Origin of the sequence: uncultured Roseovarius sp. (genome assembly GCF_947259555.1) — a bacterium.
Lineage (GTDB): Bacteria > Pseudomonadota > Alphaproteobacteria > Rhodobacterales > Rhodobacteraceae > Roseovarius.
The window spans coordinates 55,729-147,360 of sequence record NZ_CAMYMD010000100.1; the positions used below are offsets into that span (position 1 = coordinate 55,729).

General features: G+C 61.0%; 91 protein-coding genes (1 of these 91 only partly in view). 69 read left to right on the plus strand and 22 right to left on the minus strand.

Translation table 11 applies throughout. The annotated features are described in order from the left end of the window. The 19 genes from Q0X85_RS16515 to hypE form a co-directional block, all read left to right on the plus strand. Nucleotides 1-402, plus strand: the 3' portion of a protein-coding gene (locus tag Q0X85_RS16515) for a HupU protein (protein ID WP_297773760.1). It extends 591 nt beyond the left edge of the window; only the last 402 of its 993 coding nucleotides appear in the window; its start codon lies beyond the left edge, outside the window; its stop codon occupies nucleotides 400-402. Beyond that, nucleotides 399-1,832: a nickel-dependent hydrogenase large subunit gene (locus tag Q0X85_RS16520; protein ID WP_297773763.1), complete on the plus strand. Its 1,434-nt coding sequence runs from the start codon at nucleotides 399-401 to the stop codon at nucleotides 1,830-1,832. The genes Q0X85_RS16515 and Q0X85_RS16520 overlap by 4 nt, the downstream gene beginning before the upstream one ends. Then, a complete protein-coding gene (hypF, locus tag Q0X85_RS16525) occupies nucleotides 1,829-4,081 on the plus strand; it encodes a carbamoyltransferase HypF (protein ID WP_297773764.1) in 2,253 nt (750 codons plus the stop codon). The genes Q0X85_RS16520 and hypF overlap by 4 nt, the downstream gene beginning before the upstream one ends. A gap of 230 nt (nucleotides 4,082-4,311) precedes the next feature. Further along, nucleotides 4,312-5,400 (plus strand): hydrogenase small subunit, encoded by a 1,089-nt coding sequence (locus tag Q0X85_RS16530; protein WP_297773767.1) that lies wholly within the window; start codon nucleotides 4,312-4,314, stop codon nucleotides 5,398-5,400. Nucleotides 5,401-5,403: 3 nt separating this feature from the next. Continuing rightward, nucleotides 5,404-7,194, plus strand: coding sequence for a nickel-dependent hydrogenase large subunit (locus Q0X85_RS16535; protein WP_297773769.1), 1,791 nt, complete (start codon nucleotides 5,404-5,406; stop codon nucleotides 7,192-7,194). A 12-nt stretch (nucleotides 7,195-7,206) separates the two neighbouring features. Further along, nucleotides 7,207-7,776 (plus strand): HupE/UreJ family protein, encoded by a 570-nt coding sequence (locus Q0X85_RS16540; RefSeq protein WP_297773770.1) that lies wholly within the window; start codon nucleotides 7,207-7,209, stop codon nucleotides 7,774-7,776. Between the two features lie 4 nt (nucleotides 7,777-7,780). After that, nucleotides 7,781-8,527 (plus strand): Ni/Fe-hydrogenase, b-type cytochrome subunit, encoded by a 747-nt coding sequence (gene cybH, locus Q0X85_RS16545; protein ID WP_297773772.1) that lies wholly within the window; start codon nucleotides 7,781-7,783, stop codon nucleotides 8,525-8,527. 290 nt (nucleotides 8,528-8,817) lie between these two features. Further along, entirely contained in the window at nucleotides 8,818-9,426 is a 609-nt protein-coding gene (locus Q0X85_RS16550) for a HyaD/HybD family hydrogenase maturation endopeptidase (protein ID WP_297773773.1), read from the plus strand. 4 nt (nucleotides 9,427-9,430) lie between these two features. Further along, nucleotides 9,431-9,745, plus strand: coding sequence for a HypC/HybG/HupF family hydrogenase formation chaperone (locus Q0X85_RS16555; protein WP_297773775.1), 315 nt, complete (start codon nucleotides 9,431-9,433; stop codon nucleotides 9,743-9,745). A 12-nt stretch (nucleotides 9,746-9,757) separates the two neighbouring features. Further along, the gene (locus tag Q0X85_RS16560; protein ID WP_297773777.1) at nucleotides 9,758-10,141 is read left to right on the plus strand and encodes a hydrogenase accessory protein; all 384 of its coding nucleotides are present in this window, start codon (nucleotides 9,758-9,760) and stop codon (nucleotides 10,139-10,141) included. A 10-nt stretch (nucleotides 10,142-10,151) separates the two neighbouring features. Next, a complete protein-coding gene (locus Q0X85_RS16565) occupies nucleotides 10,152-10,982 on the plus strand; it encodes a hydrogenase expression/formation protein (protein ID WP_297773791.1) in 831 nt (276 codons plus the stop codon). Then, on the plus strand, nucleotides 10,979-11,758 hold the full coding sequence (hybE, locus tag Q0X85_RS16570; protein ID WP_297773792.1) for a [NiFe]-hydrogenase assembly chaperone HybE: 780 nt from the start codon (nucleotides 10,979-10,981) through the stop codon (nucleotides 11,756-11,758). Before Q0X85_RS16565 ends, hybE begins: the two co-directional genes overlap by 4 nt. Nucleotides 11,759-11,762: 4 nt before the next feature. After that, entirely contained in the window at nucleotides 11,763-12,665 is a 903-nt protein-coding gene (locus tag Q0X85_RS16575; protein ID WP_297773793.1) for a hydrogenase expression/formation protein HupK, read from the plus strand. Beyond that, nucleotides 12,658-12,999: a hydrogenase maturation nickel metallochaperone HypA gene (hypA, locus tag Q0X85_RS16580; RefSeq protein WP_297773795.1), complete on the plus strand. Its 342-nt coding sequence runs from the start codon at nucleotides 12,658-12,660 to the stop codon at nucleotides 12,997-12,999. The genes Q0X85_RS16575 and hypA overlap by 8 nt, the downstream gene beginning before the upstream one ends. Next, on the plus strand, nucleotides 12,999-13,823 hold the full coding sequence (hypB, locus tag Q0X85_RS16585) for a hydrogenase nickel incorporation protein HypB (RefSeq protein ID WP_297773797.1): 825 nt from the start codon (nucleotides 12,999-13,001) through the stop codon (nucleotides 13,821-13,823). The genes hypA and hypB overlap by 1 nt, the downstream gene beginning before the upstream one ends. Continuing rightward, a complete protein-coding gene (locus Q0X85_RS16590) occupies nucleotides 13,820-15,307 on the plus strand; it encodes a sigma-54 dependent transcriptional regulator (protein WP_297773799.1) in 1,488 nt (495 codons plus the stop codon). The genes hypB and Q0X85_RS16590 overlap by 4 nt, the downstream gene beginning before the upstream one ends. Nucleotides 15,308-15,310: 3 nt before the next feature. Then, complete coding sequence (gene hypC, locus Q0X85_RS16595) at nucleotides 15,311-15,601, plus strand: HypC/HybG/HupF family hydrogenase formation chaperone (protein ID WP_297773801.1); 291 nt, start codon at nucleotides 15,311-15,313, stop codon at nucleotides 15,599-15,601. Then, entirely contained in the window at nucleotides 15,598-16,731 is a 1,134-nt protein-coding gene (gene hypD, locus Q0X85_RS16600; RefSeq protein WP_297773802.1) for a hydrogenase formation protein HypD, read from the plus strand. The genes hypC and hypD overlap by 4 nt, the downstream gene beginning before the upstream one ends. Next, the gene (gene hypE, locus Q0X85_RS16605) at nucleotides 16,728-17,774 is read left to right on the plus strand and encodes a hydrogenase expression/formation protein HypE (protein ID WP_297773804.1); all 1,047 of its coding nucleotides are present in this window, start codon (nucleotides 16,728-16,730) and stop codon (nucleotides 17,772-17,774) included. Before hypD ends, hypE begins: the two co-directional genes overlap by 4 nt. A gap of 160 nt (nucleotides 17,775-17,934) precedes the next feature. On the opposite strand, the gene Q0X85_RS16610 is transcribed toward hypE, so the two are convergent. After that, complete coding sequence (locus Q0X85_RS16610; RefSeq protein ID WP_297773806.1) at nucleotides 17,935-19,971, minus strand: FAD-dependent oxidoreductase; 2,037 nt, start codon at nucleotides 19,969-19,971, stop codon at nucleotides 17,935-17,937. Between the two features lie 237 nt (nucleotides 19,972-20,208). Here Q0X85_RS16610 and Q0X85_RS16615 point away from each other — a divergent pair, with 237 nt between their 5' ends. Beyond that, nucleotides 20,209-21,141 carry a GNAT family N-acetyltransferase gene (locus Q0X85_RS16615; protein WP_297773810.1) on the plus strand — a complete coding sequence of 311 codons (933 nt, stop codon included), beginning with the start codon at nucleotides 20,209-20,211 and terminating at the stop codon, nucleotides 21,139-21,141. A 12-nt stretch (nucleotides 21,142-21,153) separates the two neighbouring features. Here the strand turns inward: Q0X85_RS16615 and Q0X85_RS16620 are convergent, their stop codons facing one another. Both Q0X85_RS16620 and Q0X85_RS16625 read right to left on the minus strand, forming a co-directional pair. After that, nucleotides 21,154-22,443, minus strand: coding sequence for an FAD-binding oxidoreductase (locus Q0X85_RS16620; RefSeq protein WP_297773813.1), 1,290 nt, complete (start codon nucleotides 22,441-22,443; stop codon nucleotides 21,154-21,156). 17 nt (nucleotides 22,444-22,460) lie between these two features. Continuing rightward, complete coding sequence (locus tag Q0X85_RS16625; RefSeq protein WP_297773815.1) at nucleotides 22,461-23,126, minus strand: haloacid dehalogenase type II; 666 nt, start codon at nucleotides 23,124-23,126, stop codon at nucleotides 22,461-22,463. Between the two features lie 217 nt (nucleotides 23,127-23,343). Between Q0X85_RS16625 and argE the strand changes: the two genes are divergently transcribed. The 9 genes from argE (at nucleotide 23,344) to Q0X85_RS16670 (ending at nucleotide 33,905) form a co-directional block, all read left to right on the plus strand. Beyond that, nucleotides 23,344-24,468 carry an acetylornithine deacetylase gene (argE, locus tag Q0X85_RS16630; RefSeq protein ID WP_297773817.1) on the plus strand — a complete coding sequence of 375 codons (1,125 nt, stop codon included), beginning with the start codon at nucleotides 23,344-23,346 and terminating at the stop codon, nucleotides 24,466-24,468. A 125-nt stretch (nucleotides 24,469-24,593) separates the two neighbouring features. Next, entirely contained in the window at nucleotides 24,594-25,433 is an 840-nt protein-coding gene (locus Q0X85_RS16635; protein ID WP_297773820.1) for a GNAT family N-acetyltransferase, read from the plus strand. A 17-nt stretch (nucleotides 25,434-25,450) separates the two neighbouring features. Beyond that, on the plus strand, nucleotides 25,451-26,827 hold the full coding sequence (locus tag Q0X85_RS16640) for an aspartate aminotransferase family protein (protein ID WP_297773822.1): 1,377 nt from the start codon (nucleotides 25,451-25,453) through the stop codon (nucleotides 26,825-26,827). After that, nucleotides 26,824-27,735 (plus strand): glyoxylate/hydroxypyruvate reductase A, encoded by a 912-nt coding sequence (locus tag Q0X85_RS16645; protein WP_297773824.1) that lies wholly within the window; start codon nucleotides 26,824-26,826, stop codon nucleotides 27,733-27,735. The genes Q0X85_RS16640 and Q0X85_RS16645 overlap by 4 nt, the downstream gene beginning before the upstream one ends. 187 nt (nucleotides 27,736-27,922) lie before the next feature. Beyond that, nucleotides 27,923-28,639, plus strand: a complete 717-nt coding sequence (locus Q0X85_RS16650; protein ID WP_297773826.1) for an HAD-IA family hydrolase — start codon at nucleotides 27,923-27,925, stop codon at nucleotides 28,637-28,639. A gap of 89 nt (nucleotides 28,640-28,728) precedes the next feature. Then, nucleotides 28,729-30,342, plus strand: coding sequence for an ABC transporter substrate-binding protein (locus Q0X85_RS16655; protein ID WP_297773829.1), 1,614 nt, complete (start codon nucleotides 28,729-28,731; stop codon nucleotides 30,340-30,342). Between the two features lie 73 nt (nucleotides 30,343-30,415). Further along, nucleotides 30,416-31,375: an ABC transporter permease gene (locus tag Q0X85_RS16660; protein ID WP_297773831.1), complete on the plus strand. Its 960-nt coding sequence runs from the start codon at nucleotides 30,416-30,418 to the stop codon at nucleotides 31,373-31,375. 35 nt (nucleotides 31,376-31,410) lie between these two features. Then, nucleotides 31,411-32,241, plus strand: a complete 831-nt coding sequence (locus Q0X85_RS16665) for an ABC transporter permease (protein ID WP_297773833.1) — start codon at nucleotides 31,411-31,413, stop codon at nucleotides 32,239-32,241. Next, nucleotides 32,241-33,905 carry an ABC transporter ATP-binding protein gene (locus Q0X85_RS16670; RefSeq protein ID WP_297773836.1) on the plus strand — a complete coding sequence of 555 codons (1,665 nt, stop codon included), beginning with the start codon at nucleotides 32,241-32,243 and terminating at the stop codon, nucleotides 33,903-33,905. The genes Q0X85_RS16665 and Q0X85_RS16670 overlap by 1 nt, the downstream gene beginning before the upstream one ends. A 120-nt stretch (nucleotides 33,906-34,025) precedes the next feature. Here the strand turns inward: Q0X85_RS16670 and Q0X85_RS16675 are convergent, their stop codons facing one another. After that, the gene (locus Q0X85_RS16675; protein WP_297773838.1) at nucleotides 34,026-34,520 is read right to left on the minus strand and encodes an Lrp/AsnC family transcriptional regulator; all 495 of its coding nucleotides are present in this window, start codon (nucleotides 34,518-34,520) and stop codon (nucleotides 34,026-34,028) included. A gap of 155 nt (nucleotides 34,521-34,675) precedes the next feature. Here Q0X85_RS16675 and Q0X85_RS16680 point away from each other — a divergent pair, with 155 nt between their 5' ends. Beyond that, complete coding sequence (locus tag Q0X85_RS16680; RefSeq protein ID WP_297773841.1) at nucleotides 34,676-36,004, plus strand: FAD-binding oxidoreductase; 1,329 nt, start codon at nucleotides 34,676-34,678, stop codon at nucleotides 36,002-36,004. Nucleotides 36,005-36,006: 2 nt separating this feature from the next. On the opposite strand, the gene Q0X85_RS16685 is transcribed toward Q0X85_RS16680, so the two are convergent. Beyond that, the gene (locus Q0X85_RS16685; protein WP_297773843.1) at nucleotides 36,007-37,113 is read right to left on the minus strand and encodes an FAD-binding oxidoreductase; all 1,107 of its coding nucleotides are present in this window, start codon (nucleotides 37,111-37,113) and stop codon (nucleotides 36,007-36,009) included. 111 nt (nucleotides 37,114-37,224) lie between these two features. On the opposite strand from Q0X85_RS16685, the gene Q0X85_RS16690 reads away from it, so the two are divergent. From Q0X85_RS16690 to Q0X85_RS16725, 8 genes are all read left to right on the plus strand, one after another. Further along, the gene (locus Q0X85_RS16690; protein WP_297773846.1) at nucleotides 37,225-38,109 is read left to right on the plus strand and encodes a LysR substrate-binding domain-containing protein; all 885 of its coding nucleotides are present in this window, start codon (nucleotides 37,225-37,227) and stop codon (nucleotides 38,107-38,109) included. Between the two features lie 93 nt (nucleotides 38,110-38,202). Next, on the plus strand, nucleotides 38,203-40,254 hold the full coding sequence (locus Q0X85_RS16695) for a hydantoinase/oxoprolinase family protein (RefSeq protein ID WP_297773849.1): 2,052 nt from the start codon (nucleotides 38,203-38,205) through the stop codon (nucleotides 40,252-40,254). Nucleotides 40,255-40,258: 4 nt separating this feature from the next. Further along, the gene (locus Q0X85_RS16700) at nucleotides 40,259-42,244 is read left to right on the plus strand and encodes a hydantoinase B/oxoprolinase family protein (RefSeq protein WP_297773851.1); all 1,986 of its coding nucleotides are present in this window, start codon (nucleotides 40,259-40,261) and stop codon (nucleotides 42,242-42,244) included. Further along, nucleotides 42,241-42,567 (plus strand): (2Fe-2S)-binding protein, encoded by a 327-nt coding sequence (locus Q0X85_RS16705; protein ID WP_297773854.1) that lies wholly within the window; start codon nucleotides 42,241-42,243, stop codon nucleotides 42,565-42,567. The genes Q0X85_RS16700 and Q0X85_RS16705 overlap by 4 nt, the downstream gene beginning before the upstream one ends. Further along, nucleotides 42,564-43,937, plus strand: a complete 1,374-nt coding sequence (locus tag Q0X85_RS16710; protein WP_297773856.1) for an FAD/NAD(P)-binding oxidoreductase — start codon at nucleotides 42,564-42,566, stop codon at nucleotides 43,935-43,937. The genes Q0X85_RS16705 and Q0X85_RS16710 overlap by 4 nt, the downstream gene beginning before the upstream one ends. Before the next feature lie 122 nt (nucleotides 43,938-44,059). Further along, the gene (locus tag Q0X85_RS16715; protein WP_297773859.1) at nucleotides 44,060-45,523 is read left to right on the plus strand and encodes an aldehyde dehydrogenase family protein; all 1,464 of its coding nucleotides are present in this window, start codon (nucleotides 44,060-44,062) and stop codon (nucleotides 45,521-45,523) included. Nucleotides 45,524-45,546: 23 nt separating this feature from the next. Beyond that, a complete protein-coding gene (locus Q0X85_RS16720) occupies nucleotides 45,547-46,593 on the plus strand; it encodes a tartrate dehydrogenase (RefSeq protein ID WP_297773862.1) in 1,047 nt (348 codons plus the stop codon). A 3-nt stretch (nucleotides 46,594-46,596) separates the two neighbouring features. Beyond that, nucleotides 46,597-48,042 carry an NAD-dependent succinate-semialdehyde dehydrogenase gene (locus tag Q0X85_RS16725; RefSeq protein WP_297773864.1) on the plus strand — a complete coding sequence of 482 codons (1,446 nt, stop codon included), beginning with the start codon at nucleotides 46,597-46,599 and terminating at the stop codon, nucleotides 48,040-48,042. 347 nt (nucleotides 48,043-48,389) lie between these two features. Here the strand turns inward: Q0X85_RS16725 and Q0X85_RS16730 are convergent, their stop codons facing one another. Beyond that, nucleotides 48,390-49,163: a GntR family transcriptional regulator gene (locus Q0X85_RS16730; protein WP_297773867.1), complete on the minus strand. Its 774-nt coding sequence runs from the start codon at nucleotides 49,161-49,163 to the stop codon at nucleotides 48,390-48,392. A 149-nt stretch (nucleotides 49,164-49,312) separates the two neighbouring features. Here Q0X85_RS16730 and Q0X85_RS16735 point away from each other — a divergent pair, with 149 nt between their 5' ends. The 6 genes from Q0X85_RS16735 to Q0X85_RS16760 all read left to right on the plus strand — a co-directional run bounded on the left by Q0X85_RS16735 (nucleotide 49,313) and on the right by Q0X85_RS16760 (nucleotide 54,724). Then, a complete protein-coding gene (locus Q0X85_RS16735) occupies nucleotides 49,313-50,500 on the plus strand; it encodes an ABC transporter substrate-binding protein (protein ID WP_297773868.1) in 1,188 nt (395 codons plus the stop codon). 112 nt (nucleotides 50,501-50,612) lie between these two features. Beyond that, nucleotides 50,613-51,482, plus strand: coding sequence for a branched-chain amino acid ABC transporter permease (locus tag Q0X85_RS16740; RefSeq protein ID WP_297773870.1), 870 nt, complete (start codon nucleotides 50,613-50,615; stop codon nucleotides 51,480-51,482). Between the two features lie 4 nt (nucleotides 51,483-51,486). Next, nucleotides 51,487-52,473 carry a branched-chain amino acid ABC transporter permease gene (locus Q0X85_RS16745; RefSeq protein WP_297773872.1) on the plus strand — a complete coding sequence of 329 codons (987 nt, stop codon included), beginning with the start codon at nucleotides 51,487-51,489 and terminating at the stop codon, nucleotides 52,471-52,473. After that, nucleotides 52,470-53,252: an ABC transporter ATP-binding protein gene (locus tag Q0X85_RS16750; protein ID WP_297773874.1), complete on the plus strand. Its 783-nt coding sequence runs from the start codon at nucleotides 52,470-52,472 to the stop codon at nucleotides 53,250-53,252. The genes Q0X85_RS16745 and Q0X85_RS16750 overlap by 4 nt, the downstream gene beginning before the upstream one ends. Nucleotides 53,253-53,264: 12 nt before the next feature. Beyond that, nucleotides 53,265-53,978: an ABC transporter ATP-binding protein gene (locus Q0X85_RS16755; RefSeq protein WP_366130273.1), complete on the plus strand. Its 714-nt coding sequence runs from the start codon at nucleotides 53,265-53,267 to the stop codon at nucleotides 53,976-53,978. A gap of 8 nt (nucleotides 53,979-53,986) precedes the next feature. Next, nucleotides 53,987-54,724: an aspartate/glutamate racemase family protein gene (locus Q0X85_RS16760; RefSeq protein ID WP_297773878.1), complete on the plus strand. Its 738-nt coding sequence runs from the start codon at nucleotides 53,987-53,989 to the stop codon at nucleotides 54,722-54,724. A 135-nt stretch (nucleotides 54,725-54,859) separates the two neighbouring features. Here Q0X85_RS16760 and Q0X85_RS16765 read toward each other — a convergent pair whose 3' ends face one another. Genes Q0X85_RS16765 through Q0X85_RS16785 form a run of 5 tightly spaced genes read right to left on the minus strand, consistent with a single transcriptional unit; the run spans nucleotide 54,860 to nucleotide 59,658 of the window. Next, entirely contained in the window at nucleotides 54,860-56,338 is a 1,479-nt protein-coding gene (locus Q0X85_RS16765; protein ID WP_297773880.1) for an aldehyde dehydrogenase, read from the minus strand. Between the two features lie 11 nt (nucleotides 56,339-56,349). Further along, nucleotides 56,350-57,384 carry an LLM class flavin-dependent oxidoreductase gene (locus Q0X85_RS16770; RefSeq protein ID WP_297773883.1) on the minus strand — a complete coding sequence of 345 codons (1,035 nt, stop codon included), beginning with the start codon at nucleotides 57,382-57,384 and terminating at the stop codon, nucleotides 56,350-56,352. Nucleotides 57,385-57,396: 12 nt separating this feature from the next. Beyond that, nucleotides 57,397-58,308 carry a flavin reductase family protein gene (locus tag Q0X85_RS16775; RefSeq protein WP_297773886.1) on the minus strand — a complete coding sequence of 304 codons (912 nt, stop codon included), beginning with the start codon at nucleotides 58,306-58,308 and terminating at the stop codon, nucleotides 57,397-57,399. Further along, the gene (locus Q0X85_RS16780; protein ID WP_297773889.1) at nucleotides 58,305-59,087 is read right to left on the minus strand and encodes an alpha/beta hydrolase; all 783 of its coding nucleotides are present in this window, start codon (nucleotides 59,085-59,087) and stop codon (nucleotides 58,305-58,307) included. Before Q0X85_RS16780 ends, Q0X85_RS16775 begins: the two co-directional genes overlap by 4 nt. After that, a complete protein-coding gene (locus tag Q0X85_RS16785) occupies nucleotides 59,059-59,658 on the minus strand; it encodes an amino acid synthesis family protein (protein WP_297773891.1) in 600 nt (199 codons plus the stop codon). The genes Q0X85_RS16780 and Q0X85_RS16785 overlap by 29 nt, the downstream gene beginning before the upstream one ends. A 91-nt stretch (nucleotides 59,659-59,749) precedes the next feature. Here Q0X85_RS16785 and Q0X85_RS16790 point away from each other — a divergent pair, with 91 nt between their 5' ends. From Q0X85_RS16790 to Q0X85_RS16810, 5 genes are all read left to right on the plus strand, one after another. Next, nucleotides 59,750-60,634 (plus strand): LysR family transcriptional regulator, encoded by an 885-nt coding sequence (locus Q0X85_RS16790; RefSeq protein ID WP_297773894.1) that lies wholly within the window; start codon nucleotides 59,750-59,752, stop codon nucleotides 60,632-60,634. A 389-nt stretch (nucleotides 60,635-61,023) separates the two neighbouring features. Further along, on the plus strand, nucleotides 61,024-61,524 hold the full coding sequence (locus Q0X85_RS16795) for a YbjN domain-containing protein (RefSeq protein ID WP_297773897.1): 501 nt from the start codon (nucleotides 61,024-61,026) through the stop codon (nucleotides 61,522-61,524). Between the two features lie 42 nt (nucleotides 61,525-61,566). Continuing rightward, a complete protein-coding gene (gene proC, locus Q0X85_RS16800) occupies nucleotides 61,567-62,382 on the plus strand; it encodes a pyrroline-5-carboxylate reductase (protein ID WP_297773900.1) in 816 nt (271 codons plus the stop codon). Next, nucleotides 62,375-62,713 (plus strand): tRNA-binding protein, encoded by a 339-nt coding sequence (locus Q0X85_RS16805; protein ID WP_297773903.1) that lies wholly within the window; start codon nucleotides 62,375-62,377, stop codon nucleotides 62,711-62,713. The genes proC and Q0X85_RS16805 overlap by 8 nt, the downstream gene beginning before the upstream one ends. Beyond that, nucleotides 62,710-63,666, plus strand: a complete 957-nt coding sequence (locus Q0X85_RS16810) for a D-glycerate dehydrogenase (protein ID WP_297773905.1) — start codon at nucleotides 62,710-62,712, stop codon at nucleotides 63,664-63,666. Before Q0X85_RS16805 ends, Q0X85_RS16810 begins: the two co-directional genes overlap by 4 nt. A 50-nt stretch (nucleotides 63,667-63,716) precedes the next feature. Here the strand turns inward: Q0X85_RS16810 and Q0X85_RS16815 are convergent, their stop codons facing one another. Both Q0X85_RS16815 and Q0X85_RS16820 read right to left on the minus strand, forming a co-directional pair. Next, entirely contained in the window at nucleotides 63,717-64,067 is a 351-nt protein-coding gene (locus Q0X85_RS16815) for a RidA family protein (RefSeq protein ID WP_297773909.1), read from the minus strand. Nucleotides 64,068-64,135: 68 nt separating this feature from the next. Then, the gene (locus tag Q0X85_RS16820; RefSeq protein WP_297773912.1) at nucleotides 64,136-64,615 is read right to left on the minus strand and encodes a hypothetical protein; all 480 of its coding nucleotides are present in this window, start codon (nucleotides 64,613-64,615) and stop codon (nucleotides 64,136-64,138) included. Nucleotides 64,616-64,825: 210 nt separating this feature from the next. Between Q0X85_RS16820 and Q0X85_RS16825 the strand changes: the two genes are divergently transcribed. Beyond that, nucleotides 64,826-65,863: a glucokinase gene (locus Q0X85_RS16825; protein WP_297773914.1), complete on the plus strand. Its 1,038-nt coding sequence runs from the start codon at nucleotides 64,826-64,828 to the stop codon at nucleotides 65,861-65,863. Between the two features lie 3 nt (nucleotides 65,864-65,866). Next, nucleotides 65,867-66,277: a hypothetical protein gene (locus Q0X85_RS16830; protein WP_297773916.1), complete on the plus strand. Its 411-nt coding sequence runs from the start codon at nucleotides 65,867-65,869 to the stop codon at nucleotides 66,275-66,277. A gap of 17 nt (nucleotides 66,278-66,294) precedes the next feature. Here the strand turns inward: Q0X85_RS16830 and Q0X85_RS16835 are convergent, their stop codons facing one another. Both Q0X85_RS16835 and Q0X85_RS16840 read right to left on the minus strand, forming a co-directional pair. Continuing rightward, nucleotides 66,295-66,642, minus strand: a complete 348-nt coding sequence (locus tag Q0X85_RS16835; protein WP_297773919.1) for an antibiotic biosynthesis monooxygenase — start codon at nucleotides 66,640-66,642, stop codon at nucleotides 66,295-66,297. Next, nucleotides 66,639-66,962: an NIPSNAP family protein gene (locus tag Q0X85_RS16840; protein ID WP_297773921.1), complete on the minus strand. Its 324-nt coding sequence runs from the start codon at nucleotides 66,960-66,962 to the stop codon at nucleotides 66,639-66,641. Before Q0X85_RS16840 ends, Q0X85_RS16835 begins: the two co-directional genes overlap by 4 nt. A 72-nt stretch (nucleotides 66,963-67,034) precedes the next feature. Here Q0X85_RS16840 and Q0X85_RS16845 point away from each other — a divergent pair, with 72 nt between their 5' ends. From Q0X85_RS16845 to Q0X85_RS16880, 8 genes are all read left to right on the plus strand, one after another. Next, complete coding sequence (locus Q0X85_RS16845) at nucleotides 67,035-67,718, plus strand: winged helix-turn-helix domain-containing protein (RefSeq protein WP_297773924.1); 684 nt, start codon at nucleotides 67,035-67,037, stop codon at nucleotides 67,716-67,718. 94 nt (nucleotides 67,719-67,812) lie between these two features. Continuing rightward, complete coding sequence (locus Q0X85_RS16850; RefSeq protein WP_297773926.1) at nucleotides 67,813-69,315, plus strand: PLP-dependent aminotransferase family protein; 1,503 nt, start codon at nucleotides 67,813-67,815, stop codon at nucleotides 69,313-69,315. Between the two features lie 214 nt (nucleotides 69,316-69,529). Next, entirely contained in the window at nucleotides 69,530-71,305 is a 1,776-nt protein-coding gene (gene xsc, locus Q0X85_RS16855; protein WP_297773928.1) for a sulfoacetaldehyde acetyltransferase, read from the plus strand. Between the two features lie 3 nt (nucleotides 71,306-71,308). After that, the gene (locus Q0X85_RS16860; RefSeq protein ID WP_297773929.1) at nucleotides 71,309-72,475 is read left to right on the plus strand and encodes an acetate/propionate family kinase; all 1,167 of its coding nucleotides are present in this window, start codon (nucleotides 71,309-71,311) and stop codon (nucleotides 72,473-72,475) included. A 132-nt stretch (nucleotides 72,476-72,607) separates the two neighbouring features. Then, complete coding sequence (locus Q0X85_RS16865; RefSeq protein WP_297773930.1) at nucleotides 72,608-75,430, plus strand: molybdopterin oxidoreductase family protein; 2,823 nt, start codon at nucleotides 72,608-72,610, stop codon at nucleotides 75,428-75,430. Further along, nucleotides 75,427-75,576, plus strand: a complete 150-nt coding sequence (locus Q0X85_RS16870) for a hypothetical protein (RefSeq protein ID WP_297773931.1) — start codon at nucleotides 75,427-75,429, stop codon at nucleotides 75,574-75,576. The genes Q0X85_RS16865 and Q0X85_RS16870 overlap by 4 nt, the downstream gene beginning before the upstream one ends. Beyond that, nucleotides 75,573-76,355 (plus strand): 4Fe-4S dicluster domain-containing protein, encoded by a 783-nt coding sequence (locus Q0X85_RS16875; RefSeq protein ID WP_297773932.1) that lies wholly within the window; start codon nucleotides 75,573-75,575, stop codon nucleotides 76,353-76,355. Before Q0X85_RS16870 ends, Q0X85_RS16875 begins: the two co-directional genes overlap by 4 nt. Then, on the plus strand, nucleotides 76,355-77,227 hold the full coding sequence (locus tag Q0X85_RS16880) for a DmsC/YnfH family molybdoenzyme membrane anchor subunit (protein ID WP_297773933.1): 873 nt from the start codon (nucleotides 76,355-76,357) through the stop codon (nucleotides 77,225-77,227). Before Q0X85_RS16875 ends, Q0X85_RS16880 begins: the two co-directional genes overlap by 1 nt. Before the next feature lie 14 nt (nucleotides 77,228-77,241). On the opposite strand, the gene Q0X85_RS16885 is transcribed toward Q0X85_RS16880, so the two are convergent. Then, nucleotides 77,242-77,823, minus strand: a complete 582-nt coding sequence (locus Q0X85_RS16885) for a DUF1523 family protein (protein WP_297773935.1) — start codon at nucleotides 77,821-77,823, stop codon at nucleotides 77,242-77,244. A gap of 11 nt (nucleotides 77,824-77,834) precedes the next feature. Next, complete coding sequence (locus Q0X85_RS16890; protein WP_297773936.1) at nucleotides 77,835-78,101, minus strand: hypothetical protein; 267 nt, start codon at nucleotides 78,099-78,101, stop codon at nucleotides 77,835-77,837. Nucleotides 78,102-78,205: 104 nt separating this feature from the next. On the opposite strand from Q0X85_RS16890, the gene Q0X85_RS16895 reads away from it, so the two are divergent. The 3 genes from Q0X85_RS16895 (at nucleotide 78,206) to Q0X85_RS16905 (ending at nucleotide 81,897) form a co-directional block, all read left to right on the plus strand. Then, on the plus strand, nucleotides 78,206-79,021 hold the full coding sequence (locus tag Q0X85_RS16895; protein ID WP_297773937.1) for a cyclase family protein: 816 nt from the start codon (nucleotides 78,206-78,208) through the stop codon (nucleotides 79,019-79,021). 171 nt (nucleotides 79,022-79,192) lie between these two features. Beyond that, nucleotides 79,193-80,002: a PHB depolymerase family esterase gene (locus Q0X85_RS16900; protein WP_297773939.1), complete on the plus strand. Its 810-nt coding sequence runs from the start codon at nucleotides 79,193-79,195 to the stop codon at nucleotides 80,000-80,002. An 83-nt stretch (nucleotides 80,003-80,085) separates the two neighbouring features. Beyond that, complete coding sequence (locus Q0X85_RS16905) at nucleotides 80,086-81,897, plus strand: ABC transporter ATP-binding protein (RefSeq protein WP_297773941.1); 1,812 nt, start codon at nucleotides 80,086-80,088, stop codon at nucleotides 81,895-81,897. A 69-nt stretch (nucleotides 81,898-81,966) separates the two neighbouring features. On the opposite strand, the gene Q0X85_RS16910 is transcribed toward Q0X85_RS16905, so the two are convergent. The 4 genes from Q0X85_RS16910 to Q0X85_RS16925 all read right to left on the minus strand — a co-directional run bounded on the left by Q0X85_RS16910 (nucleotide 81,967) and on the right by Q0X85_RS16925 (nucleotide 85,548). Next, nucleotides 81,967-82,209, minus strand: coding sequence for a hypothetical protein (locus Q0X85_RS16910; RefSeq protein ID WP_297773943.1), 243 nt, complete (start codon nucleotides 82,207-82,209; stop codon nucleotides 81,967-81,969). Nucleotides 82,210-82,356: 147 nt separating this feature from the next. After that, nucleotides 82,357-83,205 carry a phosphotransferase gene (locus Q0X85_RS16915; protein WP_297773944.1) on the minus strand — a complete coding sequence of 283 codons (849 nt, stop codon included), beginning with the start codon at nucleotides 83,203-83,205 and terminating at the stop codon, nucleotides 82,357-82,359. A 112-nt stretch (nucleotides 83,206-83,317) separates the two neighbouring features. Beyond that, complete coding sequence (locus tag Q0X85_RS16920; protein WP_297773946.1) at nucleotides 83,318-83,998, minus strand: flagellar hook capping FlgD N-terminal domain-containing protein; 681 nt, start codon at nucleotides 83,996-83,998, stop codon at nucleotides 83,318-83,320. 11 nt (nucleotides 83,999-84,009) lie between these two features. Next, the gene (locus tag Q0X85_RS16925) at nucleotides 84,010-85,548 is read right to left on the minus strand and encodes a flagellar hook-length control protein FliK (RefSeq protein ID WP_297773948.1); all 1,539 of its coding nucleotides are present in this window, start codon (nucleotides 85,546-85,548) and stop codon (nucleotides 84,010-84,012) included. A 238-nt stretch (nucleotides 85,549-85,786) separates the two neighbouring features. On the opposite strand from Q0X85_RS16925, the gene Q0X85_RS16930 reads away from it, so the two are divergent. The 7 genes from Q0X85_RS16930 to Q0X85_RS16960 all read left to right on the plus strand — a co-directional run bounded on the left by Q0X85_RS16930 (nucleotide 85,787) and on the right by Q0X85_RS16960 (nucleotide 89,524). Beyond that, entirely contained in the window at nucleotides 85,787-86,071 is a 285-nt protein-coding gene (locus Q0X85_RS16930) for a rod-binding protein (protein ID WP_297773950.1), read from the plus strand. After that, complete coding sequence (locus Q0X85_RS16935) at nucleotides 86,061-86,420, plus strand: flagellar protein FlgN (protein ID WP_297773951.1); 360 nt, start codon at nucleotides 86,061-86,063, stop codon at nucleotides 86,418-86,420. Before Q0X85_RS16930 ends, Q0X85_RS16935 begins: the two co-directional genes overlap by 11 nt. 211 nt (nucleotides 86,421-86,631) lie before the next feature. Next, nucleotides 86,632-87,462: a flagellin gene (locus Q0X85_RS16940; protein WP_297773952.1), complete on the plus strand. Its 831-nt coding sequence runs from the start codon at nucleotides 86,632-86,634 to the stop codon at nucleotides 87,460-87,462. A gap of 76 nt (nucleotides 87,463-87,538) precedes the next feature. Then, nucleotides 87,539-87,916, plus strand: coding sequence for a flagellar biosynthesis regulator FlaF (gene flaF / locus Q0X85_RS16945; RefSeq protein WP_297773953.1), 378 nt, complete (start codon nucleotides 87,539-87,541; stop codon nucleotides 87,914-87,916). After that, a complete protein-coding gene (flbT, locus tag Q0X85_RS16950; RefSeq protein ID WP_297773954.1) occupies nucleotides 87,913-88,317 on the plus strand; it encodes a flagellar biosynthesis repressor FlbT in 405 nt (134 codons plus the stop codon). Before flaF ends, flbT begins: the two co-directional genes overlap by 4 nt. Next, on the plus strand, nucleotides 88,314-89,117 hold the full coding sequence (locus tag Q0X85_RS16955; RefSeq protein ID WP_297773956.1) for a DUF1217 domain-containing protein: 804 nt from the start codon (nucleotides 88,314-88,316) through the stop codon (nucleotides 89,115-89,117). The genes flbT and Q0X85_RS16955 overlap by 4 nt, the downstream gene beginning before the upstream one ends. Before the next feature lie 170 nt (nucleotides 89,118-89,287). Next, nucleotides 89,288-89,524, plus strand: a complete 237-nt coding sequence (locus Q0X85_RS16960) for an Lrp/AsnC ligand binding domain-containing protein (RefSeq protein ID WP_297773957.1) — start codon at nucleotides 89,288-89,290, stop codon at nucleotides 89,522-89,524. A gap of 175 nt (nucleotides 89,525-89,699) precedes the next feature. Here the strand turns inward: Q0X85_RS16960 and ade are convergent, their stop codons facing one another. Beyond that, a complete protein-coding gene (ade, locus tag Q0X85_RS16965; protein WP_297773959.1) occupies nucleotides 89,700-91,394 on the minus strand; it encodes an adenine deaminase in 1,695 nt (564 codons plus the stop codon). Nucleotides 91,395-91,632: the final 238 nt, after the last annotated feature.

Genomic DNA, 91,632 nt, shown 5'->3' on the forward strand with positions numbered 1-91,632 from the left:
CATCTGGTGCATCATGCCTGCCCCAAAAATGAGTATTACGAATACAAGGCCAGCGCCGAAGAGTTGTCACAACTGGGTTGCATGATGGAGCATCTGGGCTGTGTCGGCACCCAGGCCGTGGGCGATTGCAACATTCGCGGCTGGAACGGCGAAGGATCTTGCACGCGCGCGGGATACCCCTGCATCAACTGCACGGCGCCCGAATTTGAGGAGCCGAACCACCCCTTCACGGACACGCCCAAATTCGCCGGCATCCCTGTGGGTCTGCCAACCGATATGCCCAAGGCATGGTTCATGGCGCTGGCCTCGCTTTCCAAGGCCGCGACGCCCAAACGCATCGGCCAGAATGCCGTTTCGGACCGGATCAAGGTGCCGCCCCAGAAGACTGTGCGCAAATCATGAGCGATCGGAACCTGCTGGTTGGGCCGTTCAACCGGGTCGAGGGCGATCTTGAGATCAGGCTTGAGGTGGCCGATGGTCAGGTCGCGGCGGCCTATGTGAACTCACCCCTGTTTCGCGGGTTCGAGCCGATGTTGCTGGGCAAGGCCCCGCAGGATGCGCTGACCATCACACCTCGGATTTGCGGCATCTGTTCGATCAGCCAATCGGCCGCCGCGGCGCAAGCCCTCGCGGCGGCCGCTGGAGCCACACCGACACCCCAAGGCGCTTTGGTGGCCGCCCTGCTGCACGGCGTTGAGAACATGTGTGACCACCTCACCCATTTCAATCTGTTCTTCATGCCTGACTTTGCGCGGCCCGCCTACCAAGGGCGCGACTGGCACGATCATGCGATCTCGCGGTTCACGGCGATGCAGGGCTCAGGCCTGCGTCAGGCCACAGAGGCACGCGCGCAGCTGCTTCATATTGTTGGGCTGCTGGGGGGCAAATGGCCTCATACGCTGGCCATTCAGCCCGGCGGAGTGACCCGCGCGCCCACCGCGCGGGATCGTATTCGCATTTCCAGCACATTGGCCGCATTTCGGCGGTATCTGGAGGACGTTCTATTTGGTGCACCGGTGGAGGACTTTATTGCCCTGACCACAGGCGAGGCCGCGCGAAACTGGTCCACCGGCGATGCAGGCACTTTCATGCAGATCGCAGACGATCTGGGCTTGGCAAGCTCTGGTCCCGGCCCCGGCCGCTACCTGTCTTTCGGGGCATATCCGATGGAAGATGGACGCAGCTTTGGTCCCGGATTGTGGGAGGCCGACAGCTGGCGCGCGGTCAATACCGATGAGATCGGCGAGGACCTCAGCCATGCGTGGATGCTGGGCAAGACCGCGCATCCACGCGACGGACAGACCGAACCGGACGAGGATATGTCAGACCCCGGCTATAGCTGGTGCAAGGCCCCGCGTCTGGCTGGCCAGACGATAGAAACCGGCGCATTCGCCCGGCAGGTGGTGGATGGCCATGCGATGGCGCTTGATCTGGCCCGGCACGGCAGCAGCGTCTTTGCCCGTGTCGCAGGGCGACTGCTGGAGATCGCCCGCACCCAGGTGCTGTTGGAAAAATGGGCCCGGGATATCACCCCCGAGGCGCGGTTTCTGGAACAGGTCGCCGTGCCGCAAGAGGGAGTGGGCGAGGGGCTTCTTGAGGCCGCACGCGGATCGTTGGGCCATTGGCTGCGCATCGAAGGCGGCAAGATCGCGGGGTATCAGATCATCGCGCCGACAACATGGAACTTCAGCCCGCGCGATGCGGGTGGCGTGCCGGGGCCACTAGAGGCCGCTTTGGTGGGCGCCCCGGTGGCCGAGGATGAGGACACGCCCCTTTCCGTGCAGCATATCGTGCGCAGCTTTGATCCCTGCATGGTCTGCACGGTGCATTGAGCGACGCGCGGCGCATCCGAGTGAGGGGCCAGGTGCAGGGCGTTGGATTTCGTCCTTTTATCTGGAAACTGGCACATCGGATGAGTCTGCGTGGCTATGTGCTGAACGATGCGAAGGGCGTGTTGATCTATGTGACGGGCGAGGGGCTGGACCGTTTTGAAGCCGCAATTTCCGAGCAAGCCCCGGTGCTTGCCCGTGTCGATACGGTGGAAAGTGACGCCTACCATTTCGATGAGATCCCTGACAGTTTTGGTATTACGACCTCTGGTGCGCAAGGCGCAGAGACGCGGGTTACACCGGATGCCGCCACCTGCGCTGAGTGTGCCGCCGACATTCGTGGGGATAATCCACGCCGCAAGGGTTATGCCTTTACCAACTGCACCCATTGCGGGCCGCGTCTGACCATCCTGCGCGCCTTGCCTTATGATCGCGCGCAAACCTCGATGGCGGCGTTTGAGATGTGCGCCGAATGTGCCCGCGAATACGCTGACCCGGCGGATCGTCGGTTTCATGCGCAACCGGTGGCTTGTGTGCAATGCGGGCCACGGGTTTGGCTAGAGGCCGGTGGGTCCGAACTTTCCGGTGATGCGATTGCTTTGGCCGCCCGGCGGCTGACCGAAGGGCAGATTGTAGCGATCAAGGGGCTGGGCGGGTTTCATCTGGCCTGTGACGCCACCAACCGGGATGCGATTGCCCTTTTGAGAGCGCGCAAGCACCGCCCCGTCAAGCCCTTTGCCGCGATGGGGGTGTTGGATCACATCCGCCGTTTTGGCATGCCTTCATCCGAGGAGGCGGCGCTGCTGCAAGACCCTGCAGCCCCGATTGTGCTGATTTCCAAAGGCACAGAGACGCTACCGGATGGCCTCGCGCCGGGGCAAAACTCATATGGCTGGATGCTGCCTTATACGCCGCTGCTCCATCTGTTGATGGATGTGGTGGACCGGCCCTTGGTGATGACGTCGGGGAACCTGTCAGGAGAGCCGCAGGTGATCGGGAATGACGAAGCGCGTGACAAGCTGAGCGGCTTTGCCGACGCGTTTCTGATGAATGACCGCGAGATTATGCGGCGGCTGGACGACTCGGTTGAGCGGCTGACGCCTCAGGGCCCGATGGTTCTACGCCGTGCGCGCGGGCGAGTGCCCGGCACATTGCCTCTGCCCAAGGGATTTGAGGATGCCACACAGGTGGTGGCCTATGGCGCGCACTTGAAGTCGGCGATTTGCCTGCTGAAAAACGGCCAGGCTCTGCTCTCGCACCATCTGGGTGATCTGGATGAGGCGCTGACATGGGATGAGTTTCAAAAGGCCGATGCCGACTATGCCGATCTTTTTGATCATGACCCGCAGGTGTTCGCCTGTGATCTGCATCCCGATTACCGCTCGTCGCGCCGTGCGGCTTCGCGCGCGGCGGGCAAGCCTTTGGTTGAGGTGCAACACCACCATGCGCATCTGGCCGCCTGTCTAGCCGAAAACGGCTGGGCGCGGGATGCCGGTCCCGTGGCGGGGATCATTCTGGATGGTCTGGGTCTGGGCACGGATAACACCGTTTGGGGCGGTGAAGTGCTGCTGGGCGATTACAACGGGTTTGAACGTGCTGCCCATCTGGCCCCAGCCCCGCTTGTGGGGGGCGACGCGGCAGGGCGCGAGCCATGGCGCAACCTGTTGGCGCGGTTGGATCAGGCGGGAATGCAAGACATAGCCGATGAGATGCTGAGCCAGCGGCCGCTTGGCCTTTTGCGACAGGCCATGGCCTCGGGCGTCAACGCGCCGCTTTCTTCCTCGGCGGGCAGGCTATTTGATGCGTTTGCGGCCGCTTTGGGCTTTGAGGGCGCTCAAAGCTTTGAGGGCGAAGCCGCGATGTGGTTGGAGGCATACGCCGCCCGGGCCCCCCTGTCGCGCGCCTATCCCTATTCATTTGCCCAATGGGAAAACGGCGTGATTGACCCCGTTCCGATGTGGGACGCCTGGCTTGGCAACCGTAAAACAGATACTCCGCCCGAGGCGATGGCGATGCGGTTTCATGCTGGTCTGGCGCAGGCGTTTTGCACGCCCGCGCGCGCTTTGGTTGAGACCGGGCAGGCTAAGGCCGTGGCCCTGTCGGGCGGGTGTTTTCAGAACGCCACATTGCTGAGCCTGTGCTGTGAACAGTTGCAGGATCTGCCGCTTCTGATTCACACAAAGACCCCTGCCAATGATGGTGGGCTGGCGCTCGGGCAGGCGTTGATTGCGGCGGCCGCGCATTCGGGCTGACCGGTAAGGAACTGGCCGGCACATTGATCATCCGGTTGCCACTCTCCCGATTCCGGCGCGTACAAGATCCCTCAGAAACCGACCTTACCCGTTGAAGAGTAACGACAAAACTGTGTTCTGCGAAATCTCTCAAATTTCTTTGATCGTGTCTGAGTACCACTGCATTCCTAAGGTGGAGGATGGTCCCGGTGCGCCCGGAGACCAAAATGGGACCAGTCGGAGGACGCCAATTGTCACAAATCGAAACCTTTTATGACGTGATGCGCACACAGGGGATCACCCGGCGCAGTTTCATGAAATATTGCTCGCTCACCGCATCCGCGTTGGGCCTCGGCCCGGCCATGGTGCCGACCATTGCACATGCGATGGAGACCAAGCCGCGCACACCGGTGATCTGGCTCAATGGGCTGGAATGCACCTGCTGCTCCGAGAGCTTTATCCGGGGGGCGCATCCGCTGGCCAAGGATGTCGTCCTGTCGATGATCAGCCTCGACTATCAGCACGTGCTGATGGCTGCTGCCGGCCACGCCGCCGAGGCCGCCCTCGATGAGGCGATGGAGAAATACAAGGGCCAGTACATCCTGGCCGTGGAGGGTAACCCGCCGCTCAATGAAGACGGCATGTTCTGCATCTCTGCAGGCAAGCCCTTTGTCGAGAAGCTACGCCATGTCGCCAAGGACGCCAAGGCGATCATCAGCTGGGGGGCTTGTGCCTCTTACGGCTGTGTGCAGGCGGCCAAGCCGAACCCCACACAAGCGACACCCGTGCACAAGGTCATCACCGACAAGCCAATCATCAAGATCCCCGGTTGCCCGCCCATTGCCGAGGTCATGACTGGCGTGATTACCTATATGCTGACCTTTGACCGTTTGCCCGAGCTGGACCGTCAGGGCCGCCCCGCGATGTTTTATGGCCAGCGTATTCACGACAAATGCTATCGTCGCCCGCATTTCGATGCCGGCCAGTTCATCGAAGAATGGGATGACGAAAACGCGCGCAAGGGCTATTGCCTCTACAAGATGGGGTGCAAAGGCCCGACCACCTACAATGCCTGCTCCACCATTGGCTGGAACGAGGGCACATCCTTCCCCATTGAATCCGGACATGGCTGTATCGGGTGTTCCGAGGACGGCTTTTGGGACCAGGGCAGTTTCTATGACCGCGTGACCGACCTGACGCAATTCGGGGTTGAGAAAAACGCCGATCAGGTGGGTCTTGTCGCCGCTGGTGTCGTTGGGACCGGCATTGCCGCCCATGCGGCAGTCTCGGCACTGAAGCAGGCGCAAAAGAAATCCCAATCCAGCAAAGAGGAGGTCTGAGCCATGACCATTACCCCAAACGGTTTTGAACTTGATAGCACAGGCCAGCGGATTGTGGTGGACCCGGTCACCCGGATTGAGGGCCATATGCGCTGTGAAGTGAATGTGGACGAGGAAGGTTTCATCCGCAACGCGGTCAGCACCGGGACGATGTGGCGCGGTCTTGAGGTGATCCTGAAGGGCCGCGATCCGCGCGATGCCTGGGCCTTTACCGAACGGATTTGCGGGGTGTGCACAGGCACCCACGCTCTGACCTCCGTACGCGCGGTTGAGGATGCCCTGGGCATCACGATCCCGGAAAACGCCAACTCGATTCGCAACATGATGCAGCTGAACCTGCAAATTCATGACCACATCGTGCATTTCTATCACCTGCATGCGCTGGATTGGGTGAATCCGATCAACGCGCTTCGGGCTGATCCCAAGGCCACGTCAGAGTTGCAGCAGGCCGTCTCGCCCAATCATCCACTGTCATCGCCCGGCTATTTCCGGGATGTTCAGAACAGGCTCAAACAGTTCGTGGAGAGCGGACAGCTTGGCCTGTTCAAGAACGGCTATTGGGACAATCCGGCCTATCTTCTGCCGGCCGAGGCAGATCTGATGGCCACGACGCATTATCTTGAGGCGCTGGACCTGCAAAAAGAGATCGTGAAAATTCACACCATCTTTGGTGGCAAGAACCCTCACCCCAACTGGCTGGTGGGCGGCGTGCCATGCCCGATCAACGTGCATTCCACGGGCGCTGTCGGCGCGATCAACATGGAGCGTCTGAACCATGTCAGCTCGATCATCGACAAGTGCATTGAGTTCAACAAGAACGTCTATCTGCCCGATGTTGTGGCCATTGGCGGGTTCTATCGCAACTGGCTTTATGGCGGCGGCCTCAGCTCGCAGTCGGTGATGGCCTACGGCGATATCCCTGAGAATGCCAACGATTATTCCGCCGAAAACATGCACATGCCGCGCGGCGCGATCACCGGTGGTGATCTGAGCAACGTGCAGGAGGTGGATGTGCGCGATCCTGAACAAATTCAGGAATTTGTCGATCACAGCTGGTACGATTACGCCGAGCCCGGCAAGGGCCTGCACCCCTGGGATGGCGAGACCGAGCCGAATTTTGAGCTGGGCCGCGCCACCAAGGGCACCCGCACCAATATCGAAGAGATCGACGAGGCGGCGAAATATAGCTGGATCAAGGCACCCCGCTGGCGCGGCAACGCGATGGAGGTTGGCCCGTTGGCGCGCTATCTGGTGGGCTATGCCAGTGGCCATGAAGAGATCACCGAACAGGTCACGGGCCTCTTGCGAACCATGGACCTGCCGGTGGATGCGCTCTTCTCGACGCTCGGGCGCACCGCCGCACGGGCGCTGGAAAGCGAATACTGTGGCCGGTTGCAGAAGAAGTTCTTTGACAAGCTGGTGACCAATATCAAGAACGGCGATGAAAGCACTGCGAACGTCGCCAAATGGGACCCAAGCACATGGCCGAAAGAGGCCAAGGGAGTGGGCATGTCAGAGGCACCGCGTGGCGCTCTGGGCCACTGGGTGCGCATCAAGGACGGGCGGATTGAGAATTATCAATGCGTTGTTCCCACCACCTGGAACGGCAGCCCCCGCGACAGCAAAGGCAACATCGGCGCCTTTGAGGCCGCATTGATGAACACCAAGATGGAACGGCCCGAGGAACCGGTCGAAATCCTGCGCACGCTGCACAGTTTTGATCCCTGCCTGGCCTGTTCCACGCATGTCATGTCGCCCGATGGCGATGAATTGACCACTGTCAAAATCCGCTGAAGGGGACCTTAGATGAAAAAACTTACACTTTCCGTTTTGTTGATCGCTTTGGCGGGTCCCGCGCTTGCCCATACCGGGCATGGCACCGCCTCGGGCTTGTCGCATGGGTTGGCACACCCCCTGCTGGGGCTTGACCATCTGCTGGCGATGCTTGCTGTCGGCTTATGGTCAGGGTTTGCGCTGACCAAGCGCGTTTGGCTGGGGGCCGCGGCGTTCATGAGTGCAATGATTGCGGGTGCGGCCCTGTCTTGGGCTGGCATCGGATTTCCGATGGTCGAAACAGCCATCACCCTTTCGATTGTGGTCTTTGGTCTGCTGACTTTGATGTCGAACCCGGGTCAAGCGCGCACGCTGACGGCGGTTTCTCTGGCGGCCATCGCGGCCTTCGCACTGGCTCATGGACACGCTCACGCAACCGAGGCTGCCGGAAGCGCCGCGGGCTATATGGCCGGGTTCCTTCTGGCGACAGGGGCTTTGCATCTTGTCGGCCTTGGCCTGGCGCGGACTATTGCCCAGCCGCTGGTGCAGCGCTCACTTGGGGCAGGTGTTGCGATGTCCGGCCTCTGGATGATGGTTGGGTGAGGCCATGACAGATACCTCACCCCAATCGCTGGCCGGGACGGACGCCGATGCCGAAGACCTGGCCCAGGTTACGCGCCAAACCTCGGTCTATGTCTACGAGGTGCCTGTGCGTCTGTGGCACTGGATCAACGCGCTGGCTATTCTGACGCTGTGCATCACGGGCTATTTCATCGGCTCGCCGCCGCCCACGATGATCATCGCCGAGGCGACCCATCAGTTTGTCTTTGGCTATATCCGCTTTGCCCACTTCGCGGCGGGCTGGATTCTGGCCATCGGATTTCTGGGGCGGATGTACTGGGCAATCTTTGGCAATCACCACGCGCGGCAACTGTTTATCTTGCCTGTTTTCCGGGGCGAGTGGTGGCGCGAGATCTGGTTCGAAATCCGCTGGTATCTGTTTCTGGAAAAACAGCCCAAGAAATATGTCGGCCACAACCCGCTGGCGCAATTGGCGATGTTCTGTTTCATCACGCTGGGCGTGAGTTTCATGATCATAACCGGCTTTGCGCTGTATGGTGAAGGGCTGGGCCATGGCAGCTGGGCTGACATCATGTTTGGCTGGGTGTTCACACTCGTGGGTGGCAACAGCCATCTGGTGCACACCTATCACCACCTTGGTATGTGGTGGATCATTATCTTCATGGTGATCCATATCTATGTGGCGATCCGCGAAGACATCATGAGCCGTCAATCCATCGTTTCAACGATGATTTCCGGCCACCGGACCTTTAAGGATGACAACCCCGATTAAGCCCTGGGGAAGACATTGAAATCGCTGAAAGGCGGGCGCATGAGTCGCCCGCCTTTTGCATCTCCGGTTGGTTAACTTCCAGTAGGAATGAATAGTGGATGAAATCTTACCGATATGAATGATGCGGCATTCCAGCGTATACGTATTACCTGTTGCAAATCAGAGTCTTACATAAAAACAGGGTCTGAGAAAAAATTAATAAATCCGCAAAAGTAAAAACCTTATTGTCACCTTGAGGAGCGAGCGGAAAGCCGATTTGCGCTTGAAAGGGACGATAGAGGGAGGAAACGATGGGGCAACATGCTCTCATTCTTGGCATCGGCAACGTGCTCTGGGCCGACGAAGGGTTTGGCGTTCGTTGTGTGGAAACCATGGCGCAGTCCTGGGCCTTTGATCACACCGTGAAAATTCTGGATGGCGGCACGCAGGGCCTGTACCTTCTGCCGTTTCTGGAAGAGGCCGATGTCCTTCTGGTCTTTGACGCAATTGACTACGGCCTGCCCCCCGGCACCATGAAGGTGATCGAGGGCGACGAGGTGCCCGCCTTCATGGGTGCCAAGAAGATGAGCCTGCATCAGACCGGTTTTCAGGACGTGATCGCAACCGCGCAATTGATGGGCTACTGCCCTGAAATCCTGATCCTGATCGGCTGTCAGCCGGTCGAGCTGGAAGATTACGGCGGGGGCCTGCGCGATATCGTGGCGGCCCGGATTGATCCGGCAATTGCCATCGCGCTGAAAAAACTGGCCGAGCATGGCATTCATGCCCGGCCCGGCAAGGGTGATGACCGGTATCTGGCCGATGCCTCGATCCTGCGCGGCGCTTATGAGCAGGGCCGGCCATCGGAAGATGCCGCCTGCCGCACCGGGGATGACCGTTTCTTCCCGGCAGCGGAATAGCGCCATGTGTGTCGGTGTTCCCATGCAATTGGCCTCGACCGACGGCATTGCGGGCAGGGCGGTTGCGACCAACGAGCTGATTGACCTGTCGCTGACCCCGGATGCCGCGCCCGGCGATTGGGTTCTGAATTTTTTGGGGGCCGCGCGCGAAGTGCTTGAGGCCGATGAGGCCGCCAAGATCAGCGCCGCCTTGGGCGGCCTGCGTGCGCTCATGGAAGGCCGCGATCTGGGCGATGCCTTCGCCGATCTCGAACAAACCGGACCGCGATTGCCCACACATTTGCAAGCCGCGCTGGACGCGGGCGAAACAACTGCCTGAGGAGGTTACAAGATGTCCCACCCGTTGATCACCCGATTAACACAAGACTTTGGCTGGCCATCGCTGGCGGATATGGACGCTGTTGAGGCCTTCACCAAGGCCGCAGGCGTGCATGTCCTGTTTGTGCCGGGTGACGCCGCGCGCAACCTGGAAACCCCGGATGTCGCGGTGATATTGCCCGAGCTGCATGCGGCCTTTCAAAAGCAGTTTGATTGTGCCGTCATTGATGATGCTGTCGAACGCGAAGTCCGAAGTGAGACCACCGTGTTCAAGACCCCCAGCCTGATCTTCTACCGCGATGGTGAGATGATCGGCGCAATCCCGAAAGTGCGCGACTGGTCAGAATATGTCACCCGGATCGGTCAGATCCTGAACCTGCCCATCGCGGCCGAGTGAGGAAACCCCAATGAGCAATTTCACCATGCCCCCCACCGGCTTTGGCCCCGGATCGCAGCCTTTGGATGACCAGGACGACAAGCTGGATTATATGCCGCTGCCACAGGACATGCGCACCTACGCGCCGCATCTGCCGGATGTTGAGATCGAGGACGAGACCTATGGTCCGGCACTTGCCCTGCTCAAAGAGGTCGCCGCCGCCTGCCTGAACATTGGCACCACGGCCGAGTTTGATCTGAGCTATCTTGATGTCCCCAACCGCGCGCTGATTGCCGAGACACTGGGAGAAGGCGAGGTCGCCGCCAAGATCTGGGGCGTGCCCGCTTTGGCCGTGCAGGAAAGCGTTTTTGCCGGTGTCTGGTGTATCTCGGGGGCCGGCGTGGACCGTGTGGATGTGGCCCCTGTACCGCCTTGCGTCACGGCCGATCCGTTTGCGCCGCGCCGTGCCGCGCAAGGCAACGACACTCCGATGCAGCCAGGCGTGCAGAATGCGCCGCCGCTGTTGGTGGAGCTGCTGGACAAATCCGCCGCCTTTACCAAAGAGGCCGAATTGCATGTGATCAACCTGACCCTGCTGCCCCATACGGAGCCTGATTTGCTGTGGCTGGATGCCGCCCTTGGCGAAGGCTCGGTCACATTGTTGTCGCGGGGGTACGGCAATTGCCGGGTGTCGGCCACTGCGGTCCGAAATGTCTGGCGCGTGCAGTTCTTCAACTCGATGGACACGCTGATTTTGGACACGTTCGAGGTGACTCATGCGCCCGAGGTGGTTCTGGCCGCCGAAGAAGATCTGATCGACAGCGGCAACCGGATCATCAGCGTGCTGGAGGCGATCACATGAGCAGTTTTGAAGGCTCGTTCCTGGGGGCCACCGACAAGATCAGCCCTGCTGCCATCATGGAGTGCAAGATCTGTTGGACGCCTTACGACCCGGCCCATGGCGATGATTATCGCCAGATTGAGCCCGGCACGCCGTTCCTGGCGCTGCCACGGGATTGGTCCTGCCCCACTTGCAGCGCACCCAAAGAGCAATTCATGGTGCTGGAAGACCCCGGCGCCACCACCGCGATTGAGGCGGATGCGATTGACGCGATGACGGCCCGGCTGGTCGTTGATTTCCGCGAAATCTGGCACGCCAAGATGCGCGATCTGCCGATGATCAACAAGATGCTGTCGGTTGAGGCCGTGGCCTTTCAGATGGTTGAGGGCCGGCCCATCGGCGTTCTGATCTCGCCGTGGTTCATGAACCTGATCGTGCTGCCCGGCAAGGGTGAGGATTGGTCAGACCTGACGGCTGGCGCGAAAGAGATTATCAGTTTTCCCTCGGGGGATTACGAATTCCTGCACAATGTGCGCGAAATGACGGGCGGCTACAAAGCCTGCTCCCTGTTCTCGCCGATGAACGATTTCAAGACCCATGCAAGCGCCGTTGATGTGGCGCAGGCCATCATGATTGCCCTGTTTGATAAGGCCAATCTGGCCGAAACCGACCGGTCTGAAGATATCCGTGCCGCGCGCGAGGCGGAACTGGCCCAGCCGGACGAAGCCGAGGTTGAGCTGGTCAGCGAACCGACCCGCCGTGACTTGATCACCGGCGGATTGGCGGAAGGGGCATAAGACGATGCTGGACCGGACTGAGCATGGATTTGGCGGGCTGGTGCCAGAGCCGTCTGCGCCCTTGCCGGTTGCCGATCTGATCGTTGGTCAATCGGTGGAAGACGCCGCTGCACTCTTGCCGCGCATTTTCAACCTCTGCCGCACGGCGCAACAGACGACCGCACGGCTGGCCTTTGGCTTGCGGGTGGAGGCAAAAGCCCGCGACGCGCTGCACCGCGAGATCCTGCGCGATCATCTGATCAAGTTTCACCTGAAATGGCCTGGTTTTTTCGGCAGGGCCCCGCTGGCACTGCCGCAGGATTGGGCCACAGGCGGCGCGGGCGTTCGCAGTGATCTTTTTGGCCCGTCAGGGCGGATGCCGCGCGATATGGATGCGTTTGACGATTTCCTCGGCGCGGGTCATGGGATCGCCCCGGTTCTCAGCCTGATTGATCACTCCTTTGAGCCCGGTGAGGGTGCAACACCTGCACTGTCCCTTACGGATGCAACCACCGTTTTCGTCCCTCAGGCTCAAGAGAATTCAGTCGCCGGGCGTCATGCTGGCCACCCGGTGATGCAGGCCATTGCCGCCGCCAAAGGCCGTGGTCCGCTCTGGCGAGCCTTGGGCCGCGCCTATGATCTGGAGGTGTGTTTGAGCGGCACATTGCCCGCGTGGCAAACCCCCGCGATGGGCCACGCTATCGTGCCTGCTGCGCGCGGCACCTATGCGATCCGGGCCGAGATCTCGGATGGGATTGTCACGACCTTCCAACGTGTCACGCCGACCGATCATCTCTTGGCAGAAGGCGGCATTCTGGCGCACACTCTGCGTACGCTGCCAGACCGGAAATCAGGCTATGCGGCTCTGATCATGGATATTCTCGACCCGTGCAGCCCGGTCCGACTGAGGGAGGTGGATCATGCATGAGATGTCGCTTTGCGAAGGCATGCGCCATGTGATCGAGGATCAGGCGCGTCAGCACAACGTTGCGCGGATCAAGACCGTACGGGTCGAATTGGGCCGCTTTGCAGGCGTTGAAAAGGACGCGCTCAGCTTTGCGTTTGATATCGTGATGCGCGGCTCGCCCGCCGAGGGGGCTGCACTGGTGATGCTCGATTTACCAGGCAAGGCAATGTGTTACGACTGCATGCAAGAGGTGCAGATAAACAACCGGCTTGACCCGTGCCCCGATTGTGGTGGCGGCAAGCTGATGCCGATGGGCGGCGATGAAATGCGAATTAAGGATTTGGAGGTCGCGTAATGTGCACAGTTTGCGGATGCGGAGATAGCGAAGTGAAGGGCCCTTCTGATGATCATAGCCACCGGCATAGTCATGATCACGGTCACGATCACTCTCATGGCCTGCATTTTGGCCACGGCCCTGCCGGGGTTGAGGTGGCGGGGATGTCTCAAGATCGTCTGATCGAGATTGAGACCGATATCCTGGCAAAAAATGATGCCTATGCCTATGCCAACCGCGCCGTTCTGGCAGGTTTGGGGGCGTTCGCGATCAATCTGGTGTCCTCACCGGGATCGGGCAAAACCACCCTTCTATGCAAGACGATTGAAGCGCTTGGTGATCAGCAACTGGCGGTGATCGAAGGCGATCAGCAGACCGAAAACGATGCCGATCGTATCCGCGCCACCGGGGCATCGGCCATTCAGGTGAACACCGGCAAGGGCTGTCATCTGGACGGCCACATGGTGGGCCACGCGATGGAACATCTGAACCTGTCGAAAGGCGCGATGCTGTTCATCGAAAACGTTGGCAATCTGGTCTGTCCTGCCGCCTTTGACCTGGGCGAGGATTGCAAGGTGGCGATCCTGTCGGTGACCGAGGGCGAGGACAAGCCCCTGAAATACCCTGATATGTTCACCGCCTCACGGTTGGCCATTCTGAACAAGACCGATCTGGCCCCGCATTGCGATGTGGATATGAACCGTTATGAAACCAATCTGCGCCGGGTGAACCCGCATATCGAAATCCTGCGGGTTTCGGCCCGTACCGGCGAGGGGATGGAGGCGTGGATCAATTGGCTGCGTCATAACCTTGCGCATAAATCAGAGGTGCAAGCAGCCGAATGAGCAACCACGCGCCCCTGCCCACGATCCTTCTGGTCGATGACGAGCAACACTCGCTTGCCGCGATGCGCATGGCTCTGGAGGACGAGTTTGAATGCCTCACAGCACCCGATGCCGACGCCGCCGAGGCGCTGATGCAGGAGAATTTCGTGCAGGTCGTGTTTTGTGACCAACGCATGCCGGGGCGTACGGGCGTGGCGTTTCTAACCGAGGTGCGCGATCGTTGGCCCGAAACTGTGCGGATCATCATCACCGGGTACACGGAAACCAGCGATATGGTCGCCGCGATCAACGACGCGGGCATCTATCAGTTCGTCACCAAGCCGTGGCATCCTGATCAGCTGATGATGGCGGCCAAGAACGCCGCGCAGCTATTTCAACTGACCCGGGATCATGATCGGCTGTCGCTGGAAATGCGGATGCTGAGCAATACGGCAGAAACCAAGCTGGAGGCCCGCCGCAAGGCGCTGCGCGAGGGTCTTGGCTTTGAAAAGGTGCTGCGCGCACCCAATTCACCGATGAACGCCACGGTCGAAACCGCCCGGCAATATGCGAGCTTCGATGTGCCTGTTCTGGTTTCGGGCGAGCCGGGCACCGGCAAGTTGGTGCTGGCACGGGCGATGCATTATAGTTCCCTGCGTTCGAACCAGTCGTTCTTTGAGCTCAATTGCGCGGGCATGTCCGACGAACTGTTGCAGATCGAACTCTTGGGGGCCAAACGCGGGGCATTGCCCGGTGTGCCCAGCAACAAGATGGGCCTGCTGCAAAAGGCGGATCGCGGTACGCTTTTCCTGAATGGCGTTGATGGTTTGAGCCCGCAAATGCAGATGATCCTGCTGCGTGTCGCCACCGAAGGCGTGTTTCAACCGCTTGGCGGGCACGAGGTGCTGACCACCAATCTGCGGCTGATGACCGGGGCACATGCCGACCTGAATGCGATGGTGACCGAGGGTACATTCCGCAACGATCTGTATTATGCGCTGTCCTCGGTCGAACTGGCCCTGCCACCATTGCGCGCACGCCCCGAAGATATCGCCGTGCTGGCCCAGCATATGCTGTTCGATCTGGCCTCGGCCCATGGCAAGCCGGTGCAGGGTCTGTCCGATCTCGCCATCGAATTTCTGGCCAATTACGACTGGCCCGGCAATCTTCGCGAGTTTGAAAACGAGCTGACGCGGATGTTGATTTTCGCCCAGGACCCGGTGCTTGGCCCCGAACTGATCTCGCGCCACATCCTGCAGGCTGACCCCTGTGCGGTGTCCGAGGATGCCCAAACCAGCGATGTGCTGTCGGGCGAAGGGACTTTGAAAGAACGGGTTGAGGGGATCGAAATGCGGGTACTGCGCGAGACGTTGACCCGCCTGAAATGGAACAAAAGCCGCGCCGCAAACGAGCTTGGTCTGTCGCGCGTCGGATTGCGCGCGAAACTGGACCGTTATGGCATTGCCCAACCGGGCAAGGTCAGCGCCAGCAACGAAGAGGAATAAGCCATGTGTTTGGGAATACCCGGTCAGATCGTTGAGATCACCGATGACGAACGGCTGATGGCCATGGCCGAAGTGTCGGGCGTGCGGCGCGAGGTCAACGTTGCTTGTGTTGCCACCGGCCCGCTGGACGAGCTGCTTGGCAAATGGGCCCTGATCCATGTCGGTTTCGCGATGAGCGTGATTGACGAGGATGAGGCCGCCAAGACGCTCGAAGCCCTGCAAGGCCTTGGCGAGGCACAGGAAACGCTGGAGGCGATGGCCGACGGGCAATCCGCACTGGAGGGCACACAATGAGATTTGTTGAAGAATTCCGCGATCCGGTGGCGGCGAAAACCGTGCTGGCCGCGATTGAAAAGAAGGTCGATGAGATTGGCGCGACGGCTGAGAAACCAGTGCATATCATGGAGATTTGTGGCGGTCATACCCACGCAATTTTCCGCTATGGACTGGATAAACTGACCCCGCCGGGCATCGAATTTATCCACGGTCCGGGCTGTCCTGTCTGCGTGCTGCCAATGAGCCGGATTGATGAATGTGTGCAGGTGGCCGAGGATCCGAACGTGATCTTCACCACCTTTGGCGATGCCATGCGCGTTCCGGGGTCCAAGAAATCTTTGTTGCAGGCAAAGGCCGATGGGGCCGATATCCGCATGGTCTATTCGCCGCTGGATGCGTTGGAAATTGCCCGGCGCAACCCAGAGCGCGAAGTGGTGTTTTTCGGGCTGGGGTTCGAGACGACAACGCCGTCCACCGCGCTGTCGATCCAGCAAGCCGCGCGCGAAAGTCTGAGCAATTTCAGCGTGTTTTGCAATCACATCACGGTGCCGCCGCCGATCAGGATCCTGCTGGATGACCCGCATATGATTTTGGATGGCTTTGTTGGCCCCGGCCATGTTTCGATGGTGATCGGCACCCATCCGTATGATTTTATTGCCGAGGATTATGGCAAGCCGATCGTCGTGGCGGGGTTTGAGCCGCTTGATCTGTTGCAATCGGTGCTGATGGTTCTGACGCAGATTGCCGAGGGCCGCGCCGAGGTGGAAAACCAGTACGGGCGCATCGTGCCCGAGCATGGCAATCCGGTGTCTCTGGCCGCGATTGCGGACGTTTATGAGACGCGCCCCAGCTTTGAATGGCGGGGGTTGGGCGAGATTGATGCCAGTGGGTTGCGTATCCGTGAGGCCTATAGGGCGTTTGATACCGAAGAGAAATTCGGCATCGGATACGGCGCCGGAGACCGCTCGGTTCAGGAACCTGAGGGGTGTGCATGCGGTTCGGTCATGACCGGGCGGATCAAGCCCTATCAATGCCCGCAATATGGCAAGGGGTGTACGCCTGAAATGCCATTGGGCGCGCTGATGGTGAGCTCAGAAGGGGCGTGTGCCGCCTATTTCCAATATAGCGCGGTTGAGGCGGCAGAATGAACATGACTGCCCCCAAACCGTCCCGCCTGCGCGGGGATCGTGTGACGCTGGCCCACGGTGGTGGCGGCAAGGCGATGCGCGATCTGATCGACGAGGTGTTCACGGATGTGTTTCAGCCCGAAAGCGCCGAGGATCAGGCCCGGCTGACCCATGATGCGCTACTGGAACCCGGGGCGCAATTGGCCTTTACCACCGACAGTTTCGTGGTTTCGCCGGTTGAATTTCCGGGCGGCGACATTGGCAAGATCGCGGTTTGCGGAACCGTCAACGATCTGGCCGTTGGCGGGGCCAAGCCGCTGTGGCTGTCAGCGGCGTTCATCATCGAAGAGGGCTGCGAGATTGCCTTGCTGCGCCGCATCGTGGCGTCGATGCAGGCCGAGGCCAGGAAAGCAGGCGTGAAGATTGTCACTGGCGATACTAAGGTGGTCGGCAAGGGGGCCGCAGATCAGGTGTTCGTCACCACATCCGGGGTTGGGGTTATTCCAAAGGGTCGCAATCTGCGCGCCGAGGCGATCCAGCCCGGTGATGTGGCGATTGTAAACGGCGTGTTGGGTGATCATGGTGCTGCGATTATGGCCGCGCGCGGCGACATGGCGCTTTCGACCGATTTGCAATCGGATTGTCAAAGCCTGAACGGGTTGATCGAGGCGGTTATCGAGGCCGTGCCGGAAGTGCGGGCGGCGCGCGATGCCACGCGTGGCGGCTTGGCCTCATCGCTTAACGAATTGGCCAACGCGGCGGGGGTGAGCATCGAGATTGATGAAACCGCCGTGCCCTTGCGCCCCGAGGTGAGGGGCGTGTGCGAAATTCTTGGGCTTGACCCGCTCTATCTGGCGAATGAGGGCACGCTTGTGCTGTTTGTTCCGGCGGATCAGGCCGAGGCGGCGCTTGGGGCTATGCATGCCACGTCGGCGGGCCGGGACGCGGTTGCGATCGGTCACGTGGGCCAAGGCCCGGCAGGCCGCGTCACCATGCGCACGCTTTTTGGTGGGCAGCGATTGGTTGATATGCTGGTCGGAGAGCAACTGCCAAGGATTTGCTGAAGGCCGCTTAAACAAAAGGAGACTGACTGCCATATTGGCAACTTGAACATAAAGCAATTTCAGAGAAAGTTGATAGACTTTTTCGGTTCGAAATTGCGCAAAATCAATGAACTACGGCGTTACGACTGTTTCAACGAAAAGTCGAAACGCTGTAGAAGGTTCACATGACCCGCAACAGCCTTAGACCGTCATACACCGCGGCATGGATGTTGCGGGAGGCAACGGCATCGCCGATTCGAAACAGCGAGAAACCGGCATCAGGGTTGCGCGCGATATTCTGCGGCCGCCCCGAGAGTAGCGCGGTCGGGTCCACCTCACCAAGGTTGCGCGACAGTGGCTTCAACGCAAAGTACAGATCGTCGAGCGGCACGGTGCCATTGTTGACCACAATCTGATCCACCTCGCGCGTCATGCGGGCCGTGCTGTAATCGCTGGACAGATCGGCCAGCAATCGATTGCCCTCTCGCCGCACCGCATGCAAGCGCCATGTGACGGTGAAATGCACGTCGCGACCCTGCATTTCGCGCAGAAAAGGCGTCAATGTCATGGGCATGACTTCGGACGAAAGCGAACGGTCAGGGCTTACGATTTCGACCCGTGCCCCTGTCGCCGCGATCATCTCGGCGGCCTGAAGGCCCGCCGCATCCCCGGCATTGTCAAAGACCAGGACATTGCGCCCCGGTTGCGCATCGCCTGACAGGATATCCCAGCTTGAGACCGGCAGATCCTGTCCGGATCGCAGCGGGACGTCATGCGGCAGCCCGCCGGTGGCAATGATCACCAAGTCCGCCCCGGACCCCGTCACCGTTTCAGGTTCCGCAAAGCTGTTGAAATGAAATCGCACACCCAGCCGCTCGCATTCTGCCATGCGCCAGCCGATGAGAGACAGGATTTCACGCCGCCGCTCGGATTGCGCCATCAGACGCACCTGCCCCCCCGGATCATTGGCCGCCTCGTGCAGTTCGACCTGATGCCCACGCTCAGCGGCAACCCGAGCGGCCTCTAGCCCGCCGGGGCCGGCCCCGATCACAAGCACCCGGCGCGGAGCGTCGGCGGGCGCTATGGCATGCGGCTGTTCCTGCTCCCGGCCTGTGGACGGATTGTGCGCACAGAGCGCCGCCGCGCCCTGAAACCGCCGGTCCAGACAGAAGTTGGCACCCACGCATGGGCGAATGCGGTCCTCTTGCCCGGCCTCAATCCGCCGCACGATATCCGGATCGGCCAGATGTGCGCGCGTCATGCCGATCATGTCCACCATGCCGGTCGCAATCGCGTGACGCGCCGTGGCGACATCCGCCACCTTGGCGGCGTGAAACACGGGAATGCCCGTTGCCTCGCGCAAGTGCGCTGCGGCGGCAAGATGCGGCGCGCTCCGCATGCCGTGCACCGGGATCATATCCGTGAGCCCCGCATCCGTATCAATATGGCCACGCGTGACATTCACGAAATCCACCAGCCCGCTGGCCTTCAGGCGGTGCGATATTTCGAGACCTTCATCGGCATCAATGCCATCGGCGCACATCTCGTCTCCGGCATAGCGCAGGCCGAGCAAAAAGCCCGGACCCACACGGCGGCGCGTCTCGGCCAGAACATCCATTGCAAGGCGCATGCGGTTTTCGAGCGATCCGCCATAGGGTGCATCGAGGTGATTGGAGCGCGGCGACCAGAACTGATCCAGCAAATGGCCTGTTGCCAGAAACTCGACCCCATCCAGCCCGGCCTCGCGCATGCGCTCGGCGGCGGCGGCATAGTCCTCGATGATCCGGGAGATATCCCAGTCCTCGGCCAGTTTGGCGGCGTGGCGATGGGCTGTTTCGCGCTCGTGGCTTGATGAGACGGTTGGCAACCAATCGCCGCGGTCCCAGCGTGTTCGACGGCCATGATGGGTCAGCTGGATCATCACCGCGCACCCCTCGTCATGACATTCCTGCGCAAGGGCGCGCATCCACGGCACGATCTCGTCGCGAAACGCCTGCACACCCCCGGCGGATGGCGCGCTGTCGGGCGCGACCGAGGCTGAGCCCATCGTCATGGTCAGCGCGACACCGCCCCGTGCCCGGGCCACATGGTAGGCGCGGTAGCGATCCTTGGGCAGGCCGTCTTCGGAATAGCCGGGTTCATGCCCGGTAATCAGCAGACGGTTCTTCAGTGTCAAATGTCCGACCTGGCAGGGTTGCAACAACGGATCATCACGCATTGGGTGGAAACTCCTCAAGAGGGGATCGTGGTCACTTGTGGTGCCGCGTTCGGAGAAGAGCGGCGCCGATTTACGAGCGATCCTGACAGGGATGAAAGCGCATATGCTGTGGTATCCGGGCAAGAAACCGCAGAAAAAACCGCAACGAATGCTCGATACTGTAAATGAGATATGGTTTGATCCTGCGTGGCCTGGCTTCGGGGGCCGTCACAACCAAAAACAGGGACGTGCGAACGTATGGCGAGACAGCTGGGCGAAACGACGGAAGACAATGACGCACAGGATGCGGACAAGAGCCTGAGCGATCGCTTTCGCGTGGACAAGTTCACGGCAACGGCGCACCGGATCAGCCTTGCCGACCGCGCGCTCTTGCACGAGTTGACGGTTGGCGTGTTCTGGCCCCACCGCTGGCGCGACCTCGATGTGTTCATTTCGCTCGGCGAGGGTTATCTGGCAGTAGATGAAATCGGGCGCGCCATGGGGTCGGCGATGTGCTTTCGAGCGGGCGATGATTTTGCCATGCTGGGGATGATGGTCACAGCGCCCCGCCTCCAGACGATGGGCACCGGACGGTGGCTATTGCGCCGGGTGATGAACGATTGCCCCGAGATGGATTTGCGGCTGAGCGCGACACGCCAGGGGTACCGGCTCTACAAGGAAGCGGGATTCGTTCCGCTTGGCACGATCTGGCAGCATCAGGGTGTGGCCCGGTCGCTCCGCCTGCCTGACCCGGTGCCGGGCCTCGCGTTGCGCGCGATGCAACCGGCCGATGCGTCGGAAATTCGCGCTCTGGATGCGCATGCCTATGGTGCGGCGCGGGACAAGACCCTCGAGACGCTGCTGCATCTGTCCGACGGGACGGTGGTCGAATCGGAAGGCAAAATATGCGGGTTCGCGCTGCGCCGCCGCTTTGGCCGGGGGTGGGTCATCGGGCCGCTCGTTGCCGAGACCGAGACCATCGCCATGATGCTTGTGGCACCGCTCATTCAGAGCAGTGAGGGTGATTTTGTCCGTCTCGACACACCGGTCGAAAACGAGCAGTTCGGCGCGTTCCTGTCGGCCATCGGGATGGGCGTTCACGACACCGTCACCGAGATGTATCTGGGCAATCAACGCCGCCCGCTCAGCGGTCCGAGGTTGTTTGGACTTGCGGCCCATTCATTGGGCTGACCAGCCGTGGCGTCAGGCCAGGCGATCCTTCAGCGAAAACCATAGCCCCACCAATGGCAGGAACCACGGACGCCCAGAATAGCCCGGCACGGTCGGCCAGTCGAGACCGGCCAGCGGGTTGGTGTCCGGCTGCCCCATCGCCATGTCCGCCAGCGACGCGCCGAGCAGCGTCGATAGTTGTGCGCCGTGCCCGGAATAGCCCATGCCATAGAGCATGCCGTCCATCTCGCCCGCGCGGGGGAAACGGTCCTTGGTCATCCCGACAAGGCCGCCCCAGCAATAGTCGATCTCGACATGTGCAAGATGCGGAAAGATCCGCGCCATCCCGGCACGCAGAATTTCACCCGATTTCGCATCCGACTGTTGATCGGAGCTGGCTGAAAACCGCGCCCGCCCCCCAAAGATCAGCCGGTTGTCAGGCGAAAGGCGAAAGTAATTGCCGATATTCATCGAGGTCACGCAGGTGCGGTTTCCGGGCAGTGTCGCGGCGACCTCTTCGTCGGTCAGCGGGCGCGTCGCCACAATGAACGAGCCGACCGAGATGATGCGCTTGCGAAAGGGTTTGAGCGCCGCTCCCTTGACGGCCCCGGAATAGGCCCCTGTCGCGACGATCACCCGCTCGGCGTGAAGATGGCCGCGTGCCGTCTCAAGACGCCAGAGCCCGTCCTCTTTGCGCCGGCCCGTGACGGGCGCATTTTCCCAGATCAGCGCACCGTGCCCCGCCGCCGCCCGCGCCAGACCCGAAACATAACGCCCCATGTGCATCATGGCAGATTTCGGTTGCAAACTGGCACCGTGAAATGCGTTCGACCCGATCTCGTCGCGCAAGGCGTCCGGTTCCACCCAACGCGCCTCGGGATCGACGTCGCGCGCGATCAAATCGCAGTTGGCGCGCAGCGACGCCACATGGCTCGGCTTTGACGCAAGCTTGAGCTTGCCGGAACGGCGAAAGTCGCAGGCGATGCGTTCTTGGGCGATGGTGTCCTCGATCATGTCGATGGACCGATCATAGGCCTGATAGAGCGCGTGGGCCCGCCCTGCCCCCAGATGCGCCTTTGCCGCGGCATAGCCATGCGCGATGCCGTTGTTGAGGTGTCCGCCGTTGCGGCCCGATCCGCCAGCGCCCACATGCTCGGCCTCGAGCAGCGCCACCGACACGCCCGCGCGCGCCAGCCGACGCGCCGCGCTCAGCCCGGTAAAGCCGCCGCCGATCACCGCCACATCAAATCGACCCTCGACCGGGCCTTGTTGTCCGGCCTCGAAGGCGGCGGCGGTGTCATGCCAGTAGGATGCGTATTTCATGATCGTCACGGCCTGTCTTACAGCCCAACCAAGGCGGGCAGTCCCGAAATATCCGGGATTTCGGTATAACCGTAATACGGATTGGCCGGTTCATGACCGCGATTGACCCACGCCTTGTGAGTGATCCCGAGATCATGCGCCGTCATCAGATCGTAGCGAAAGCTCGAGGAGACGTGCAACACGTCCTCCGGCCCGCACCCGAGCTGATCGAACATATACTCGAACGCACGCATCTGCGGTTTGTAAACCTGTGCATCCTCCGCCGTGAAAACATGGGCAATGGGCACGCCCAGACTGGCGATGTTGTGCGGGATTTGGCTGTTCATCGCATTGGTCAGCGCCACCAGCGGAATTCTGTCGGCAATCCTGCCCAACCCGGCGGTGACATCCGCATGCGGCCCCCATGACGGCACGCGCTCGTAGATTGCAGTGGCAACGTCCGCGTCGAACGCCACGCCGTTGCGCTTGCAGGTTCGCTCCAGCGCGTTGTGCACCACGTCGGCATAGGGTTTCCACGCCCCCAGAACCTCATCCAGCCGGTAGGCCGAGAAATCCTGGATGAATATCTGCATCGCTTCGGGTGACAGAGTGTCAGCGTAGTGATCGCGGGCAGCACCGGCCATGTCGTAGAAAATCATGGTGCCGTGGCAGTCAAAAGTGATGAATTTCGGGGTGAATGACATGATGGCCTCCAAAGCGTGTATGTTGTGGCCATCCTCGCCGCTTCCGGGCGGAATGGATTGCTGCGTTTGACGGGGTTGCCGCAGAATATCGCGTTGCAGCGGCGGGATCCGGCAAAAGGTGCCGTTCGCCCCGCGCCAAGCAACGTCCAGCCCGCCTTGTTTTGATGCAGGATCAATTATGCCTTCGGGCAATCTGACCAAAGGACAAGCTGACAGCATGACATCTTCCCCTCCCCCGCACGAAATGCTCGCCCGGCTGGTGGGCTTTGACACGGTTGTCGGATGCCCGAACCTTGATCTTATGAGAGAAATCGCAGATTGGCTTGACAGTCACGGTATCTCCTGCCGCCTCCTTGTCGGGCCCGAAGGCGACCGCGCCAACCTGTTCGCCACGATCGGAGACGCGGCGCGTCCCGGCTATATCCTGTCGGGCCATGTCGATGTCGTCCCCGCCGGGGAACCCGAGTGGCACGCCGACCCGTTCACCCTGCGTCAGACGGGTGACCGGCTGATCGGGCGCGGGGCCTGTGACATGAAGGGCTTTGTCGCCGCAGTCCTTGCCGCCGCGCCGGATCTGGCGGAAATGGCGCTCACCACCCCCATTCATATTGCGCTCTCTTACGATGAAGAGGCCGGCTGCAAAGGTGTGCCCCACATGATCGCCAAGCTGCCGGAGATGTGCGCAGCACCGCTCGGTTGCGTCGTTGGCGAACCCACAGGGCTGGTGCCGGTGCTCGCGCACAAGGGAAAGGCGGCGCTGCGCCTGCGGGCCACAGGTGTGGCGGGCCACAGCTCTCGCCCTGATCTGGGAGACAACGCGATCCACGCGCTGCTGCCTGTGCTGATCGCCGCCGAGGCGCAGGCGCGCGCGCTTGAAACACATGGACCAAAGGATGAGCGGTTCGCCCCCCCATGGTCCAGCCTGCAAGTCGGCACGGTTACAGGCGGTCAGGCACTGAATATCATTCCGGACCGGGCCGAGGCAGAGATCGAGGCCCGCGCCATCGCCGACACCGATCCCAAGGCGCTGCTTGCTCCGGTTCTGACCGCAGCCGACAAGGCTGGCATCGATGCCGAGTGGCTCTCCAGCTACCCGCCCCTTGCCCTTGATGCGGCGCATCCGCTCGCCGCTCTGATGACGGAGATGTCGGGGCAGACCCCAATCGCCGCGGTAAGTTTCGGGACGGAGGCCGGACTCTTTCAGCAGGCGGGCATCCCGGCAATCATCTGCGGTCCCGGCGACATCGCCCGCGCGCATCGGCCCGAGGAATATCTGACACTATCCGAGCTTCAGGCATGCCATCGCATGGTACTGGATCTTGGACGTTATTGCGCCGGATAGGCACGGCATATCCTGCGGCGCGGGCCCTGCGAGGCAAAAGAAAACTGCCGCGCCGATCACGCATCAGGCGCAACATGCCGATCCAAGCAACCTAACCTTTCGGGGAAATCAAGACGAGTGAATTCATGACAGACGCCTCCGCACAAACCACGCCCGCATCGGGCCTCGAAATCCTCCGTTTCGCGTCCGGCCATATGGCCGACGCCCTGCGCCTCTCGCAGCAGGTGGGCTGGCCACACAGGCAAGAAGACTGGTCATTGGCCCTCGCGGTGTCCGAGGGTGTCGTGGCGCTGGATGGCACGCGGGTCGTCGGGACGGCATGCTGCACCCGTTTCGGTGCGGTCGCGCTGCTCAACATGATCATCGTCGATGAGGCGATGCGCGGGCGCGGTCTTGGCCGGCGCCTGATGGCGGCAGTGATGGATCTCGCATCGGGATCAGAGATGCGCCTCGTCGCCACCGCCGAAGGCCTGCCGCTTTATGAAAGTCTGGGGTTTCGCGCGACCCACCGGATTTTCCAGCATCAGGGCATCGCGCAAGCGGCAACGCCGGACCTGCCGGTGCGGGATGGCACCGTACAGGATGTGGCAGTCCTGGCGGAGATGGATCATGAAGCCTCCGGTCTTGAGCGGGGTGCGCTGCTCGCACGGATTGCGGCAGAGGGCGAGGTGCTCCTCACCGAAGGCGGCTTTGCGCTCTTGCGTGATTTCGGACGCGGGCGCGTGATCGGTCCCGTGGTCGCGCGCGACACATCCGCCGCACAGGCGCTGATCGCCGAGGCGGCACGGCGTAGCGCAGGCACGTTCTTGCGCGTCGACCTGCCCGAGGCAGCCGGGCTTTCCGAGTTCGTGACCTCTCTGGGCCTGACGCATGCTGGCGGCGGCACTGCGATGGTCCGTGATCCCCGCGCCTCCGGAGCGGGTGAATTCACAACCTTTGCCCTTGTCTCACAAGCGCTTGGCTGAACACACAGGAGACGCATATGCTTACCAATTCACTCGTTGAGCTTGACCGTCGGCACCTTATCCACCCGGTGTCGTCCTTTCACGGGCATGAGGCGCGCGGCGTGCGCGTGCTGCGCTCTGCGCGTGGGGCCACAGTGACCGACAGCGAGGGGCGTGAATTGATCGACGGTTTTGCCGGTCTGTGGTGTGTCAATGCGGGATATGGCCATGAGAGCATCGTAGAGGCCGCCGCTTCCCAGATGCGCGACCTGCCCTATGCCACCGGCTATTTCGATCTCGGCGCCGAGGCGCCGATCCGTTTGGCCGCAGAACTGGCCGAGCGTGCGCCGGGTGATCTTGATCATGTCTATTTCTGCCTGGGTGGGTCTGACGCGGTGGACAGCACGATCCGCTTTATCCGCTACTACTGGCATGCCCAAGGCAAGCCGGAGCGCGATCAGTTCATTTCAGTTGCGCAGGGTTATCATGGGTCGGCTTCGGCCGGGGCGGGCCTGACCGCGCTGCCGGTGTTTCACGAGGGCTTTGGGCTGCCCTATGACTGGCAGCACAAGATCCCCTCGCATTATGCCTATCGCAATCCTGTTGGCACGGACGACGCGGCCATCATTTCCGCCTCGGTCGCCGCCTTGCGCGCCAAGGCAGAGGAGCTTGGCCCCGAGCGTGTCGCCGCCTTTTACGTCGAGCCCATTCAAGGCTCGGGCGGGGTTCTCGTACCGCCCAAGGGCTGGATGAAGGCGATGCGCGATCTTTGCGCCGAACTTGGAATCCTGTTTGTCGCAGATGAGGTCATCACCGGCTTTGGCCGCACCGGGCCGCTCTTTGCCTGTGAGGAAGATGGCATCGTGCCCGACCTGATGACCGTCGCCAAGGGGTTGACCTCAGGGTATGTGCCCATGGGGGCGGTTTTCATGCGCGAGCATGTCTATCAGACCATTGCCGAGGGCGCGGGCACCAAGGCCGTCGGGCATGGCTTTACCTATTCCGCGCACCCCGTTTCGGCCGCTGTCGCGCTCGAAGTGCTGAAGCTGTACGAAGGGGGCCTGCTGGAAAACGGTCGCCGTCAGGGCGCGCGCTTGCAGGAGGGGCTGGCCAGTCTGGCCGACCATCCGCTTGTGGGCGATGTGCGCGGGCGCGGCATGCTGGCTGCGGTCGAGCTTGTCACGGACAAGCAAAAGAAGACCCCGCTGCCTGCAGCACTTGACGCGGCAACCCGTCTCTTTGACCGCGCATGGGAGCATGGGCTGATCGTGCGATCCTTTGCGCAGGGGATCCTTGGCTATGCGCCGCCGCTGTGTTGCTCGGATGCAGAGATCGACCAGATCGTCGCGCGCACACGCAAGGTATTGGACCTGACGCTGGAGGATCCGGAAATCCGCGAGGTACTGCGCTCATGACGCTATTGCTGATAGGCCCCCCCGAGCGCGAGCAAGCGTGGCAGCCCATTTTCGAGAACGCTGGCGAAGCGCTGATTATAGGCGAGGATGCGGTGCAAGACCCGCTCTCGATCACGCATCTGGCTTGTTGGCAACCTCCGGCGGAGCTTGGCCGCTATCCCAATCTGAAGGCCGTGATAAGCACCGGCGCGGGGGTAGATCAGATGCCGCTTCTACCGCCCGGCGTCGCGCTGACCCGCACGCTGGCACCCGGAATTGATGCGATGGTGCGCGATTGGGTGCTGATGGCGACGCTGATGCTGCATCGCGACATGCCGCGCTATCTGGAACAAAGCGCCCGCTCAGAGTGGCGGCCTCATCCCCCGCGTCTCGCCCGCGCCGGGCGCGTCGGTATCATGGGGCTGGGCCGGATCGGACGCACGGCGGCGGCAAGCCTGTCGTCTCTGGGCTTTGACGTCGCCGGCTGGAGCAGGTCGGGCAGACCTCTTGAGAATGTCAGGGTATATGCCCATGCCGATCTCTCTGCCTTTCTCGCCCGGACCGATCTGCTGATCTGTCTGCTGCCTTTGACAGACGAAACGCGCGGGCTGCTCAACGCGGACCTCTTTGCCAAGCTGCCCGAAGGTGCGGCGCTCATCCATGCCGGGCGCGGCGCGCAGCTTGACATGGAGGCGATGCGCCACGCGCTCGATGCGGGGCATCTCCGAGCCGCAATGCTCGACGTGACCGAGCCCGAACCCCTGCCACAGAGCCATTGGGCCTGGACCGATCCAAGGGTCATCATAACCCCTCATGTGGCCGCACAAACCGACGCAACCGAGGGCGCGCATCACGCATTGGCCGCCATTCGCGCCACGCGTGACGGCTCTGCACTTCCCGGCCTCGTGGATCAGGGGCGGGGGTATTGAGCCGCAAAACAGGGGCAGCATTTCTCGCCGCGCCATCCGGCAAAACAAAAGATTCTGCCGTTGCATGAACAAAATTCGACGCCAAGGCCTTTGTTTAACAGGCGATCATCACTCAATCGGAACCACATCCGCTCGCTCGAGCGGGATCATGGCAAGAAGAAAAACGGTTCATATGACACCTAAAACAATGGCAAAACCCTTGACTGCTTTCACCCATATGAGTTTTGACGTCGTCGGTACGCTGATAGACTTTGAATCCGCGATCATCGGCGCGCTGGATGGCATAGCCCGGCAATCAGGCATCACCCTTGATGGCGAAGACGCGCTGGCGCTCTACCGTGCGGCCCGCTACGAGCCCGGCGCGGGTCTCTTTCCGGATGATCTGGGTCGCTGCTACGGCAGTATCGCGGCACAATTGGGATTGCCTGACACGCCGGAACTGCGCCAGCGCCTCGTCGAGGCGGTCGGCGAGGCGTCACCCTTTCCCGACAGCGTCGCGGCGCTCGCGCGGCTTGGCAGGCGCTACAAGTTGATCGCCATGACCAATGCCCGCCGCTGGGCGTTCGAGAAATATGAGACCAAGCTCGGCTTGCCATTCTGGGCGGGGTTTACGGCGGACGATACAGGCACCGAAAAGCCGGACCCGGCCTTTTTTCACAAGGTGTTCGCCCATGTGGAGGCGACGGGTGGAACACCGGGCGCCATCCTGCACACCGCGCAGAGCCAGCACCACGATATCGGTATCTCACGCCAACTCGGCATGACGAATGTCTGGGTCGAACGTCGCCACGAGCAAAAGGGCTATGGCGGCACCATAGAGCCCGACGCTTTCACCGAACCTGACTATCACTTCAAATCGCTTGCGGAACTGGCCGACGCCACCGAGAGCGCTGCCAGAACCTGAGCCTGCCACCCCACCTCAAACCGGCGAAAAGAACCGGATGGGGTCCCGACTGAACCAGAAACCTCACCAGCAACAGGGAAGACAGAAAGATGACCAGACTCAAACCAAGCAACTGGACCGGGCGCGACGATGCCATGATCGAAAACGCCATTCGCCGCGGCGCATCGCGCCGAGATCTTTTGAAGATGCTCATGGGCTCGGGCGTGGCACTCGGCGCAGGCAGCGGCCTGCTGATGCACGCCTCTCAGGCGGTCGCCGCGACGCCAAAGTCCGGCGGGCACATGAAAGCCGCGGGCTGGTCTGCCTCAACGGCCGACACATTGGACCCGGCCAAGGCCTCGCTCTCGACGGATTACACCCGTTGCTGCGCGCTCTACAATCGCCTGACATTCCTCAATGAAGCCGGCGAAGTCGAGATGGAACTGGCCGAGTCGATCGAGTCGAGCGACGCCAAGACCTGGAACATAAAGCTGAAATCCGGCGTCACCTTCCATGACGGCAAAACCCTGAGCGCGGCGGATGTCGTGTTCTCGCTCAAGCGCCATCTTGATCCGGATGTCGGCTCCAAGGTAAACTCCATTGCCAAGCAGATGGCCGAGATCACCGCGGTCGATGATCTGAACGCACGGGTCGTGCTAACAGAGCCCAATGCCGACCTGCCGACCATCCTGTCCCTGCACCACTTCATGATTGTGGCCGACGGGACAACGGATTTTTCCAAGGGCAACGGCACCGGCGCCTTCGTGCTCGAAGAATTCAACCCCGGTGTTCGATCTGTCGCTGCACGCAATCCCAACTACTTCAAGGACACGGGCCCCTATCTCGACAGCTTCGAGTATTTCGCAATTCCCGACAACAACGCCCGCGTGAACGCGCTTTTGTCTGGCGATATTCATCTTGCGGCGGCTGTCAACGCACGGTCTTTGCGGATGATGGAAGGGCAATCGCATGTCGATACCATGATCAGCACGTCGGGCAATTATACCAATCTCAATATCCGCCTCGATCTGGAACCGGGTGCCAAGGCGGGCTTTATCGAGGGGATGAAACATCTGGTCCGCCGCGAACAGATCCAGAAATCCGTATTGCGCGGGCTGGCGGAAATTGGCAACGATCAGCCTGTCTCGCCTGCAAACCGCTATTACAATACCGAGTTGCAGCCCCGCGAGTATGACCCTGAACGCGCCCGGGCGCTCTTTGAAAAGGCGGGTGTCCTCGGCCAATCCATACCGATTGTTGCCTCCGAGGCCGCCAATGCCTCAATCGACATGGCGACCGTGGTGCAGCAGGCCGGCGCAGAGATCGGCATGACATTCGATGTTCAGCGCGTGCCCTCTGATGGGTACTGGTCCAACTACTGGCTGAAAGCACCGGTCCATTTCGGCAACATCAACCCGCGCCCGACGCCGGATATCCTGTTCTCGTTGCTCTATCATTCGGAAGCACCCTGGAACGAAAGCCAGTACAAGTCCGAAAAATTCGACAACATGCTGGTTGAGGCGCGCGGGCTGCTGGATGAAACCAAGCGGACCGACATGTACTGGGAGATGCAGGAGATGGTGGCGAATGAGGCCGGCACGATCATCCCCACCTATATCTCGAACGTCGATGGCATGGCGGGCAACCTCAAGGGCATGCGCTCCAATCCGCTGGGGGGTCAGATGGGCTATGCCTTTGCGGAATACGTCTGGCTGGACACATAATCCACCTGCCAAAAGACGCCCGCGCATGGCACCATGCGCGGGCCATTTCCATTCCTGAAAAGGGAGGTGCCCCATGCTCCGGTCCACCACGACATGGCTTCTCGTCGGGCAACGGCTAGGGATCGCATTCATCACGCTCATCATCGTGTCCTTCGCGGTGTTCTTCGCGACGGAAATGCTTCCCGGCGATGTCGCCCAGATCTTGCTCGGACAGGCGGCCACGCCCGAAGCGGTTGCCGGGCTTCGCGAGGCAATGGGGCTGAACGAACCTGCATTTCAGCGCTTTCTCGGCTGGCTTGCAGGGCTTGCGACCGGCGACATGGGGCGATCTTACGTCAATGATATCGAAGTCGTCGATCTGTTGGGGGGACGCTTGCAGAACTCACTGCGCCTTGCCGGGATCGTCACCGCCATCTGCGTGCCAGTGGCGCTCACCCTTGGGATAATCGCCGCCATGTTTCGAGGCTCGTGGCTGGATCGAGCGGTGTCTGTGGCCACGATTTCGGTGATCTCGGTGCCGGAGTTCATGGTCGCGACGCTGGCCGTGCTGGTCTTTGCAGTCTGGCTCGACTGGTTGCCGGCCCTAAGCTACGGCGTCAATGTCGACAGCATCGGTGCGATGCTGCGGGCCTATGCCATGCCGGTCATCACGCTGAGCTTTGTCGTTTCCGCACAGATGATCCGCATGACACGGGCTGCGGTGATCGAGACGATCGAAACCCCGTATGTCGAAATGGCCTTGCTGAAAGGCGCCTCAAGACGCCGCATGGTTCTTGTGCACGCGCTGCCCAATGCGCTTGGCCCCATTGCCAACGCGGTGGCCTTGTCGCTGTCCTATCTTGTCGGCGGGGTGATCATCGTCGAGACCGTCTTCAACTATCCAGGTGTCGCCAAACTGATGGTAGATGCTGTGGCGACCCGCGACCTGCCGCTGATCCAGTCCTGCGCGATGGTGTTCTGCGTCAGCTACCTGACGCTGATCACGCTGGCGGACATGATCGCAATCCTCTCCAATCCAAGGCTGCGCCAGTGATGACCTCTCCCACAAGCTCCCCTCGCAAACTTCGCATGCCAACGCCGCGCAATCTGGGCTATTCCTTTGGCTGGACGGGCCGGATCGGCGTTGCGATCATCCTCTTTTGGGCAATCGTGGCACTCATCGGCAATTGGATCACGCCCTACCCCGTGGGCGAAATCGTCGACTGGGATTATTTCAGTGGCGTCAGCGCCGCGCATTGGATGGGAACCGACTATCTGGGCCGGGACATATTTTCGCGGGTCCTGATGGGGGCACGCTATACGGTGGGAATAGCTCTGGCGTCGGCGACGCTGGCCTGCACCTTTGGCGTCATCCTCGGGATGATCGCGGCAGTCATTGGCGGCTGGTTCGATACGCTGCTGTCACGGCTTCTGGATGCGTTCAACGGTATCCCCTCGCTGCTCTTCGGTCTTGTGGTCGTGGCCGCGGTCGGGTCCTCCATTCCGGTTCTGGTGTTGACGCTGACCGCAATCTACATGCCGGGGGCGTACCGGTTTGCCCGCGCGCTGGCGGTGAACATCAACACAATGGATTTCGTGACCGTGGCCCGCGCCCGTGGCGAAGGGACACCCTACATGATCACGTTCGAGATCTTTCCCAACATCCTCGGCCCCGTGCTGGCGGATTTCGGGTTGCGGTTCGTCTTCATCGTCCTGGTCCTGTCGGGCCTGTCATTCCTTGGCCTCGGGGTTCAGCCGCCGAATGCCGATTGGGGCGCATTGGTACGCGAGAACATCGAGGGGCTGAGCCTGGGCGCACCGGCGGTCATCTTTCCATGCATCGCCATCGCGTCACTGACCATCTCGGTCAATATGTTCATCGACAACCTTCCCACCAAGATCAGAGACAGGGCCGAATGATGACAGATACACCTCTCGTTTCCGTCCGCGACCTGCGGATTGGCGCCGTCACCGACTCGGGCCGCAATGTCGAGATCATTCGCGGCGTGGATTTCGACATCGCACCGGGCGAAATCCTGGCCCTGATCGGTGAATCCGGCTCTGGCAAAACAACGATCGCGCTCTCTCTCATGGGGCACACCCGTAGCGGCTGTGCCGTTGAGGGCGGCACGATACGCATAGGAGAGCACGACATAACCGGCATGTCCGAAGGGCAACGCGCCAAGCTGCGCGGCACCGAGGTGTCGTATGTCCCACAATCCGCAGCGGCGGCGTTCAACCCGTCGAAGAGGATCATGGATCAGGTGGTGGAAACAACCCGCATCCACGACCTGATGCCGCGCGACAAGGCCGAAGACTATGCGCGCACCCTCTTTCGCGCCCTGGCCCTGCCCAATCCAGACACCATCGGTGAGCGGTATCCGCATCAGGTGTCGGGCGGGCAGCTTCAGCGGCTCTCGGCGGCAATGGCCCTGATCGGCGATCCGAAGCTGGTGATCTTCGACGAACCCACCACGGCGCTTGACGTGACAACGCAAATCGAGGTTCTGCGTGCGTTTCGCCGCGTGATGGAAGAAGGCGGCATGGCCGGGGTCTATGTCAGCCATGACCTGGCTGTAGTCGCCCAGATCGCGGATCGCATCGTCGTGCTCAAAGGGGGCGAGGTCCAGGAACACGGCACGACAGAGCAAATTCTGAACGCGCCCGAACATCCCTACACCAAAGAGTTGCTGGCCGCCTTTGACCCGGTGCCGCATATCGCCGTAAAAGATCTCGAAGACGCGAGTGAGACGCCGATCCTCGAAGTACAGAACCTCTATGCTGGCTACGGTCCCATCAAGGATGGCGAACCCGCAGCCAAGGTGATGCACGATGTGAATTTCAAGCTCTATCGTGGTCGCAATCTTGGAGTAATCGGTGAATCGGGCTCTGGGAAATCAACTCTGGCCCGCGCCGTGGCAGGCATCTTGCCGGCCTATCGGGGCAAAGTCCTTCTTGATGGGCATACGCTCGACCCGTCTTTGGCCAAACGCAGCAAACAAGAGCTGCGCCGCGCGCAGATTGTGTTTCAGCTGGCAGACACGGCGCTGAACCCGGCGCATTCCGTGGGCAGCATCATTGCCCGCCCCTTGCGGTTCTACAAGGGCCTGCGCGGGGCAGCCTGCGAAAAGCGTGTGATCGAATTGCTGGAAATGGTTCATTTGCCGTCGGCATTGCGTCATCGCCTTCCGTCAGAGTTGTCAGGTGGGCAGAAACAGCGCGTCAACCTCGCTCGCGCCCTCGCCGCAGAGCCCGAATTGATCCTGTGCGACGAGATCACGTCTGCACTCGACACGGTGGTGGCGGCTGCCATTCTGGAATTGCTCAAGGAGCTGCAGGGCGAACTGGGGCTGAGTTACATGTTCATCAGCCATGACCTGTCCACGGTCGAGGCAATCTGCGACGACGTTCTGGTGATGTACAAGGGCGAGGTCGTCGAAGCCCTGCCAGCCGCGCGCATGTCCGAGGACGCCACCCACGCCTATTCCCGCCTGCTCATCTCGTCGGTGCCGCAGCTTGACACCGGCTGGCTCGCGGGGCTCGAACAGGACCCAGAGCTATTGGCCGCGTTTTCGGACCGCTAAAGCAATTTCAGAAAAAGTTGATAGACTTTTTCGGTTCGAAATTGCGCAAAAACAATGAACGACAGCGTTACGACTGTTTCAACGAAAAGTCGAAACGCTGTAGAGGGCCGGATCCCGCGGTCACTCAACATCTGTGAAAAGCCGGGTCAACGGCAGTTGCCGCTTGATGAACGGGGTCTTCATCACCACGAAGCTGAAATAGCGATCTATTCCCGAGTTGCGGTCAATCAGGTCCTCGATGATTTCCTGATAATCGCTGATCCCGGCGGTGACGAATTTGGCCAGATAGTCGTAGCCGCCGGAAATCAGGTGACATTCAACGCAATTGTCGATCTTTTCCAAGGCTTCCTGAAACCGGGCAAAATCAATCTGCCGGTGGTTCTTGAGCGTGAATTCGGTGAACACGGTCAGCGTCTCACCCAGCTTGGCCACATTGATCAGCGCCGAGTATCCGGTGATGTAGCCGGATTTCTGCAACTTTTTCACACGGGTCAGGCAAGGCGAGGGCGACAAATGCACCAGATCGGCCAGTTCAACATTGGTGATACGGCCATTGCGCTGCAATTCGGCCAGAATTCTGATGTCAATTCGGTCCAGTTTCTGAAGGTTGTTCATCGGTCCTGTCCTTGCATGTCATGGCACGACGCGCGATGCCGGAGCCTGAGCGCGCGGCGGATCGGGAAAATACAAAACGATCTGCCGGTCAACTTCCCTGATGCGGCACAAACCGCTGGAACTCTACAGCTAGGTTTCAAAAAACACATGGAAAAATGATGCCTGCTCCACTGCTTGATATCGAAACCCAAACCGATCTCCCCGAACATGCAGATTGCGTGATCATCGGAGGCGGGATCGTCGGCGTCAGCGCCGCCTATTGGCTTGCCCGCGCAGGGCAGAGTGTCGTTCTGCTCGAGAAAGGCCGTATAGGTGCAGAGCAATCCAGCCGCAACTGGGGCTGGTGCCGCCAGCAAAATCGGGATGCCAGAGAATTGCCCTTGTCCACGCGCAGTCTTGCATTGTGGGAAGAAATGAGCGCCGATATCGGGGCTGATCTCGGGTTTCGGCGCTGCGGCCTGCTGTATCTGTCCAACGATTCCGAGGAAATCGAGGGCTGGGCCAATTGGGGCCGCTTCGCCCGGGGCGAAGGCATCGACACCCGGATGCTGACGCCGGACGAAGCCAGCGAACGCGGTGCGGCCACCGGGTTGCTCTGGCAAGGCGGTGTCTGGTCGCCAAGCGATGGCGTCGCCGATCCCTCCCGCGCGGCGCCGCTTATCGCGCGCGGGATCATCGCGCATGGCGGCACCGTTCTGCAAGGATGTGCTGCTCGGGGACTGGAAACCGAGGCCGGTGCGGTTTCGGCGGTGATCACCGAGCGTGGCACAATCAAGACGCGCGCAGCGGTCATGGCAGGTGGCGCATGGGCTGGCAGTTTTATGCGTCGTCACGGCATCGGGTTTCCGCAAGCGGCAGTGCGCAGTTCGATACTGTCTGTGGCTCCCGGCGCTACGGGACTGCCACCCGCGCTGCACACCAACGCTGTCTCGATCACGCGGCGCGGCGACGGCGCGCATACGCTGGCTGTGTCTGGCCTGGCCAATCTTGATCCCACGCCGGGAGCGATTGCCGGAGTGCGGCATTTCCTGCCGATGTTCGCCAAGCGCTGGCGCGTCCTGCGCCCCGGCGGGGCCCAGGCGTGGCGCGCGGGTTTCGAGACCTGCAAGACATGGGATTTTGACGACGAGACACCGATGGAGCGCTGCCGCATCCTCGATCCGCGTCCCAGCCAGGCGCTGGTCAAGCTGACGCTGAAGCGCGCCCGCACCCTTCTGCCCGCACTCAGGAAATTGCCGATACAGGCCCAATGGGCGGGCTATATCGACAGCACACCGGACGGCGTACCCGTGATTGATGCCGATATCGGAACGCCCGGCCTCGTGCTTGCTGCGGGGCTTTCGGGGCATGGGTTCGGCATCGGCCCCGGCGTGGGACATCTTGTGGCGGATATGGTTCTTGGGCGCACCCCGATCACGGAGACCGAGCAATATCGCCTCAGCAGGTTCGGCAAGGGACAGTGGGGCAAGGTGGCGGACTTCTGATCTCATGCCGCAAACCGGGTGATCGCAAAATCCTCTAGCGGGGTAGCGCAATGCCCCGTGGCGATCAGTTCGGCCATGGCATCCCCCACGCCGGGACCCAATTGAAAACCGTGTCCGCAGAACCCGAAGGCGTGAAACAATCCCGGAGTTGTGCCCGAGGGGCCAATCACCGGCAGGGTGTCGGCCACGTAACCTTCGCAGCCTGACCATTGCCGGATTACGGCCGCATCTGCCAATGCCGGAACCAGCCTCAGAACGGCCGCCACCTGAGCAGGCAAACACGTCGGATCGGCACGCGCGAAACCGGGATCAGGTGCCACGGGAATACGCGAAACGGCTCCGCCAAATACCACATTGCCGCGTTCGACCTGCCGCAAATAGGCGCCGTGCGCTCGGGTCCAGACACCAACCACAGGTGCAATGCGATAGGGCAATGGCTCTGTCACGGCCATTTGCGGCCCCCACGTGCTCAGGGGTACATCCTCGCCGAACCGCGCCGCCACGTCCCGCCCCCACGCACCCGCACAATTCAACAGAACCGCCGCTCTATGGAGGCCCTTCGTCGTCTCCACCACAAACCCCGCCTCGCTATGGCCGATCTTCAAGACCGGGGCTTGGTCTATGATGCAGGCCCCCGCACGCGCCGCCGCATCGGCAAAGGCAGGCGCCACCAGCCGCGGGTTGGCCGATCCGTCGTTCGGCGAGAAGGACGCGGCGATGGCATCCGGTCCAAGCCCCGGAAAGCGGTTGCGGAGGTCGTCTGGCCCAAGCTCTTCAAGCGTCAGGTCCTGAGCCGATGCCGCGCGCGCATAACTGCGCATGTCTTCCAACCCGTCGGCGTCGAAAATCAACCGCAGATGTCCCGTCGCGCGAAACTCCACATCGCGGTCCAGCAACGTCTGCGCCTCGTTCCAGATCGCAAGAGACCGGGCCGCCAGAGGCAGTTGCGCCAAATGCCGCCCACTTCGCCGGATGTTGCCAAAGGACGCCACGGTCGCACCTGCGCCGATCCGGCGGCGCTCGATCAGCGTCACCCGGGCACCCCGGCGCGCCAGAAACAAAGCCGAGGCCGTTCCCATCAGACCGCCACCAAGAACGATCACATCCATGCCATCTTGCCCCTTTGACAAAGGAATTTCTGCCATCAGACATCGCAACTCCACTTGTGTCAAAGACGGGAAACGTGACACCCTATAAGCCTAACCTATAGGGAGACAGTGATGCGCGCGCGCCAGCTTGAGGTCTTTACCGCTGTGATGCGGGCCGGAACCGTGACCGGAGCCGCGCGTCTGCTCAATATATCGCAGCCCGCGCTCAGTCAGATTCTCATTCACACAGAGGCGCAACTGGGATTTCATCTGTTTGATCGTGAAAAAGGCAGACTGCGCCCAACACCAGAGGCCTATGAGCTTTACCCCGAGGCCGAGCGTCTGTTTGCAGGCCTTGAAGGGCTCCGTCGCAAAACCTCGGATCTGCGCCTTGGCCGGGCCGGATTGGTGCGGATCGCGGCCTCTCCCCCGCCCGGCATGTCGCTGCTGCCGCGCGCCCTCAGAACATTCCGCGCAGAACATCCGGATGTCGTTCTGAGGACGCATGTCGCCCCGCTTGCCGCCATGGTGGATCTTCTGCGCACGGGCGATGCCTCCATGGCCTTGGCGCTCGATGATGATCTGCCCCCGGATATCGCCGTGGAACACATCGGAACCACGAGCTTTTGTTGCCTTCTACCCGAAGATCACGTGCTGACAGACGCCGACACGCTGGATTTCTCAGATCTGGATGGCGAAACCATCATCTCTTATCGCAGCCAGACCCGGCCGCATGACGAGCTGGACATGGCCCTGCGTCGGCGCGGCGGTATTTTTGCCCCACAGATCGAAATTGACAGCTCAATATCTGCGGCTGGCTTCGTGCGCGCGGGGTTGGGCGTGGCGTTGGTGGATGCGCTTTTGCCGTGGGCGCAGTTTCCCGGCATTGTGGCGCGCCCCCTGACAGACACGCCAAGCTTGCCGGTTTCCCTGCTGACGGCACGGGGCAAAACGCTTTCGCGCGCCGAAGAGGCCATGCGAAACCTGTTGCACGCCACTCCCCTCATCGAGACATAAGCCCAACTTATGTTCTTCCGCGCGATCCGTCTTGGACGCGCGCCGCTGAATCTGGTCGAGTTTCGGAAACCCACCGGAAAGGACCGAAAAGAGATGGACGGCAACATTGCTCCTGCGGACTGGAAGATCGGTGTCGATATTGGCGGCACGTTCATGGATTTTTGCGCATTGGACACCCGCAGCGGCCACATCGCGTCGCTCAAGGTGCTGACCACCCCCGAGGATCCGGGAGCCGAATTGCTGACCGGCCTCGACTTGCTGGCTGAGCGTGAAGGGCTCGATCCGGCAAGCGTGACCCGCTTTGTGCATGGCACCACGGTGGGGATCAACACCATCCTGCAACGCAAGGGCGCGCAGCTGGCTTTGATCACCAACAAAGGCTTTGAGGACGTGATCGAACTCGCACGCCTGGGAATGCCCGAGATGTATTCGCTTTTCTGTCACAGGGCAGAGCCGCTCATTCCGCGTGACCGTGTCTTTGGCATCCCCGCACGACTGCGCGCAGACGGCAGCGAGCCGCTTGCCCCGACGCGCGAGGCGGTGCGCGATGCCGTGAGGCAGGCGCGACACGGCGGGGCTGACGGCATTGTCGTGTCGTTTCTGCACAGCTGGCGCAACGGTACGCAAGAAGCCACGGTCAAGGCGATGGTCGAGATCGAGGCTCCCGATCTTTTTGTGTTCACCTCTTCCGAGGTGTGGCCGGTCATCCGCGAATACGAGCGCAGTTCCACCGCGATCCTCAACGGCTATGTGCATCCCCGCGTCGCCGGTTACCTTTCCGCGCTTGAGGGGCGGCTGGCCGACCGGGGCGTGCCCGCGCGCGCCTTGCTGACCAAATCGAATGGCGGCCTGATGAGCGCGCATGAAGGACGGCGGGATTGTGTGTCGATGCTGCTGTCGGGCACGGCTTCGGGCGTGATGGGTGCGGCATGGCTGGCGCGACAAGCCGGTGAATCGCATGTTCTGACCCTTGATATCGGGGGCACCTCGGCGGATTTCGCGCTTATCGTCGACGGCGCGGTGCAATTCGGAACCGATGAGCGGATCGGCGACTTTCCCCTGCATATTCCCTCGGTCTCGGTCAGTTCCATCGCCATCGGCGGCGGCTCGATCGCCAGCGTCGACAGTCACGGCGTGCTGCGCGTCGGGCCCGACTCGGCAGGCTCCAATCCCGGACCGGCCTGCTATGGGCGCGGAGGCACAGCGCCCACCGTGACCGACGCGATGGCCGTCTGCGGTTGGCTGGGACAGGCCGAGATGGCCTATGGTCAGCTCGACATCGACCGCGATCTTGCCCGCGACGCAGTGGAGCGGATCGCCGGGCCAATGGGCCGCAGCGTGGAGGAAACCGCGCAGGCCATTCTCGATATCGCCGTCTCCGAATTGTTCGTGGAGGTCGAAAAACTGGGCTCACGTGCGGGTGTCGATTTGCGCGACTATGCGCTCATGCCCTTCGGTGGCGGCGGGCCGATGTTGGGGGCATTCCTCGCACGTGAACTTGGCATAGCGCGCGTTCTGGCGCCGCGCAGGCCCGGTGTGGTGTCCGCGCTTGGCGGATTGGTGGCAGACATGCGGGGTGATTTCCTTCGGACCGTTTTCACCAATCTTGACGCCAACGCACCCGAGCAACTTCGCAGCGCACTCGCGGATTTGCGGGCTGAGGGACAAGCATGGTTGAAGACCCAAGGCCATGACGGCCCGGCGCAAATCCGGCTTTCGGCTGACATGCGCTATGCCGGGCAAAGTTATGAAATCGAAACGGCGCTGGAGCCGGATTGGCTCTCTGATCCTGACCGGGTGGCGGCGGCCTTTCACCAGACACATCGCCAGATCTACGACTTTGACGACCTGGACGGCGCCATCGAGATTGTGAACCTGAGGCTATCGGCGATCGGTGTCACGCCCAAGCCGGACTTTGCCGTGACGAACACCGACGCCGCCACAGCCACGCCCGCCCGATATGTGCAGATCCAACTGAACGGTGCGCAGGACATTCCGCTCTATGAGCGCGCCGGTCTCACGCCCGGCGCCGCGTTCGTCGGACCCGCCGTAGTCTGTCAGGAAGACACCACGCTTGCCATCCCGGATGGTGCAAAGGCGCGGGTAGATCGGCACCTCAACATCCATCTCGAATTCGCGGAGTGATCCCATGTCTGACAAGATGACCCTTCAGGTTCTGGCCAACCACGCCCGCGCGGCTGCCGAGAACATGGCGCACACACTGCATCGCACGGCGCATTCCGCCTTCGTCAAGGAGACACAGGATTTCACTGTGATGCTGATGGACCGGGACGGCGACACCTTTGCCGTGCCGATGGATCTGGGCGCGACCTGGTATCCGGGCCTGACCTATGGGCGCGCCATTGCAATGGTCGAGGATTACCGGCCCGGCGACGTGGCCTTTACCAACGATCCCTATTCCGGCCATGTCGCCACGCATGCGCCTGACACCCACCTGTGGAAACCGGTCTTTCACGAGGGTGAGATCGTGGCCTGGACCGGAGGCCATATCCACAACACCGATATGGGCGGCGCGGTGCCTGCCTCTCTGTCGCGCTCGCTCACCGAAATTCACCAGGAAGGCGTGCGGTTCCCTCCGATGAAACTGGTCAATGAAGGCGTGTTTGACGCCCCGATCCTGCGCATCATGGAGACCAACGTGCGGAAACCCGGTTTGAACATCGGCGACATCAAGGCGCTGGTTGGCGCGCTGAACACCGGTGAACGCAAGGTTCATGCGATGCTGGCGCGATTTGGCGGCCAGGGCTTCCTGTCCGGGGTCGCGGCGCTCAAGGATCAGGCCGAAGCGCAGGCCCGCGAGATTTTGCGTGGCATTCCCGATGGCGACTACAGCTTTGCCGATTTTGCCGACGAGGACAGCGATTTCGCCAACCCCTGCCGTCTGCATCTGACCCTGCGCATTCGGGGCGACAGCGCGGAGCTGGATTTTACCGGCTCCGACCCACAGCTTGGCTCATCGCTCAATGTTCCCTCTGGCGGCGATCCGCGCCATACCATTCTGTTGGTCGGGGTCTACTATGTGCTTTACACGCTCAATCCGCGGCTTTTGCTGAATACCGGGCTGACGCGGCCTTTCACCTGTATCGCGCCCGAGGGCACGGTGCTCAACCCGGTCGCGCCAGCCGCCGTGGGGATGCGGTCGCTGACCTGCGCGCGGCTGCGCTCGGTGATCTTTGGCGCATTCAGCCAGGCCATACCCGAGCGGATGCCCGCCGCCCCCGCAGGCAACAATTGCATCGTGAATGTCATGACGCATGATGAGCGCAGCGGACAAAAGGTCATCGCGGCGGTCAATCCGGTGGTCGGTGGTGGCGGCGGCATGCCGCATCGCGACGGCACCAACGGCTCGGGCGCGGATGCCGCCTATCTCAAGAACACCCCCATCGAGATCACCGAAACCGAGGTGCCGGTCGAGTTCGTCAAATACGGTCTCGCACGTGACAGCGGCGGGGCCGGGCGCTGGCGGGGGGGGCTGGCCACGGAAATGGCGTTTCGCGTTTTCGCCCCGGATACGCGCATCACTGCCCGCAACCGCGACCGCTCGCGCTTTCGCCCCTGGGGCGTCCTGGGCGGGCGCGCGGCGGGGCTGGCGGAAATGGTGATCAATCCCGACACACCGGAGGCGCGCCGCCTGGGCAGCGCCGACACAGCCATATTGCAGCCAGGAGATGTGCTGTCCATCCGCTCGGCGGGCGGTGGCGGGCGCGGCAACCCGATGCGCCGCGAGACATGGCGCGTCGCCCGGGATGTGGCGCGCGGTCATGTCTCGGAAGAGGCCGCACGCGACGCCTATGGTGTGGTGATCCACAACGGCGTGGTCGATGAACCTGCAAGCGCCAATTTGCGCGCCGTCGCGCTCCCGCACACCGCGCATTTCCATTTCGGACCAGAGCGCGACGGTTTTGAGGCGCAATGGAGTGACGCCGCCTACGCCCTGCTGACCGATATACTGACGGCCCTGCCCGTGCACTGGCGCTTTTTCGTCAAGACCGAAATCTTTCGTCGGATGGCTGAACGAGCCGGGGCCGAAGGCGTCCGTGTCGCCTATGCCGAAACCCGCACGCGATTTCCCGAAATTCCGCAGCCGCACGCGCATGCGGAGGCCGCGGAATGAGGGGCAATGACCCGAGAACAGGCCGCGTACAGCGCCTGGCCGAGTTGGGACGCGCCAATTTGGCCTTTGAATTCGACGGCCGGGCCGTTTCGGGCCTCGCGGGAGACACGGTATTGACCGCTGTTCTGGCCACATTCCCGGATCTGCGCGCGGCAGAATTCGGCCCGGAGCGGCGCGCCGGATTCTGCCTGATGGGAGCCTGTCAGGATTGCTGGCTGTGGCAAGAAGACGGGCCTCGCGTGCGGGCTTGCTCAACCCCCTTGCGCACCGGGATGCGACTACGTTCCACCCCGCCCGACGGCTGGCCGGGTGCCTTGCAATGACCCACGTTCTCATTGTTGGCGCGGGCCCTGCGGGCATCCGCGCCGCTGAGACGCTCGTCGCAGCCGGGCTCTGTCCGACCGTGGTGGACGAAGGATCGCGGGCCGGGGGGCAGATATATCGCCGACCGCCCGAGGGCTTTGCCCGTCCGCCGCGCACGCTCTACGGGTCCGAGGCTGACAAGGCCACGCGATTGCACGATGTCTTTGACGGGCTCGTTCGGGACCGGCGGATCGCGTATCACCCTGAGACGAGCGTCCTGGGTCTGCATGACGGGCTCGCGCAGGTCTTGGGCCCCGCCGGTGTGACATCCCTCCCCTATGATCACCTGATCATTGCCACCGGAGCAACGGACCGGCTGGCCCCCGTGCCCGGTTGGCAGGTGGCAGGCGTCTACAGCCTTGGCGCCGCACAGATCGCGCTCAAAGCGCAAGGTGTGGCGCTTGGGCGGCGTCTTGTTCTGGCGGGCTCTGGTCCCCTTTTGACGCTCGTCGCGGCGCAACTTCTCGACGCCGGGGCCGAAGTGGCCGCCGTGCTCGACACCGCCCCGTGGCATGCACAGCTATGGGGCGGCATGAGGATGGCGCTGGCGCGTCCTTTCGTGACACTGCGTGGCCTGCGACTACGCGCGCGTTTGGGTTCGCACTACCGCGCAGGTGTCACACTCACGGCTATCGAAAGCGACGGTACCGGACCCAATGCGATCATCTGGCGCGACGCGCGCGGCCGGGTACAACGTACAGAGTGCGACACCGTGGCGCTTGGCTGGCATCTGCGGGCGGAGACGGTGCTGGCCGATCTGGCCGGCGCACGTTTTGCGTGGTCGGACACATGGGCGCAATGGCTTCCAGAAACGGACGAGACGGGCCGTGCCGGTGCCGGACTGTATCTCGCAGGTGACGGGATGTCCTTGCGCGGCGCCGACGGCGCGGAGATCGGCGGGCGGCTGGCGGCGCGCGCCTGTCTTGCCGATCTGGGATATCCGACCGATACCGTCGCCCAGAGACACGACCTGCGCCGCGCCCGGCGCATGCACCGCTTTGCCAAAGGTGTCGCCAAGGCGTTCCCATGGCCCTCACACATGGTCCGCGCCTTGCCAGACGATACGGTCCTGTGCCGGTGCGAGGGGATCACTGCCAGTGAATTGCGCGCCGCCCTGCACATGTCGGGGTGCGAGGCGAACCGCGCCAAATCTCTCAGCCGCGTCGGTATGGGGCGCTGTCAGGGGCGTTATTGCCAGGCTGCCGGGAGCGAAGTGATGGCGGCGGCGTGTGGCGCTCACCCGGCGCAGATGGGTCGCCTGCGGGCTCAGCCGCCCACGCGCCCTGTGACACTCGCCGCGCTCGCCGCCCGCACCGACACCCAAGACTGAGCGGCACAATCTTCTGCGCCCGCAGCTGGCGCAGGCGGCGAAAAATGCCGCCATCTGCGCGCTTTCGGCAAATGCTGTCAGCGCAACCGCGCCAGACTGAGCGCGACAGACACGAGGTTCTCATGACATTTGCCTTCGATCCTTCCGGGCTGACTCTGCCTTTCGGTCACTACATCGGCGGCCGATACGTTTCCGCAAGTGAAGACATAGCCGTGAGCGCACCCTCAAACGGTGCCATTATGGGGGCCATCCCCCGGGCCGATGCCGCAATGGTGGACCGCGCAGTCGAGGCGGCGCGCACGGCCTTGCGAGGCTCTGGTTGGGGGCATGCCGCACCGCGCGAAAGACTACGCGCCCTGCACCGATGGGCCGATCTGATCGAGCAGGAGGCCGAGACGCTGGCGCGGCTGGAGGCTGTCTGTTCGTCGCGCCCGGTCGCCGAGGTCATGGCCGGGGATATCCCTGTCACCGCCGAACAGATCCGCTTCTTCGCAGAGTTCGCGGACAAGGAATGCGATGCGCTCGCGCCCACGCCAGAAGGGCATCTGGGCATGATCACCTCCGAACCCTATGGCGTGGTGGGGGCTATAACGCCGTGGAATTTCCCGATTTCCATGGCCGGGTGGAAGCTTGGCCCGGCGCTCGCAGCCGGCAACGCGGTTGTTCTCAAGCCGTCGGAAATGACACCGTGGTCCGCGCTTTACATGGCCGAGCTTTCGGTGCGGGCGGGCCTGCCGGAAGGGTTGATAAACGTCGTCCTGGGGGACGGTCCCGGAACCGGCGCCGCGATCACCGGTCATCCCGGTATCGACAAGGTGTCCTTTACCGGATCAACCCGCGCCGGTGCCGCGATCATGGAGAATGTCGCCCGGTGCGGGATAAAGCCGATGACGCTGGAGCTTGGCGGCAAGAGCCCGATGGTCGTCTTTGGTGATGCCGATCTCGACCTTGTAGCAGAGTGTCTGGAACGCGGCATCTTGCCGAATGCGGGGCAGTTCTGCGTTGCGGGCTCGCGGATGATCGTAGCGCGGGAGAGTGCCGAGGCATTGGCAGAACGGCTGACCGAACGGTTCAACCGGCACGTCCCTGCCCCGACATGGGCCGAGCGCCCCGGCTTCTGCCCGATCATTTCCGAAACGCAACTCTCGCGGATCGACAGCATTGTGCACGCCGCGCGCGACCACGGCGCCGAGATCCTGTGCGGCGGCGCCCGGTTTGACCGGGAGGGCAGCTATTATCGCCCGACGCTGCTTGCCGGGGCGGCGCAGGACAACCCGGGCGTCACCGAAGAAATTTTCGGCCCTGTCGCCACGTTTCAGACCTTCGAGACCGAGGACGAGGCGATGGCATTGGCCGCGCACCCGACCTACGGGCTCTGCGCCGGGTTGTTTACCCGTGACCTTGCCCGCGCGCTTCGCCTGTCGCGCCGGATCGAGGCCGGTACGGTATGGATCAATCGCTATGGCCGCTCGCGCGACCACATCTTGCCAACCGGCGGCTGGAAAGCCAGCGGGGTCGGCAAGGATCTGGGACGCGAGGCCTATATTGCCAATCGCCGCACGAAAACCGTGCTGGCGACATTATGACGGACAGCTTTGAAGGGACCACCATGACCAACCACAAGATTGCCTTGATCCCCGGTGACGGGATCGGAAAGGATGTGACAGAGGCGGCGATGACGGTGATGGACACTGTTGCCGCCACCGCCGGTTTCAGATTGCAAACAGAGAGCTTTCCATGGTCCTGCGCGCACTATCACGAGACCGGCGCGATGATGCCCGAGGATGGTATCGAGACGCTGCGCGCCTTCGATGCCATCTATCTTGGCGCGGTCGGCTGGCCAGACTCGGTGCCGGATGCGGTGTCTTTGCATGGGCTGCTCCTGCCGATCCGCAAGGCGTTCGACCAATATGCAAACATCCGTCCACACCGTCTTTTGCCCGGCGTCGAGGGCCCGCTGAAATCCGGCGCATTTGACATCCTGTGCATCCGCGAAAACACCGAAGGCGAATATTCCGGCGCAGGCGGTCGTGTCCATCAGGGGCGCGACAACGAAGTGGCGGTGGAAACCTCTGTCTTTACCCGCAAGGGCGTTGAACGCATCCTGCGCTTCGGGTTTGAGCAGGCTCGCACGCGGCGCGGTCATCTGACGTCTGTCACCAAGTCGAACGCGCAACAATATTCCATGGTCTTTTGGGATGAAATGACACGCGCCCTGGCCTCCGAATATCCGGATGTCACGGTCAGCCATATCCATATTGATGCCATGGCCGCCAAAATGGTGATGGCGCCCGAAACGCTTGATGTGGTCGTGGCCTCCAACCTGTTCGGGGATATCCTGACAGATCTGGGCGCCGCCATTCAGGGCGGGCTCGGCTTTGCCGCTTCGGCCAATATCTGCCCGGACCGCTCTGCGCCGTCGATGTTCGAGCCAGTCCACGGATCGGCCCCCGATATCGCCGGGACAGGGATCGCCAATCCGATCGCGGCAATCTGGTCGGGTGCAATGATGCTGCATCACCTGGGCGAAACCGCCGCCGCAGACGCAGTCGAACAGGCCATCGCCGCGACCACCGAACAGGGCATTCGCGTGCGTCCCGGCAGTAACAGCACCGACGAGATCACCAGCGCGGTGATCGCGGCATTGAAAGGCTGACCGATGAAACTCTCTGACCCGGATCTGTTCCGTGAGGCCGCAGTGATCAATGGCGATTGGATTGCGCGCCCCGACATGCAAGTGATCAATCCCGCCAGTGGCACGGCCATGGGCAGCATGCCCGACATCACCGCCGAAGAAACCACGCGCGCCATCAAGGCCGCTGAGGCGGCTATGATCGATTGGCGCGCCCGCACGCATGCGCAACGGGCCGACATTCTCATGCGCTGGCATGACCTGTTGTTGCAAAACACCGAAGATCTGGCGCAAATTCTGACAGCGGAGCAAGGCAAACCGCTGGCCGAGGCACGTGGCGAAGTGGCCTATGGCGCCTCGTTCATCCGCTGGTTTGCCGAAGAGGCGCGGCGCATTGACGGTGCGATCATCCCCTCGCCCCTGCCCGGCAAAAGGATACTTGCCATGAAAGAGCCCGTGGGGGTCTGCGCCATCATCACGCCGTGGAACTTTCCGATCGCGATGATCACCCGCAAGGTGGCGCCCGGGCTGGCGGCGGGCTGTACCATGGTGGTCAAACCTTCTGATTTCACGCCCTACTCTGCTCTTGCGCTGGCTGTTCTGGCCGAGCGGGCCGGCCTGCCTGCGGGTGCGCTCAATGTGCTGACGGGGCGCCCTGAAATCATTGGCGAGACCCTGACCGCATCGCCCGTGGTGCGCAAACTCTCGTTTACGGGATCGACGCGGGTCGGCGCACTTCTGGCCGAGCAATGCGCGCCGACACTCAAGAAACTCTCGCTCGAACTGGGTGGAAATGCGCCGTTCATCGTGTTCGATGACGCCGATCTGCTTGCTGCGGTAGAAGGGGCGATGCTCTCGAAATTCCGCAATGGCGGGCAGACTTGCGTCTGCGCGAACCGGATTCTGGTCCAAGCCGGGATCCACGACGAGTTCGTGGCTGCGTTGTGCAAGCGCGTGACCGCGCTCAGGGTTGGCCCGGGCGACGCCGATGGCACAGATATCGGCCCGATGATCAACGCGGCCGCGACGCGCAAAATCAGCGTGCATGTTGAAGACGCACTGTCACGCGGTGCGCGACGCGTCACCCCGGCTCGTGACCTGGCGGAGCAATATGCAGACCCCGTGGTGCTCACCGGGGCCACGACAGACATGCAACTCGCGGCGGAAGAGACCTTTGGCCCGGTGGCCCCCGTGTTCCGCTTTGAAACAGAAGATGAGGCGATGAAGCTCGCGAATGGCACGCCCTATGGCCTTGCCGCCTATTTCTACACCCGCGACCTGGCCCGCGCGTTTCGCGTGGGCGAAGCCTTGGAATTCGGCATCGTGGCGCTCAACACCGGTGTCGTCAGCCATGCCGAGGCCCCGTTCGGCGGGGTAAAGGCGTCTGGCCTCGGTCGCGAGGGCGCGCGCGAAGGGATCGAGGAATATCTTGAAACGAAGGCGTTTCACCTTGGGGGGCTTCGGGCCCCGTGACGCCTGACGGAGAAGCGCACGTAGCCGCTTCTCCAGCGCAGTCTCTTGTCGGCATGGTCATTGAACTGATGTGGGTTTGCCGGAGGCTGTTTTCAGTTAAAGCAATTTCAGAAAAAGTTGATAGACTTTTTCGGTTCGAAATTGCGCAAAAACAATGAACGACAGCGTTACGACTGTTTCAACGAAAAGTCGAAACGCTGTCGTTTCGCTGCCACCGGATAGCCGGCGTGAGCTGAAGCAACGGCTCAGCGGTCGTCCATCTCGGCGCGACCGGCCCATCTGCACGCTGCGGGAACCGCACAGGTCGAATGATGCTGCAACCGGAAGGCAGGTTTGGCAATGAACATTCAGTCCGCCCTCAGCAAGTTGACCAAATCCGGTTCGGCCTTGTGGGGTCGGGTAAAGTCGAGATCCAGCCGGATGTGTTCAAGATGTTCTCGTGTGAGCTTTGAGGCGCGCTTGACGTTTCGGGCTTCGATGGCTTCGAGGATTTGTTCGTGCTCGTCGTCGCGGCAGCAAGACGGCCGCCCCGAGCCGAACATGGCTACAATCAGCGACGTGCGTGTCACCAGTTCACGAAGCGTTCGGGTCAGAAAGGCGTTTCCTGACACCGTTGCGACGAGAACGTGGAATTCGCCGGACAGTCTGATGATTTCCTGACGGTTTTCGGACTGGCGCGCCTGTTTTTCCTTGTTGATATGCTCATTCAGCGTCTCGAGGCCCTGTTCGTCGATGCTTTCCGCTGCTTTGGCAGTCAGGCTGGGCTCGATGTGAATCCGTGCCTCGAACACCTCGTCCGCGTCTTTCTGGTCCGGGCAGGCCACAAAAGCCCCACGGTTGGATCGAAGCTCGACAATTCCCCGGCTCGCCAGCAGCAGCAGCGCCCGGCGCGCCTTCATCCGGCCAACCCCGAAACTTTCGCAAATGGTTGATTCGCTCAGCTTGGTCATCGGGGCCAATGCCTGCTGCATCACCGCGCTATAGATCCGGTCCACAATCTTATGCTCATCGTTCAGCGACGATTTCGTGTCATGAATGTGCCGAACTGCCATTGCCTCAGCCTCCGATTCTATTTCGATTTCAGTATGTTTGAACAGCACGCTACAGCCAAATCGTGTCAACGAGAATACTATAAGTTGCCGACGAATACGATTCAATCGTTGACACGGATTGTTAACAATCGTTTTACTTGTGTCAGCCTGCCAACGCAAGATGGCCTCGGCAATCCGGCTCGCTACACGTCGGGTGAAGTTCAACGGAGGAGAAAATCATGAAACGCAGAACAGTTCTGAAGTCCGCTGCGGCAGCGGCGGCCTTGTCCGCTCTAACGGCCACCGGCGCGCTGGCAGAAAACCCGACACTGAAGATCGGGTTCGTCGGCGTCACAAGCGGCCCGGCCGCGGCCTGGGGAATTTCCAACCAGCGCTCGATGGAGGTGCGGGCAGACTGGATCAACGAAACCGGTGGCTACACAATCGGTGATACCACTTATGACATTGAAATCGTGTCGTTCGATGACCAAAAGGACCCCAAGCGCGCCATCGCCGGCATGGAGAAGATGGCGCAGGAAGGCATCCATTACGTGGTCGGGCCGAACGTGGATGACGGCGCCGCCGCCGTGCGTCCCGTGGCCGAGGCCAACGGGATCATGTACTTCCCCTATGCCTTCCCGAAATCGCTGTATTCGGCCCCGGCGTCAAATGCGGTTCTGGGTATGGTCGCCAACTATCAGTCCGGCCCGGCCATCTACAAATATCTGATGGAAAACGAGGGCGTCGAAACCGTCGCGTTTATCGCCGCCAATGAATCCGACCCGCTTAGCCAGCGGGACGGCGGTGTCGCCGCCGCCAAGGAGCTTGGGCTGGAAATTGTCTCGGACAACATCACCTACCAGGTCGATACGACCGACTTCACCCCCGTGCTGACTCCGGTGATGCGGTCACAACCTGACTTGCTGGTTCTGTCCGGGGTTTCGCCCGCCAACGCACCGCAGCTGATCCGCTCGGCACGCGAGCTGGGATTCCAGGGGGTGATCTCGACGGAAACCGCGCAGGATGCGCAGGTTCTGCGCGAAGGTGCCGGTGATCTGGCCAACGGATTCATCTCGGTTGGTGGGGCTTCGACACCGGAACTGGCATCGGACATGATGCGCGAATTCGTGCAGCGCTACACCGATATGTTCGGCGAATATAACGACGAGTCGAACACCAAGGTCTACGCTCTCGAATACATCCTCGAAACTCTGAAGGCAGACCCGCCCGCCATCGACGATGTTGACGCCTTCCAGGCGACCATGGACACGTTCGAAGCGCCGAACCCCTACATGGTTGGTGACGCCAAGCTGCGCTACGTGGGGATGACCTCGTTCGGCCAGAAGCGTCAGCTCGCCGTGCCGCTCGTCGTCAATGTCTACCAGGACGGAGAGTTCGAAACCCTCTTCGTCGCGGAAGTCGACTAAGGGTCCACCTCTGATCCGATCGGGGTTTCCTCGATCGGATCATCCTGAACTCCGGGCCGGCAACCGGGCCTGTAGTCACCAAAATCACCAAGAAATATCCGGCGGGGACGGTATGGAACAAATTCTTGCAAACGGGATCTACCTGGGCTCGCAATACGCGATGATCGCCCTTGGTCTGACCCTGATATTTGCCCTGATGAACGTGCTCAACTTTGCCCATGGGCAGATGTACGTTCTGGGCGGGTTCGTCACGTATACTTTCTATGGGCAGATGGGGTTTCCCTTTGTCGTGGGGCTTTTGATGTCTTGCGTCACTCTTTTCGTATTGGGTGCGCTGATCGAGAAGTTTCTTTTTGGACCGGTGATCAAACGATCATCCCGGGAAGAAAGCACCATGCTCCTGGCTGCCGGGCTCGCGTTCTTCCTGGACGCGGTCATCCTGCTGGTTTTCGGAGAGAAACAGCGCGGTGTGCCAAAGATCGTAGACGGCGTGTTCAACTGGGACTTCCGGTTGATCATGCCCTATGACCGCATCCTGATCTGCGTCCTCGCCATCATTTCGATCGTCGGTTTCATTCTGTTCATGCAGTACACCAAGACCGGTCGCGCCCTGCGCGCCTTGGCGCAGGACCGGACCGCCGCCCAGCTGATGGGCGTGAATGTCGATCGCTATTCGATGATTGGCTTTGCCCTCGGGGCGATGCTGGCCGGCCTTGTTGGCGGGCTGCTTGTCACCATAACCGGCATCAATCTCGGGATGGGCGGGCCGACCTCGATCAAGGCCTTCATGATGGTAATGATCGGCGGGGCCGGTGTGATCTCCGGCGCGATTGCCGGTGGGATCATCCTCGGCTTCCTGGAAGCCATCGGTCTCGCGGTTCTCTACCAATATGGCGACATCACCTATCTGCTGATCTTTGTGTCGCTGATGATTTTCCTGGCCTTCCGCCCGCAAGGGCTGATGGGAAAGCCGTGGGGTTGATAAGATGTTGAAACTATCACTGACTCAATGGATCGGTGCTGGCGTATTTTTTGCCGCTGTTTTCGTGGTGGCGCCGGTCACAATCGCCGTACTTGGACGAACCGATCTTTTCTACACCCTGACATCCGTGGGGCTGCTGGCCATTGCCAGCGCCGGAGTCTGGCTGACCTTCTATATCGGACGGATCAATATCGGCCAGGGGGCATTTGCGCTGTTGGGCGCTTATGTCTCGGCCATTCTGGTCACCAAGGCGGGGATGTCATTCTGGATATCGCTGCCCATCGCAGGCCTGTTCGCGGCCTTCGTGGCGGTGCTGATCGGGCTGCCGATCCTGCGGCTGAAAGGCGTCTACTTTGCCATGATCACCCTGGTTCTGACGCAGGTCTTCACGTTGACCGCTCTGGCGTTACCGATCACCAACGGTGCCAAGGGCATAACGTCCATACCGCTGCCGGGGGAGTTGTCTGTCCTTGGGCTCACGCTCATTCCCGATTTTGCCACGCTGGATAACCCACGCCAAGCCTTCTATTACACGACCGCCGTGCTGATGGTCCTGACATTCGCGGCCATGTACCGGCTGGTCAATTCGCGGCTCGGCCACCTGTGCCGGTCGATGCAGCAGAACGAGGAACTGGCCAGCTCCATCGGGGTCAACATCGCCTATATCCGGATCGTAATCTACGCAATCGCCTCGTTCTTTGGCGGTGTCGGCGGCGCGATGTTCGGCTCAATCGCACAATCGGTCTATCCGTCCAGTTTTCAGGTCGCCGACAGTGTCAACTTCATGCTGAACTGCTTCCTTGGCGGGCTGGGATACGTATTCGGGCCAATGCTTGGCACGTTTGTTCTCTATTTCGGATGGGACCTGCTGTTCGAGTTCGGCAAGTACCAGATGCTGATCTATTCCAGCGTGCTGATCTTCCTCATACTCGTCTTGCCCAATGGTCTGTTGAGCCTGCGGCTGTCAAAAAAGAGAGGGCAGGATAAATGAGCGCGCTTCTCGAAATCAATCACGTCACCAAGAAGTTCGGCGGCCTGACGGCGAACAATGACATCACCTTCAGCGTGCATGAAAACGAAATCCTGTCGGTAATCGGGCCCAATGGCGCGGGCAAGTCGACGCTGTTCAAGATGATCTCGTCCTTCCTGCCCACCACAAATGGAGAGGTTCTCTTCAAGGGCGAGCGCATCTCGAACCTCAGGCCGCATATCGTGGCCCGCAAGGGAATCGTGCGCACCTTTCAGGAAACCACGATTTTCAAGTCGATGACGGTGCGCGAAAGTATCATCGTCGCCCAGCATCTGCGCGCCAAGGCTTCGCTGGCCGGGTATTTCTGGGGCACCAAAACCGCGCATGAGGATGTCGAGAGCTTTGGCCACTACGCCGACGATCTGATCGAGTTTCTGGGGATGTCGGAAATCGCGGGCGAACAGGCATCGAACCTGCCTCAGGGCAACCTGCGTGCGCTCGGAATCGCGATCGGGCTGGCGACCGACCCGAAGGTCTTGCTGCTGGATGAGCCTTTCGCCGGGATGAACCACGATGAAACCATGAGCATGGTCGATCTGGTCCGCAAGGTGCGCGACGAACGCGAGGTGACGGTGCTTCTGGTCGAACACGATATGTCCGCGGTGATGAAAATTTCCGACCGGATCGTCGTGCTCAATTTCGGCGAGATGATCGCCGAGGGCACCCCGTTGGAAATCCAGAACGACGAGCGCGTGATCGAGGCTTATCTCGGCAGTGCCGACGACGAGATAGGGATCTGAACCATGGGCAAGATGTTGGAATTCAAGGATGTCGAACTCTACTACGATCACGTATATGCGCTGAAAGGTGTTTCGATCGATCTTGAGCAGGGCGAAACCGTGGCCCTGATCGGCGCGAACGGGGCCGGGAAAAGCTCGATTCTACGGGCGATCACCGGATTGGCCAAACCGAGGTCGGGCAGCGTTCATTTCGAAGGGCGGCAGATCGACGGGACAAACCCCGCTGACATTGTGGCGGCTGGCATCGCAATGGTGCCCGAAGGCCGCCGCGTGTTCCCGTATATGAGCGTCAAGGACAACCTTCTGATGGGCGCGTTCGCGCGGGCCAAGAACTCTGGCGTTCAGGACACGCTCGATAGCGTTCTGGACCGCTTTCCCCGCCTGAAGGAACGGTACAAGCAATCGGCAGGAACGCTGTCGGGCGGCGAGCAGCAGATGATGGTGATTGGCCGTGCATTGATGGCAAGGCCGCGGCTCTTGCTGCTTGACGAGCCGTCACTCGGGATTGCGCCCAAGCTGGTTCAGGACATTGCCCGTTCGATTGTGGCGATCAACCGGGATGAGGGTGTCTCGGTGCTGCTTGTCGAACAGAACTCGCGCATGGCGCTGTCGATTTCGAACCGGGCCTACGCGCTGAGCACCGGAAACGTGGTGATCGAGGGCAATTCCAAGGAGTTGCTGCACGACGACCGGATCAAGGCCGCCTATCTTGGCGGCGAAGTATAGAGGGCGGCATGAAACTGCTTCTTATCAACCCGAACACAACCGCTTCGATGACCCGAAAGGCCGAAGTGGCGGCCCGCAATGTGGCCCGCCCCGACACCCAGCTGATCGCGACCACCTCGAAATCCGGGCCGCACAGCATCGAAGGGTTCTACGATGTTGCCGTTTGCGTGCCCGGACTGCTGGAAGAGGCACGGCAGCACCGCGATGTCGATGCGGTTATTGTTGCCTGTTTCGACGACACCGGGCTGGACGCCATGCGCTGCCTGTTTGACGTCCCCGTCATCGGCATCGGTGAGGCAGGTTATCACGCGGCGGCCATGGTGTCGCACCGGTTCTCGGTGGTGACGACGCTTAGCCGATCGGTGGCCGGCATATCCGACAATCTCAATCGCTACGGTCTCGCAGCGAAATGCGCCAGCGTCAGGGCCACCGACATTCCGGTGTTGAAACTGGAGGAGCGCGATCCGGCCAGTCTTGCACAAATCCGGTCCGAAATCAGAGCCGCCATCGAAATTGACAAGGCCGAGGCAGTCGTCCTCGGCTGCGCTGGCATGGCCAACCTGATGCAAGAGCTTTCCGAGGAATTCGGCATTCCGATAATCGACGGCATTGCCTGCGCGATTGGGATGGCGGAGGCATTGGTGGCGGCCGGTCTTTCAACGTCAAAGGTGGGGGCCTATGCGCCTGCCGTGAACAAGCAGGATGTTGTTGGCGACCTGATGAGCGAAGCTACGGCCCGTCCATAGGGCGGTCCGCCCCCCGAGTTTTCGGTAGAGCACGCGGGATTGGCACATGCCGGAAGCGGTCAAGATACGCCTTGGCACCGCCTACACGGCGACGCAAGCCCGCAGCTTTGCCCGGTCTACAAGACACGCTTCCCGCTATCGCATGACGAACGGGTTCGTCATGGGCGTTTGTGATGTGCTGACCCACGTCGTCCTGGTGCGCGTGTAGTCCAGCACCGCCTCCAGCCCCGCTTCGCGCCCATATCCCGAGTGGTCAAAACCACCGAAGGGCGCAATCGGCGAAATGGCGCGGTAGGTGTTGATCCAGCAAATCCCGGCGCGCAATCTTTGGGATACGCGATGCGCCCGCGCGAGGTTTTCGGTGAATACACCAGATCCCAACCCGTACGGCGTTGCATTGGCCAGGGCGATGGCCTCTTCTTCGGTGTCGAAGGGCAAAAGCGACATCACCGGCCCGAACATTTCGACATGCAGCGTTTCGGTATCGGGGTCCGCGCACTCCACAAGGGTCGGTGCCATGAAATTGCCAGCCCGGTCCAGCGCCGCACCGCCGAACCGGATTTTCGCCCCTCGGGCACGCGCACCGGCAAGGGTGTCGGTGATCCGTTCGATCTGTGCGCGGGTGCAAAGCGGTCCGATATGCGTCCCGGGCAACAGCGGGTCCCCGACGACAATGCCGGCGGCCTTTTCCTCGATACGCTGTGCAAGACTCTCAAAAACGGAACGCTGTACAAGGCCGCGGGATCCGGCGACGCAACTTTGACCGGAGGCCCCGAAGTTACCGGCGATCAAGCCATTCGCAGCCCCGTCAAGATCGGCGTCCTCGAACACCAGGATCGGAGACTTGCCGCCCAGTTCGAGCGTGGTGACCGCGAAATTCTCGGCCGAGTTGCGGACCACGTGGCGCGCGGTCTCCGGCCCGCCGGTAAAGGCGATCCGGTCCACACCGGGGTGCTGCGTCAACGGAATGGCGCAGTTCTCCGCATCCCCGGTGATGACCGAGACGACACCCGGCGGAAAGCCCGCCTGCTCGATCAGGCGGGCCAATTCGAACATCGGGGCGGGGGCCACTTCTGACGCTTTCAGGACGACGGCACATCCCGCCGCCAACGCGGGCCCCAGTTTTGTCGCGGTCAGGAACATCTGCGCGTTCCACGGCACGATGGCGGCGACCACACCGATCGGAAGGCGTTGGGTAAAGACGTGCATATCCGGCTTGTCGATGGGCAGGACCGCGCCCTCGATCTTGTCGGCAAGCCCGGCATAATAGCGATAATAGTCGCCGACATAGGCGGTCTGACCTTTGGTTTCGGCCAGCAGCTTGCCGCTGTCCGTCGTCTCGACCCGGCCGATCTCTCCGGCGTGCTCTTCCACAAGGTCGGCAAGACGATACAGTAGCTTGCCACGGGCGGTCTGGCTCATGTCGCGCCAGACGGGATCATCCATCACACGCGTGGCGGCCCGCACCGCGCGGTCCACGTCTTCCGGCGCGGCACAGGCGAACGTGGCCCAATCCCCGCCGGTCGCGGGATTGACCGAAGTCATCGTCTGACGGGCGGCGCCATCGGTCCACTCTCCGTCGATGAAAAGGCGGTAATGCGGTTTCTGGTCCATTGCGTGATCCTTCATTGAAAGGCGGGCATGACGTCGTCAATGAACCGCGCAAGGGACGCGCGCTTGCGCGCCGAATCCATGCCGGAATCAACCCAGAAGGCAAATTCGTCATAGCCAAGATCTTCGTAGCGTTTCAGGCGGTCAATCACCTCCTGTTTCGTACCGAAAAGAAGATCGCGCTGCAATTTCTCTGGCGCAATCATCGGGTTGGCCGCGATCTCGTCCTGGGACAACGACTTGATCAAGCCCTGGCTGACCGGGCGTTCGTTCTTGAACCACGCGAAGAAATAGGCGTAGTAGCGCGAAATCTCTCGTGCGGCGACAGCCACATCATCGTCATCCGCGCCGACATAGGCGTGTTGCAACAGCATGATTTTGGGACGGGGGCCACCCTGTCCGTCGCAGGCCGCAGTGAACCGGTCCATCAGGGATGTCACCTCGTCCATCCCTTGCCAAAGCGGTGTGACCTGTACGTTGAACCCGTTTTTCACCGCGAATTCGTGGCTGTTGGGGTCCCGTGCCGCGATCCAGATCGGCGGCCCGCCCCGTTGGACCGGTTTCGGTGCCGAACTTGTGGACGGAAACGCAAAGAACGCACCTTCATGGTCGCAATCGCCCGCCCAAAGCCGGGGCAATAGCGGGGCCATCTCGCGCATCCGCTGGCCCGCGGTCCAGGCATCCAGCCCGGGCACCATCCGTTCGTATTCATAGCTGTAGGCCCCCCGCGCGATACCCAGCTCGATCCGGCCAGCCGTGATCTGATCTGCCGCAGCCGCCTCACCGGCCAGCCGGATCGGATGCCAGAAGGGCGCGATGACCGTGCCGGTGCCCAGGCGAATGTTCTTCGTATGATGCGCCAGATCGACCAGCGGCAGAAACGGATTGGGGGCCATGGTAAATTCCATGCCGTGATGTTCGCCTGTCCAGATAGCCCGCATTCCCCCCTCATCGGCCATTTTGCAGAGACCGACAAAATCCTTGTAGAGCGTGTCGTAGTCCTGGTCCGGAGTCAGGCGCTCCATATGCGCGAAAAGGGAAAAATCCATCCCGGGTTCCTTTCATGCGTTGTGCGTTTCGCCGGCAACTTCATCGCCCAGGTAAAGCGTGAATGCGCGGCCTCGCGTTTCGAGGGCAAAGCGGGCCATCATCGTCGTGATCGCCGGCGTGGTGTATCGCTGGACCGGCAGATCGTCTGGCGCGACGCAGCGCAGCCCCGTATCGGCGGTTCGCGCCGTCGCCGTGGCCAGAACATAGGTGTGGTGCGTCCCGAGCCTGTGATCGTCAAAGGCCGAGTAGACCCGGTTCAGATCCGCCGAAATCCCGCGCTGTGCCAGCCCGGCGGCCAGGGCTTCCAACTGGTTGGTCCGGCCTTGCATGGTGATCTGGGGTGGTCTCAGGCCATCGGCCGTCTGCTCCAGAAGGATGCCGGCCTCGGTCTCGATGATCGCCCCGACGACCGCGCCGCGTTCCGCGCTTTCGCCGGTCGCGCGTTCCAGCCCGAGGCTGAAATAGCGCCCGCCGCCATAGCCCAACCCCGCGCTGCCATCGTGATCGAAGGCAACAACCCGGCCCAGAAGGATACAGTGATCGCCCGCCGGGATCGCCTGTTGGGTCGCGCAGGAGAAACGCGCCACCGCGCCCCGGATGACGGGAACATCGTGCAGGTCGATATCATGCGCGACCCGCGCGAACCTGTCGCCTTTGAACCCGGCAAAGGTATTCGACACATCTTCCTGCCCTTCCGCCAGGACACTGACAGCAAAATGCGACGCGGCCCGAAACGTCTCGAACGACGACAGGGACTTGCCCGGGCAAACCAACAGCAACGGCGGGTCCAGCGAAACCGAGGCGAAAGAATTTGCCGTGAAACCTACCGGTTGTCCCTCCGGCGTGCGCGCGGTGATCACCGTCACGCCAGTCAGGAAGCTGCCGAATGCATTGCGCAGGTCGCGCGGGTTGAAATCCGTCATCGCTGACACTCCCGGGCAAAGCCCCCAAGTTTGTGGTTCACCATGTCGGCATGGGTCATCGGCATCATGTGAGCCGCACCCTGAATAATCTCGGCACGCCCATCAGGCACCAACGCGGCCATGGCTTGAGACATCTGCGGCGTCGAATTCGGCTCCCGGCTCCCGGTCATGAACAGCGCGGGCATACGCAGCGCTTCAAGATGCTCCGCCGCCGGTCCGTTCGCGTGGGCAAAGACCGAATAGGCGGCCTTGTAGCCTGCGGGATCGACCCCTCTCAGCCATTCCTCGCAGGCCTTCCGTTCAGGGCACGCGCGCTCACCGAACCACCGCGCCAGCGGTTCCGACGGATCGGGGGCCTGCGCCGGATCCAGCATCGCCGCCCGTTCGGAGACGGCCTTGCCAGCAGCGCTGTCGCGGCGAAAAATCGCGTTCATCGCCACCACCCCCCGCAGGCGCTCGGGGTACCTTGCCGCCAGGTCCAGCGCGATCATCGCCCCCATCGAATGCCCCACCACGACCGCTGCATCGTCAAGACATTCGGCGGCGAGGGCCGTGTAGTCACCCAACCCTGCCGGACCGGGCAGGACCGGGCTGTCGCCATGCCCGGGCATGTCCGGGGCGACCACGCTGAATCCATCGGCAACCAGCGCATCGATCTGGCGCGCCCAGGCTTCGGCACGAAGCCCCACGCCGTGCAACATCACGACACGCGGGCCCTGCCCCTGAACGATCGCAGCAAGAGTGCCAACCTCAGACCGAGGCCGGATTGTCCACGTCATGGCCCAGTTCCTTGAGGTCTTGGTAACGATCACCGATCCGATGATGCGGGCGGCCGCTTGTGGCTGCGCCCAGAACGACGACGATTTCATCGGCTCGCGGCGCATCGGGAATCGCGAACTGGATCGTCAGATAATGCGACCGCCGCCCCGCGTCGTTCTTGTCCATCAGCGGAACCGCGATCGGGGCATTCGCGCCGCCACGCGTATTGGTAAACGCCAGATAGGACTTCGCCTGAACCGCTTCGCGGTAGTGGTTTCCAAAGCGCAAGGTGTGGATCAGGCCCGAGGCGTGCTCAATCTCGCCATCCAGACCCACGACGGCCGCTTTGCCATAGGCCTCGATCTTGTCGCCGCCACCGGCCAGCGCGATCATCCGCTCGGTCAGCACCTTGCCCAGTACCGGGCCATAGGCGTGAATCTCGGGTTTCAGGTCCTCGACATAGCGGCCCGCCCACGGATTGCGCACGACCGCCGCCACGGCGAACATGCGCCAAGGGTCTACGGCGGCTCGAAACCCCTCTGTCAGCACGTCCTCGTCATATGTCACGATCTTGCGAATGTCCGGCTGCATGAATGCGCTCCTTTCTGCTTGAGCCGGTTGTCTGACGGGTGGTGGATTTTTACAAATGAAAGAACTATGCACTCATCTATTAGTATTACTAATGTCTGGATTGATCATGGCCCGCTCCCTTCCTCCGATGACATGGTTCCGCGTCTTCGAAGCCGCCGCGCGACACCTCAGCTTTACCGCCGCAGCCGCGGAAATCGGCTTGACGCAATCGGCGGTCAGCCAACAGATCAAGGCGCTTGAGACACGGTTGCGCGTTGCCTTGTTCAATCGGCTGCCACGTGGGCTTGCGCTTACCGATGACGGACGCCGCTTGCTGCCGCATGTGAGCGCCGCGCTTGAGCGTCTGACTGCCGCAACCGATATGTTTGATGTCGGGCCGTCAGACGAGCTTCTGACCATCGCCACGTCGGTCAGCATCGCGCAATGGGTTCTGGCCCCTCGTCTGGACGAATTCACGGCAGTGCATCCACACTTGCGCGTCCGGCTCCTGAGCGCGATCTGGCCGGATGATTTTCAAAGCGCCATGGCAGATGTCGAAATTCGCTTTGGGTCGTCCAAACAAGCCGGCAAGAACGCGCATGCGCTGACGCCAAACCGGCTGATCGCACTCACATCACCGAAGCTGACCTGTCGGCTGCCACAGGCGCAGCTGATCGAAACCGTGGGCACCTCAGACGGCTGGAAAACCTGGGGCATGGCCGCTGGTCTGCCCGGTCTGACCCCCTCCCTTTTCACCGACAGCTATGGCATGGCGCTGCAACTGGCGGCCCATGGCCAGGGCGTGGCTCTTGTCAGCGAATTACTCGCCGGTCACGCGTTGGCCTCGGGTCAATTGATCCTGGCGCACGAGGCGGCAATTGATGGCAAGGAGGGCTATCACCTGACAGTAAATCGACCATCCGGGGCCGCATCGGATTTCAGTGCCTGGCTACTCACACAATCGCAGTCTTTCGGGCAGAGGGAAAATCAGGGCTGACTGTTGATTGTCACTGAAACCTGACCCGGCATTGTCACCGAGACGTGATCCACCCAATTATTATGGTCTGTGGGTCTTGATGTCGGTGATATCGGTCGCCCAAACCGCATCGGACGCAGCCCACCGGATCTGCATTTCCCCAGGTTGCGGCGCACCAAGCACATGGAACCTGTCGCCGGTTTTCTGTGCATTCGGGGCATGAGCCGTTGCGGCAAGTTTCATTCCATCCACAACATATTGTCATTACCCCCAACAATTTGCTTTACAGGCCGCGCCGGAGACCGCACCATATATTGTATGGGCGAAGGGATTGGCCCCCGCCCGTAGAGCAGGCACCCAGCGCTTGGGGCTCAATACGACCCTCGCGCTATAGCAAATGAGGCGGCGCCATGGCACTTTCAGAGCAATTCCTGCAAGACGACATTCACCCCATTGATATCGTTGAGCATATCGCCGAACATCACGACTGGGAATTCGACCGCATCGGCGACGACCAGATCGCCATGGCCGTCGAAGCCCAATGGCGCACCTATTCCCTCACGCTGGCGTGGTCCGGCTTTGACGAAACGCTGCGATTGGTCTGCACCTTCGAGATGGACCCGCCTGCCGAAAAATTGCCCGCACTGTTCGAGATCTTGAATGAAATCAACGATCAGTGCTGGGCTGGCTCCTTTACCTGGTGGGCCGAGCAAAAACTGATGGTCTACCGCTACGGTCTGGTGCTGGCAGGTGGTCAGGTCGCCAGCCCCGAGCAGATCGACACGATGCTCCACGCGGCGGTCATGAGCGCAGAGCGCTATTACCCCGCACTGCAACTGTCGATCTGGGGCGATCAATCCCCCCGCGACGCCATGCAAGTCGCCATTGCAGAGGCTTACGGCCGCGCGTAAAACTGGCCCTCTCAAGGCAACGGCAGATGAGGGGGCACATCCATGACACTGGACGATCTGGCTGAAAAGGGTCTCGTCTTGCTCGGCTGCGGCAAGATGGGCAGCGCCATGTTGCAGGGCTGGCTCGCGAACGGTTTGCCGCCTGCCTCGGTCTGGGTGATCGACCCCAAACCGTCAGACTGGCTGCGCGGTACCGGCGTTCATCTCAATATCGAGTTGCCAAGCAACCCCGCTATCGTTCTGGTGGCGGTCAAGCCCCAAATGATGGGCGAGGCCCTGCCGAGCCTCACGGCAATGGGCAATGGCGCAACGCTGTTCGTCTCCGTGGCCGCCGGCACACCCATCGCCGCATTCGAGACCATTCTGGGCGACAAGAGCCCGATCGTGCGCGCAATGCCCAACACTCCGGCCGCCGTCGCGCGGGGCATCACCGCAATCATCGGCAATGCCAATGCGACCAGCGAACAGCTCGATCTCGCCGAGATGCTGCTGCGTGCGGTGGGCCAGGTCGTGCGCCTCGAACACGAAGGCCAGATGGACGCGGTCACCGGCCTGTCGGGCTCGGGGCCGGCCTATGTGTTTCACATGATCGAATGCATGGCCAAGGCGGGCGAGGCTCAGGGCCTCTCGCCCGACCTTGCCATGCAATTGGCGCAAGCGACGGTCGCCGGTGCCGGGGCATTGGCCGAGGCGGCAGAAGAGCCGCCCGCCCAACTGCGCCAGAATGTGACCAGCCCCAATGGAACCACGCAAGCCGGGCTTGAGGTGCTGATGAACGCTGACACAGGCTTGCCACCATTGATGAAAAAGACCGTCGCCGCCGCCGCCGACCGCTCGCGGGAGCTGCGCAATGGCTGAGATTTCCTTCGACGACTTCCTCGCCGTGGATATCCGCGTCGGACGCGTGACCCGCGCCGAGCCCTACCCCGAGGCACGCAAACCCGCGATCAAGCTCTGGGTCGATTTCGGTCCGGAAATCGGCGAGAAAAAATCGAGCGCCCAGATCACCGCACATTACACGCCCGAGGCTCTGATCGGGCGTCAGGTTTTGGCGGTGGTGAACTTTCCACCGCGCCAGATCGGCAAGTTTCGGTCCGAAATTCTCGTACTCGGGTTGAGCGATGGCAATGACGGTATCGTTCTGATACGACCCGATCAGGACGTTCCCATCGGAGAGAAATTGCAGTGAAACGTATCCTTCTGACCCGGCCTTTGCCGGATCGCGTGGTCCAAGAGGCCCGCGCCCATTTCGACGTCGAGACACGTGACGACAACACACCGCTCAAGCCCGGCCAGATGCGCGGCGCGCTTGCGCTCTATGACGGTATCCTGCCGACACTTGGCGACATGTTCGCGGCCGATATTTTCACCGACGCCGAGAATTCGCGCTGCCGGATTCTCGCCAATTTCGGGGTTGGCTACAACCATATCGACGCCGCCGCGGCCCGCAATGTCGGGATCGCCGTAACCAACACGCCCGGTGCGGTGACAGACGCCACCGCAGACATCGCCATGACGCTCATCCTCATGACCGCGCGCCGGGCAGGAGAAGGCGAGCGCATGCTGCGCGCGGGAAAATGGCCCGGCTGGAACCCGACCCAAATGCTCGGCCTGCATGTCACGGGCAAGACGGTCGGGATCATCGGCATGGGCCGCATCGGCCAGGCCATCGCGCGGCGCTGCCATTTCGGTTTTGGCATGAACGTCGTTTATCACAACCGCTCGCCCAAGCCGCTCGATTTCGATGCCCGTCAGCTGGAATCGGTGAATGACGTCGCGGCAGCGGCGGACTTTGTCGTCACAGCCGTACCCGGCGGCGCCGAAACCCGTCAGTTGATCAATGCACCCGTGTTCGAGGCCATGCGCCCGACGGCGCATTTCATCAACATCGCCCGAGGTGACGTGGTGGATGAGGCGGCGCTGATCACCGCGCTACAAGACGGCCAGATCGCGGGGGCCGGGCTTGACGTCTACGCGCAAGAGCCGATCGTGCCGGACGCGCTCAAGGCGATGGAGAACGTCGCCCTGCTTCCGCATCTGGGCACAGCTGCGCTCGAAGTGCGCGAAGCCATGGGATTGATGGCCGTCGAAAACCTGCGCGCGTTCTTCGCCGAAGAGACCCCGCCCAACCTCGTGAATTGAGGCTGGCCGGGGTATTCGAGTATTTTTGGAACAATGAAAGGCGCGCGCGCTCAGGCGTGCGCGGCCACCACGATGAACTCGACAAGATGCTTGGGGGTGGCCAGTTTGGCCTCGCCACAGGCGCGGGCCGGCGTATGGCCTTGTGGCACCCAAGCGTCCCAGATCTCGTTCATTTCGGCAAAATCCTTCATATCCGCCAGCCAGATGGTGGTTTGCAGGATACGCGTCTTGTCGCTGCCGGCCTCGGCGAGCAGGGTATCGACCTTTTCCAGACAAGTCCGGGTCTGTTCCGTGACCGTGTCTTCGGGGTTGCCGACCTGCCCTGCGAGATAGATCGTGCCATTATGGCTGACGATCTGGCTCATACGGGCGCCAGTATGGTGGCGGGTGATGTCGCTCATGAAGTATCCTTTCAACGATGGGTCCGCCCCTTCTAGGTGGACCGCCGCAGCCATGCCAGTGCCAATCGCTACATCCACCAGCGGGCTCTGTCGTGCCGCGCGAACCATCCCCCAACGCTGAAATGGTCCCGCCGGACAAGCAGCACAAGCGCTATGAAAGCGGCCAGCACCGCGAGATCGATCACCTGATTTCGGTTAATCGGAAACCCCCTGTCATTCACGGCAAAGGGGTCAAGAAAGCCGTCCCAACGGCGCGTCACGGTAAAAAAGTGCATGACAAGCAGGCTACCATAGGAAAAATACCGCAGGATACCAAAGGCCGCGAAAGCGCAGATCGCGATCTGGAAACCACCCATCGCGTAAACCTGTGCAAGGCTCACATCGACCTCGTCGAAATGGCGTGCAAGGTTCTGATATTGCGTCGGGGTGATCACCTTATGCGCGGCCCACAGGAAAATGAACCAGACCAGGCCCAGTCTCAGGATCAGCAGCGCCAATGCATCGGTCTTGTCCTGTGGCGATAGAATGATCTGCTCGTTCATTGCCATGGCACCAACCCTTCCTTGCAAACACACCCTCGCTAGCGCCGGAATGCCCTGCAATCAAATCACAGCTTGGCGAGGCATGTTTCTTACCTACTCGCTTTGCCTTCGTGCGTGGTTTCTCACTCGCAGCATTGCACTATTTAGCCAACAGATTATCGTTACGATAATGTCTTTGGATAAGATGAGGGTTAGATGAGGTTCTTATGTTGCGACTTGGGCGGCACTACCGCAGATTGGGCGGTTTTTGACACCGATGCTTCGGACTTCATTTTTAGAGTCGCGCTGCACACCTCAGAACACGAGGATTTCTATGAAATGATGGATCATTTTCTCGTGTCCTACAGGAATCACATGGGCACTGAGAATTGTATGATCGACAACACGACTTTCGGTGTCGCTGGTCCGACAGATCATATTAGAGTCTCTCCAACCAACATAGAAGGCTGGGAAATCAACGTCACCACGACCAACGCTATCCTTGAAGATCATGACCATCGTGGATTTTCGTCCATTGTCAACGATTTCGAGGCTCTGGGTTATGGTGTCCTTTACATGATGGAGCATGGGTTCTCAAAAGAGGATTATGAACCCGTCTATGGCCGTTTTCGGGTCGGTCCCGTTCGTGTGGGTGAAGACCAAGGGATAACATCGCTTGTATGCGGACCGGGAACGGGCCTTGGAGTAGCCTGCTTGGTAGACGGGCTCGAAAAGAATGGTTTTCCCTATATATTCAGCTCCGAAGGCGGACATCAGTCACTCGCACCAGAGACGCCGGAGCAATACCGGCTGTTGGAATCCTCGGGCGTCTTTCGCGGCAAGCAGTCGTACGAAGACGCTCTATCCCACGTTGGCTTGCGCAACATGTACAACTATTTTCGCAAAGCGGATTACTCTGCGGAACCAAATTACGCGATTCAATCCAAGGAAATCGTCATGCTTGCGACGAGCGGGAAGGATCAGGCGGCAACCGACACGATAGAGTTGTTCTGCGAGCTCTTAGCTAATTTCTGCGGAAATGCCGCTTTGGCCTTCAATTGCGACAAGGCGGTTTTTCTGTGGGGCGGGGCGCTGCGTCTAATGCCTGCGGCGCTTCTGAAAACCCGTTTTAAACGTCATTATGCGGACAGATGTAGCCACAGCGACCGCATCGCGAAAGTGCCGGTCGTTCTGCTTACTAATGCTGATATTCCGCTCCTTGGTTGTGCACATCGTTCGATGTTTGAAATGGATTTCTTGTTAACTGAGGAGTGAGCGATGCAATTGTCGCGAATTCGCGCTGATAGAGGTTTGTCAAAGGGTGCAATGGTGCGTGAATTAAGAACAGAGATACGGGGGTTTGATCTCAACGAGGCCCTTCTTGACAAGTTTGAAAAAGGACAATTGTCGAGCGCACGTGTAAATGCCATCGAAAAGGCTGTACACGCTGTTTATGGAGTTACCGAAGTCAAGAAGAAAAGGGCGCAAACCTTTCAGAGATTTCGCTTGGGAAGACGCGCAGTGTTTTTTGTCTTGATCGTTTTTATTCTGTTGATGGCGGCCTTGCTCTCTTTCATGTTTCGTGATCACGAGTTTGTTAAGGAATTTCGCGAGTTGCTTGGCATATTGGCTGCGCTCGCCAGCGTATTGGGCCTGCTTGCGGGAATTGCACTACGTGATCGTGACTGAAGCTCGACTCTGCAATGTCAGCCGCCATGCACTTCGAGACTATCCTTCGGCGCCTCGGCGCGGTCATGTTTGCCGTAATCCCGGATCACGCTGACGACGCGCAGGCGGTAGTCGTCAAACATCACCTCGCGCCCGAGGCTCTGCGCATGTCGATGCTCATGAAGCTTGCGCCACCGCTCCACCGCCGCCTCATCCTCCCAAAAACTCAACGACAAGAGCTTGCCGGGATGGGTCAGGCTCTGGAACCGCTCAACGCTGATGAACCCCTCGACGCCTTCCACCAGCGCGCGCATCTTCGCCGCCATTTCCAGATAAGGCGCCTTTTGCCCCTCTGCCGGTTCCACCTCGAATATGATCGCGATCATTCCATTTCTCCCCGTGCTGCGGGCACCAGCTTCAGGAAAGTCCGGTCTTCGCGCAACAGAAACTTCTCTTTCTGCGCAAAAGCATAGTTTTCGCGCCCCAGCGGATCCTCTGCCAGCCGTGCGCGATAAGCCTCGTAATCGGCCAGCGACGCCACGGTGTAGAGGCCATAGGCCAGCGTGCTGCTGCCCTCATGCGGCGCGAAATACCCGATCAGGTCCGCGCCGCAGCGCGGGATTGCGACCCCCCAGTTGCGCGCGTACCGGACAAATTGGTCCGTCTTGGTCGGGTCGATATGGTAACGGATCACACAGGTCAGCATTTGGTCCTCCTTGGCTGGCTGCATTGATCCTAGCCACTTGCGACATGCAAATGCTTCGACTATGGTCGAACCATGAAAGACGGACCTGATATCGCGCAAATCGCGGCGCTCATCGGTGACCCGGCCCGCGCCAACATCCTGACCGCCTTGATGAGCGGCAGGGCCCTCACAGCGTCCGAGTTGGCATCCGAGGCGGGCGTCACCTTGCAAACCGCGTCGTCGCATCTGTCAAAGCTCGAGAATGCCACCCTGATACGGGTGCGCAAGCAGGGGCGGCACAAGTATTTCACGCTCGGCTCCGAGGATGTGGCCCATGTGCTCGAGGCGCTGATGGGCCTCGCGGCGGGCGCAGGCCAACTGCGCACGCGCCCCGGGCCACGCGACCGGGCGATGCGCCATGCCCGGGTCTGCTACAACCATCTGGCCGGGGCCATGGGCACCCGGATGTATGACAGCCTGATGGCCCGCGACTGCCTGCGCCATGAAGATGACATGCTGCTCCTTACCACCTCGGGGCAGGAGTTTGTCACCCAACTCGGGCTTGACCTCGAAACCCTGCCCTCGCCCCGCACGGCGCTGTGCCGTGACTGCCTTGATTGGTCGGATCGCCGGTCTCACCTGGCCGGGCGTCTGGGACGGGGCCTGCTCGCGCATTTCGAAACCCTCGGCTGGCTCCGGCGCGTACCCGGGAGCCGGATTATCGAGGTCTCCGGCGAGGGGCAGACGTCGTTCGACCGGGCCTTCCCGGTCGTCTGAGACGGGTCGAGTGAATAGCGCGGCGGTCGCACAGGCTGTCAATTCGCGTTCAGACCAGATTGCGCAAGTCATAAGTCCAGACTAGGCTGATCTTATGGCGATTCCGGTTGAGACATTCTTTCTCGCCCCCGAGGCGGAGGGCACCTTGCAGGCGCAGATCCAGCAAATGATCGCGCAAGGCATTCTGTCGGGCCGTTTCCGCAAGGGCGAAAAGCTGCCTTCGTCGCGCAAACTCGCCGCGCATCTCGGGGTGAGCCGGATCACGGTGACCCTCGCGCTGACCGAGCTACAGGCCAATGACTATCTCGAGGCGCGCGACCGGTCCGGCTACTACGTCTCGGAAAATGCGCCGGAACCTCCGGCATTCACTACGCCCGCGGCACGCGCCGACACGATCGACTGGTCGCGTGCTTTGGGGCGGCGCTTCACCGGCGGCGACACCCCCGAGAAGCCGCAGGACTGGGCGCGCTATCGCTATCCGTTCATCTATGGCCAGACCGATCCGGCGCTCTTTGATCACACCAACTGGCGGCATTGCGCGCTGCGCGCGCTCGGGCAAAAGGACTTTCAGGCGCTGACCGCCGACTACTACGATCAGGACGATCCCGAACTGATCGAGTTCATCGCCCGCCACACCTTGCCGCGTCGCGGAATTCTCGCGCAACCCTCTGAAATCCTGGTCACAATGGGCGCGCAGAACGCGCTCTGGCTGACCGCCCAGGTGCTGCTGACACAACGCCGCACGGCAGTAATCGAGAACCCCTGCTACCACGCGCTTCGCGATATTCTCATGCAATCGCGCTGTCATCTGACGCCGGTAGACGTCGACCGAGACGGCCTGCCGCCCGACGCCCTGCCGGATCAGGCCGATGTGATCTTCACCACCCCCAGCCATCAGGCCCCAACCAATGCCACCATGCCCCGCGCCCGGCGCGAGGCGCTCTTGGCCAAGGCGGCGGATATGGGCGCACTGATCGTAGAAGATGATTACGAGTTTGAAGTCTCCTTTCTCCGCGCGCCTCTGCCGGCGCTCAAGTCGCTCGATACCGAGGGTCGGGTGATCTATGTCGGCTCCTTCTCCAAGTCGATCTTTCCGGGCCTGCGCCTTGGCTACCTTGTTGGCTCCAAGGCGTTTATCCGCGAATGCCGCGCCCTGCGCGCCTCCGTGTTGCGGCACCCGCCGGGCCATATTCAGCGCACGGCGGCCTATTTTCTGTCGCTCGGCCATTACGACAGCCTCGTGCGGCGCATGGGGCAGGTGTTCTCCCGCCGCCGCAAGGTCATGGAAGACGCCCTCTCCGAACACGGGCTCGACGTCGCCGGACGAGGCGTTTTCGGCGGCTCATCGATCTGGATGGAGGCCCCCGCTCATATCGACATGGGCCAGCTCGACGCGCACCTGCGCAAGCGTGGTGTACTCGTGGAGCCGGGCACCCCGTTCTTTCATGGTACGAACCGCCCTCGCAATTTTTACCGTCTCGCCTATTCCTCCATCTCGTCGGAGCGCATCGCCCCGGGCATCGCGCAGCTGGCGCATGAATTGGCAGACCATCCTCTGCGGCCCCGGACCAGCACCAGCTTCGAAATTAATACATAAACTCAAAAGGTTAAAGCAACGTTACGGTCGTTTCAAATCAACGCCAACGCCTAAATAATATCCATTATTGATACCAATGTTCTCATTATTTTACATTTTTGGCTTTATCTGCCATATTCAACTGGCCCTAGAAGCGGCCCACCGCCGCCGCTAATGTCTGCACAGATGTTCAAGCCAAGCACGATGTCCGTGCCTGACCCGAAGGATAGCCCTAATGAAGATGACCACCGAAGAAGCCTTTGTAAAAACCCTGCAAATGCATGGAATCCAACATGCTTTCGGGATCATCGGGTCGGCGATGATGCCGATCTCGGATATTTTTCCCAAGGCGGGAATCACCTTTTGGGACTGCGCGCATGAGGGTTCTGCGGGCATGATGGCCGATGGCTATACCCGCGCGTCGGCCAAGATGTCGATGATGATCGCCCAGAACGGCCCCGGCATCACCAATTTCGTCACCGCCGTGAAAACCGCCTACTGGAACCACACCCCGCTTCTGCTGGTGACCCCGCAGGCCGCCAACAAGACCATCGGTCAGGGCGGCTTTCAGGAGGTCGAGCAGATGAAACTGTTCGAGGACATGGTCGCCTATCAGGAAGAGGTGCGCGACCCCACGCGCATCGCCGAGACGCTCAACCGCGTGATCCTTCAGGCCAAGCGCGCCTCGGCGCCTGCGCAGATCAACATTCCCCGCGATTTCTGGACGCAGGTCATTGACGTGGACTTGCCCGCCATCGTCGAGTTCGAGCGCCCCTCTGGCGGCGAGACCGCGATAGCCGAGGCCGCCAAGCTGCTGAGCGAGGCCAAGTTCCCGGTCATCCTCAACGGCGCGGGCGTGGTTCTGGCGGGGGGCATCGACGCCTCGCGCCAACTGGCCGAGCGTCTCGATGCGCCGGTCTGCGTGGGCTATCAGCACAACGATGCCTTCCCCGGTTCGCACCCGCTTTTTGCCGGGCCGCTGGGCTATAATGGCTCCAAGGCGGGGATGGAACTGATCGCCAAGGCCGATGTCGTGCTCTGCCTCGGCACCCGGCTCAACCCGTTCTCGACCCTGCCGGGCTACGGCATCGACTACTGGCCCAAGGACGCCAGGATCATTCAGGTCGATATCAACCCCGACCGCATCGGCCTGACCAAAAAGGTCACCGTGGGTATCGTGGGCGACGCCAAAAAGGTCGCGGCCTCGATCCTCGGCAGCCTCGCCGACAGCGCGGGCGACGCGGGCCGCGACGCGCGCAAGGCGCTGATCGCACAGACGAAATCCACCTGGGCGCAGCAGCTCTCCTCGATGGATCACGAAGAGGACGACCCCGGCACCACCTGGAACGAACGCGCCCGCGCCGACAAGCCCGACTGGATGAGCCCGCGCATGGCCTGGCGCGCGATCCAGAGCGCGCTGCCGAAAGAGGCGATCATTTCCTCGGATATCGGCAACAACTGCGCCATCGGCAACGCATACCCGTCCTTCGAAGAGGGCCGCAAATACCTCGCGCCCGGCCTGTTCGGCCCCTGCGGCTATGGCCTGCCGTCGATCATCGGTGCCAAGATCGGCCAGCCGCATGTGCCGGTCGTGGGCTTTGCCGGGGACGGCGCCTTTGGCATCGCTGTCAATGAGCTGACGGCGATTGGCCGCGAGGAGTGGCCGCCGGTCACACAGATCGTCTTCCGCAACTATCAGTGGGGCGCGGAAAAGCGCAATTCGACGCTGTGGTTTGACGACAATTTCGTCGGCACCGAGCTTGACGAGAAGGTCTCTTATGCCGGGATCGCGCAGGCCTGTGGCCTCAAGGGCGTGCAGGTCAAGACGATGGACGCGCTCACCGACGCGCTCAATCAGGCGATCAAGGACCAGATGGAGAACAACACCACGACACTGATCGAGGTGTTGCTCAATCAGGAACTCGGCGATCCGTTCCGCCGCGACGCGATGAAAAAGCCCGTCGCCGTCGCCGGAATCGACGCCGCCGACATGCGCGAGCAGCAGGTCTGATCAATGAACGACCCGGCGGATAGCGATCTCATACTGGTCCTGAACGCCGGGTCGTCCTCGATCAAGCTGGCGGTTTTCGACGGCGATCTAACCGAGACATTGACCGGGATCGCCGATGGCATCGGCAGCACGGGCAGCCTGAAATTGGGCAGCGTCAAGACCGCGCAGGATTTCCCCGACCATGACAGCGCGCTGCAAGCGGTGCTTGCGGGGCTGGAGGCCAACGGCCTGCCGTTCAGCCGCTTTCGCGCCGCCGCGCATCGTGTCGTGCATGGCGGCACGGACCTGACCGAACCGGCGCGCATCACACCCGAGGTAGTCGCGGAAATCGGCCGCTGCTCGGCGCTTGCCCCGCTGCACAACCCGCACAACCTCGCCGCCATCAACACGCTGGCCCGCCTCGCCCCCGGTCTGCCGCAAACCGCAACATTTGACACCGCCTTTCACGCCACCAACCCCGAGGTTGCGGCGCGCTATGCCCTGCCCGCGCCGATCGAGGCGCGCGGCCTCCGGCGCTACGGGTTCCACGGCACCTCCTACGCCTCGCTGGTGCGGCACATGCCGAGCCTCACCGGCGCGGCGCTGCCCAAGCGCCTGCTCGCCTTCCACCTCGGCAACGGGGCCTCGATCTGCGCCATCCGCGACGGGCGGTCGGTCGCCACCACCATGGGCTATTCGCCGCTTGGCGGGTTGACTATGGGCACCCGCACCGGCGAGATCGACGGCAATGCCGTGCTGCGCCTCGCCGAGGAAGACGGCATCGCGGCCACGCATCACCTCTTGAACAAGGAAAGCGGGCTGCGCGGCCTTTCGGGCGGGCTGTCGGACATGCGCGCGCTGATGGAGGCGGACACGCCCGAGACTCGTTTTGCCATAGACCATTTCTGCTACTGGGCGCTACGCCATGCCGGATCGCTGATCGGTGCGATGGAGGGGGTCGATGCCGTGGCCTTCACCGGCGGCATCGGCGAGAACGCGGCCCCCATCCGGGCACGCATCTTTCAGGGGCTGGCATGGCTCGGCGCGCAGCTTGACGAGGCGGCGAACGACGCCGGCAAAACTCGCCTGCACGCAGCGGGCTCCGCCATCACCGGCTGGATCGTGCCCGCGCAGGAGGAACGCATGATCGCCGCCGACGCGCGGCATCTCCTGAATGTATTGCCACCATGAAAACCGGAAAAATGAACCGATGTCTTCGGGATTTCCAGAACAGATGTTCAGGAAATGCAAAGATATCAGAAAACGGTCGCGGCCAGACTTTGTCTGCCCTAACGTGACGCCGACCAAGGACAAGGCCCAGCCATGACGCATCATCAGCCACGCATCGACACCTCTCCCCATGTCTCGGACGAGGTGCGCAAGACGACCTGCTACATGTGCGCCTGCCGCTGCGGCATCAACGTGCACATGAAGGATGGTAAGGTGGCCTATATCGAGGGCAACCGCGACCATCCGGTGAACAAGGGCGTGCTCTGTGCCAAGGGTTCGGCGGGGATCATGCAGGTCAATGCCCCCTCGCGCCTGCGCGCGCCGTTGAAGCGCGTCGGCCCTCGTGGCTCGGGCGAGTTCGAGGAAATCAGCTGGGACGAGGCGCTGCAAATCGCCTGCGACTGGCTGGAGCCGATCCGCACGACCGACCCCTCCAAGCTTGCGTTCTTCACCGGGCGCGACCAAAGCCAAAGTTTCACAGGCTACTGGGCGCAGAATTTCGGCACGCCGAATTTCGCGGCGCATGGCGGGTTCTGCTCGGTCAACATGGCCGCTGGCGGCATCTACACGATGGGCGGCGCGTTCTGGGAATTCGGACAGCCGGATTGGGACCATACCAAGCTCTTCATGCTGTTCGGTGTGGCCGAAGACCATGACAGCAACCCGATCAAGATGGGGATCGGCAAGATCAAGGCGCGTGGCGCGCGGGTGATCGGGGTGAACCCGATCCGCTCGGGCTATAACGCCGTGGCCGACGATTGGGTGGGCATCACGCCGGGCACCGATGGGCTCTTCATCCTGTCGCTCATTCACGAGCTGATGCGCGCAGGCAAAATCGACCTCGACTACCTCGCCCGCTACACCAACGCGCCCGTTCTGGTGAACGCCGATCCGAACTCACCCGAGCACGGGCTTTTCCTACGCGATACCGACGGAAAACCGACAGTCATAGACCGCAAGACCGGCAAGCTTATGGCGTTCGACACCCCCGGCGTGCGCCCCGACCTGAGTGCCACGCACGAGGTGGACGGGATCACTCATCGCCCCGTGATGCACCTGATGGCTGAGCGATACCTAGACCCGCAATACGCCCCCGAGGCGGTGTCTGAGCGCTGCGGCATCACCCCCGACAAGATCCGCCGCATCGCCGCCGAGATCGCCCGCGTGGCCTTTGACGAGGCGTTCACCCTCGACCACGAGTGGACAGATTTTCGCGGCGAGACCCACAAGACGATGATCGGCCGCCCGGTCAGTTTCCACGCCATGCGCGGAATATCGGCCCATTCCAATGGCTTCCAGACCGCCCGCGCGCTGCATGTGCTGCAGATCCTCCTCGGCACGGTCGAGGTGCCCGGCGGCTTCCGCTTCAAGCCGCCCTACCCCAAGCCCGTGAGCGCCCACCCCACGCCGCATTGCAAATACGCGCCCGGCCAGCCGCTCGACGGCCCGCATCTGGGCTATCCGCGCGGCCCCGAAGACCTCGCGCTCAAGGACGACGGCAGCCCCGCACGCATCGACAAGGCCTTCACATGGGAAAACCCGATGTCGGCGCATGGGCTGATGCACATGGTGATCTCCAATGCCCACGCGGGCGACCCCTACAAGATCGACACGCTCTTCATGTACATGGCCAACATGTCGTGGAATTCCTCGATGAACACGCGCGGCGTGATGGAGATGCTGACCGACACGGACGAGAGTGGCGAGTATGTCATCCCGCGCATCATCTATTCGGATGCCTACAGTTCCGAAATGGTCGCCTATGCCGACCTCATCCTGCCCGACACGACCTACCTGGAGCGCCACGACTGCATTTCCCTGCTCGACCGCCCGATTTGCGAAGCGGACGCGGCGGCGGACGCGATCCGCTGGCCGGTGGTGGAACCCGACCGTGACGTGCGCGGCTTTCAGACGGTGCTGGTGCAACTGGCCAACAAGCTGAAATTGCCCGGCTTTACCGCCGAGGACGGCACGCCGCGCTACCGCGATTATGCAGATTACATGGTCAATCACGAGCGCAAGCCGGGTATCGGCCCGCTCGCGGGCTTTCGCGGCAATGGCGAGGATGTGGGCCGCGGCGCGCCCAACCCGGCGCAGATCGACCGCTATATCGAAAACGGCGGCTTTTTCGTCAGCCACATTCCCGAGGGCGCAAATTACTACAAGCCGTGGAACATGGCCTATCAGGACTGGGCCGTCGGCATGGGCATATTCGACAAACCGCAGCCCTATATCTTCGATCTCTACGCCGAGCCGATGCGCAAGTTTCAGCTTGCCGCAGAAGGCCATGGGGAGCGTCAACCGCCCGATCACCTGCGCGCGCGGATCAAATCCATGATGGACCCGCTGCCGATCTGGTATCCGCCCTTCGAGGACGACAGCGTCGATACCCAGGAGTTCCCCGTCCATGCGCTGACGCAGCGCCCGATGGCGATGTATCACAGCTGGGGCACGCAAAACGCCTGGCTGCGGCAGATCCACGGGCAGAACCCGCTCTACCTGCCAACGAAACTCTGGGAAAAACACGGCTTCAGTGACGGCGATTGGGCGCGCGTCACCTCGGCGCATGGCGAGATCACCGTGCCGGTCGCCCACATGGCCGCGCTCAATGAAAACACCGTCTGGACATGGAACGCCATCGGCAAGCGCAAGGGCGCTTGGGCGCTGTCCGAGGATGCGCCCGAGGCGACGCGCGGCTTCCTGCTCAACCACCTGATCCACGAGCTCTTGCCACCAAAGGGTGATGGGCTGCGCTGGTCCAACTCCGATCCGATCACCGGGCAGGCGGCATGGTTCGATCTGCGGGTGAAGATCGAGAAATCAACCGCCCCGGCAGAGGCGCAACCCATCTTCGCCCCGATCAAATCGCCGGTGGGGCAAGGCCCGGACCACCTTGAATGGAAGGTCGGTAAATGAGCGGCAAGACCCTGACATTGCTGGCCATTCTAGCCTTTGTCGCGTTCGGCGTCGGCTCGTTCATCTGGTTCATTGCCACATGGGACAAGACCCGCGAAGAGCCAGTGAGCACCCGCCCCCACATACTTGAGGAGCGGACCGCATGACCACGCTTCCCGAAACCACGACCCGCAAACTCGGTCTCGTCATCGACCTCGATACCTGTGTCGGCTGTCATGCCTGCGTGGTGTCCTGCAAGGGCTGGAACACCGAGAATTACGGCGCACCGCTCAGCGATCAGGACCCTTACGGCGCGGACCCGTCGGGCACCTTCCTCAACCGAGTGCACAGCTACGAGGTGCAGCCGCTGGCGACATCCGCCATGCCGCACCCCGCCGCACAGCTGGTGCATTTCCCCAAATCCTGCCTGCATTGCGAGGGTGCGCCCTGTGTCACCGTTTGCCCCACGGGGGCCAGCTACAAGCGGGTCGAGGACGGCATCGTTCTGGTCAATGAAGCCGACTGCATCGGCTGCGGGCTCTGCGCATGGGCCTGCCCCTACGGTGCGCGCGAGATGGATCAGGCCGAGGGCGTGATGAAGAAATGCACCCTCTGCGTCGACCGCATCTACAACGACAACCTGCCCGAAGAGGACCGCGTGCCGGCCTGCGTGCGCACCTGCCCGTCGAACGCGCGGCATTTCGGTGACCTGGGCGATCCCGATAGCGACGTGAGCCAGCTTGTGGCAGAGCGCGGCGGTATGGATCTCATGCCCGAACAGGGCACCAAACCCGTCAACCAATACCTGCCGCCCCGGCCCAAGGATACGCTCGACCAGCCCAAACCGGCGGGCGACATCGACATCCTCGCCCCGTTTCTGGAGCCGGTGATGGACGAGCCCAAGGGCTTTCTCGGCTGGCTTGACCGCACATTGGAGAAGATCTGATGCATCCCGCCCCGTCTGTCATCGTCTTCACCACCCTCTCGGGGCTTGGGTTTGGCCTGCTGATCTGGCTGGGCCTTGGCCTGCCTGCCGTCACCGGCTGGGTCGCCTTCGCCTTCTTCGCCATCGCCTATGCGCTCGCCGTGGGCGGGCTCCTGGCCTCGACCTTTCACCTCGGGCACCCCGAACGCGCGTGGAAGGCGTTCAGCCAATGGCGCTCCAGCTGGTTGTCGCGCGAAGGCGTCTGTGCAGTCGCGGCCTTGCTGGTCATGGCTGCCTATGGCGCGGGGTTGGTGTTTTTCGACACCCGGCTGGCGGCTCTCGGATGGGTCGGCGCCGTACTATCGCTCGGCACGGTCTTCACCACCTCGATGATTTACACGCAGATGAAAACCGTACCGCGCTGGAACACCCCCCTGACCCCGGCCTTGCTGATTGCCATATCGCTGGCAGGGGGCGCGCTTCTGGCCGGAGAAATCAGCGCCGCGCTGATCCTCATTCCGATCGCGGGCGTGCTGCAAATCCTGTGGTGGGTGCGCGGCGACGGGGCCTTTGCCGCCTCGGGCACCGACATGGCAACGGCGACGGGTCTGGGCAATATCGGCACCGTTCGCGCATTCGAGCCACCACATACCGGCACCAACTACCTGTTGCGCGAAATGGTGCATCAGGTCGGGCGCAAACACGCGATGAAACTGCGGGGCATCGCGTTCGGGCTCGGCTATGTGCTGCCCGTCGCGCTCCTGCTGCTGCCGTTCTCGCATATGCTGGCCATCGTCGCGGTTCTGGCCCATGTCGCAGGTGTTGCCGCCTCTCGCTGGCTGTTCTTCGCCGAGGCCGAGCACGTGGTCGGGCTGTACTATGGCAAGCGCTGAGGGGCGCGCCGGGATCAGCGGGCCCCTTCACTCCATTCGTCCATCACCGGCTCGATGCGCCGCTCGCGGAACCTGATCCAGCGTACGCGAATGGCCCAGAAAAGAGCAGCCAGCAGCACGAGAATCACGATCTTGACCCAGGGAATGATCTGCTCGTCCGGCCCGGTGGCGGCGCGGATGCTAACCGCATTGGGATAAATCGAAAACAGCTCATTGCGCCAGCCATAATGGCGCACCACCACCCATTGCGCGGTCGCGGCATTCTTCTTGGACATCATGTCCGACGCCTCAGCCTGCAGATTGGCCGTGTCGAACTTGAAATAGGGCGGCCAGCCCCAGCCGGTATCCTCGTTGCGATAGATCATCGGTTTGTCATTGGCCTGGAAGGTCTGGATAAAGAACACATCGCGCTCGGTCGCCGTCGGATCATCGCCGGTATCGGCGCTTGACCAGAACAATGCGTTATCGCCCGGATTGACCCGTTTTTCATAGGTGTCGGTGATCCGTACCACGTCATGCTGCGGCAGCGTATAGTGCAGAAAGGCGATTACCACCGTCCAGAACACACCCCAAAACACCCATTTGACATAGACCATGCGTGGCCCCCTTACATGAAATTCGTGACATAGATGATGACACAGATCAGCGTCACCGGAAGGATATAGACCAGCCAGATCAGCCGTTTGCGCAACGATTGCTCATATTGCACCATTCCGGCCTCTATATAGGCATCCCGGTCGCCGGGGCGACCCGCCTCTTCCCAGTCGTGCTCCATTTTCTTGCGCCGCGCGGACCGCGAGTACCAGGAAATCCCGAGATAGAGCGCCGTCAGAGCGATCAGCCCGAAGATCAGCAACCGCATCAATGCCAGCATCCGCCCTCTCCCTTTCCGGTCCACCGACCAAAGCCGCACCCCTGCATAGCGCAGAATCATGCTAGGCTGCACCCCATATGCACCGAAACCGGAAAGGACATGCCATGTGTGACGCCTGCGTAATCAATACGGTCAAGGACAGGATGCTGTCGCGCCGCGCCTTCTTTGGAACCGCCGTCGGGGCCGGGGCCGCCACAGCGCTCTCGCCCTTGGGCGCATCCCCTGCGATGGCGCATGGCCATAGCACGGTCGAGGATTTGACCCACACCTATGACGCCGATTTTCCGACCTATTTCGGTGCGCCCGGCATCTCCACCGAGCAGAATTTCAACTTTGCCGATCACGGCTTCAACCTGCTGACGCTGACGGTCAACGAGCATACCGGCACCCATGTCGATGCGCCGCTGCACTTCTCCGCCGATGGGGCGTCCGTCGATGAAATCCCGGTGGGTAATCTCGTGGCGCCGCTCTGCGTCGTGGATATCGCGGCGCGCGCGGCCGAGGATGCCGACACGCGGCTCACCCCCGACGACCTCAAGGCGTGGATCTCGGCCAATGGCGACATCCCCGACGGGGCCTGTGTGGCGCTTTATTCCGGTTGGGGGGCCAAGACCGGCAGCGATGCCTTCCGAGGGTTTGACGGCGAGAAACAGCACTACCCGGGCTTCCACGTCGAGGCGGCGCAGATGCTCATCGAAGAGACCGGCGCGCGTTCCATCGCCTCGGACACGCTGTCTCTCGATCACGGCCCCTCGGCGGATTTCGCCACGCATTACGCGTGGCTGCCGACGGGGCGATTCGGCATCGAATGCATGGCCAACCTCGACAAGGTACCGGCGGCGGGCGCGACCGTGGTGATCGGCGCGCCCAAGCATCGCGGCGGCACCGGCGGCCCGGCCCGCATTTTCGCGCTCATTTAGCAAAAGAGGAGGTTTTGGCTTGTTGCCGCCATTAAGCGAACGGCAAAAGGTGCCGCGCGGGAGGCGCAAACGGCAGCAACAGGCCATGATCGCCCAGACTGACAGGCTTGTGACATGATATTTCACACGCGGCGGTTACGTTGCATTTGACGCATCTCGACCGGAGCACCCATGCACCTGATCCCGCTAATTTTGGCCCTGCTGTGGCCCACAAATTCACTCGCTGTGTCACCCGAGCAAGCCGTCTGTCATGCCGAAAATCCCTGTCCCCTCGGCGAGCGGTCCTACCACGTCAAGGAACCCGACGACTGGGATGGCACATCACCTCTGCCCGTGCTGTTGCATTTTCATGGCTGGATGCGGCAGGGTACCCTGATCGTCAAACATGGCCGCATTTCCGGGGCAACACGGCGTCGCGGCGTGCTTTTGCTGGCCCCCAACGGACAGGGCAAGACCTGGAATTTCTGGACCGACCAAACCGATGATGTCGCATTTGCCGCTGCCGTAATCGAGGACGCCGCCAAACGCTATCCGATCGACCGCAACCGCATCTTTGTCTCGGGCTATTCTTACGGTTCGGCAATGGCATGGCGCTATGCATGCGAGAACGGCAATGTTATCGCCGCACTTCTAGCCGTCTCAGGCACCTTGCGCCAATCGGAAATCTGCCCGCAGGCCCCTCAAGACGTGCGTCACGTCCACGGCACCGCCGATACTGTGATGGACTTCCCGTTCGGTCCTACAGGTCAAACAACGTGGCCCGTCAAACTCTGGCGCGACAGGCTGCGTTGCGACGACGCCGACATCGACACAGATACATGGAGCGTTACGAAACACGACATGTTCACGCGCACCACCTGGACGGATTGCGGGAAAGGTCGCGTGACTTTGGATGTCCACAAACGAGGTCATTTCATCCCGCGCGGCTGGATTGCCCGGCAACTCGATGAACTGCTGCACCGCACACCGTCCTATCCATGACACGCCCTGCCAATATATAGGATGACCTAACGCCATGAACGTTCTAAGACGCCGGGCATGAACCTGATAGTGATCCCGCCCGCATGACTCGCCCTGACCGTCCCGGCAAATCACCGCTGTTTTCTCCACGCGACCGCGACAACCTGCGCTGGCTATGGCATCGCTACATGAAAAAGCGCGCGCCCTGGCTTGGGCTTGTCCTGATTATGATCATCATCCAGGGCGTCGTCTATCAACAGTTCTTGTCGATCACCGAGAACGGCCTCCGCGTGATCTTCGAGAATGGCACAATGCGCGAACTGGCGCTTGTCTGTGTTGCCGTCTTCTTTCTGTTCGGTATCCGCGCGCTCATGGCGTATCTCGTACCGCGCATCTCGGTATGGGTGAGCAATGGCGCAATCTACGAAATGCGGCGTGACCTGATTTCGCATATGATGGAGCTTGATCTGGCCTATTTCGAGCGCACGAAATCCGGCGAGATCATTCAGCGCATTGTCACCCAAACCCAGGGTTTGGGTCATTTCATCGGCCTCGGTACAGCCAACGCGGTGCGCGACGCGGTCACGGTCGTCATCGTCTCAGGCTACCTTATCTGGAAAAACCCGGTCCTGTTCACGGCCGCTGTATTGGTGTTGCCTTTCATCATTTGGGTGATGAACTTCGTGTCTGGGCGGGTCAAGATGGTGCAAGCGCAAGCCGAACAAGCCCTTGGTGATTATATGAACGGCATCGACGAAACTGTCGGCGGGATGCGCACGGTCAAGATCTCCAGCCAAGAGGCGGTCGAGACCGCGCGTCTCGAAAAGGGCACCGCTGCCATACGAGACCTGACGTTACGTGTCCAACGGACACAGGCGCTGGTAATGCCCTCGATCGACCTCAGTTCAGCCTTTGTCTATGTTCTGGTCATCGGTGGCGGGGGCTTCATGGTTCTTCATCCCGATTTCGACATGGACGGTGCGGGGATCATCACATTTCTGCTTGGCATGGTCCTGGTGTTTGATCCGGCCCGACTTCTCGCTCAGTTTTTGGGATCTCTGCAATCGCATATCGTGCTTCTCGACCGCGTGCGAGGCCTCTACCTCGAGCAACCAACCATCTTCGACAAACCAAATGCGACGACGAGCGTCGATACCAGAGGTGATATCGTTCTAGATCACGTGCGGTTTTGCTATTCGGATGACCAGCCCCTGTTCGACGACCTGTCGATCACGTTCAATGGCGGGAACATCTCGGCAATCGTTGGGGCCACCGGCTCGGGTAAATCCACCATTCTGTCATTGCTCTCCCGGCTCTACGACGTGCAGGGCGGGCAGATCACTATTGGCGGCACACGAATTGACAAGCTCACTCTGGCGGCGCTGCGCGGTGCATTCTCCGTGGTCGCCCAAGACATCGTCATCTTCAACAATTCGATCTGGGAGAATATCCGTTACGTCAATCCAGATGCCAGCGACGCCGATATATGGCGGGCGGCCGAGAGTGCAGAGATCTCGGATCTGATCCGCCGGCGTGGCGACGCGCCTGTCGGACCGAAAGGGGCGCATCTCTCTGGCGGACAAAAACAGAGGATTGCAATCGCGCGCGCGTTTCTCGCCGATGCCCCGATTTTGCTTTTGGATGAAGCCACAAGTGCGCTCGATCAGGCGACTGAAGCACGGATCAAATCAGCCTTGGCTCGCCTGACTGCGGGACGGACCACAATCATGGTCGCGCATCGTCTCTCCTCAATAGTGGATGCCGATTGCATCTACGTGCTCGACGCAGGTCGCCTTGTGGAGCAGGGCACTCACAGTGATCTTCTCGCACAAGGCGGATACTATTCCAGCCTGTACGAAACGCAGGAAAACGTATCCGCGCATCTGGCGCAACTTGATCCCGATGGCACGACATAAAAAACGGGCCCTAAGGCCCGTTTCTCAATTTTCAACACCAGATGTGCCGACGACAAATCGCCGAGCAGCTTAGTTGGTGGATCCTGTCGCTGTCGAGCTATCGTCCGAGGACGACGCAACCGCCGTCACGAAGATAATGCCCGTCACTGCGGCGGCAACAGTCGTGCCGGTCACGCCGAGACCGAGACCAGCGCCAGCCCCTTGGGTCGAAACGAACGGATCGGTGTTGACCTCTGCGTCCTGAGCAAAGGCAGGAGCAGCAGTAGACAAAGCCAGAGCGGAAGCTGCGGCAATCATGGAAATCTTTTTCATAACATTCTCCAAGTCGTGATAGACCATAACATCCCATTCGGGATTACCATTTGTATGCCATACCTCTCATTGCAATGGAACAGATAATTGCAGCAAACCCGCAATCGGCTAGTAGCCGCGCATTTTTGCAACGGCCTGACCGATAATTCAGCAACCCCACGCGCGGATGGCCGCGATTTCAGCCTCATATGCGGAACCAACGGAGGCCTCATTGCGTGTTTGGATCCACGTGCAATATGCTGCCATACGCCAATGATACCAAGGAGCAAGTAACAGATATCTCTCAATTATTTCCAGATCAGGATATCCCGAAATAAAACTCTGACGCTCATTTTCAGACAAGCGCACGCCTCGATACGCCATTTGCATCGCGGGCGAAAGAAATATGGACAGATCTTCGCACGGATCGCCTATCGCGGGGCATTGCCAGTCAATCAAATACCAGTCATCGCCCGATCCGATAATATTCCCCGGCACCGGATCGCCGTGCAAGAGGCAGGATCTGCCCGATGGCGGAATCGATCCACCCGGCTTGAGGTGCCAGACAGCACGCGCCCGCGCTGGCGGGCAGTGCGAGAGAATCAATCTGGTCTGCTGTTCTATTGCGTGGCTGCCATCGGGAGCACGCCGCAGAGACAGCGGCGCGTCGAGCGCGTGAACGCGGTCCAACAATCCCGCGACCGATGCAGGGCCGCCTTGCCACATCTTGCCTGCAACGTGTTCATAAACGATGCAATATCCCGCCTTTGTCTGGAAATGGTCCAAAAGGACGGGGGCGAGCTTGCGCCCTGCGAGATGCTCGAGTGCCAGCACTTCCGAATTGGGGTCGTTTGGGAACATCGGATTGAGGCCGCATGGACCAAACAATTTGATAACGATTGACCCCGCTTCCGAGTTTACCCGCCAACTGCGATTCGTTCTCCCGCCTGCAAGGCTGGTCCAATGCGCATCAAGGGCAACGAACCCGCGCAGCTCCAGCGTCTGTGCGAGGGTCATTTCGACATCCGTTGCCGGTCCGGGCAGCATTGCAGGTGACCTAACGCTTGGAAAATACAACCGAACGCTATTGTGCTTTCACGATCGCGGCAAGGACAGGTTACTCTCGCACCTAGCGCAGCCCCACCACTTGGGAGGCAAGGATTCGCTGCCCGTTTTCAAGGACCAAACGTGTTTCTTCTCCATCAAACTGCGCCTCTGCAATCAAGGCCACCTGTTGCACGGCATGTCGCGCGACAGTTTCACCTCCGACGATAGAATGCACTTCGAGGTCATACACTCCATCTTCTATCGGAAGCCCGGCCGGATCCTGACCGATCCATTCGACCTTTCCTGAGACGGCTGGAATCGATTGACGGTTCACCACAATTCCCTGCGCATTTGTCGCCACGATTTCAGCGGCCTGAGCTTGTGCAGCGACCGTCGTGGAGAGTGTGACCGGCTGGCCATCAAAGATCACAGGATCTTCTGTGACCGCTTGCATGCCAATCCACCCAGATACTTGACCAAGACCAAGCGCACCCAAACGCGCGCCAAGATCCGTCAACAGATCATTGGTCAAAACCTGCTGTTCCACTGTCGAGAATGTTGCAAGCTGCACGGCGAAATCGGAGGACTCAACCGGATTGAGCGGATCCTGATTTCGCATCTGGGTCGTCAGCATCTTCAAAAATGTCTCGAAATCCGCGCTCAAGGCAGTGGCATTGCTTGCGTCCACCGCTTCTGCCGCCCCCGGGCCCGGACTTTGGACCGCGCCCTGCTGGGTATTTTGCGTCGCTGACAACAAATCCATTCCACTCTCCTTTAAATCAAAACATCCAACCGGTCGCCGAGCGTCACTCGCAGGTGATCAAGAGCTTTCGGGTTCGGCGCGACATCGACTGCCTCACCCGGTGCATGCTCTCTCTGCGGCGCGCCTTGCGGATGTCCTCCGAAATCGTGCTGCGCACTCTGACCTTCCTGTGAGAAAGTGAATTGTGCATGCTCGTACCCGACCTCATGCAGCGCACGTTCCAACACCTCCGCGTGCCTCCGCATGAGGTCAAGGGTTTCGGGCCGCTCCGCGAGCAGATTGACAGTAATCTGACCGTCGTTGGACGTGAGCCTCATCTGCACTTTGCCGAGTTCGCTTGGCGCGAGACTCAGTTCTATTGATCGGCCGCCAACGCCAGACCTGCTCACGCTCGCCACGACTTGGCGAGCAATGACCTGCGGCAATTCAGGACGAGTATAGACGATACCGACCGGCAGGTTTGATCCGTTAACGGAATGAGCGGCGCTACGCACATCCGCAAACGGCCTACCCTCTATTTCTTTTCGCAAGAGATCGGCACTGGGGGCCGCCAAAAATGTGTCCGGTTCCGGCAGCGCATTGCCGGGCACAGGCACGACCCTAAAAAGCCCATCGTCTCGCACAATGGTCGATGCCGCTACAGACGTCTCGGGAGCTGAATTCATGTGCGAACCCTCCGATCGGCCAAAGGTGCTCAGCCGGGCTGGCAACTCAGACTTCGAATTGGTCAGCGTCTGGCCCACGTTGACCGCTTCCGGTTGCCACAGGACCGGGGCGGTTGCTTGGGTAGGGGGGGTAATTCTATCCGGTTTTTTTCCCGTGTGGACATTGACCTCTGCTGTCGGCAATTGATACCCGCTGCTGAATGACTTGCTCTGCGGACCTGGCGGCGACTGCTGTGCTGCCAAGATCCGGGCCGCACTCTTTTCAAGACCGGTACGTCCTGCGAACTCGCTATCTTGAGGAAGGGGCAGGTACGAGCCTGTGCGTCGGGATGTGATACGGGCTGTGTCATTGGGCCGATAAGTCAGATCGCGGCCGACGGCTGGCCCGCTTACAAGACTGCCTTCGGATCGGCTCTCCACCTTTGAGGAATCTGTTCCCGATTCCCGCAGCAGTGAGCCATCGGCCCCTGCTGCGGTCCCGGTATTTTTTTCATCGTCCACGCCAGACAGGACCGCGCCGTTCGATACTGACTTGTTTTCAAATGCGTCCCGCAGAGAATCAAACGAGAAACTGGCGGCGGCAGCCGTCCGCTTCACGGTCAAGGGATGTTCCCGTCGGACAGTGTTATCCGTGCCAGGCAAAAGGGCGATTTGCCGCGTTTCTGGATGCTCACGCATTGGCTCCGCCGCCACCAAGGCTTTTTCAGATCCTGTCTGCAGCGCATTGGACCCATTCTCCAACAGCGTACCCCCCTCCTCCGACCTGTCGGGCCGGTCCTCCACGTCGCGCGACGTCTCAGAATCGCGTTCTTGCTCGACGGCAGATTCTGCCTGTCCTTGATCGGTCCCCAGCACGTCCAGTCGTGCCTGGCCTTTGAAAAACACTCTTTCAAAAACCCTCGCCCGGACGTCGGTGACAGTCTTCCCGTCATCGGGTGGGGGCGTATGCGCCCTCGGCGCTGCAACGCCCATTCCTAACGAAACTTGATCTGTCATCGGTTGAGATGTCATGAACCCTCTCAGGACCTGTACTCCATGTGCCTAGCATTACAAAATTCGGTTACTGCTTCTTTACCGATTTCAGTTCTGATGGAATTTAGTCTGATCAATTTGAGGAAGTAAAATGACCGGTTCCATATCCTCCATGACTTTGAAGGGCATTGCTGAAACGCCCGATATACGCGCGATGCGCAACGTGGCCGAGAAGCTGGAGGCCAGCTTTCTGGCGGAGATGCTGAAATACGGAGGCCTCGGCACACAGGAAAACAGTTTGACTGAAAGCACCAGCGAATCACAGTTCGCCTCATTTCATCGCGACGCACTTGCAAGGGAGATGGTCAGCAGCGGCGGGATCGGTTTGGCAGAAGTTTTTTTTAGGTCGTTGATGGAACGCTCACATGACATATGAGCGAGAAAATCAGATCATCGACCGACTGGACATACTTCTGGAGCGTGAACGACAGTCTCTTCTCTCCGGAGACCTCTCTGACATCGAGAATCTTGTGAACCAAAAAGAGCGACTGATAGACATGTTGAACGCTCTTGTGATCGACGAGACCAGCGCTTTGCAATCGCTTCAGAGAAAACTGACGCGCAATCAGTCGTTACTTGATGGTACGCTGCAAGGCATAAGGACAGCCGCCGCGCGCCTAGCTGCGCATCGGCGTCTCAAACGATCGATGACCACCTATGACCAAAATGGCCGCAAGCTTTCGATTACACCGGAAACACCGCGAAACGTAGAAAAGCGTGCGTGATGGCGTTTTATTAAAAATGAAGTTTTTCAAAGGTTTGACTTAGTAATCCGTTAGCACATTCGTGGCAGTCTCCAACATGCATCCGGCTATGGATGGCGCAGTGGGACACAGTCTAGACCCTGCAAATGTCAGAACGACAGCAACGCCGTCCCAGCATCGCTGGAACGGAATGTGAAATGGCGAAAAACGCCAAGTATCAAAGGATTATGCTATGTCCAGCATTCTGACAAACAACAGCGCAATGGTTGCCCTGCAAACACTGCAATCGGTCAATTCGAACCTCGCAAAAACGCAGGACATGATCTCGACCGGCAAGGCAATCGCAACGGCAAAGGACAATTCTGCCATTTTCGCGATCTCGAAGGTCATGGAATCGGATGTCAGCGGCTTCAAGGCCGTGTCCGACGCCCTGTCACTGGGAGAATCGACCGTCGCAGTCGCGTCCGCAGGTGCAGAACAGATCACCAATATTCTCAATGACATCAAGGAAAAGGTTGTGGCCGCGACCGCTGAAAACGTCGACAACGCGAAAATTCAGACAGACGTCGACGAACTGGTCAATCAGGTCAACTCGATCATCGGAGCCTCGCAATTCAACGGTGCAAACCTTCTCAATACTGCTGGGAACACGGGCATCACGGTCTTGTCCTCCCTCGACCGCGCAGGTGGTGGCGCAGTCACCGCGACGAATATCACGGTAGCTTCCGTTGATTTTGAGGCCAATCTCGATCTGAGCGATATCGACGTCTCGACAAGCGCAGCAGCCGACACTTCGCTCGCGCTGATCGAGGCGCATATTCAGACGGCAGTCGACGGGGCTGCGGCACTCGGCGCGTCGGCCAGGCGCATCGAAGATCAGAACGATTTTGTAAGTAAGGTCACCGACGCCATGAAATCCGGGATCGGCTCCTTGGTCGACGCGGACATGGAGGAAGCGTCCGCGCGGCTCCAGGCGCTCCAGGTTCAGCAGCAGTTGGCAACGCAATCCCTATCGATCGCCAATCAGGCACCACAAGCCATTCTTTCTCTGTTCCGGAACTAAGCGACAAAGGGGGTGGCCTACGGGCACCCCCGGACCCGCTCAGCAGAAAATTTCGGGAATTTAGAAAGGACATGACGTGAACGCGACGTTACTGGCGCAAAACGCCTACCGCACTCAAGCCCAGACCATCCGCACCGAACGCGGTTTAGAATATGACGCAATTGCAAGAATAACGCACAATCTATGCATGGCGGCTCGGGACGGACGCGACAATATGATCGCAGTCGCTAGAGCAATACATGACAATCGACGCCTTTGGACGATCCTCGCGACGGATGTGGCAGATCCGGAGAATCCGCTCCCGAACGCGCTCCGCGCGCAAATTATCTATCTGGCGGAGTATACACATCATCACAGTTCAAAAGTTTTAAGAGACGCGGCGCCGATCGCCCCCCTTATCGAGGTCAATACCGCGATAATGCGTGGCTTGGGAGAAAGGCGAAGCACGTCATGAGTGGCCTCGTTCTCAAACTTGGACCCAAGGAAAGGGTGCTCATAAACGGTGCCGTCATAGAAAACGGTGAGCGGCGTTCGCGGCTCTCGATCATGACACCCGACGCACATATCTTGAGGCTGCGCGATGCCATCCGTCCCGAGGAGGCGACGACTCCGGTCCGCAGGGTATGCTACGCCCTTCAGTTGATTCTTTCCGGCGATAGCGACCCTGAGCAAGCACATCATCAACTCTTGCGGCGCATCGAAGAGTTGAGCCAGATCTTGCGGGACCATGACAGCCGAACGCTCTTGGGTCACGCGACGGAAGCCCTCGTGTCAAACGACCATTACAAGTGTCTCAAGGCATTGCGCGCCTTACTGCCGCGTGAAGAGCGGCTCTTGGTACATCGCGCATCATGAATTTCGAACCAGTCCTTCCGCTGGGCGGCCTTCCGGGATGGGCGCTGCTGAACCGTACGTTGGAGCGGCAAACCGATCTCTTCAACAAATCCCCTCAAATCGTACGTGACACAGAGTACTTTGAACTAACCATCGGCAGTATAAAGACACCCGAAGCACTTGTGTCGGATCGCCGCCTTTTGAGGGTAGCACTCGGGGCCTTCGGGCTTCAGGATGATATCGACAGCCGCGCTTTCATCCGGACAATCCTCGAAGAGGGCACACTCGATGACGATGCGCTCGCCAACCGCCTGTCAGATGACCGTTACAAGCAACTCGCCCAAGCGTTCGCGTTCGCGGACCGCCCTGTGCCACGAACGCAGTTATCTAGTTTTGGCACTGAAATAACCGCGCAATTCCGCCGCAGGCAGTTCGAGGTTGCGGTCGGGGATCAAAACGAGGCACTTCGCCTCGCATTGAACGCCAAGCGCGAGCTCGGTGACATTGCCAGCGACACCGCCGCCGAGGACACGCGCTGGTTCCGTGTTCTTGGAAACGAACCGTTGCGCCGTATCTTCGAGGTCGCGCTTGGATTGCCGGATAGTTTCGCGCAGTTGGATCTTGACAGGCAGCTGGACGAGATCAAATCCCGCGCCGCGCGCCAGCTCGATATCAGCTCCTTGTCGGATCTGATAGACCCTGACCTTCAGGATGATGTGATCCGAAGGTTTCTTCTGCGTGATCAGGTTGCCGAGATCAACGTCCGGTCTTCTCAATCCATAGCACTCACCCTGCTGCAATCCGTGCCCAGGCGGTTCTGAAGAGCAACATGCCTGTTGGTCATGTCTGTACATGCGGAACGATATCCACCGATCAGCGTGATAACGGGTGGCATGCGGCCATGAGGGCACAGGAGGAGAGCTTTGTAAATTTCCCGTTGCATTCACGGTCAGGCAACAGCCCTATGGACTAAATCCAACAGGAGGATCGAATGCGCTGCGTCTTCATCAACATCCGCTGCAAACCGGGCCAGTCCTACCACGTGGCAGAGGCTATTGCCTTGCGTGAAATTCACTCAGAGCTCCACTCCACTTCAGGTCCATTTGATCTATTGATGAAACTCTACATCCCGGAGGACGAGGATGTCGGGAAATATATCAACGATAATTTGCTGGATATCCCGAGCATCGAAAGAACCGAGACAACGCTGACATTCAAGGCGTTCTGAAGAGGACGGCGCCAGCGCGCCACTGGGTTTGACTGGCTCCCGAGAGTCGATCAGAGCGGTGCAACCGGCCTTCTACGTGAATGCTTGGGGCACCCGGCGCTCACAATCGAAGACCGATATTGCACCCGTCAAGGTCACCAACATCCGATCATCACAATGCAAACGCCCTTGGTCCCTAAACGATCAATTCGAACCGCGTCACATCCACCAGCCCCCGGTCGGTGATCTTGAGCGCCGGAATCACCGGCAGCGCCAGAAACGCCAGTTGCAGGAACGGCTCCTGCAACGTGACGCCGAGCGATTTCGCCGCCGCGCGCAGAGCCTCCAGCCGGTCGCGCACCGCCTCAAAAGGCTCAAGGCTCATCAGCCCCGCAACCGGCAACGGTAGTTCGGCCAGCACCTGGCCCCGATGCGCCACGACAAAGCCGCCCTCGATCTCCGACATCCGGTTCACGGCAAGGGCCATGTCGTCATAGCCCACCCCCACGCAGGCGATATTGTGGTGATCGTGACAGACGGTCGAGGCGATGGCCCCGTCCTGCAATCCGAAACCACGCACGAAACCCGTCGCGATATTGCCGTTGCGCCCATGCCGCTCGACCACTGCGATGCGCACCAGATCGCGGGCGGAATCGGGGCGCTTGTCGCCATCCTGCGGTGCAATGTCCTCATGCAGATGTTCAGTCAGGATCTTGCCTTCGAGGATGCCGATAACATCGGTCTCGGCGCGGTTACCGGTGTGGCGGAAATCCTGCGGCATCACCGCCCGCGCCTTGACCGAATGGCGGCCCACCGGCGCGACGGTCTCACGCGCGTCAAACGCCGCGTCATCCGCCACCACACCCCCGCACAGCACCAGCCGCGCGTCGCACGTCTCCAGCGATCCGAGGGCCACGATATCCGCCCGCCGCCCCGGTGCGATCAGCCCCCGGTCGCGCAGCCCGAACGCCTCGGCCCCCGACAAAGACGCCGCGCGATAGACGGCAAGCGGCGAGGCGCCTTGCGCGATCAGCACCCGGATCATGTGGTCGAGATGCCCCTCCTCGGCGATATCCAGTGGATTGCGGTCATCGGTGCACAGACACATGTAGGGCGCGGTGATGTCGCTCAGCAGCGGCGCGAGCGCATCGAGATCCTTGCTGACAGAGCCTTCCCGGATCAGCACGCGCATGCCCTTTTGCAGCTTTTCGCGCGCTTCTTCGGCGGTGGTCGCCTCATGTTCGGTGCGGATACCCGCCGCGCAATAGGCATTCAGGTCGCACCCCGAAAGCTGCGGGCAATGCCCGTCCATATGCCCCCCCTCGAAGAGCCGCAGCTTGGCCATCATGCCGGGGTCGCGATGGATGACGCCGGGGTAATTCATCACCTCGGCCAGCCCGATGCCCGAAGGATGGCCCATCACCTCTTGCAAGTCGTCAGCCCCGATCTCGGCCCCTGCCGTCTCCATCTCCGTCGAAGGCACGCAAGACGAAAGCTGCACCCGGATGTCCATCACCGTATGCTCTGATGCGGCTTGAAAATACCGGATGCCGTCCAGCCCCATCACATTGGCGATCTCATGCGGGTCGCAGATCGCGGTGGTCACGCCACGCGGGGTGACGCAGCGGTCGAACTCAAACGGCGTGACAAGCGAGCTTTCGATATGCAGATGCGTGTCGATGAAGCCCGGAACGAGGATGAGGCCGGTGACATCGATCACCTTGCTCCCCTCATACTCGGCCCCGATGCCGACGATGGTATCACCGCAGATCGCCACGTCTCCCGCGATCATCGCACCGGTGATGAGGTCGAACACCTCGCCCCCGCGCAGCACCAGATCGGCGGGCGCGTCGCCCCGGCCTTGTGCAATACGTGTTTCGAGATCGGCCATGTGTCACCCTCCGGCTGTCACGCGCAAGTGTTGCGCGGGTGACGCTGCGGGGCAAGCCCGAAGGTGAGCTTGGATCAGGTTGCGCATGTCTATATTGGCCTTGAGCGGACCTTCATTGCTAACGAGACAAGCCGCGCGGTGCCTGACCGCCGGGTGGGCGCAGCAACCTCTGTGGATCGCACTTTATGCCAGCCAAGCACTCCCGCGTTTTCAATGGCTTGAAACGTTGCAAAAGCGC

What these genes read in the sequence shown, in the direction of transcription:
- Q0X85_RS16520 (WP_297773763.1), top strand. Translation starts at nt 399, where the DNA reads ATGAGCGATCGGAACCTGCTGGTTGGGCCGTTCAACCGGGTCGAGGGC.
- Q0X85_RS16535 (WP_297773769.1), top strand. Translation starts at nt 5,404, where the DNA reads ATGACCATTACCCCAAACGGTTTTGAACTTGATAGCACAGGCCAGCGG.
- Q0X85_RS16540 (WP_297773770.1), top strand. Translation starts at nt 7,207, where the DNA reads ATGAAAAAACTTACACTTTCCGTTTTGTTGATCGCTTTGGCGGGTCCC.
- cybH (WP_297773772.1), top strand. Translation starts at nt 7,781, where the DNA reads ATGACAGATACCTCACCCCAATCGCTGGCCGGGACGGACGCCGATGCC.
- Q0X85_RS16550 (WP_297773773.1), top strand. Translation starts at nt 8,818, where the DNA reads ATGGGGCAACATGCTCTCATTCTTGGCATCGGCAACGTGCTCTGGGCC.
- Q0X85_RS16555 (WP_297773775.1), top strand. Translation starts at nt 9,431, where the DNA reads ATGTGTGTCGGTGTTCCCATGCAATTGGCCTCGACCGACGGCATTGCG.
- Q0X85_RS16560 (WP_297773777.1), top strand. Translation starts at nt 9,758, where the DNA reads ATGTCCCACCCGTTGATCACCCGATTAACACAAGACTTTGGCTGGCCA.
- Q0X85_RS16565 (WP_297773791.1), top strand. Translation starts at nt 10,152, where the DNA reads ATGAGCAATTTCACCATGCCCCCCACCGGCTTTGGCCCCGGATCGCAG.
- hybE (WP_297773792.1), top strand. Translation starts at nt 10,979, where the DNA reads ATGAGCAGTTTTGAAGGCTCGTTCCTGGGGGCCACCGACAAGATCAGC.
- Q0X85_RS16575 (WP_297773793.1), top strand. Translation starts at nt 11,763, where the DNA reads ATGCTGGACCGGACTGAGCATGGATTTGGCGGGCTGGTGCCAGAGCCG.
- hypA (WP_297773795.1), top strand. Translation starts at nt 12,658, where the DNA reads ATGCATGAGATGTCGCTTTGCGAAGGCATGCGCCATGTGATCGAGGAT.
- hypB (WP_297773797.1), top strand. Translation starts at nt 12,999, where the DNA reads ATGTGCACAGTTTGCGGATGCGGAGATAGCGAAGTGAAGGGCCCTTCT.
- Q0X85_RS16590 (WP_297773799.1), top strand. Translation starts at nt 13,820, where the DNA reads ATGAGCAACCACGCGCCCCTGCCCACGATCCTTCTGGTCGATGACGAG.
- hypC (WP_297773801.1), top strand. Translation starts at nt 15,311, where the DNA reads ATGTGTTTGGGAATACCCGGTCAGATCGTTGAGATCACCGATGACGAA.
- hypD (WP_297773802.1), top strand. Translation starts at nt 15,598, where the DNA reads ATGAGATTTGTTGAAGAATTCCGCGATCCGGTGGCGGCGAAAACCGTG.
- hypE (WP_297773804.1), top strand. Translation starts at nt 16,728, where the DNA reads ATGAACATGACTGCCCCCAAACCGTCCCGCCTGCGCGGGGATCGTGTG.
- Q0X85_RS16610 (WP_297773806.1), bottom strand. Translation starts at nt 19,971, where the DNA reads ATGCGTGATGATCCGTTGTTGCAACCCTGCCAGGTCGGACATTTGACA.
- Q0X85_RS16615 (WP_297773810.1), top strand. Translation starts at nt 20,209, where the DNA reads ATGGCGAGACAGCTGGGCGAAACGACGGAAGACAATGACGCACAGGAT.
- Q0X85_RS16620 (WP_297773813.1), bottom strand. Translation starts at nt 22,443, where the DNA reads ATGAAATACGCATCCTACTGGCATGACACCGCCGCCGCCTTCGAGGCC.
- Q0X85_RS16625 (WP_297773815.1), bottom strand. Translation starts at nt 23,126, where the DNA reads ATGTCATTCACCCCGAAATTCATCACTTTTGACTGCCACGGCACCATG.
- argE (WP_297773817.1), top strand. Translation starts at nt 23,344, where the DNA reads ATGACATCTTCCCCTCCCCCGCACGAAATGCTCGCCCGGCTGGTGGGC.
- Q0X85_RS16635 (WP_297773820.1), top strand. Translation starts at nt 24,594, where the DNA reads ATGACAGACGCCTCCGCACAAACCACGCCCGCATCGGGCCTCGAAATC.
- Q0X85_RS16640 (WP_297773822.1), top strand. Translation starts at nt 25,451, where the DNA reads ATGCTTACCAATTCACTCGTTGAGCTTGACCGTCGGCACCTTATCCAC.
- Q0X85_RS16645 (WP_297773824.1), top strand. Translation starts at nt 26,824, where the DNA reads ATGACGCTATTGCTGATAGGCCCCCCCGAGCGCGAGCAAGCGTGGCAG.
- Q0X85_RS16650 (WP_297773826.1), top strand. Translation starts at nt 27,923, where the DNA reads ATGGCAAAACCCTTGACTGCTTTCACCCATATGAGTTTTGACGTCGTC.
- Q0X85_RS16655 (WP_297773829.1), top strand. Translation starts at nt 28,729, where the DNA reads ATGACCAGACTCAAACCAAGCAACTGGACCGGGCGCGACGATGCCATG.
- Q0X85_RS16660 (WP_297773831.1), top strand. Translation starts at nt 30,416, where the DNA reads ATGCTCCGGTCCACCACGACATGGCTTCTCGTCGGGCAACGGCTAGGG.
- Q0X85_RS16665 (WP_297773833.1), top strand. Translation starts at nt 31,411, where the DNA reads ATGCCAACGCCGCGCAATCTGGGCTATTCCTTTGGCTGGACGGGCCGG.
- Q0X85_RS16670 (WP_297773836.1), top strand. Translation starts at nt 32,241, where the DNA reads ATGACAGATACACCTCTCGTTTCCGTCCGCGACCTGCGGATTGGCGCC.
- Q0X85_RS16675 (WP_297773838.1), bottom strand. Translation starts at nt 34,520, where the DNA reads ATGAACAACCTTCAGAAACTGGACCGAATTGACATCAGAATTCTGGCC.
- Q0X85_RS16680 (WP_297773841.1), top strand. Translation starts at nt 34,676, where the DNA reads ATGATGCCTGCTCCACTGCTTGATATCGAAACCCAAACCGATCTCCCC.
- Q0X85_RS16685 (WP_297773843.1), bottom strand. Translation starts at nt 37,113, where the DNA reads ATGGATGTGATCGTTCTTGGTGGCGGTCTGATGGGAACGGCCTCGGCT.
- Q0X85_RS16690 (WP_297773846.1), top strand. Translation starts at nt 37,225, where the DNA reads ATGCGCGCGCGCCAGCTTGAGGTCTTTACCGCTGTGATGCGGGCCGGA.
- Q0X85_RS16695 (WP_297773849.1), top strand. Translation starts at nt 38,203, where the DNA reads ATGGACGGCAACATTGCTCCTGCGGACTGGAAGATCGGTGTCGATATT.
- Q0X85_RS16700 (WP_297773851.1), top strand. Translation starts at nt 40,259, where the DNA reads ATGTCTGACAAGATGACCCTTCAGGTTCTGGCCAACCACGCCCGCGCG.
- Q0X85_RS16705 (WP_297773854.1), top strand. Translation starts at nt 42,241, where the DNA reads ATGAGGGGCAATGACCCGAGAACAGGCCGCGTACAGCGCCTGGCCGAG.
- Q0X85_RS16710 (WP_297773856.1), top strand. Translation starts at nt 42,564, where the DNA reads ATGACCCACGTTCTCATTGTTGGCGCGGGCCCTGCGGGCATCCGCGCC.
- Q0X85_RS16715 (WP_297773859.1), top strand. Translation starts at nt 44,060, where the DNA reads ATGACATTTGCCTTCGATCCTTCCGGGCTGACTCTGCCTTTCGGTCAC.
- Q0X85_RS16720 (WP_297773862.1), top strand. Translation starts at nt 45,547, where the DNA reads ATGACCAACCACAAGATTGCCTTGATCCCCGGTGACGGGATCGGAAAG.
- Q0X85_RS16725 (WP_297773864.1), top strand. Translation starts at nt 46,597, where the DNA reads ATGAAACTCTCTGACCCGGATCTGTTCCGTGAGGCCGCAGTGATCAAT.
- Q0X85_RS16735 (WP_297773868.1), top strand. Translation starts at nt 49,313, where the DNA reads ATGAAACGCAGAACAGTTCTGAAGTCCGCTGCGGCAGCGGCGGCCTTG.
- Q0X85_RS16740 (WP_297773870.1), top strand. Translation starts at nt 50,613, where the DNA reads ATGGAACAAATTCTTGCAAACGGGATCTACCTGGGCTCGCAATACGCG.
- Q0X85_RS16745 (WP_297773872.1), top strand. Translation starts at nt 51,487, where the DNA reads ATGTTGAAACTATCACTGACTCAATGGATCGGTGCTGGCGTATTTTTT.
- Q0X85_RS16750 (WP_297773874.1), top strand. Translation starts at nt 52,470, where the DNA reads ATGAGCGCGCTTCTCGAAATCAATCACGTCACCAAGAAGTTCGGCGGC.
- Q0X85_RS16755 (WP_366130273.1), top strand. Translation starts at nt 53,265, where the DNA reads ATGTTGGAATTCAAGGATGTCGAACTCTACTACGATCACGTATATGCG.
- Q0X85_RS16760 (WP_297773878.1), top strand. Translation starts at nt 53,987, where the DNA reads ATGAAACTGCTTCTTATCAACCCGAACACAACCGCTTCGATGACCCGA.
- Q0X85_RS16765 (WP_297773880.1), bottom strand. Translation starts at nt 56,338, where the DNA reads ATGGACCAGAAACCGCATTACCGCCTTTTCATCGACGGAGAGTGGACC.
- Q0X85_RS16770 (WP_297773883.1), bottom strand. Translation starts at nt 57,384, where the DNA reads ATGGATTTTTCCCTTTTCGCGCATATGGAGCGCCTGACTCCGGACCAG.
- Q0X85_RS16775 (WP_297773886.1), bottom strand. Translation starts at nt 58,308, where the DNA reads ATGACGGATTTCAACCCGCGCGACCTGCGCAATGCATTCGGCAGCTTC.
- Q0X85_RS16780 (WP_297773889.1), bottom strand. Translation starts at nt 59,087, where the DNA reads ATGACGTGGACAATCCGGCCTCGGTCTGAGGTTGGCACTCTTGCTGCG.
- Q0X85_RS16785 (WP_297773891.1), bottom strand. Translation starts at nt 59,658, where the DNA reads ATGCAGCCGGACATTCGCAAGATCGTGACATATGACGAGGACGTGCTG.
- Q0X85_RS16790 (WP_297773894.1), top strand. Translation starts at nt 59,750, where the DNA reads ATGTCTGGATTGATCATGGCCCGCTCCCTTCCTCCGATGACATGGTTC.
- Q0X85_RS16795 (WP_297773897.1), top strand. Translation starts at nt 61,024, where the DNA reads ATGGCACTTTCAGAGCAATTCCTGCAAGACGACATTCACCCCATTGAT.
- proC (WP_297773900.1), top strand. Translation starts at nt 61,567, where the DNA reads ATGACACTGGACGATCTGGCTGAAAAGGGTCTCGTCTTGCTCGGCTGC.
- Q0X85_RS16805 (WP_297773903.1), top strand. Translation starts at nt 62,375, where the DNA reads ATGGCTGAGATTTCCTTCGACGACTTCCTCGCCGTGGATATCCGCGTC.
- Q0X85_RS16815 (WP_297773909.1), bottom strand. Translation starts at nt 64,067, where the DNA reads ATGAGCGACATCACCCGCCACCATACTGGCGCCCGTATGAGCCAGATC.
- Q0X85_RS16820 (WP_297773912.1), bottom strand. Translation starts at nt 64,615, where the DNA reads ATGGCAATGAACGAGCAGATCATTCTATCGCCACAGGACAAGACCGAT.
- Q0X85_RS16830 (WP_297773916.1), top strand. Translation starts at nt 65,867, where the DNA reads ATGCAATTGTCGCGAATTCGCGCTGATAGAGGTTTGTCAAAGGGTGCA.
- Q0X85_RS16835 (WP_297773919.1), bottom strand. Translation starts at nt 66,642, where the DNA reads ATGATCGCGATCATATTCGAGGTGGAACCGGCAGAGGGGCAAAAGGCG.
- Q0X85_RS16840 (WP_297773921.1), bottom strand. Translation starts at nt 66,962, where the DNA reads ATGCTGACCTGTGTGATCCGTTACCATATCGACCCGACCAAGACGGAC.
- Q0X85_RS16845 (WP_297773924.1), top strand. Translation starts at nt 67,035, where the DNA reads ATGAAAGACGGACCTGATATCGCGCAAATCGCGGCGCTCATCGGTGAC.
- Q0X85_RS16850 (WP_297773926.1), top strand. Translation starts at nt 67,813, where the DNA reads ATGGCGATTCCGGTTGAGACATTCTTTCTCGCCCCCGAGGCGGAGGGC.
- xsc (WP_297773928.1), top strand. Translation starts at nt 69,530, where the DNA reads ATGAAGATGACCACCGAAGAAGCCTTTGTAAAAACCCTGCAAATGCAT.
- Q0X85_RS16860 (WP_297773929.1), top strand. Translation starts at nt 71,309, where the DNA reads ATGAACGACCCGGCGGATAGCGATCTCATACTGGTCCTGAACGCCGGG.
- Q0X85_RS16865 (WP_297773930.1), top strand. Translation starts at nt 72,608, where the DNA reads ATGACGCATCATCAGCCACGCATCGACACCTCTCCCCATGTCTCGGAC.
- Q0X85_RS16870 (WP_297773931.1), top strand. Translation starts at nt 75,427, where the DNA reads ATGAGCGGCAAGACCCTGACATTGCTGGCCATTCTAGCCTTTGTCGCG.
- Q0X85_RS16875 (WP_297773932.1), top strand. Translation starts at nt 75,573, where the DNA reads ATGACCACGCTTCCCGAAACCACGACCCGCAAACTCGGTCTCGTCATC.
- Q0X85_RS16880 (WP_297773933.1), top strand. Translation starts at nt 76,355, where the DNA reads ATGCATCCCGCCCCGTCTGTCATCGTCTTCACCACCCTCTCGGGGCTT.
- Q0X85_RS16885 (WP_297773935.1), bottom strand. Translation starts at nt 77,823, where the DNA reads ATGGTCTATGTCAAATGGGTGTTTTGGGGTGTGTTCTGGACGGTGGTA.
- Q0X85_RS16890 (WP_297773936.1), bottom strand. Translation starts at nt 78,101, where the DNA reads ATGCTGGCATTGATGCGGTTGCTGATCTTCGGGCTGATCGCTCTGACG.
- Q0X85_RS16895 (WP_297773937.1), top strand. Translation starts at nt 78,206, where the DNA reads ATGTGTGACGCCTGCGTAATCAATACGGTCAAGGACAGGATGCTGTCG.
- Q0X85_RS16900 (WP_297773939.1), top strand. Translation starts at nt 79,193, where the DNA reads ATGCACCTGATCCCGCTAATTTTGGCCCTGCTGTGGCCCACAAATTCA.
- Q0X85_RS16905 (WP_297773941.1), top strand. Translation starts at nt 80,086, where the DNA reads ATGACTCGCCCTGACCGTCCCGGCAAATCACCGCTGTTTTCTCCACGC.
- Q0X85_RS16910 (WP_297773943.1), bottom strand. Translation starts at nt 82,209, where the DNA reads ATGAAAAAGATTTCCATGATTGCCGCAGCTTCCGCTCTGGCTTTGTCT.
- Q0X85_RS16915 (WP_297773944.1), bottom strand. Translation starts at nt 83,205, where the DNA reads ATGACCCTCGCACAGACGCTGGAGCTGCGCGGGTTCGTTGCCCTTGAT.
- Q0X85_RS16920 (WP_297773946.1), bottom strand. Translation starts at nt 83,998, where the DNA reads ATGGATTTGTTGTCAGCGACGCAAAATACCCAGCAGGGCGCGGTCCAA.
- Q0X85_RS16930 (WP_297773950.1), top strand. Translation starts at nt 85,787, where the DNA reads ATGACCGGTTCCATATCCTCCATGACTTTGAAGGGCATTGCTGAAACG.
- Q0X85_RS16935 (WP_297773951.1), top strand. Translation starts at nt 86,061, where the DNA reads ATGACATATGAGCGAGAAAATCAGATCATCGACCGACTGGACATACTT.
- Q0X85_RS16940 (WP_297773952.1), top strand. Translation starts at nt 86,632, where the DNA reads ATGTCCAGCATTCTGACAAACAACAGCGCAATGGTTGCCCTGCAAACA.
- flbT (WP_297773954.1), top strand. Translation starts at nt 87,913, where the DNA reads ATGAGTGGCCTCGTTCTCAAACTTGGACCCAAGGAAAGGGTGCTCATA.
- Q0X85_RS16955 (WP_297773956.1), top strand. Translation starts at nt 88,314, where the DNA reads ATGAATTTCGAACCAGTCCTTCCGCTGGGCGGCCTTCCGGGATGGGCG.
- Q0X85_RS16960 (WP_297773957.1), top strand. Translation starts at nt 89,288, where the DNA reads ATGCGCTGCGTCTTCATCAACATCCGCTGCAAACCGGGCCAGTCCTAC.
- ade (WP_297773959.1), bottom strand. Translation starts at nt 91,394, where the DNA reads ATGGCCGATCTCGAAACACGTATTGCACAAGGCCGGGGCGACGCGCCC.